83 protein-coding genes, 7 pseudogenes and 1 riboswitch (1 of these 91 running past the window's edge) are annotated in these 115343 nt (G+C 52.5%); of the genes and pseudogenes, 46 read left to right on the forward strand and 44 right to left on the reverse strand.

Going from position 1 to position 115343, the window contains the following annotated elements; all coding sequences use genetic code 11:
* Positions 1-1942 precede the first annotated feature (1942 nt).
* Positions 1943-2206 (reverse strand): hypothetical protein, encoded by a 264-nt coding sequence (locus M8T91_RS09210; RefSeq protein WP_301413746.1) that lies wholly within the window; start codon positions 2204-2206, stop codon positions 1943-1945.
* A complete protein-coding gene (locus M8T91_RS09215; RefSeq protein WP_301413747.1) occupies positions 2203-2331 on the reverse strand; it encodes a transposase domain-containing protein in 129 nt (42 codons plus the stop codon). The genes M8T91_RS09210 and M8T91_RS09215 overlap by 4 nt, the downstream gene beginning before the upstream one ends.
* A 343-nt stretch (positions 2332-2674) precedes the next feature.
* Here M8T91_RS09215 and M8T91_RS09220 point away from each other — a divergent pair, with 343 nt between their 5' ends.
* The 4 genes from M8T91_RS09220 (at position 2675) to ushA (ending at position 13093) form a co-directional block, all read left to right on the forward strand.
* On the forward strand, positions 2675-4462 hold the full coding sequence (locus M8T91_RS09220; protein WP_301413748.1) for a collagenase: 1788 nt from the start codon (positions 2675-2677) through the stop codon (positions 4460-4462).
* A 174-nt stretch (positions 4463-4636) separates the two neighbouring features.
* Positions 4637-7471 (forward strand): TonB-dependent receptor plug domain-containing protein, encoded by a 2835-nt coding sequence (locus M8T91_RS09225; RefSeq protein ID WP_301413749.1) that lies wholly within the window; start codon positions 4637-4639, stop codon positions 7469-7471.
* 763 nt (positions 7472-8234) lie between these two features.
* Positions 8235-11372 (forward strand): TonB-dependent receptor, encoded by a 3138-nt coding sequence (locus tag M8T91_RS09230; protein WP_301413751.1) that lies wholly within the window; start codon positions 8235-8237, stop codon positions 11370-11372.
* Between the two features lie 125 nt (positions 11373-11497).
* Positions 11498-13093: a bifunctional UDP-sugar hydrolase/5'-nucleotidase UshA gene (ushA, locus tag M8T91_RS09235; protein ID WP_301413752.1), complete on the forward strand. Its 1596-nt coding sequence runs from the start codon at positions 11498-11500 to the stop codon at positions 13091-13093.
* 29 nt (positions 13094-13122) lie between these two features.
* Here ushA and M8T91_RS09240 read toward each other — a convergent pair whose 3' ends face one another.
* Positions 13123-13296 carry a hypothetical protein gene (locus M8T91_RS09240; RefSeq protein ID WP_301413754.1) on the reverse strand — a complete coding sequence of 58 codons (174 nt, stop codon included), beginning with the start codon at positions 13294-13296 and terminating at the stop codon, positions 13123-13125.
* A gap of 301 nt (positions 13297-13597) precedes the next feature.
* Positions 13598-15790: an immunoglobulin-like domain-containing protein gene (locus tag M8T91_RS09245; protein WP_301413755.1), complete on the reverse strand. Its 2193-nt coding sequence runs from the start codon at positions 15788-15790 to the stop codon at positions 13598-13600.
* Between the two features lie 1506 nt (positions 15791-17296).
* Here M8T91_RS09245 and M8T91_RS09250 point away from each other — a divergent pair.
* On the forward strand, positions 17297-18613 hold the full coding sequence (locus M8T91_RS09250) for an MFS transporter (protein ID WP_301413756.1): 1317 nt from the start codon (positions 17297-17299) through the stop codon (positions 18611-18613).
* Positions 18614-18620: 7 nt separating this feature from the next.
* Positions 18621-19715, forward strand: a complete 1095-nt coding sequence (locus M8T91_RS09255; RefSeq protein WP_301413757.1) for a M24 family metallopeptidase — start codon at positions 18621-18623, stop codon at positions 19713-19715.
* Here the strand turns inward: M8T91_RS09255 and M8T91_RS09260 are convergent.
* Positions 19699-20964 carry an NAD(P)/FAD-dependent oxidoreductase gene (locus M8T91_RS09260; protein WP_301413759.1) on the reverse strand — a complete coding sequence of 422 codons (1266 nt, stop codon included), beginning with the start codon at positions 20962-20964 and terminating at the stop codon, positions 19699-19701. The two genes, M8T91_RS09255 and M8T91_RS09260, sit on opposite strands and share 17 nt — an antisense overlap.
* A 675-nt stretch (positions 20965-21639) precedes the next feature.
* Here M8T91_RS09260 and M8T91_RS09265 point away from each other — a divergent pair.
* The 3 genes from M8T91_RS09265 to M8T91_RS09275 all read left to right on the forward strand — a co-directional run bounded on the left by M8T91_RS09265 (position 21640) and on the right by M8T91_RS09275 (position 25192).
* Positions 21640-22539 (forward strand): dihydrodipicolinate synthase family protein, encoded by a 900-nt coding sequence (locus tag M8T91_RS09265; RefSeq protein ID WP_301413760.1) that lies wholly within the window; start codon positions 21640-21642, stop codon positions 22537-22539.
* Positions 22540-22561: 22 nt separating this feature from the next.
* Positions 22562-24154 (forward strand): aldehyde dehydrogenase (NADP(+)), encoded by a 1593-nt coding sequence (locus M8T91_RS09270; protein WP_301413761.1) that lies wholly within the window; start codon positions 22562-22564, stop codon positions 24152-24154.
* A gap of 69 nt (positions 24155-24223) precedes the next feature.
* The gene (locus M8T91_RS09275) at positions 24224-25192 is read left to right on the forward strand and encodes a proline racemase family protein (RefSeq protein WP_301413762.1); all 969 of its coding nucleotides are present in this window, start codon (positions 24224-24226) and stop codon (positions 25190-25192) included.
* 46 nt (positions 25193-25238) lie between these two features.
* On the opposite strand, the gene M8T91_RS09280 is transcribed toward M8T91_RS09275, so the two are convergent.
* Positions 25239-26111, reverse strand: a complete 873-nt coding sequence (locus M8T91_RS09280; RefSeq protein WP_301413763.1) for a GntR family transcriptional regulator — start codon at positions 26109-26111, stop codon at positions 25239-25241.
* A gap of 265 nt (positions 26112-26376) precedes the next feature.
* On the opposite strand from M8T91_RS09280, the gene M8T91_RS09285 reads away from it, so the two are divergent.
* From M8T91_RS09285 to M8T91_RS09295, 3 genes are all read left to right on the forward strand, one after another.
* Positions 26377-27492 (forward strand): proline racemase family protein, encoded by a 1116-nt coding sequence (locus tag M8T91_RS09285; protein WP_301413766.1) that lies wholly within the window; start codon positions 26377-26379, stop codon positions 27490-27492.
* A gap of 35 nt (positions 27493-27527) precedes the next feature.
* A complete protein-coding gene (gene lhpI, locus M8T91_RS09290; RefSeq protein WP_301413767.1) occupies positions 27528-28502 on the forward strand; it encodes a bifunctional Delta(1)-pyrroline-2-carboxylate/Delta(1)-piperideine-2-carboxylate reductase in 975 nt (324 codons plus the stop codon).
* Positions 28503-29340: 838 nt separating this feature from the next.
* A complete protein-coding gene (locus tag M8T91_RS09295; RefSeq protein ID WP_301413769.1) occupies positions 29341-30981 on the forward strand; it encodes an acetolactate synthase large subunit in 1641 nt (546 codons plus the stop codon).
* An 88-nt stretch (positions 30982-31069) separates the two neighbouring features.
* Here M8T91_RS09295 and M8T91_RS09300 read toward each other — a convergent pair whose 3' ends face one another.
* The 6 genes from M8T91_RS09300 to M8T91_RS09325 form a co-directional block, all read right to left on the reverse strand.
* A complete protein-coding gene (locus tag M8T91_RS09300) occupies positions 31070-31804 on the reverse strand; it encodes a 4'-phosphopantetheinyl transferase family protein (RefSeq protein WP_301413770.1) in 735 nt (244 codons plus the stop codon).
* A 121-nt stretch (positions 31805-31925) separates the two neighbouring features.
* Complete coding sequence (prpF, locus tag M8T91_RS09305; protein ID WP_301413771.1) at positions 31926-33104, reverse strand: 2-methylaconitate cis-trans isomerase PrpF; 1179 nt, start codon at positions 33102-33104, stop codon at positions 31926-31928.
* A gap of 3 nt (positions 33105-33107) precedes the next feature.
* Entirely contained in the window at positions 33108-35705 is a 2598-nt protein-coding gene (gene acnD / locus M8T91_RS09310; RefSeq protein ID WP_301413772.1) for a Fe/S-dependent 2-methylisocitrate dehydratase AcnD, read from the reverse strand.
* 122 nt (positions 35706-35827) lie between these two features.
* Positions 35828-36955: a bifunctional 2-methylcitrate synthase/citrate synthase gene (prpC, locus tag M8T91_RS09315; RefSeq protein WP_301413773.1), complete on the reverse strand. Its 1128-nt coding sequence runs from the start codon at positions 36953-36955 to the stop codon at positions 35828-35830.
* An 85-nt stretch (positions 36956-37040) separates the two neighbouring features.
* The gene (gene prpB / locus M8T91_RS09320; protein ID WP_301413774.1) at positions 37041-37919 is read right to left on the reverse strand and encodes a methylisocitrate lyase; all 879 of its coding nucleotides are present in this window, start codon (positions 37917-37919) and stop codon (positions 37041-37043) included.
* A 3-nt stretch (positions 37920-37922) separates the two neighbouring features.
* Entirely contained in the window at positions 37923-38576 is a 654-nt protein-coding gene (locus tag M8T91_RS09325; protein ID WP_301413775.1) for a GntR family transcriptional regulator, read from the reverse strand.
* 337 nt (positions 38577-38913) lie between these two features.
* Here M8T91_RS09325 and M8T91_RS09330 point away from each other — a divergent pair, with 337 nt between their 5' ends.
* Positions 38914-39438 carry a DUF2062 domain-containing protein gene (locus M8T91_RS09330; protein ID WP_301413776.1) on the forward strand — a complete coding sequence of 175 codons (525 nt, stop codon included), beginning with the start codon at positions 38914-38916 and terminating at the stop codon, positions 39436-39438.
* A 171-nt stretch (positions 39439-39609) separates the two neighbouring features.
* On the opposite strand, the gene M8T91_RS09335 is transcribed toward M8T91_RS09330, so the two are convergent.
* The 3 genes from M8T91_RS09335 to M8T91_RS09345 all read right to left on the reverse strand — a co-directional run bounded on the left by M8T91_RS09335 (position 39610) and on the right by M8T91_RS09345 (position 43080).
* Positions 39610-40869, reverse strand: a complete 1260-nt coding sequence (locus tag M8T91_RS09335) for a lipoprotein-releasing ABC transporter permease subunit (protein WP_301413778.1) — start codon at positions 40867-40869, stop codon at positions 39610-39612.
* Positions 40862-41614, reverse strand: coding sequence for a lipoprotein-releasing ABC transporter ATP-binding protein LolD (gene lolD, locus M8T91_RS09340; protein WP_301413780.1), 753 nt, complete (start codon positions 41612-41614; stop codon positions 40862-40864). Before lolD ends, M8T91_RS09335 begins: the two co-directional genes overlap by 8 nt.
* 224 nt (positions 41615-41838) lie before the next feature.
* Positions 41839-43080, reverse strand: coding sequence for a lipoprotein-releasing ABC transporter permease subunit (locus tag M8T91_RS09345; RefSeq protein WP_301413782.1), 1242 nt, complete (start codon positions 43078-43080; stop codon positions 41839-41841).
* Positions 43081-43463: 383 nt separating this feature from the next.
* On the opposite strand from M8T91_RS09345, the gene M8T91_RS09350 reads away from it, so the two are divergent.
* The 7 genes from M8T91_RS09350 to M8T91_RS09380 all read left to right on the forward strand — a co-directional run bounded on the left by M8T91_RS09350 (position 43464) and on the right by M8T91_RS09380 (position 49120).
* Positions 43464-43760: a hypothetical protein gene (locus M8T91_RS09350; protein ID WP_301413784.1), complete on the forward strand. Its 297-nt coding sequence runs from the start codon at positions 43464-43466 to the stop codon at positions 43758-43760.
* 212 nt (positions 43761-43972) lie between these two features.
* Positions 43973-44419, forward strand: coding sequence for a hypothetical protein (locus M8T91_RS09355; protein WP_301413785.1), 447 nt, complete (start codon positions 43973-43975; stop codon positions 44417-44419).
* Between the two features lie 33 nt (positions 44420-44452).
* Entirely contained in the window at positions 44453-45112 is a 660-nt protein-coding gene (locus tag M8T91_RS09360) for a sterol desaturase family protein (RefSeq protein ID WP_301413787.1), read from the forward strand.
* Positions 45113-45131: 19 nt separating this feature from the next.
* A complete protein-coding gene (locus tag M8T91_RS09365; RefSeq protein WP_301413789.1) occupies positions 45132-45611 on the forward strand; it encodes a L,D-transpeptidase family protein in 480 nt (159 codons plus the stop codon).
* 154 nt (positions 45612-45765) lie between these two features.
* Positions 45766-47172 carry an asparagine--tRNA ligase gene (asnS, locus tag M8T91_RS09370; RefSeq protein WP_301413791.1) on the forward strand — a complete coding sequence of 469 codons (1407 nt, stop codon included), beginning with the start codon at positions 45766-45768 and terminating at the stop codon, positions 47170-47172.
* Between the two features lie 594 nt (positions 47173-47766).
* Positions 47767-48687 carry a zinc metalloprotease gene (locus tag M8T91_RS09375; protein ID WP_301413793.1) on the forward strand — a complete coding sequence of 307 codons (921 nt, stop codon included), beginning with the start codon at positions 47767-47769 and terminating at the stop codon, positions 48685-48687.
* A 49-nt stretch (positions 48688-48736) separates the two neighbouring features.
* Positions 48737-49120: a hypothetical protein gene (locus M8T91_RS09380; RefSeq protein ID WP_301413795.1), complete on the forward strand. Its 384-nt coding sequence runs from the start codon at positions 48737-48739 to the stop codon at positions 49118-49120.
* Positions 49121-49236: 116 nt separating this feature from the next.
* Here M8T91_RS09380 and M8T91_RS09385 read toward each other — a convergent pair whose 3' ends face one another.
* Positions 49237-49812, reverse strand: a complete 576-nt coding sequence (locus M8T91_RS09385) for a hypothetical protein (RefSeq protein ID WP_301413796.1) — start codon at positions 49810-49812, stop codon at positions 49237-49239.
* Between the two features lie 203 nt (positions 49813-50015).
* On the opposite strand from M8T91_RS09385, the gene M8T91_RS09390 reads away from it, so the two are divergent.
* Together M8T91_RS09390 and xthA are read left to right on the forward strand one after the other, a co-directional pair.
* A complete protein-coding gene (locus M8T91_RS09390; RefSeq protein ID WP_301413797.1) occupies positions 50016-52115 on the forward strand; it encodes a carboxy terminal-processing peptidase in 2100 nt (699 codons plus the stop codon).
* A gap of 73 nt (positions 52116-52188) precedes the next feature.
* On the forward strand, positions 52189-53004 hold the full coding sequence (xthA, locus tag M8T91_RS09395; protein ID WP_301413799.1) for an exodeoxyribonuclease III: 816 nt from the start codon (positions 52189-52191) through the stop codon (positions 53002-53004).
* 250 nt (positions 53005-53254) lie between these two features.
* On the opposite strand, the gene M8T91_RS09400 is transcribed toward xthA, so the two are convergent.
* Positions 53255-54157, reverse strand: a complete 903-nt coding sequence (locus M8T91_RS09400) for a bile acid:sodium symporter family protein (RefSeq protein ID WP_301413801.1) — start codon at positions 54155-54157, stop codon at positions 53255-53257.
* Positions 54158-55856: 1699 nt separating this feature from the next.
* Here M8T91_RS09400 and csrA point away from each other — a divergent pair.
* Positions 55857-56081, forward strand: a complete 225-nt coding sequence (gene csrA / locus M8T91_RS09410) for a carbon storage regulator CsrA (protein WP_301413803.1) — start codon at positions 55857-55859, stop codon at positions 56079-56081.
* Positions 56082-56459: 378 nt separating this feature from the next.
* Here csrA and M8T91_RS09415 read toward each other — a convergent pair.
* Positions 56460-56627: pseudogene (locus M8T91_RS09415) on the reverse strand (transposase); the annotation flags it as partial.
* 909 nt (positions 56628-57536) lie between these two features.
* Here M8T91_RS09415 and M8T91_RS09420 point away from each other — a divergent pair.
* Positions 57537-57767, forward strand: a pseudogene (locus tag M8T91_RS09420) (transposase); the annotation flags it as partial.
* Positions 57768-58238: 471 nt separating this feature from the next.
* Here the strand turns inward: M8T91_RS09420 and M8T91_RS09425 are convergent.
* Positions 58239-59297 (reverse strand): DNA-binding protein, encoded by a 1059-nt coding sequence (locus tag M8T91_RS09425; RefSeq protein WP_301413804.1) that lies wholly within the window; start codon positions 59295-59297, stop codon positions 58239-58241.
* Positions 59298-59488: 191 nt separating this feature from the next.
* Between M8T91_RS09425 and M8T91_RS09430 the strand changes: the two genes are divergently transcribed.
* Together M8T91_RS09430 and M8T91_RS09435 are read left to right on the forward strand one after the other, a co-directional pair.
* Positions 59489-60496: a site-specific integrase gene (locus M8T91_RS09430; protein WP_301413806.1), complete on the forward strand. Its 1008-nt coding sequence runs from the start codon at positions 59489-59491 to the stop codon at positions 60494-60496.
* A 654-nt stretch (positions 60497-61150) separates the two neighbouring features.
* Positions 61151-61897 (forward strand): flavodoxin family protein, encoded by a 747-nt coding sequence (locus tag M8T91_RS09435; protein WP_299946862.1) that lies wholly within the window; start codon positions 61151-61153, stop codon positions 61895-61897.
* Positions 61898-62105: 208 nt separating this feature from the next.
* Here M8T91_RS09435 and M8T91_RS09440 read toward each other — a convergent pair.
* Positions 62106-62881 (reverse strand): IS5 family transposase gene (locus M8T91_RS09440; RefSeq protein ID WP_301413808.1). Its coding sequence is split into 2 segments (ribosomal slippage): positions 62106-62566 and positions 62566-62881, totalling 777 coding nucleotides; the frame shifts between segments, so codons are not numbered across the junction.
* Between the two features lie 314 nt (positions 62882-63195).
* On the opposite strand from M8T91_RS09440, the gene M8T91_RS09445 reads away from it, so the two are divergent.
* From M8T91_RS09445 to M8T91_RS09455, 3 genes are all read left to right on the forward strand, one after another.
* Positions 63196-63582, forward strand: a complete 387-nt coding sequence (locus tag M8T91_RS09445) for a hypothetical protein (RefSeq protein ID WP_301413810.1) — start codon at positions 63196-63198, stop codon at positions 63580-63582.
* Positions 63583-63914: 332 nt separating this feature from the next.
* Positions 63915-64457, forward strand: coding sequence for a hypothetical protein (locus M8T91_RS09450; RefSeq protein WP_301413812.1), 543 nt, complete (start codon positions 63915-63917; stop codon positions 64455-64457).
* An 86-nt stretch (positions 64458-64543) separates the two neighbouring features.
* Positions 64544-65458: a hypothetical protein gene (locus M8T91_RS09455; RefSeq protein WP_301413814.1), complete on the forward strand. Its 915-nt coding sequence runs from the start codon at positions 64544-64546 to the stop codon at positions 65456-65458.
* Between the two features lie 129 nt (positions 65459-65587).
* Here the strand turns inward: M8T91_RS09455 and M8T91_RS18905 are convergent, their stop codons facing one another.
* A complete protein-coding gene (locus M8T91_RS18905) occupies positions 65588-65935 on the reverse strand; it encodes a pilin (protein WP_367317713.1) in 348 nt (115 codons plus the stop codon).
* A 58-nt stretch (positions 65936-65993) separates the two neighbouring features.
* On the opposite strand from M8T91_RS18905, the gene M8T91_RS09460 reads away from it, so the two are divergent.
* Positions 65994-66590, forward strand: coding sequence for an FMN-dependent NADH-azoreductase (locus M8T91_RS09460; protein WP_301413816.1), 597 nt, complete (start codon positions 65994-65996; stop codon positions 66588-66590).
* Between the two features lie 99 nt (positions 66591-66689).
* Here the strand turns inward: M8T91_RS09460 and M8T91_RS09465 are convergent, their stop codons facing one another.
* Both M8T91_RS09465 and M8T91_RS09470 read right to left on the reverse strand, forming a co-directional pair.
* The gene (locus tag M8T91_RS09465; protein WP_301419056.1) at positions 66690-69869 is read right to left on the reverse strand and encodes an efflux RND transporter permease subunit; all 3180 of its coding nucleotides are present in this window, start codon (positions 69867-69869) and stop codon (positions 66690-66692) included.
* Positions 69870-69880: 11 nt separating this feature from the next.
* Complete coding sequence (locus M8T91_RS09470) at positions 69881-71065, reverse strand: efflux RND transporter periplasmic adaptor subunit (protein WP_301413818.1); 1185 nt, start codon at positions 71063-71065, stop codon at positions 69881-69883.
* Positions 71066-71339: 274 nt separating this feature from the next.
* Between M8T91_RS09470 and M8T91_RS09475 the strand changes: the two genes are divergently transcribed.
* The 5 genes from M8T91_RS09475 (at position 71340) to M8T91_RS09495 (ending at position 75824) form a co-directional block, all read left to right on the forward strand.
* Positions 71340-72002 (forward strand): TetR family transcriptional regulator, encoded by a 663-nt coding sequence (locus M8T91_RS09475; RefSeq protein WP_301413820.1) that lies wholly within the window; start codon positions 71340-71342, stop codon positions 72000-72002.
* A 249-nt stretch (positions 72003-72251) separates the two neighbouring features.
* Complete coding sequence (locus M8T91_RS09480) at positions 72252-73115, forward strand: ABC transporter ATP-binding protein (RefSeq protein ID WP_301413822.1); 864 nt, start codon at positions 72252-72254, stop codon at positions 73113-73115.
* Entirely contained in the window at positions 73112-73843 is a 732-nt protein-coding gene (locus M8T91_RS09485) for a fluoroquinolone export ABC transporter permease subunit (RefSeq protein ID WP_301413824.1), read from the forward strand. Before M8T91_RS09480 ends, M8T91_RS09485 begins: the two co-directional genes overlap by 4 nt.
* Entirely contained in the window at positions 73840-74595 is a 756-nt protein-coding gene (locus tag M8T91_RS09490; RefSeq protein WP_301413825.1) for an Rv2686c family ABC transporter permease subunit, read from the forward strand. The genes M8T91_RS09485 and M8T91_RS09490 overlap by 4 nt, the downstream gene beginning before the upstream one ends.
* A gap of 293 nt (positions 74596-74888) precedes the next feature.
* Positions 74889-75824: a hypothetical protein gene (locus M8T91_RS09495; RefSeq protein WP_301413827.1), complete on the forward strand. Its 936-nt coding sequence runs from the start codon at positions 74889-74891 to the stop codon at positions 75822-75824.
* Positions 75825-75912: 88 nt separating this feature from the next.
* On the opposite strand, the gene M8T91_RS09500 is transcribed toward M8T91_RS09495, so the two are convergent.
* Positions 75913-76368: a DUF1289 domain-containing protein gene (locus M8T91_RS09500; RefSeq protein WP_301413829.1), complete on the reverse strand. Its 456-nt coding sequence runs from the start codon at positions 76366-76368 to the stop codon at positions 75913-75915.
* Positions 76369-76672: 304 nt separating this feature from the next.
* Here M8T91_RS09500 and acnB point away from each other — a divergent pair, with 304 nt between their 5' ends.
* The gene (gene acnB / locus M8T91_RS09505; RefSeq protein WP_301419058.1) at positions 76673-79288 is read left to right on the forward strand and encodes a bifunctional aconitate hydratase 2/2-methylisocitrate dehydratase; all 2616 of its coding nucleotides are present in this window, start codon (positions 76673-76675) and stop codon (positions 79286-79288) included.
* A gap of 395 nt (positions 79289-79683) precedes the next feature.
* Here acnB and M8T91_RS09510 read toward each other — a convergent pair whose 3' ends face one another.
* The 15 genes and pseudogenes from M8T91_RS09510 to M8T91_RS09580 form a co-directional block, all read right to left on the reverse strand.
* Entirely contained in the window at positions 79684-80670 is a 987-nt protein-coding gene (locus M8T91_RS09510) for a HEAT repeat domain-containing protein (RefSeq protein WP_301413832.1), read from the reverse strand.
* Positions 80671-80853: 183 nt separating this feature from the next.
* Positions 80854-80970: pseudogene (locus tag M8T91_RS09515) on the reverse strand (IS3 family transposase); the annotation flags it as partial.
* Positions 80958-81288: pseudogene (gene tnpA / locus M8T91_RS09520) on the reverse strand (IS200/IS605 family transposase); the annotation flags it as partial. The pseudogenes M8T91_RS09515 and tnpA, both read right to left, overlap by 13 nt.
* A 379-nt stretch (positions 81289-81667) precedes the next feature.
* Positions 81668-82567 (reverse strand): zinc metalloprotease, encoded by a 900-nt coding sequence (locus tag M8T91_RS09525; RefSeq protein WP_301413834.1) that lies wholly within the window; start codon positions 82565-82567, stop codon positions 81668-81670.
* A gap of 443 nt (positions 82568-83010) precedes the next feature.
* The gene (locus M8T91_RS09530) at positions 83011-83475 is read right to left on the reverse strand and encodes a thioesterase family protein (protein ID WP_301413836.1); all 465 of its coding nucleotides are present in this window, start codon (positions 83473-83475) and stop codon (positions 83011-83013) included.
* Positions 83472-84869 carry a Si-specific NAD(P)(+) transhydrogenase gene (gene sthA, locus M8T91_RS09535; protein ID WP_301413837.1) on the reverse strand — a complete coding sequence of 466 codons (1398 nt, stop codon included), beginning with the start codon at positions 84867-84869 and terminating at the stop codon, positions 83472-83474. Before sthA ends, M8T91_RS09530 begins: the two co-directional genes overlap by 4 nt.
* 103 nt (positions 84870-84972) lie before the next feature.
* On the reverse strand, positions 84973-85212 hold the full coding sequence (nqrM, locus tag M8T91_RS09540) for a (Na+)-NQR maturation NqrM (protein ID WP_301413838.1): 240 nt from the start codon (positions 85210-85212) through the stop codon (positions 84973-84975).
* Entirely contained in the window at positions 85212-86135 is a 924-nt protein-coding gene (locus M8T91_RS09545; RefSeq protein ID WP_301413839.1) for an FAD:protein FMN transferase, read from the reverse strand. Before M8T91_RS09545 ends, nqrM begins: the two co-directional genes overlap by 1 nt.
* Before the next feature lie 149 nt (positions 86136-86284).
* The gene (nqrF, locus tag M8T91_RS09550) at positions 86285-87511 is read right to left on the reverse strand and encodes an NADH:ubiquinone reductase (Na(+)-transporting) subunit F (RefSeq protein ID WP_301413840.1); all 1227 of its coding nucleotides are present in this window, start codon (positions 87509-87511) and stop codon (positions 86285-86287) included.
* Between the two features lie 18 nt (positions 87512-87529).
* Complete coding sequence (gene nqrE / locus M8T91_RS09555) at positions 87530-88090, reverse strand: NADH:ubiquinone reductase (Na(+)-transporting) subunit E (RefSeq protein ID WP_436970333.1); 561 nt, start codon at positions 88088-88090, stop codon at positions 87530-87532.
* A gap of 51 nt (positions 88091-88141) precedes the next feature.
* The gene (locus M8T91_RS09560) at positions 88142-88798 is read right to left on the reverse strand and encodes an NADH:ubiquinone reductase (Na(+)-transporting) subunit D (RefSeq protein WP_301413842.1); all 657 of its coding nucleotides are present in this window, start codon (positions 88796-88798) and stop codon (positions 88142-88144) included.
* 2 nt (positions 88799-88800) lie between these two features.
* Entirely contained in the window at positions 88801-89583 is a 783-nt protein-coding gene (locus M8T91_RS09565; protein ID WP_301413843.1) for a Na(+)-translocating NADH-quinone reductase subunit C, read from the reverse strand.
* Entirely contained in the window at positions 89576-90787 is a 1212-nt protein-coding gene (locus M8T91_RS09570) for an NADH:ubiquinone reductase (Na(+)-transporting) subunit B (RefSeq protein ID WP_301413844.1), read from the reverse strand. The genes M8T91_RS09565 and M8T91_RS09570 overlap by 8 nt, the downstream gene beginning before the upstream one ends.
* A gap of 2 nt (positions 90788-90789) precedes the next feature.
* Positions 90790-92130, reverse strand: a complete 1341-nt coding sequence (locus tag M8T91_RS09575; RefSeq protein WP_301413845.1) for a Na(+)-translocating NADH-quinone reductase subunit A — start codon at positions 92128-92130, stop codon at positions 90790-90792.
* A 378-nt stretch (positions 92131-92508) separates the two neighbouring features.
* Entirely contained in the window at positions 92509-93984 is a 1476-nt protein-coding gene (locus M8T91_RS09580) for a glyceraldehyde-3-phosphate dehydrogenase (RefSeq protein ID WP_301419060.1), read from the reverse strand.
* A gap of 277 nt (positions 93985-94261) precedes the next feature.
* Here M8T91_RS09580 and mfd point away from each other — a divergent pair, with 277 nt between their 5' ends.
* Together mfd and M8T91_RS09590 are read left to right on the forward strand one after the other, a co-directional pair.
* On the forward strand, positions 94262-97741 hold the full coding sequence (gene mfd / locus M8T91_RS09585; RefSeq protein WP_301419063.1) for a transcription-repair coupling factor: 3480 nt from the start codon (positions 94262-94264) through the stop codon (positions 97739-97741).
* A gap of 105 nt (positions 97742-97846) precedes the next feature.
* Positions 97847-98842 (forward strand): CsiV family protein, encoded by a 996-nt coding sequence (locus tag M8T91_RS09590; protein ID WP_301413846.1) that lies wholly within the window; start codon positions 97847-97849, stop codon positions 98840-98842.
* A gap of 136 nt (positions 98843-98978) precedes the next feature.
* Here the strand turns inward: M8T91_RS09590 and pdxH are convergent.
* A pseudogene (gene pdxH, locus M8T91_RS09595) lies at positions 98979-99613 on the reverse strand (pyridoxamine 5'-phosphate oxidase).
* A 277-nt stretch (positions 99614-99890) separates the two neighbouring features.
* Here pdxH and M8T91_RS09600 point away from each other — a divergent pair.
* From M8T91_RS09600 to tdh, 5 genes are all read left to right on the forward strand, one after another.
* Entirely contained in the window at positions 99891-101519 is a 1629-nt protein-coding gene (locus M8T91_RS09600) for a 5-guanidino-2-oxopentanoate decarboxylase (protein ID WP_301413847.1), read from the forward strand.
* Between the two features lies 1 nt (position 101520).
* Positions 101521-102954 carry an aldehyde dehydrogenase family protein gene (locus M8T91_RS09605; RefSeq protein ID WP_301413848.1) on the forward strand — a complete coding sequence of 478 codons (1434 nt, stop codon included), beginning with the start codon at positions 101521-101523 and terminating at the stop codon, positions 102952-102954.
* 64 nt (positions 102955-103018) lie between these two features.
* Positions 103019-103147: riboswitch (SAM-I-IV-variant riboswitch) on the forward strand.
* A 59-nt stretch (positions 103148-103206) separates the two neighbouring features.
* Positions 103207-103422, forward strand: coding sequence for a hypothetical protein (locus tag M8T91_RS09610; protein ID WP_020411816.1), 216 nt, complete (start codon positions 103207-103209; stop codon positions 103420-103422).
* 80 nt (positions 103423-103502) lie between these two features.
* On the forward strand, positions 103503-104702 hold the full coding sequence (locus M8T91_RS09615) for a glycine C-acetyltransferase (RefSeq protein ID WP_301413850.1): 1200 nt from the start codon (positions 103503-103505) through the stop codon (positions 104700-104702).
* 86 nt (positions 104703-104788) lie between these two features.
* The gene (tdh, locus tag M8T91_RS09620; protein WP_301413851.1) at positions 104789-105814 is read left to right on the forward strand and encodes an L-threonine 3-dehydrogenase; all 1026 of its coding nucleotides are present in this window, start codon (positions 104789-104791) and stop codon (positions 105812-105814) included.
* Positions 105815-106092: 278 nt separating this feature from the next.
* Here tdh and M8T91_RS09625 read toward each other — a convergent pair.
* Positions 106093-106847 (reverse strand): annotated as a pseudogene (locus M8T91_RS09625) (IS3 family transposase); the annotation flags it as partial.
* A gap of 203 nt (positions 106848-107050) precedes the next feature.
* Positions 107051-107826, reverse strand: a protein-coding gene (locus M8T91_RS09630) for an IS5 family transposase (protein WP_301413852.1) whose coding sequence is annotated in 2 segments (ribosomal slippage) — positions 107051-107511 and positions 107511-107826 — 777 coding nt in all. Because the reading frame shifts where the segments join, the coding sequence is not laid out codon by codon here.
* Positions 107827-108469: 643 nt separating this feature from the next.
* Here M8T91_RS09630 and M8T91_RS09635 point away from each other — a divergent pair.
* The 3 genes and pseudogenes from M8T91_RS09635 to M8T91_RS09645 all read left to right on the forward strand — a co-directional run.
* Entirely contained in the window at positions 108470-109141 is a 672-nt protein-coding gene (locus tag M8T91_RS09635) for a CHRD domain-containing protein (protein WP_301413853.1), read from the forward strand.
* A gap of 280 nt (positions 109142-109421) precedes the next feature.
* Positions 109422-110197 (forward strand): IS5 family transposase gene (locus M8T91_RS09640; RefSeq protein WP_301413808.1). Its coding sequence is split into 2 segments (ribosomal slippage): positions 109422-109737 and positions 109737-110197, totalling 777 coding nucleotides; the frame shifts between segments, so codons are not numbered across the junction.
* Positions 110198-110489: 292 nt separating this feature from the next.
* Positions 110490-110997 (forward strand): annotated as a pseudogene (locus M8T91_RS09645) (IS30 family transposase); the annotation flags it as partial.
* 772 nt (positions 110998-111769) lie between these two features.
* Here the strand turns inward: M8T91_RS09645 and M8T91_RS09650 are convergent.
* On the reverse strand, positions 111770-112954 hold the full coding sequence (locus M8T91_RS09650) for a helix-turn-helix domain-containing protein (protein WP_301413856.1): 1185 nt from the start codon (positions 112952-112954) through the stop codon (positions 111770-111772).
* Between the two features lie 557 nt (positions 112955-113511).
* Positions 113512-115343 carry the 3' portion of a cellulase family glycosylhydrolase gene (locus tag M8T91_RS09655; RefSeq protein ID WP_301413857.1) on the reverse strand. It continues 322 nt past the right edge of the window, so the window shows 1832 of its 2154 coding nt (coding positions 323-2154); its start codon lies beyond the right edge, outside the window; it ends in the stop codon at positions 113512-113514.

Below are 115343 nucleotides of genomic sequence, written 5' to 3' on the forward strand. Positions count from 1 at the left end.
ACAGAACCTGGATAAAGCTGGTCATAGTAAACCTTAGCCAATCTCGTCGTTTTACTACTTTAGGGACGCACTCTGCTATCTGCCTGTATACTAACGGAACCTGTGGTGACCAAACTAAATGACACTCCGCTGGCTTCATACTAGATGAGCATGAGTCCATCCCGGATCCTATGATTATAGAACTTGCTGCCAATTTAACAGTGCTAGTCAGTAAATGACCTCCCCCTGGGCGAGTTTGTGTATCTGGGAACCGCCATGTTAAAGCACTCCAGTCTAGGATTGATCAATAATTCTAGGGTAAAGTTACTGCTTGGTAACGTTACCGTTGGGTCAAAAATTTTCCATATGCCACTTTTTATTATTATCTATTCATCTGGGGTCTGTCTACAAAAGTTTATTTAAAGTTTACATTTATAGAAATTATAAAGGAACAAGTTAAAATTATTGAACGCTCTCTGTCTGTGTAGCATGTTAACCTTGAAATGCCGAACGTATGGGTCATTAATGCCATTTTGGACATATTCACCCGTTGACTATATAGGCCTGTATAAGGGGATTCTTAGAATTTTTCTCTCGTGGATTGCTATTCCCTCTTCAAGTTTGGTCATTCGTGCCTGTAGAGACATATGAAGTTTACTGTGGTACAAAACTCGATATAATTCTTGCTTTTTACTTTTTAGATCAAAGAATAGACAAAAATAAGTGCTAGTAATACTCGCAAAATCTGAAATTTAAGAGCTTCATCTTCACCAGTGCTCTCTGAATCCCATTGACAATATGCTTCGCCATCAATGAGCGATAATGGCAGAAATCAATCACCGCAGAGATCGTAAACACCGGATAGTCACAATTGAATTGTGAAATTATTTCAAGTTTCAACTGTTTCCATTAAATCTCAGTTTCAAAATCTTGTAAACGAACCTGTCTTTCATATCAAGGTTTTATTTTAATGACCTGAAATACTATCGAGTTTGTTTCAAATTTAATCAGAAGTTATCAATATAGGAACGCATCCAATTGTTACTTCAGGTGGATACTTGAAATGATCTTAGGTAGCAGATAGCCTTCGCTAGGTATTTTCTGGAGAAAGTAAACAGCTGGGCAGCACCACGAACCCTCTTTGATCTGGCAATCGAATACCTGGTCCAGAATACAATTGTTATCCCTGTCTACAGTACTCTTCAGAAGAGCATAGACCAAGTACTGATTCTGTACCAGAAAGCATTGCATAAGCTGGTGGTACACGCTTGTACTCAGGGGTTGAGTAATGTACTCAGTGAACTGCTGTCTGGGAAACACTTATTTGCTCTACACACCTTCGTCAGAACGTTCGTAACTTCATTGGTACCGAACGGTATAAAAAAATGAAAGTGTATCGCACCTTCAGCCGTTGATGACTGACGTCATTCAGGTAAAGAAGCACCTTGGAATGTCACAGATGAATCATCAGAATCATACCGAGTGTGTAGATTACTACAGGGCCACGCTCGACTGATTTTCTTAAGGCTTTGACGAAGAATCTTGTCATATTTTCAGTCTCCCTAGACAGTCCACTGTGCCTGGGTGATGAGCAATGAATCTTCCTTTTCCATACGAACTATCTAATTATCTGGGGAATGCCGATCGACTCCACAGCAAGCATTGCGTCATCTTTCTTCCGACAAATTTGTGACAAAAATCACATCCCACGGCTCTACCTCATCACAGTACCCATCCAATTCTTTTTTATATTCCCTCCAGTTAATATAGTGTTCTCGACTATCACGATAATTTTCACTCAGCTCAAAGATATAAAAAGGTCAATTGTACCGGTTCTCTTGATAGTTCTTACAAAATTCAGAGTGGGAAATAATCTGTGTGGATTTTATCCCCTTGAACATTCTTTGAGGATTTGGTAGTAACGATTTCCTTTCAATGTTCACGTATCCAACGAATATTGAAACTATTTTTCTTTGAAGCCCAGAACAGATATCCACCCGCTGCGTTTGTTTTTTGCTTCGACAGTCTTCATGACTGGTTCAGTGACCCTGGATGTCACAGGCCCCATGAATGAATCTCCAAAGTTGTAGACTTTGGTGATCAAGCCATAATCCGCGCTCTCAAGAAATGCTGCCTCACAGTAACCGCGTATTCTACGGAATCGTAGCTCCAGCCATAGATGTCTGGTCACTTTGGCTTGCTGGCTAATTTTTCTTTCCATATTCATGGTGACAGATCCGCAACTGCTCTGGATGGATGCTGCTCAACGCGCAACAGTATATCCGTGAGATAAGTATACAAATCGATATCCTGCAGCTTGCAGGTAGTGATCAGGCTTTGGATGGTGCTCACAAGTACCGCCCCCAGTTCTGTCCAGACAACTTCCGGTTCTTGCTGCCCAGCAGGGAAATCGTTCAACTCAACGATTGCGCAAATACGTGCATTGCTGGGTGCGGCTAATAAGGCTGGCCACCCGCCTGTTCTTTCAGATTTTTCTTAATTCACCCACCTCGCCGACTGGTCTTATATTGGCCACTAAATGCTCGACCGGGCACGGCACACAGGCGACTGAATATCCCAGTTATCGATGGAGAAACCCGGGCGCTCTCACTCAGTGAAAAATAATCGGATTCTGGCTACAGCCTGTTGTTTAATTTTGTTATTGTATACATAATAAATATATGGAGAGGCGCTCATGCTGAAACACTACCTGTTTAACACACTGACAATCCCGATGGCCATTGCAATACTGAGCTGTACAGCCAGCTGTGGTAAAAAACCAGAGAGTGATTTGCTCATGCAATTGAAGAATCCCGATACAGAACTTTGGGAGACCGGTCTTCTTCACCAACCAAAGCAATTTGCAAAGGCACTAGACCAATTGGATCGCTTTACCGCGATCGCCGAGGCCAAATTTCAGGATCTCGATGCTCTGTTTTACTATCTGCGCGCCTACAGTTACTTTGGTCCGCTGGGAGCTATAGATGATCTGCACTGGTTTGCACTCGATAAGGTACTGACTCAACTGCGGCAGCACCCTCTATTCATTCAGCGAAATGACCAGGCGGCCCGGTTGCAGGAGCACTTTGTGGTTACCCTATACCGCTACTACAATCGAAGTCCTCTGTCTGTCCGGCTTACCCCGCACTTGGATTCTGTTTACGGCATCCTCAATCGGTATGCGCCAATTGCAAACGGCTTGAGTGAACAAGAGCGCTACAGTCTTTTGGAGGCCTACAGAGCGATTGGGTTCCTCGCCTATGAAGCGAGGAACACACCATTGATAAAGCTGGCATTACTCGCCAACATACCCTCCACGGATGTATTGCTCAATAACGCGCAGTCAACGCCCGAAGGCACCGGCGCGGGATTCTGGCGCCTGCAACATGCGCTATGGGCCCTTGGCAACCTGAGGGCACTTGGTGGTCACGACGATGATATCGTCAATCTCGACGAAACTGTCTGGCAACTCCTGTCAAAGGACCTTCCATTTCTCAAGCCAGAGGACCAGCGTAAACTCTATACGCGCCCCTATCTGGTCACTTCCTATCGCGGTAAAAGCGCCTGCGATAACGAATTTTCCGGAAGATGTCACTTCCCCGAAGTGCAAAGCGTGCTTCCAATTACTCACAGCTGTTCACCCACACTGCTTATTCGTGCAAACAGCATCAGTGAACCCGCCCTAGCAGCAGCCTGTGACACCCTGCTTACCCATGAAAGCGATTTCCACCACAAACTGCAAAGCCGACATAAGCCAGTTGACAAAGACCATAATGATCGCCTGGAGGTGGTCGTTTTTGACAATTACAGCCAATACAACGAATACGCGTCTCTACTGTTTGATATCAATACCAATAATGGTGGCATGTTCCTGGAGGGCGACCCGGGCAAAGCCGGAAACCAGGCGCGACTCTTCGCCTTTGAAGCCTTCTGGACAAATCCCGATTTCAGCATCTGGAACCTGGAGCATGAATATGTGCACTATCTCGATGGGCGATTCAATAAAAGGGGTGGCTTTGGACACTTTCCCAGCCATATGGTCTGGTGGTCCGAGGGGCTTGCCAATTACATCGCACATGGAGATCACTACGATAGTGCAGAACGCGACCTGAGGAGGACTCGCCCCTCTGAATACCCTACCCTAGAGCAGATCTTCTCTACGACCTATGCTGATGGGACAGCCCGGGTCTATTCCTGGAGTTATCTGGCAATCCGCTTCCTTTACCAAGAGAATCCCGATAATCTCGTCAAATTGGCGACACATTTGCGCGAGGATAATTTTGAGGATTACCGCAACCAGCTCGATCAGTTTTCACAGCGTTGGCAAAGCGATTTTTTTGACTGGCTAACAGCCACTGCGCCTACCGGCAGCAATGATTCCACGGAAGAGAAGCTTCCCCGCAAGCGGTACCGTTATCTGTATAGGAACTACCTCCAACCCGCGAATCTGCCCCAAACACCGCGGCATTACCACCATATCTGAGGCACTCACAGTGTCTACTTCGGAGGCTCCCGAGATAATTCTATCCCGAGGCCTCCATGCATCTCCCTATTGCAAAATGACTATTGCACACAAAGTAAATAAAGGTTAGTCTTATTTTACTCTGTGTACAATATAATAATATCTGAAAGCATAAGAACAAACGGGGAGACCACGATGCAAACACATAGGAAGTTTTTAGCCATCGCTATTGCCGCCGCTGCAGGTCACAGCGGGTTACTTCACGGCCAATCCCAGGACAACACCGGCGATACAAGCCTTGAGGAAGTGGTTGTGACCGGTTCGCGTATCCAGCGCAGTACCTTCGATACGCCCTCACCCACTACCGTGATCGACAAAGAGTCCATCAAAATGAGTGGGGAGCTGAACCTTAATGAAGTGCTGTCCACCATGCCCCAGTTCGGCGAGGGATTTGATGCAACCTCCGGTAGCTATTCTTTTGGTAATTCCGGGTTGAATGCCCTGGATATGCGCGATCTGGGCGTCATACGCACCCTGTCACTGGTCAATGGGCACCGCCCTGTACAAATCACCACCGATGGCAATACCATGGTGACAGAAATCGGTATGATCCCCAGCGAACTTGTGGAGCGTGTTGAAGTACTCACCGGCGGTGCCTCTGCGGTATATGGCGCAGATGCGGTGGCGGGTGTGGTCAATTTCATCCTGAAGGATAATTACCAGGGCAAGTCCCTTCGTACTCAACTGGGCGCCTCACAAGAGGGTGGCGGCGAAACCGGAGGGGTCACGTTTACGCTCGGTGAAAATTTTGCCAACAATCGGGGTAACCTGGCGTTCTCGCTGGATTACTTCGAGCAGAAACCGCTGCTTTTTCGCGAGCGTGATAGCGCAGCCGGTCGCACTCGCTATATTCCCAATCCAGACAATACCGGTCCTGAGGACGGCATTCCGGATTTTATTATCCATAACAACATCACCTACCCGGACTTTAATATTTCCGGCAATGTGTTCGGCATGTGGAATGAGGAATATCAGGGTATTGACTGGTATGAGATCGAAGACAGCACGGTTCGACTCAGAACACCGGCTTCGGCGATCTCCCAGGGTTGGATGGCAACCGATGGCAGCGGGTTTGATCCAAACGCCTATAACTTTGCCCGCAGTCCATTTGAGCGGCTGAACGGCTACAGCCGTGTTACCTTTGAAATTTCAGACCACACACAACTGTCTGCTGATCTGATGTATTCCAATACCAAGTCTTATGACGAAATTGACCCGGATTTTATTTGGGGTACCTGGGTTTCACTGGATGACCTTGACGTCAATGGAATAGTGGTTCCCGACGCCGTGCAACAGGTTCTTGCAGACTACGAAGACAGCTCGCTGCAGATACCCTATACCTTCACGAGTGCGGGCCCCCGCTGGCACAAGAATGAACGTGAATATCTCGCGGTCAGTGCAACCCTGGAAGGTGAATTTGACAACGGTTGGCGCTGGGATACCTATTTAAACAGTGGTTACACAGATGCAGTGCTCACTCGGGGCAATAACCTGCGCTATGACCGTATCGATACCGGTACGTTTACCCTGATTGGCCCCTGTGTTGAACAGGGTAACTGCCCGGATTTTTCTCCCTTTACCCAGGCGTCCGATGCGGTCAACGATTACGTGATGACCAGCCACGACACCACCACAAATGTTACTCAACATTCCTTTGCCGCTAATCTTACCGGTGATTTATTTGAGTTGCCCGGGGGGATAGTGAAGTTCGGTGCAGGTCTAGAATCCCGCTATGAAAGCCTCGACTACCAGCCCTCCGAACTCTGGCAATCCGGCCTGCTCAGTTCACAGCAAACATCCATTGATGATAAGAGTCGTTCTGTCCGCGAAGTGTATGCTGAGCTCCTGGTGCCATTATTCGCTGAGCTGCCCCTGATGGAATCATTGGAATTTGAAACTGCCGTGCGCGCTGCCGAATACTCTACAGAAGCGGCCAATTTCACCAGTTGGAAAACCGGCATGAACTGGGCATTGAATAGCAGTGTGCGGTTCAGAAGTGTCTACTCTCTCGCAGTACGAGCACCGCAGTTGGGTGAAATGTTCCTCGGTACGAGTATCGGTTATTCTGATCTGACAGACCCCTGTGATTCCGATGAAATCGATGGCGGACCCGCTGACGGTAGGCGTGCAGAAAACTGTGCTGCACTTGGTATCGCCGAAGGCTGGGACTCCAACCTGAAAGGTCAGCGCGGCCGGGTAGTCTCACAGGGCAATGAGACACTTCGTGAAGAAGAAGCCACCACGTTTACCGCAGGCTTTGTATTCACACCCACGTTCGCGGAGGGCTTGAATATTTCTGTGGACTATTACGATATCGATCTCACAGATATGATTGTGCGATTCGGAGCCAATAACACCCTGGCTTTATGTGTGGATTCGGAAAGTATTAATAACGACTTCTGCGACCAGGTGAGTCGGCTCGCCAATGGCGATGTGGAAGCTGTGCGAGATACGTTTATCAACGCAGACGGGTCCCGCCGCATCGGTATTGATATCGAAGTCGATTATCAGTTCAGCCTGTATGATATGATCGGTGTGCCCGGTGACCTGCGTTTTAACCTCGTGGCGAACCGACAGCTGGAGAGTTCTTATACCGCTACCAATAACCTCACCGGTGAAGCGGAAACCACCGACTACCTGGGAGAGTTCGGAGTCCCTGAGTGGAAGGCTGATTTCACCAGTACCTACTATCTCGATACGATCACTCTACGTGTGACAGCCAAATACACACAAGGTGGCCCCATTGATCTGGACGGACGGCACGAACGGTATGAGAACAGTGTTGTTGAGGACTCCCTGTACTTCAATTTTTGGTCTGGGTATCAGGCTAGCAATGCGGTCCAGCTTTATCTCGGGGTGAACAATCTCAGCAATGAAACCTGGACCGACCACCCCTATACCTCCTATGGATCAGCCAATTACTCATTGCTTGGCCGCTACCTTTACGCAGGAGCCAGTCTGACATTCTGATCGGGATAAGCCAATTGAGCTATTGAATCGTTTCGTGAACTGCAACCTGTCTTTACAGGGTTATGTCCCAAAGGCGGTTGTTGGAGCTATTGAAACCCTTTATTCACTGCGCTGCTTTGCGGCGCATTTTTTAACCGCCAGTCTTTTTTTGATTTTGTCGACCAATTAACGCTTTTCCCTGTGTTGCGTTACTAGTGAGTGCTCGACAACTTTGACCGAAAATCACATCAGATGAAACCCATTTATTAAACTGATGGGTTTTAACCTCTCACAGTTGATCTTCCTCATTCAATTGCAATGTGACCGTATTAAAAAATGCTGATAATCAAGAAATATTTTCTAGTAACCACTAACACAGGATTCGAAAACTCTTGTTGCCCTCGGGTGGATCTTTCCTTTTTCCTCGCAGCTGTATCTTCTGCAGACTCTCGATAGTATTTTTTAGCTTTTGATGGCGTTTCGCCAGGAAATCCTGTTTAGCCTGGGCTGGCAGGAGTATTTGAATCCAAACTTCAGTTCCCCAGGAGATCTATCTCAAAGTGTAAACCCCGGGTTTGATCAAAATAATACGGTTATTCTGCTCGCATCACATAGTACCCAAAATTTTTACACCGCAAGATTCATAAAATTTTAACTTCGATGTCATTTTTCTCCCAGAGAATAGCGCCGCATTCACTTTCACCACAAAACTCAGCAGAAAGCGATAGACCATAACCGCATCCATAGTCGTTTTCTCAGGCCGCTTCACAATGAGGAGAATTATATGAAATCGTGCTCTTTTCCTTGCAGGCTCTTATCTGCCGCAGTGATCTCGGTGATGGCTGTTGCACCTGTGACCTTTGCCCAGGAAACCAGCACGGCGATCCGCGGTAGCGTGACCGATGGCGATGGCCAACCTGTGGATAATGCCAGGATCACCGTTATCCATACCCCCTCCAACAGCCGCCGTGAAATCCTTTCCAGTGAATCCGGTCGCTTCAGCCTCAACGGCCTGCGTGTCGGTGGTCCCTACAGTATCCGTGTGGAATCCGATGAGGACGAACAGGTCCTGAATGACATCTACCTGACTTTGGGGGCCCCTCTCACTCTGCCTATCGATCTGGGCAATGCAGACCTTCAGCCGAACGACATTGAGGAGGTGGTCGTATTCGCCGATGCCGAGATCTACACCAACCGCGGTTCCAGCAGTGTATTCGGCGAAGACCAGATCGCCAATTCGGCCACGTTCAACCGTGACCTCAAGGATGTGATCCGTTCCAATCCACTGGCGGTTGTCAGCCCGGATGGGGTGGAACTGAGCATCGCCGGTACCAATCCCAAGTACAACTCATTCACCATCGACAGTGTGGGCATTAACGATACCTTCGGTCTTCAATCCAATGGCTACCCGACCAACCGCCCACCCATTTCCCTGGACGCGGTGGGGCAGATTTCCATTTCCTATACGCCCTTCGATGCCCGCAAAGGAAAATTCAGCGGTGGCAACATCAATGCCGTAACCAAATCCGGCACCAATGCGTTCATTGGCAGCGCCTTTTTCGAATCCGTCCCCTGGGCGGGAACCGCCCGAGACGACAGCTTGACTGATGACGGCTCAGTAACCGAGTACGATATCGATAGCGAGGAGGAAACCTATGGCGCTACTTTTAGTGGCGCATTGATTCAGGACAAGTTGTTCTTCTTCACTGCCTATGAAAAATGGGAAGAGGATGTCGTATTCAATTACAATCTGGACACATTGGAAGGCCACGATGTCGATCAGGATGAGTTGTCGCGTGTGCTGAGCATTATGCGGGATGTCTATGGTGTGAATGATTCAGCGGGCTCGGCGCCGAGCCCGGACAGCGATAAAAAGCTGCTGGTAAAACTGGACTGGAATATCAGTGACAATCACCGGGCTGACTTCACCTATAGCAGTCAGGAAAGTCGCGCTGCTCGCAATTATACCGACAGCGATGATACGCTTAACCTGTCGTCCAACCTTTGGAGCCAGGCCCAGGACAATACCTTCTACACTGCACACCTCTTCTCCGACTGGAGCGACGGCTTCAGCACAGAAGTCAACTTGTCCTATAAAGAGTTTGAACAGGCTTCCCTGACCAACTCCGTCTGGGGCGAAGTCAATATCAGAACTGCCAATGGCACCATCGTTGCCGGCCAGGATGAGAACCGTCATGCTAACGAACTGGCTAATGAAGTGTGGAATTTCGGTATGCACGGCATCTACATGGCCGGTGACATCCAGTATCGTTTTGGTGTGGAAATTGAAGATACCTGGAATTATAACCTTTACGGCCGCGACGCAGCCGGTACCTGGAGCTTCGATAGCATCGACGAATTCGAAAACCGTCAAGTGGCCAGTCTGGAGTACGGCAATGCCTATACCAACAATATCCAGGACATCGCCTACGACGTAAATGGCATCACTTACACCTTATACGGCGACGCTACTCTGGAGCCCTTTGCCGACTTTGAACTGGTTGCCGGTCTGCGTTACGAAACCCTCAGTATTGACAGTGCGCCCAATCGCAACAGAAATTTCGAAGAAACCTACGGCTACACCAATACGGAAAACCTGGATGGCCGTGATATCTGGTTGCCGCGCGTCGGCTTCACCTGGAGACTGCGTGACGAGCTGACCCTGCGTGGTGGCGTCGGCCGTTACAGTGGCGGCATACCGCTGGTGTGGGTCGCCAATGCCTATACCAACGACGGCACTACCAAGGACTCCGTCTACCTCACCAACCTGAACCCGAACGTCGTGGACTTTACCAGAGTACCACAAGTAGCCATGGACGCCTTGGCGCCAGGCGCCGGCAGTACCAACAGCATAGATCCGGATTTCGAGCTACCTTCGGACTGGCGCTACCAGCTGGCCGCCGACTACGCCTTTGATATTCCCGGCCTTGGCGAGAACTTTAACTGGACCAGCGAGTTGACCTATGTGGAGCGGGAAAATGCTGTTTACTGGCGCGACCTGTCACGGGTGGACAATGGCAAGCGCGTCGGAGATCGTATCATCTGGGACAATATTTACGCCGGTACCGAGTTCGAGGGCAATTACGACCTGGAGTTGACCAATGTGGACAGCGGGGGTCGCAGCATTACCTGGTCCACGGCCTTGAACAAGGTGTTTGATAACGGCCTCACTTTCAATTTGTCCTATACCCACCAGGACATTAGCGAGATTAATCCGGGCACCAGCTCTACTGCGGAGTCTAACTATCAATTTGAAGTGGTGGAAAGTCGCGGCCTGCCGCTGGAAGGTACCGCCTATTATGAGATTGAACACCGTTTTGTGCTGAACCTGGGTTATCGGCAGGAGTTTGTGCCAGGTTATGCCACTAACGTCAATCTTTTCCTGGAGCGCCGTTCCGGGCGTCCCTTCTCCTGGACACTGGGTGCCTTCAGGGACGATGATCTCGGTGACCAGCCGAGCTTTGATGATTCGGACATCTACCTCCCCTATATTCCCTCCGGTGCCGACGATGCCACAATGGACTTCGAAAGCGGCCTGGGTTATGCGGAAATTGTAGCGATTGCCCAGCAGGCGGGTGTGGCCGGCTCCGCCGGAGGCTTTGTTGACAAGTACTCCGACACCATGCCTTGGGTAACCACCATGGATCTGGCCATTACTCAGGAAATACCCGGCTTCCTACCGGGACATCGCGGTATGATTTACCTGACCATAGACAACTTCGCCAATCTGCTGAACGACGACTGGGGCAAGGTGTACGATCTGGAATTCCCGCAGCAGATCCTGTTTGACTACGACGTGAACGAAAACGGCCAGTACATCTACTATGAGCCCTTCGGTGGTCTGAATACCAACAATTTCGAACGCTTTCAGGTTGAGCAATCCACCTGGCGTGTGAAACTGGGGCTGAAATACACCTTCTGATTGCCGTATCGTATCGGAAGCCTTCAGAGCCGGTGCTCAACGCCGGCTTGTTATTTACTGACAGCCCGGACCGCGGGATAACCGCTTTGCAGAAGGCGCAATCATTGAAGTATACGGGAGCAGCTATGGCCACGCAGAAACAATATCGGCAGGGTATACGCTTTTGTACAACACTCTTGGCAACAATGTTGCTGTGGTTTGGTCTTGCGTACAAGGTACACTCAGCGCAAGACAATTCAACCATCTGCCTGACCCTGTTGCACACCAACGACAACCACGGCCGCTTCTGGCACAACCAGCACGGCGAGTATGGTATGGCCGCGCGCAAAACGCTGGTTGAACAAATCCGCGCGGAGGTCGCAGCCGAGGGCTGCTATACCTTACTGCTCTCGGGCGGCGATGTGAATACCGGCGTACCGGAATCCGATATGCAGGATGCCGAACCAGATTTTAAAGGCATGAGCAGTATGGGCTACGACGCCATGGCAGTCGGCAATCATGAGTTTGACAACCCGCTTGAGGTCATCAGGAAACAGCAGCGCTGGTCGAGCTTCGACTTCCTCTCGGCGAACATCTATGACAGCGCTGGTGAGCGGCTGTTCAAGCCCTACAAGATTTTCGACAAGGGGGGGATGCGTGTCGCCGTTGTTGGCCTGATCACCCAGTCCACCGATAAAATTGGCAACCCACAGTACGTGAAAGCGTTCAGTTTTGTCCTACCGGAAAAGGAGATGGGGCGGCTGATGCCAAAGCTGCAAGAAGAGGCCGACCTGGTCATTGCGCTGACCCATATGGGTCACGACATACATTCAGTTGGTACCGACGTCGCTCTCGCTAGGGCGGTGGATGGTATCGATATCATTGTGGGCGGCCATTCCCAGCAACCGGTGTGCACCGATAGCCGGGGCGAACTGGTTGCAAATTACCAGCCGGGCGCCCCCTGCAAGCCCGACTTTGAAAATAATACCTGGATAATGCAGGCGCATGAATGGGGCAAATACGTCGGCCGGGCGGACTTTATTGTCGGCAAGGACGCCGTTCAATTGGTTGACTACCGCCTGATACCGGTCAACCTGAAAACATCTCAAAGCAATAAACAGGCGTTCGTGCAATCCAGAATCAAGCCCGACGAGGATCTGCAGGCCTTTCTGCAGAAATTTCACAATAAAGGCGGTGCTGCCCTGCGCAAGGTCATTACTCGCGCCGAGCGGACCTTTGATCGCCGTGACAAACGCGCATTCCCCAACGTCAGCCCACTGGGCAGCCTGATTACCCGAGCATTCAGGGAGTTTACCCGTGCCGATATTGCCATCACCAACAGTGGCGGCATTCGCGATAACCTGTATAAAGGTGACGTCACCGTCAAATCGCTGATGCAGGTGATGCCCTTTGCCAATACCGTGGGCTATGTGGAACTCGATGGCAGGGAGCTGCGCCAGTACCTGGAGGCTATTGCGCTGTTGCCCCGCAATGAGCGAGGAATTCAGTTTAGCGGCATATCCTTGACCGGCGATGGTAATCTCTCTATCGGCGATGACCAGCGGCCCCTCGACCCCGACCGGGTCTACCGGCTGGCCACCAACAGTTTTCTGGCAGCGGGCGGTGACGGCTATCCGCCCCTGTTGGGCATGCCCACTTACGTAGATAGTGGCGTTGTGGATTTCACCACAGTGCGGCAACTGCTGGCAGGGCGCGAAAGCATATCCCCTGAGGAATTTTGACCGGTACAGCGCGCTTGCATATACCTTTTCTAGTCGGTGATTTTCATGCCACTTATAAAACTGATACCACCCTGGCCATGTGCACGGTAGAGCTGGAGAACCGAAGCGCCTACACCGGTTTGCCTGAGAATCGCCAGTATCTGGTTACCGGTATAACAGCTTTTTACTGCAGAATGTCCTGAGTCCAGAATACGAGACAACATACTTTCACTTTTGTTCGCTTCCGGAAAAATTACCAAGAAGCCCACATCCCAGATAGTGTCTCTATGGTGGGTATGGCAATATCGCCATTGATTCCCGATTAGCGTAAGTTTTATAAGCAGTGAGGGTGGGTGAATAACCCAGGTATTTAGAACAGTAGGACCCAGGATATGCGAATGAGTGGCGTTGATTCATCAGCGCTCGATTTGCGTTGGTACCACCGAAGCCGCCGTGAAGCGGTGGCTTCGGTGGTGGTGTCCCCTTTAGGGACTGCCGCCACAGTTTCACCTCTGGGTGCTTTTGTTAAAGCTTGGTCCAGGCATCTTGCCAGTGCATACTGCTGCCTGGTGCATACACGGCGTTTGAACACCAGCCAGAATAAGGCCATGGCTTGCACTGATACAAAGCACTGTCGCTTCCAGTCACGATTTCGCCCGCAGTGTAGCTGGCATTTCTATCGTACAGTGGATACTCACCCGGAGGACTGGTATCGCCGCCAGCTTTAACAACAAAGCTGGTATTATAGTTTATCGTTTTGCCAGTTGCAGTTGTACCTGTCACCTCCAGTGTATAGAGACCGGCCTCTGCGTTATTGATGATCAGTGGTAGGTGCGCGGTGCTGGCAACCGATAGGTTGTGATTGCTGACCGCAGTGCCACCCTGATCAGTAATTCTGACCTCCAGATCCATCGTTTGGTTGACAGCAACATGCACAGACAGGTTTACCCTGCCATTGTCCACAGTGTACTCAGCAGCAACAGCTGAAACGCTTATCTCTGCATCAGACGCTGGTTCATTACCGCTGCCGCAAGAGCTGTCGGTCACCTCACGCCACACCCCCCATTCTCCGGTGGTTCCAGGCTCCTCACCCCTGGTCCACCAGCCAGCCACCCACTGAATACCGCTGTGAGAGACGGCATCACCTTGTACATAAGTGACATTGGATTTCCAAGGGCTGGCACAGCTAGAGCCGTCGGACACAGTCACTTTCCGCTCAGCAGTTACGGTTTGGCCCGCACTGTCGGTAACAGAATAGGTGAGTGTGTATACACCAGCAATGGCTGTATTTACAAAACCAGACACCTGTACGGCAGCTGTCAAGTCACCGTCTTCAGCATCACTGGCAGTAATACCGCTCATTGCATCAAACGGAGTATTTAACAGGATAATCGTGCTGGCAACACCGAGAAGCTCCGGCTTTAGACTATACACTTCGACGGAGCGAACAACAGAAGTCGTATTATTGTCACTATCTGTTGCATGATATGTGAGTGCATAGGTACCGATGGTATGGGTATCTACATAGCCATCAACCCGAATAATACCAGTGAGATCACCATCTTCAAAATCCCTGACACTCACGCCCGCCAGGGCATCAAATAAACGCCCCTGCAGAGTACGGGCATTCTGAACCCCTTTAAAAACAGGCTTGCCTTCCACTGGTGGTGGCGGAGTCGGTGAGTGACTGTGGATAAAGGGGCCGTAGTCTTTGATAAACTGTTCATTATAGAGATTACCCGATGCATCGGTGCCCATATCCCAATTGATAGACCAGGTCATGACACCACGGAGGCCCTGACCCTGTGAATTAAGGCGCCCAAAAGCGTTGTACAGTTTTTGGGGATCTCGAACAAAACCAGTAGCTGCCGCATCATTATTGGAAGGAATACCGAACACCAGCTTGTCGTGTGGAATTTTGTGGAAGCCGCGAGTGCCGTTTACCAGAGCGTCTGAAATGTAATAAATGAATTCCTCTTTCAACGCATCGTTATTCTGGGCAATCCAGCCAACACCTTCAACCCAGATACCATCTCCACCCTGATTGTAAAACTGGGGGTTAATCCAGTCGTAGTAGCCTTCTAGGTGTTCAATATAGGGCACATACCTGCCACCGGTGGTCAAATAAGGAAATTCAGGTGCCATAGTGATCAGAAAGTTCTTACCCTGCGCCCTGTAGTGGTCTTTAACAATACGTAATGCGGCTGGAATCACGATCTGATTATCCGCAGCGGTGATGGCTGCTTGTTCCAGGTCGATATCCAGGCCATCAAAACCGTAGCGATCAGTCAGGCGGATGATTTCATCTGCGAAAGGCTGTTCGTCACCTGCCCTTAATTCAATATGAGCATCCGCTCCGCCCAGAGCGATCAGAACCGAACGCCCTTCGCCGTTAAGCTCACTAATCTGATCAATAAACTGCTGTTCTGAAAGGCCAATGCTCAGGTCCAGCTGAAAGGTGGGAATACGCCCGGCAGAGGTATTGAAAACTTTCATGAAAGCAACATTCACCACATTGTACATCGGATCAATTGCATCCAAGGTGACACAAGGTGCATTTCCTCCCTGGTATCCTCCACCATCACACCAGTTGTGCCAGTATCCGACCACAACACTGCCGGCTGGGTTGACCATGGCCGCACTGTTGGCCTGTGCCGTAGCGCCTATCGCAATAATTGCTGCAGAAAAAGCAATTTTTAAAAATTTTTGTTTGAACATAGGTTGGAACCCTGATGGTTAATAACGCCCAAAGGGAAAGATGACACCAGCAAGAATCTGATAGTATCTCACCCTCTGAGTATCGAGAATTGGTTATCTTTTTTTGTATCAATTTCGCCCAGAAATCTTCGGCTCATCCCGCTTTTTTCCACCGCTGATTGCGAAATTCATGTAAAAATAGCATTCGGCTGAAATTTCAGAAGTGAGCCAACCGCTGGCGTATTTCACAGCTTTCGCACATAAAAACAGCAGTCATGATTAAAGGCTAAATCCGACAATACAAGCATTTGACCCAAAGGGAAGATACCAGATCAAAGACGTTCCTGAAAATGATCCGCTTCACAAAGTGATCGCTGATTTTTTACAGGATACTAAGATCAGCGGACAGTGCTGATTGAAAAGACACGGAGTCCAATAGCTCTTTCTTTCAAACTCCAGTCGCCCAAAACGACTAATGCCGTGGGCGCACGGATTGGAAATAATCAATCAAATCTTTAAGGGTAACCCCAGGAATTTTGTCTGACAGCTGGTCAGACCGAGAGGCCTGACCATTGTCTCTTATGGCAGTTCGATCACCATTATCGTCATGAGGGTGCTCTTTCTACTGTTCAAGAAAAAAATATAGGACACTTTACCTCCCGCGCTCGCTTACACACGCCACACTCTAGCCAGATGATCTGTCCGATGGCAACCCCTGAAAACAGAAAAAGAAACTGGCTCAGTGCTCGTTGCTAGAGCGAAGATAATGGGACCATTGTACAGTGCTTTGGTTCCGGAAAAATCCAGAAGCAACTCCCGTCATCGTACGTGAAAAACCTGTGTAATTACCTGCTCCTCGATTGAGTGAATCAGATCAACAGCGAAAGAGCGGTTGTATTAGGTTTTTTATCAACTTTGCCGTGATTGCTGACAAATGAATGAATGTTATGGGTTCTGACAGGTATGAATGCTTTGAGTGGCCTTGTGCAGGTGATGTTGTGGATACTTTACGTACTAATTTCTCGTCAGTTTTGGTACTGGGCATGGCTTGTCCTGAACCCTTGCAAAAACGGTATGCCCACACCCTGCTTTCATAAAGCAGCATTCTCAAGGGAGGTTGGTAGGTTTTACACGCCTGTTTTTGTAATGGATACGAAAGAAGAGGGTTACTTGATGTACGTGAATACCCTGGTGAGCAGACACTCGATACTGGGAATGGAGATATCATGGCTTTTTATTGACCACCCACCTGATGGTGTTCGACGAATTTCGGTTGAGCCTCCATCAATGGTGAAAGATATTTTTTGCATGCAATATTAATTTAATATTATTATGTGTACAATAATAACAATAGTGAGGAAGATAAAAATAGGCTAAAAAAACAACAAGAGGCAGTAAATGGCAGATACTCCCGCAATAATGAACAGTCAAACTGAAGCTCCCCCGATCCAGAAACAATCGGGGTCAACGACAGTGGAACAGAGGAAATCGGGGTATTTTCCAGCCAGCTTTTACGTCGCAAATGTAATGGAAGTTTTTGAGCGGCTGGCGTGGTATGGATTCTTTACCCTCTCATCGCTCTATATGACCAACAGTGTGAGACAAGGTGGGCTGGGGCTCAGCGATGCACAGCGGGGCACGATTCAGGGCGTGATTCCATTCCTGTTGTACCTGCTCCCGGTATTCACCGGCGCGCTGGGTGATCGTTATGGTTACAAGCGCATGTTCCTCGTGGCCTTCGCCATCATGACACCAAGCTATTACCTGCTTGGCCAGGTATCGGGTTTCTGGCCATTCTTTGTCGTTTTGCTGTTAGTGGCCGTGGGTGCGGCCATTTTCAAACCACTGGTGGTTGCGACGGTAAGCCGGACCACGGATCACCACAACCGTGCACTGGGTTTTGGGATTTTTTACACCATGGTCAATGTAGGCGGTTTTGTAGGTCCGGTGGTGGCAGGTGTTGTGAAGGGCTTCAGCTGGGACTGGATATTCTCCGTTGCCGCCTGCTGGATCGCGGTCAATTTTCTCTTATTGCTGTTTTACCGTGAGCCCTGCCCCACCGCACCTGTACAGCAGCTGCGGCAAGGGAAATCTCAACCGGATTTACAACCCGAGCAGAATATCTTCAAAGAGATTGTGCAGGTTCTGAGAAACCGGCGATTTGTGCTCTATCTGCTTATCATGTCTGGATTCTGGACCTGCTATAACCAGCTTTTCCTGACCCTGCCTCTGTACATTCGCGACTACGTAGATACTGCACCGCTGCTGGCCAGGGTTGAGGCATTTAGCCCAACCATTGCCAAGAGTATCAGCGAGGGAACCCCTGGGAAAATCAGTCCGGAATTTATCATCGCTTTCAATTTCGCCAGCATTCTGAGTTTACAGATCGCAATCAGCCAACTGAGTAGAAGACTGGCCTCCCTCCACGTGCTGATCTCCGGAACCTGCGTAATAGCCGCCAGCTTTCTATGGATGGGCTTCGGTCCGGCATTTGGCGGCACTGGTATTGTACTGGCCGTTGTCGTGTTCTCTGTGGGGGAAATGCTGACCTCTCCAAAAAGCCAGGAATACGTCGCTGAGTGTATGCCTTCAACTCAGGCGGCGCTCTTTATGGGGTATTACTTTCTCTCCATGGCACTGGGCTTCCTTGTGGCAGGCCTGCTTTCCGGGTGGGGCTACGGGTATCTGGCCAAAGAACTGGGAAAACCTGAGTGGATGTGGGGCGGCTTCGCCGCCCTATCCGTCTGCTGTGCCGGAGCCCTGCTCTGGTACCGGGTACGTATTTTAAGTCAAACCCTGAAAGCCGCCGACAACCATCAATTCCGACAGGACCTGTGTAAATAGGTGCAAAATGACACGTTTACAGCGTCTCAAAAATTGTTTCTCCGGGCTCGGAATCGACGGTATGCTGATTACCGGCATGGCAAATATTCGCTATCTGTCCGGATTCGCCAGCGACGAACAGGGGGTTGCCAGCTTACTGGTTGCTGACAGGCCGTACCTTATCACCGACTACCGCTTTGACGAGCAGGCTCGGGAGCAGCGTACAGATGACGGGGTGGAAATTGTCGTGCGGGCCCGCGCTGAAGAGAGCCTCGGGCAGACGCTCCAGCGGCTCGCCAAGGGCGCTGCGATCAAAAGGCTCGGTTTTGAGCGGGAACACATCCGCTACAGTCATTGGCAGGCCCTGGCTGCAGATTTGGCCCTGGATACAGAGTGCTTCAAGCCACTAAGCGACGTGGTGGAAAAACTGCGCAGAAGAAAAGATGCGATGGAACTCCAGCATATACGCACTGCCGCGCAGGTGGCGGATGCCGCACTGGAACAGATAGCCAACAAACTGAGCCCGGGTGTTACCGAGCGCGGCGTTGCTGTGGAGCTCGAATACGCACTGATGCAACGGGGTTCGGAGGGGGTTGCTTTTCCTACGATCTTTGCCTCCGGCCCACGCAGCTCACACCCTCACGGTATGCCAACGGATCGGGTAATCGAGCGCGGCGATATGGTCACTATCGATTTCGGTGCGGTAATACAGGGATACCGCTCAGATATGACACGCACCTTCGTGCTGGGAAAAGCCAGTACCCAACAGCGGGAAGTCTATTCCCTGGTGCAGGAGGCGCAGCAGTTGGGAGTGGACCGCGTAACCGCCGGTGTGGCTTGCTCCGAGCCCGCAAAGTACGTGGCAGAATTTCTCAACAACAGCCCTTACGCGCGTTTTGCTGGAGACGGCCTTGGACATGCCATTGGTCTGGAGACACACGAAAAACCCTACTTTGCGAAGGAAGATGACACCGTTATCGAGCCAGGGTATGTAATGACCGTTGAACCCGGTATTTATATACCGGGCTGGGGTGGTGTGCGCATCGAAGACGATATTCTGGTCAAAGACGAAGGGATAGACTTGCTGACGAATTTCCCCCGCAAGCTTATTGAAATCGATTAATACTAAATGGGGACAGGTCGATTTCGGGGGCCTTACCCTCTATTTGGTCCGCGAGCAGCTCTGCGCTGATCGCCGCCTGTGTCAGCCCCAGATGCTGGTGTCCAAATGCGAAGGCCACCCGCGGATTATCCGGGGCGGTACCCAGTACTGGAAGTGAATCGGGCAGCGAGGGACGAAACCCCATCCAGCGGCAGGCACCCGTATGACGGATTCCCGGTAGCAGCGAACGGGCGTGTTCAAACAGAATATCTGCACGCGCGTAATTTGGCTCCGCTTGCAGCCCGCCAAGTTCCACTGTGCCCGCCAGGCGCAGACCTTTCTCCATCGGTGTTATCACGAACGAACGCTCAAAAGAAACCAGCGGTCGCGCCAGGTCACACCCGGCCTCTGGCAACATCAAATGGTAGCCCCGCTCGGTATCCAGTGGCACCCGATACCCCAACTGCCGGGCAAGCGGTTTTGACCAGGCGCCAGTGGCAATAATCAATCGCTGGGAGGAGATGATTCGGCCACTGGAAAAATGAATATGTATCGAGTCACTGCGGCTCTCGAGTCTGACGACCTCTTCGCGCAGGATAGCTCCCCCAGCCTGCAAAAAGTTTTCTGCAATGCCTGTGACCAGCCTATAGGGGTTGGCGGTGTGTGCCGTGCGCGGAAAATACAGGCCGCCGGCAACACCGGCGCTCAGCGCCGGTTCCAGCGCCCGTATGCCGGCAGCGGAAAGCGACTGGATTTCTACACCATGCTCCTTGAGTAGATCCACTGTTGTCTGATTTTTGCGTGCAGATTCTGGCCGCTCGTACACCGTTAGCGCACCCCGCTTGGTCATTAATTCCGTCAGACCAATACGGGCCAGCAGGCGGTCGTAACTTTCAATGGAACGACTATTGAGGGCGCGTAAATGCCGGCAGGATTTTTCCACATTGCCAGGCCAAGCCGCCATGGCGAAGCGCACTAACCAAGGCAGGAGCTTATATAGGTAACCCCAATGAATGGATAGTGGCCCGAGTGAATCCATCAGCAGCCTGGGTATTGACAATATTGTCTGTATATTCGCCAAAGGCAGTACGACGTCGGTGGCGAAGTGGCCTGCATTGCCATATGAACACCCCCGCCCCGGAGGGTCCCGATCAATCAGTGTGACTTTGTGTCCCCGGTACTGCAGCTGCTCCGCTACGGCAACGCCGACAATCCCCGCCCCAATGACAACCAGTTCACGGATTCCTTTTTGCCTATTTTCTACTGACACACTTTGTACCTGCGGCGATGGCACTGCCATGTCCCGATTACCGATGCTCAGTCGGTGTAAGACAGGAGACCCTCTCTCCAATCAATGCGCTACTGGTGGCATCCCCTCAAACGGCGCTGACTGCCCTCAAACGAGGTGGCGGGCAAATACCAAAGGGCCTGTCCACTGCCCTTTTGGGCCCGCGCTCGGCTTGTGCCAGCCTTCTTTCGATAGTAAAAAAGATCAGGCGGGCCTTTCCCCCAGCCGTAAGCCGTTAGTACACCGGGAATACTCTTGCAAAAATAGCCGGTGTTTGAAACGGGGGTTTACCTGGAAGGTGCTGTCATGATCTTCCAAAAGCGACAAGCGAAAGTTTAGAAGGGCCTGCAGAGGCGGCCCCCCGGTTACAGTCGGGAAACACCATCTCCTCTAGATGGTACCGAACCATGATATCAATAGGCAGTCGTGGCATTGGTCGTTCTCCCAAGCAGTGGTTGTTATAGGTTGACAGCCTATGGAAATGACACTGCCCTGTTCATACCCCGGCAACCCTCTGAGTTGGCCAAACAGCAAAATTGGGTTGACAGCTGCCAAAAACCTTTCTTATTGTACACAATAACATATACACAAAGTACTTTTTGCACAACAGTGCTTTGAGCTTTCCCTTGCATCCCAAGATCACGATGAGGAAGTCATATGCAAATCAACTGGCGCGGCGTTTTCCCCGCAGCAACCACGCAGTTCAACGCCGATGAAAGCCTGAACATACCCGCTACCCTCAGGCACCTCGACGCAATGCTCGATGCGGGAATCAATGGCCTTGTCATGCTTGGCACTGTGGGAGAGAACTGCTCACTCAGCCAGGCAGAGAAAATCGAGGTGCTCGCAACAACGGTCAAGCATATAAACGGCAGGGTGCCAGTGCTTACCGGTGTGTCTGAATACACCACCACCCAGGCCAGGGATTTTGCCCGCGCAGCCAGAGAGATTGGGGTAGATGGCCTGATGGTGCTCCCACCCATGTCCTACAAAGCCGATGCGGAGGAGATCATCGCCCATATTTGCGGTGTTGCCGCAGCAACCGACCTGCCGGTAATGGTGTACAACAATCCCGCCTGTTACGGTGTGGATGTGCCCGCAAAAGCGGTGGCTGAGCTCGCCCAGGTGAGCAATATCGTCGCTATCAAGGAGGCATCCGATGACCCCCGCCGCCTGACGGACATTGCCAATCTCACCGGTGACGATTTCGTACTCTTTTGCGGTGTAGACGACCTTGCGCTGGAAAGCATTGCCCTTGGCGCACACGGCTGGATTTCTGGCTTGGTGAACGCTTTTCCGCAGGAAAATCGCCTGATGTGGGATCTGGCCACCAGCGGCAATTTTGAACAAGCGCGCAAGGTATACCGCTGGTACACCCCTCTGCTCCACCTGGATACCAAACCCAAGCTGGTTCAGTACATCAAGCTTGCAGCACAGGAGTGCGGTTTGGGAAGCGAACAGTGCCGCAACCCGCGCCTGCCACTGACCGGCGCTGAACGCGAGTCTGTGCTGAACATTATCCAAACTGCAATTGCCACACGCCCGCTCATTGAGTAGCGTTTTGAATGGAGCATTCACCATGCACACAACCCCTGTACTGATCGCGGGTGCGTGGCGACAAGCGGCCGAATCCGGTCGCTTTCAGCCCACCAATCCGTCAACAGCAGCAGCCATAAGCCGAACTTACCCGGTTTCCGACTGGCGTGATTGCGAAGCGGTGCTGGAAGCATCCGCGCATGCGGCTGTAGCCTTGAGAAGTTACCCGGCCGAGTCTCGGGCACGCTTTCTGGAACTGTTTGCCGATGCCATCGAAGCTTCCACAGATGCCCTGTGTGCGCTGGCTCACGAGGAAACCGGCCTGCCCGTGCAGCCTAGATTGCGCAATGTGGAACTCCCCCGCACTACGGGCCAGCTGCGCACTGCCGCCAAGGCTGCCCGAGACAGCTCCTGGGCCCAGGCCATCATTGATACCGCGGCCAATATTCGCAGTATGCGGGGACCCATAGGTCCGGTGGCCATTTTTGGCCCGAACAACTTTCCCCTGGCTTTCAACGGCGTGGCGGGTGGCGATTTTGCTGCCGCCATCGCCGCCGGCAACCCTGTCATCGCCAAGGCGCACACCGCTCACCCGGGAACCTGCCACAAGCTGGCGAGCCTGGCATGCCAGGCACTGGATCGGGCGGGGCTTCCAGCAGCAATGGTACAGATGCTCTTTGCCATCAGTCGTGAAGATGGATACCGGATGGTAAGCGATCAGCGCCTGGGTGCTGTGGCCTTTACCGGTTCCCGACGAGCCGGGCTCGCACTCAAGCAGATCGCAGACAAGGTGGGCACCCCGTTTTACGCGGAGCTGTCCAGTATTAACCCGGTCGTGATACTGCCTGGTGCCCTGCGCGAGCGCGGCCCTGAACTCGCCGAAGAGTTTGCAGGCAGCTGTCTCATGGGCAGCGGTCAGTTCTGCACCAATCCGGGACTGATCATTGTGCCGGCCAGTGGGGATGGCGAGCGATTCATGGCGCACTGCGGTGAACTCTTTGACCATGCCAAACCCGGTACCTTATTGAGCCTGGGCACTGAACAGAGTCTGAAACAGGCAATTGCGCTGTTGCGGGAAGCCGGTGCAACGCTTGTTTCCAATGCGAGTGATACGATAGAACCCAAACCGGACAAATCTCGCTTCTGCCTCCCCAATACGCTCTTGTGTGTGTCGGGTCAGAGGTTCCTGCAGGACTCTGTCGTTTTCCAGACCGAAGTCTTTGGCAACGCAGCACTGATGGTGGTGAGTGAGAACCACGAGCAAACCGCTACTATCCTGCGAACACTCGAAGGCAATCTCACGGGGTCTATTTACTCTTCTACCACTGGTGTCGATGATGAAGCCTACGACGGGCTGGCACCCATTCTGCGTGAGAGGGTTGGACGGCTGTTGAATGACAAAATGCCAACCGGCGTTGCAGTATCTCCGGCCATGAACCACGGTGGCCCCTTCCCTGCCTCCGGTCACCCGGGGTTTACCGCGGTGGGTGTCCCCACGTCACTGATTCGTTTCAGCAAGCTCGATTGTTACGACAACGTACGCCATTACCGGCTGCCGCCACTTTTGCAGGACGAAAATCCCCTGAAGACCTGGCGTTCCGTGAATGGCAACTGGACCAGAGACCCGATCAACTGACCGGGCCCAGGCTACAGGTGCGCAGACAATTATTGCCCATAGACTAAAAGAATAATCTGGAGAATCATTGTGTACGGCAAACAGGATCACACAATAAAAGTAGTGGATTCCCATACCGGCGGCGAACCCACCCGGGTTATCGTCAGTGGTGGCCCCAATCTTGGTACTGGCAGCATAGCCGAGCGTCTTGCAGTGTTTCAGGAAAAATTTGACCATCTGCGCTCGGCATTGATCCGTGAACCCCGCGGGTCCGACGTTATGGTAGGCGCACTGCTCTGCCCCCCGCAAAACCCGGATAATGCGGCTGGAGTTATATTTTTTAATAATGTCGGCTACCTTGGTATGTGTGGTCACGGAACCATTGGTGTCGTTGCCACGCTGGCACGAAGCAGTGCGATTTCTCCCGGCACTCATCGGCTGGAAACACCGGTAGGAGAGATCACTTTCCTGCTGCACAATAATCATCGAGTGAGTGTGGAAAATGTGCCGAGTTACCGCTATCGCAAAGGGGTGCCGGTATATGTGGATGGCTTCGGCAGGTTTATTGGTGATATTGCCTGGGGAGGAAATTGGTTTTTCCTGATCTCCGAGCACGGGCAATTTATCAGTCAGGAAAACACCGACCACTTGACAGACTTTTGCTGGCGCGTGCGCCAAGCCCTTCGCGAACAGGGAATCTGCGCAGAAAACGGGGAAGAGATCGATCATATCGAACTGTTCGCCCCGCCCTCGGATCCGACCACCGCTGACAGCAGAAATTTTGTACTGTGCCCCGGCAAGGTATACGACCGCTCTCCCTGCGGTACCGGGACCAGCGCCAAATTGGCCTGCCTTTATGGCGACGGTATTATCAAGGCGGGCCAGGCCTGGCGACAGGAAAGTATCATTGGCAGTATTTTCGAGGGGAAGGCCCAACCAAGCCTCGATACAGAGGCTGAATCTACCAGAATCATTCCCACAATTACCGGAAATGCGTACATCAGCGCCGAAACCACGATTATTTTTGATCCCGAAGATCCATTTGCACATGGATTCTGAATGAAAGAAGGCTTTACTCCCTTAAAGCATTTTTGATCATGGACTGTTACGTGGTGGTTTTCGCGTTAAGATATTCTATCATCCGGGAAACGGCCTCGCGTTGATCCTGGATATGTTGACTCAACGCTTTGCGCGCACCCCTCCAGTTTTTATCCAACAGGCACTTGAGAATATCACAGTGTTCGCGCGCCATTTCACGTTTCACCGTTTCATCAATCACCGCGCAGTTGAACAGTGTGTTGTAAAAAGGGCTGTAGCGTTTGAAAAACTCGGAGATATACCGGTTTCCACAACGCTCGATCCAGTAATCATGCAAGTCAAAATCCAATTCTGACTTTGCCCTGCCCTTGCCGGGTTTATTCGCCTTGAGCAAATTTTGTAGTTCATTATCCTTAAAATGGCTACGGGCCAGATCCAGCGCTTTCAGTTCCAGCATTTCGCGAATATCCAGGTAGTCGTGCATATCCTGTTCACTGAACGGGTGTACCCGCCATCCACAGCGGGGCACATGTTCAATCAGCCCCGCACCTGCCAGGCGAGAAAAGATCTGCCGCACTACTGTGCGGCCAGCACCGTATTGCTCGGCAGTGGCCTGCTCGCGAAGATACTCGGTATTCTGCTTTAAGCTGCGTGAAATGACATCCTGGCGGATAATCTCATACAATTTTCGTTCGGTTGCACCTTCTTTCGGAGGGGCAAGCTTTACCCCCTTTAGTACTTCTGGCTGGGCTTCCAGGCGCCCGTTATCTTTCCGGCGGATCACCCCCTCATCCACCAATTCATCCACCGCGTGGCGAACCGGCGTCAAACTGACCTTGTAGTGCTCGGACATTGCCCCCAAAGTGAGTTTGTAAGGCAAGTGCCCCCTGGCCTGAAGAACGGCCTTTACATCGGACTTGATAAATTCAGTGATGGTCATTTGGTCAACGCTGGCTCTTGTTGTCGATCTGCCAGGGCGAAACAGGGCCGTGGCGTGGCAGTATTCAGGTAAAATTTTACACAAGACAGGCAGTATCGCCCATATTGGATATACCCGACAACTCATACCAATCTGCAATGGTACCTGGCCCACGCCTTAACCTCATACCCTCCTCGCGGTGATGCGGGCTTCAGTGCATTGCATTTCAAGATCGATATTGTTATTGTCGCCAAAAACAATATTGTGCAATTGTATGGGAAAAATAATGAAGCCAGAGTTCACTTCCCTCCACACACAGCGCCAGAGCTTACAGATCCCTGCAGATCTTACCGCACAATGGACTTGCATTGATGCAATTGACATGCACACAGGCGGCGAGCCCTTGCGCATTATTCTGGATGGATTCCCTCCACTCGAAGGGGGCAGTGTTCTGGCCAAAAGGCGCTTTGCCCTACACCATTACGATCACCTGCGACGGACATTGATGTGGGAGCCGCGAGGGCATAGGGATATGTACGGGGCCATTGTGGTTCCACCGAATGATGCTGGTGCCGATTTCGGGGCACTGTTTATTCACAATGAAGGCTTCAGCAGTATGTGCGGTCACGCGGTGATTGCTCTGGCAAAACTGGCTGTTGAACTGGGGTGGATTGAGCGGGGTCAACCCGGTACAGAGGTGCCAGTGAATATTGATGTTCCCTGTGGCCGGATTCATGCTTTTGCACAAACTGACCAGCACGGCCGCGTATGCTCAACCCGTTTTCACTGTGTCCCATCATTTGTTGTGGCTCAGGCGCAGACGGTTCAAGTTCCGGAATTGGGGGCCATTCAATACGATATTGCCTATGGTGGGGCTTTTTATGCCTATGTCGACGCTGCACAGCTGCCCTTTTCACTGGACGGTGTGAACGCAGGTCAATTGGTACGCGTGGGTCAAGCCATTAAACACGCCGTACAGGCAGATGGCCCGCTCATTCAACACCCCATTGAACCTGATTTGGGATTTCTATACGGTACCATATTGATGGATATGGAAGCATTTCAAGATCCGCATTCTTATGGCGACACAGTGAATCCATCCATATACAGCCGCAATGTTTGTATATTTGCGGATGCAGAGCTTGATCGTTCGCCAACAGGTTCAGGCGTTGCCGGCCGAATGGCACTGCACGTAAATCAGGGACTTATTTCTGAAAATCACACACTGGTTGCCGAAAGTATTACCGGCAGCTGTTTCAGCGGCAGGGTCGCCAGAAGACTGAAATATGCGGGTATTCCCGCAATAGTGCCCGAGATTACCGGGACCGCTCATATCACCGGACAACACCGCTTTTACATAGATCCAGCAGATCCACTCAAAAACGGCTTTCTGTTGGGCTAAAAAAGCACTCAGATTACTCTAACTGAAAAACTCCAATGCATTTCATTACCGCCGAAATCGTGCGCAAGAGCATTCAATATCCGCAGTTGATCAACGCATTGCGAGAAGCTTTCCGCAATCAGGATATTGAGACACCTCAACGGCACCACCACCATTTCCAATACTCCCGCGAACACCAGAATGAAAATACCCTGCTGCTTATGCCTGCATGGCAAACAGGCCGTTTCCTGGGTGTAAAGACTGTTGTGGTGGCACCAGACAACCGCGAGCAGCCCTCTATTCAAGGGCAGTATACCCTGTTCGACGCCAGCACGGGGACGCCACAGGCGATCATGGACGCGTCCAGTATCACCGCCATGCGCACCGCTGCGGCATCTGCATTGGCGGCGGACTACCTGGCGCCAATCGATGCCGGTGTACTGCTGATGGTAGGGACCGGAACCCTGGCCCCGGAACTGATTCGTGCACATGCGAGTGTGCGCCCCATAAAAGAGGTGCTGGTATGGGGTCGTTCACCAGAGAAGGCGCAGCAGGTTGTTGACGCCCTTGCGGATATGCCCTGCTCCGCTGTTGTGTGTAGCGAGATTCAGCAGGGAATGGCCAGGGCTGATATCGTGAGTTGCGCAACCCTGAGTAAAACGCCTTTGCTACTTGGAAAGTGGCTCAAATCCATTCAACACATTGACTTGGTGGGCGCCTACCGGCCGGACATGAGAGAAGCCGATGATTTGCTGATAAAGCGTGCCGCTTTGTATGTTGACGTGATGCCACACGCTCTGTCCGAAACTGGTGATCTTTGCCTGCCTATCAAGCGTGGCGTGATTAGTGAAGCTTCAATACGCGGGCACCTGCCTTCTCTGTGCCATTTATCAGCTCCCATTGCCCGCAGTGAAGTGACCTGTTTCAAATCTGTCGGCCATGCCCTCGAAGACCTCGTTACGGCAAGCCTTGTTCACACTGAACTCAAGCGGTTGTACAGTGCGGAACCCGCGCTGAGCGAAACGCGATAGGGAAGCTGGGCAAAACAGGTCATGGCCGCTTCCTGGCATCCTGGTTGGTTACTGATTTGTACACAAAAATTATCCCGTTTATTCCCCTGGATTTGCATCAAAACCACCAAATGTGTCCATCAATGACTGATTGATGCGACATTTTGCAATCAGGTGGTCCGAGCAAAGGGTAATATGGCAATAGAAGTACCGAGTGCTCTAATCAAAATTACAAGCGGGTTGGATTTCAATATTCGGCAGATCCGGTGAATCCGCTGATGAAGCCGGCCCCCGCACTTGCGGGGCTGTATTAACCCAATCAGCCAGTTGGCGATCTCTGTATTCGCATTACCCGCCTCGCGTGTACCGGTCTGGAACCACAGTTCCTGTAGAGATAAGAACAGAAAAGCCGGCTAAACTGGGCCGGCAAGGTGAAATAGATGTGTTTGGATATTGTGACCTCCTGTGGCCAGATCACAATACTGTCGGTGTATGACGAGCCGACTGATTGCGGTTCAGGCGTTAATAACCACCTGTTATGCAGGGCCTTGCCGGTACCCCGAATAACGATATCCATGGGTAGAACCCCTCAATGATGACCTTCAACTGAAATATCAACCGATGCCATGCAATACCAAAAAAGCCATGGAGCAAAGTGAGAAAAGCTTGACCATACTCTGGTGGAAACTCTATGCCACCTTAGGATATAACCAAATTTTTCCGTTTATTTTGGCAAGGGCAGAGATTTACACGACAGAAAATAGATTGTCTGGACGTTTCGGCGCCAGTAACCCCGCCGATCAATAAAAACCTCAAAAGGAACCAAGCTTGAGAGCTCACGATTACAGGAGTTTCCTTCATGAAAGCATCAGATCTCTTTGTTCACGCCCTGGAAGCAGAAAGGGTTGAATATATTTTTGGCATTCCCGGGGAAGAAAATCTGGACATACTGGAGTCTCTGCGCGGCTCAAAAATCCAGCTGATCCTGACCCGCCATGAACAGGCGGCCGGCTTTATGGCAGCCACCTATGGCCGTCTCACCGGGAAATCCGGTGTCTGTATTGCCACCCTTGGACCAGGTGCTACCAACCTGGTAACGGCCGCAGCTTATGCCCAGCTCGGTGGTATGCCTATGGTGATGATAACCGGACAAAAGCCCGTAAAGAGCTCCAAGCAAGGCCAGTTCCAGATCATCAATATTGTCGATATGATGCGTCCTCTCACCAAGTTCACCAAAACCATTGTCGGCGGTGACTATATCCCTTCCTACGTGCGTGAGGCCTTCCGTCGTTCCGAGGAAGAGCGCCCGGGGGCCACGCATCTCGAGTTCCCCGAGGATATTGCCCGCGAGCACTCCACCATGCCGGTATTGGAGACCAGCTACACCCGCAGGCCTATTGCTGAGGAGAAAGCAATTCACAAAGCTGCAGAAGCTATTACTGCATCGCGCAAGCCACTGTTGCTGGTCGGTGCCGGCGCCAACCGCAAACTCACTGCAAAGATGTTGCGAAAATTTGTTGACAAGCTTGGAATCCCCACAGTCACCACACAAATGGGAAAAGGCGTAATCGATGAATCGGGACCGCACTTTATCGGAAATACAGCCCTGTCAGATGGCGATTTTGTACATCGGGCCATTGAGCAGGCCGATCTTATTATCAATGTTGGGCACGATGTAGTGGAGAAGCCCCCATTTTTTATGCGCCCAGGCGGCCCCGAAGTGGTCCACATCAATTTTAGTTCCGCTCAGGTGGACCCTGTTTACTTCCCGCAAATAGAGGTAGTTGGAGATATTTCCAATAGTTTGTGGCAACTCAATGAGCATCTGGAGCCCCAGGAACACTGGAGTTTTACCGATGCCCACCGCATCCGCGCAGCTTTGCAAAAACATATTCAGGAGGGCTCCAGCAACGATACATTCCCAATTCGGCCCCAGCGCCTGGTAAAAGATGTACGGGAAGCCATGCCGGAGAAGGGCATCATTGCACTCGACAACGGCATGTTCAAAATATGGTTCGCTCGGAATTACCCCGCCCACGCCCCGAATACCGTACTGTTGGACAATGCCCTCGCCACAATGGGTGCCGGGTTACCATCCGCAATGGCCGCTAAATTGGTGTGCCCAGATCGCAGGGTGGTGGCGATTTGTGGCGATGGTGGCTTTATGATGAATTCTCAGGAAATCGAAACTGCTGTGCGTCTGGGTCTGGATCTAATTGTATTGATACTGCGCGATGACGCCTATGGTATGATTAAATGGAAGCAGGCCATGATGGAATTTCATGATTTCGGCCTGGATTTTGGTAACCCCGATTTTGTTGCCTATGCAAAATCTTACGGTGCTTACGGCCATCGGGTAGAAGCCACTGATGAACTGGTACCCCTAATCGAAAGCTGTTGTAAAGAGGGTGGAGTGCACTTGATTGATGTCCCTGTGGATTACAGTCACAATGATCGTATCCTGAATCATGAATTGCGGGAGCTTTCCAGTAAGTTATAGCCCAAAAAATCTCTCAAACGCCAGGGGAAATCACCTCTGGCTTTTGCAGGGTGTTCAAAGCCATCTGGAGCTTGGTGGAAACTGCAGCTTAACTTGAATCCTGCAAGCCGCAATAAGTAAAAATGGTATTCTCATCCAGCCAATTAAACTGTATGGGAATAACAGCACCTGGCCTCAGCGTTGGACAAAGATCCTGCTGTATCTCTAATAAAATAATCCTCCGATTGTTATCGAAATCGACCAAGGAGACCGCATCAAAATCGAAATACCGTTTTACAAGGGGAAACGCAGCTTTGAAGAAACTTTCTTTTGCTGAAAAAAGAATCGAAAGGACAGAGCCCGGAGCCGCCATAAGACCATGCGCTTTCAGGTAGCGAATTTCCGATTGAAAAATTGCGGTATCCTGTAGTGCAAGTTGCGATTTTTCAGAGAGTACACTCTCAATATCGATTCCAATACCTGCGAACTTTGTCGCTTCCAGAACAGTTGCGCCAGCGAATCTCCCATTATGGCTGATACTGCCGATTGTACCCTCTGGCCAGATTGGCTCCCGCCATTTTCCCGTTCCCACCTGGAAATGCTCTATGCCCAATGCAGACAATGCATATCGGGCAGCCATCCGCCCGAAAAAATACTCCATCTGACGTTTTGGAACACTCCTGGCAATTTGCACAGGCAGGTCTATATTGAATTTGTGGAAAAAATTTTCCGAAAAATTTTTTTTGGATATTTTGAGCAAATAAAGTTGAAAGCCTGCATTGTTTTGCCCTGCAAAACACAATTGCAATAAGCTTTTTTCAAAAATAATCTCCGATGATGTCAACAAGATATCTATATCTCTGGTTACATGTCGAAATACAATTTTAAGACACTGGAAACCGTATTGCTTACTGAAATTGCAAGGACCCGAAGCAAGCTCTCTGTATCAGAGATACCCAACGCACCTAGAAGCAAGCGCCGGGCACCCGTACCCAGCCTTCCATCAGGATTCTGGCACTGCGGCTCATAACGGCTTTGGTTGCGGTCCATTGGCCATTCACTGCTTGCGCTTCCGCTCCGACACGCAGAGTGCCGGAAGGATGGCCGAAGCAGACGGAATTGCGTTCTCCGCCTCCGGCAGCGAGATTCACCAGAGTGCCGGGTATGGCGGCGGCTGTACCGATAGCCACAGCCGCGGTCCCCATCATGGCATGGTGTAGCTTGCCCATCGACAAGGCGCGCACGAGCAGATCTATATCCGCCGCAGCCACTATTTTGCCGCTGGCAGCGGTATAATCCAGTGGCTTGGCTACAAAAGCGATTTTCGGGATGTGCTGGCGGGCTGCAGCTTCCCCGGCAGAGGCAATCAATCCCATTTTCACTGCACCGTGGGCACGGATTGTCTCGAATATGGCCAGCGCTTTGCTATCGCCATTAATCGCATCCTGCAGCTCGGTGCCGGTATAACCAAGTTCTTCAGCATTGACAAAGATCGTGGGGATACCGGCATTGATCATGGTGGCCTTAAGCACACCGATACCCGGCACGTCCAAATCATCAACCAGGTTACCAGTGGGAAACAGGCTGCCCTCACCGTCCGCGGGGTCCATAAACTCAATTTCCACTTCGGCCGCCGGAAAGGTGACTCCGTCCAGCGCAAACTCCCCGGTTTCCTGTACTTCGCCATTAGTGATCGGCACATGGGCAACAATTGTCTTGCCGATATTGGCCTGCCAGATTCGCACGGAGCAGATGCCACTTTCCGGAATCCGGGAGGGCTCAACAAAACCGCTATTGATAGCAAAGGCGCCCACTGCGGCAGTGAGATTGCCGCAGTTACCACTCCAGTCAACAACAGGCTTGTCGATGGAAACCTGGCCAAACAGATAGTGCACATCGTGATCGGGCTTATCGCTGGGAGACAGGATCACTACCTTGCTGGTGCTGGAGGTGGCCCCACCCATACCGTCAGTCTGTTTGCCGTAGGGATCCGGACTGCCAATCACGCGTTGCAATAATTTATCACGGGCTTCTCCTGGCGCTTGCGCAACTTCTGGCAGATCCTGCAGGCGAAAGAAAACACCTTTACTGGTTCCCCCGCGCATATAGGTCGCAGGGATTTTTACTTGGGGCGCACATTTCATACCTCAGGCCGTCGCCTCCGTTTCCAGGAAATCTTTGGCAAAGCGCTGCAGGACACCGCCCGCTGCATAAATGGAGACCTCTTCGGCAGTATCCAAACGGCAAGTGACCGGTGCCTTAATCGTCTCACCGCTGGTGCGGTGGATCAGCAGGGTCAGTGTCGCATAAGGCGTGCGCTCACCTATCACATCGAAGATTTCGGTGCCGTCAATGCCCAGGGATTCTCGGGTAGTGCCGGGTTTAAACTCCAGTGGCAGAACGCCCATACCAATCAGGTTGGTGCGGTGAATACGCTCAAATCCCTCGGCTACAATCGCTTCCACCCCAGCCAGGCGCACACCTTTTGCAGCCCAGTCGCGAGAGGAGCCCTGCCCGTAGTCTGCACCGGCTACAATAATCAGCGGCTGCTTGCGATCCATATAGGTTTCGATGGCCTCCCACATGCGGGTGACCTGCCCCTCCGGCTCGATACGGGCCAGAGAGCCCTGTCGAACCCCACCGCGGTCATCGCGCACCATTTCATTGAGCAATTTCGGATTGGCAAAAGTTGCACGCTGGGCGGTGAGATGGTCTCCACGGTGGGTGGCATAGGAGTTGAAATCCTCCTCCGGCAGGCCCATGTTCGCCAGGTATTCACCGGCAGCGCTGCCGGCCAGAATCGCATTGGAGGGCGATAGGTGGTCGGTGGTGATATTGTCGCCCAACACCGCCAGCGGGCGCATACCCTTCAGGGCGCGTTCACCAGCAAGCGCACCTTCCCAGTATGGCGGGCGGCGGATATAGGTGCTCATCGGGCGCCAATCGTAAAGCGCAAGGCCCTGTATTTTCGCTGTATCCCGATCTTCGAACATGGGAATGTATACATCGCGGAACTGCTGCGGCTTCACGCTCTGACGCACAACTGCATCGATCTCTTCGTCGCTTGGCCAGATATCTTTCAAGATGATCGGGTTGCCTTCGGCATCCTGTCCCAGCGTATCCTTTTCAATATCGAAACGGATAGTACCGGCAATGGCATAGGCCACGACCAATGGCGGTGAAGCCAGGAACGCCTGCTTGGCGTATGGGTGGATACGGCCATCGAAGTTGCGGTTGCCCGAGAGTACGGCAGTGGTGTACAGATCGCGGTCGATCACTTCCTGTTGGATTTTCGGGTCCAGCGCACCGCTCATACCGTTACAGGTGGTGCAGGCGAAGGCCACTACACCGAAGCCCATCTGCTCCAGGTCCGGCAAAAGATTGGCCTCTTCCAGGTACATTTTTACAGTTTTGGAACCGGGCGCCAGGGAAGATTTCACCCAGGGCTTGCGGGTCAGACCAAGTTTATTCGCATTGCGGGCGATCAGACCTGCGGCAATCATATTGCGCGGGTTACTGGTGTTGGTGCAGCTGGTAATAGCCGCGATAATCACAGCACCATCGGGCATCTGGCCAGCTTTCTTTTCCCACGCCTTGGCGATACCGCGATTGGCCAGTTCAGTGGCCGGCAACAGCGCGTGGGGGTTGGAGGGGCCAGCCAGGTTTCGGCCTACCGTGCTGAGGTCAAACTTCAGCACGCGCTCGTATTCGGCGTCCTCCAGGGCATCGGACCAGAGCCCGGTTGCCTTGGCAAACTGCTCCACCAGGGCCACTTGCTCGTCATCGCGGCCGGTGAGTTTGAGATAATCGATGGTCTGCGCATCGATAGAAAACATGGCCGCAGTAGCGCCGTATTCCGGTGTCATATTGGAAATAGTGGCGCGGTCCCCCAGGGTAAGATTGGAAGCCCCATCGCCATAAAATTCCAGGTAGGCACCCACCACGCGCTCGCGGCGCAAAAATCCAGTCAGGGCCAATACCAGGTCGGTACCGGTAATACCGGGCTGCAACTTTCCGGTCAGCTCTACGCCGACGATATGTGGCAGGCGCATATAGGAGGCGCGACCGAGCATCACACTCTCCGCTTCCAGGCCACCGACACCGACAGAAATTACACCCAGGGCATCTACCATGGGCGTGTGGCTATCGGTACCGACACAGGTATCCGGGAAGGCCACACCTTCACGCACCTGCACGACTGGAGACATTTTCTCCAGGTTGATCTGGTGCATGATGCCGTTACCCGGGGGAATCACATCCACGTTTTCAAACGCGGATTTGGTCCAGTTGATAAAGTGAAAACGGTCTTCGTTGCGGCGCTCCTCTATTGCGCGGTTTTTTTCAAAAGCATCCTTTTCAAAACCGGGGTGCTCCACCGCGAGGGAATGGTCCACGATCAACTGTGTGGGAACGACTGGGTTTACCTTGGCAGGGTCACCGCCCTTATCGGCAATGGCATCGCGCAGACCGGCCAGGTCCACCAGTGCGGTCTGACCGAGGATATCGTGACATACCACTCGGGCTGGAAACCACGGGAAATCCAGTTCGCGCTTGCGCTCGATAATCTGCTTGAGTGCATCGATGAGTCTTTCCGGCTCACAGCGGCGCACCAGGTTTTCCGCCAGAATACGTGAGGTATAGGGCAGTTTGGCGTAGGCACCGGGCTGGATCGCGTCCACAGCGGCGCGGGTATCGAAATAATCAAGGCCTGTACCGGGCAGTGATTTGCGGTAATCAGTATTCATAGCTAGGTAAATCAGTCGAATCGTTTTTCAATCTAGTCTCTTAAGAGCAAGCCCCCGGTTGCCGAATCCCGGCAACCGGGGGCCAGGGCGCCGGGTGTACCTCAGATCCATCTGGTATTGGACTAACTGCGCTCGGCAATAGGCGTTACCTGGCGCGGTTCAACACCCACATACTCTGCACTCGGGCGAATAATACGGTTGTCTGCGCGCTGTTCAAACACGTGGGCGGCCCAGCCAGTCACGCGGGACATGACAAAGATCGGCGTGAACAGCTTGGTGGGAATCCCCATAAAGTGATAGGCGGAGGCATGGAAGAAGTCTGCATTACAGAACAGTTTTTTCTCGCGCCACATCACTTCTTCACAGCGTACAGATACCGGGTACAGCACGGTATCGCCCACATCTTCAGCCAGCTTTTCAGACCAGGCCTTGATAATGGCGTTGCGCGGATCGGACTCGCGGTAAATCGCATGGCCAAAGCCCATGATTTTTTCTTTGCGCTCCAGCATGCCCATCAGCGCTCTCTCTGCTTCATCCGGGTTGGAGAAACGCTCGATCAGTTCCATTGCCGCTTCATTGGCGCCACCGTGCAAAGGGCCACGCAGGGTGCCGATAGCGCCAGTAATACAGCTGAACAGGTCCGACAGCGTGGAGGCACAAACACGTGCGGTAAAGGTGGAGGCGTTGAATTCATGTTCTGCGTATAGGATCAGGGAGACGTTCATGACCTGCTCGTGCAGGGCGTTGGGCTTCTCACCACGCAGCATATGCAGGAAATGACCGCCGATGCTGTCATCATCGGTTTCGGTTTCGATACGCACATCGTCGTGGGTGAAACGGTACCAGTAGCAGATAATGGACGGGAAAGCGGCCAGCAGGCGATTGGCCTTTTGCAGCTGCTGCGCGAAGGACTCCTCACCCACCAGATTGCCCAGCATGGAACAGCCGGTACGCATTACATCCATCGGGTGGGCGTCAGCGGGAATACGCTCCAACACTTCTCTCAAAGCCAGTGGCAGGCCGCGCATCGTTTTCAGTAAGGCCTTGTATTCCACAAGCTCTCCCTCGGTGGGCAGTTCCCCATAGAAAATCAGGTAGGCGACTTCTTCGAATTCACAGTGTTCTGCCAAGTCCTTGATATCGTAACCGCGGTAAGTCAGGCCGGAGCCGGATTTACCCACGGTAGACAGTGCAGTTTTCCCCGCCACCTGGCCGCGCAGGCCAGCTCCACTCAATGTTTTTTCTACCATGGTCTTTTCTCCCCTGTTTTTAACTACGCAGTTTCTGTATTTGTTGAGTGAATACCGGACGGCATTCAACTGATCCACTGGTCCGTTACTTGTTAAACAACGTGTCGAGTTTCTGCTCAAACATGTGATAGTCGAGGTAATCGTACAGCTCTTCACGGGTCTGCATGGTCTCCACCACCGCTTTCTGGTCGCCATCTTGCAAGATGCGGCTGTACACATTTTCCGCCGCACGGTTCATAGCCCGGAACGCTGACAACGGATACAGTACGATATCCGCACCGGCCTCGCCCAACTCTTTGGTGTTATACAACTCGGTCTTACCAAACTCGGTAATATTGGCCAATATCGGCACACTCAATGCGTCCTTAAAGGCGCGATAGTGCGCTAATTCCGTGACCGCTTCGGCAAAGATACCGTCGGCGCCCGCTTCAATACAGGCCTGGGCACGCTCGATAGCCGCATCCAGCCCTTCCTGGGCGAAAGCATCGGTACGGGCCATGATAAAGAAGTCGTCATCGGTACGGGCATCTACCGCCGCCTTGATGCGATCCACCATTTCCTGTTTGGAAACGATCTCTTTATTGGGGCGGTGGCCACAGCGCTTTTGCGCCACCTGGTCTTCGATGTGCACTGCAGCGGCGCCGGCACGGATCATTTCTGCAATGGTGCGCGCGATATTGAAAGCGCCACCCCAACCGGTATCGATGTCCACCAGCAGCGGCAGCGCGCTGGCAGCGGTGATGCGGCGCACATCCTCAAGTACATTGTCGAGACTGGTGATACCCAGATCCGGCAGGCCATAGGAGGCGTTGGCGACACCGGCACCGGAAAGGTAAATCGCCTTGTGGCCAATTCGCTCGGCCATGATCGCGGTATAGGCATTGATGGTGCCTACTGCCTGCAAGGGAGAATTTTCAGCGAGTGCGGTGCGAAAACGCGCACCAGCGGAAGGCTTTTGGTTCATGCTCTACCTCAGTTTCTTTTCAATATTCTGTCTGGAAGCACGGATATGCCGGCGCATTAACAACTCTGCCAGCTCCCCATCCCCTGCCTCTATGGCCTCGATAATATGGCTGTGCTCGCGAAACGCGCGCCGGGCCCTGGGACTGGCCATGCCCAACTGGTAACGATACATGCGAACCCGGTAATAAAGTCGATTGCACAGTGTGTCGATCAACAAGTCGTTTTTGGAGGCCTGCACTATGCGAAAATGGAAGTCAAAGTCCCCCTCTGGCTGGAAGTAGGCCTTGCCTGCCTGCAACTCCTCCTGCTGCTCGTGGCGGGACAACATCTGGCGCAGTTCCAGCAAATCTGCTTCCGTGCGCTGCTCGGCGGCAAGACGGCAGGCCATGCCCTCCAGAGCCTCGCGCACCTCATAGAGTTCCAGCAGGCCGCGTTCACTCAGCTCGACCACACGGGCCCCCACGTTCACCCGGCGCTGAAGTAAACCCAGGGATTCCAGATGCATCAGGGCTTCGCGCAGGCTGCCGCGACTGGCATTAAAACGGCGGGCCAGGCCGGGCTCGCTGATTTTACTGCCCGCAGCAATGCGCCCTTCCACGATTTCACCACGCAAAGTCAAAAAAAGACGCTCAGCCAGGCTCTGATGTGGTTCCTGCACTGGGCTGGGTTCTTCGATTGCCCCCATAAGGCACCAGGATTGTCGACAATTATTTACAAGTGTACCGCTTATGGTACTGAAAATACCAGATCAAAAAAAGACCATGCCAGGGATTGTTGACAACCCATGGTGTGTGATGACTTTTCAGGCAACAGTAGTTTTGCCTTCTTTAAGTGGGCATAATAGCGCCCGCGCCAAGTGCGGCTACAGTGCACCCCGCTACCGGGGGCCCCTCTATGCTAATTGGGGCCGGGGAGATAAACCCGGCTTGTGAATTTCCAGGCTCCGGTACAGAACCAGATGACATGGCTGCCGGCACCCAGGTTTCAACAGTGTTATGCCGAAGAGTATTATCAGGCGATGGTTGCCGAGCCCCGAAGAAATCCGAGCCAAGAACGGGCTCAAGTTTCTGGGGACCCTGCTACACGACCCCAACCTGTTTCACCTGAACCGGCACTCGGTTTCGGTCGCATTTGCCGTTGGTGTTTTTACCAGCTTTCTGCCCCTGCCCGGCCAGATGATCATTGCCACCCTGCTGGCCCTGTGGCTGCGCTGCAATCTTCCGCTATCGATTATTCTGGTCTGGATCAGTAATCCGATTACCATGCCGGCGATTTTTTACAGTACCTACAAGCTGGGCAGCTGGGCTCTGGGTACCCCGCCAGTGGATTTCAGTATTGAGCTTTCCTGGGAATGGTTGACCACTGAGGTGGAGAAAATCTGGATGCCACTGTTTGCCGGTTCTCTACTGGCGGGGGCATTCTTTGCGGCCCTGGCCTATTTTGCCATACGCGCGCTCTGGCGCTGGCATGTTGTCAAGCGGTGGAAGCTGCGACTGGAGCGCCGCTCGGCGATCGGTTGATCAGGAATGTTCACAACTCACCAAAATCTCACAATTGGCATGGGTAGAGCCGGCACAACAGGATCCCCCCTGCCTGGCATGGATCAACAATACCTATCAGCCCGTATTTACAACAGATCCTAGCCCTGGTTTGAGCCGGTGTGGTTAACCTGAAGATTCCCTGCGACAGGGCTACTCATTGCGCAGTGCAGCGGCAGGTTGAACCCGGCTGGCCTGCCATGCGGGGTATAAGGTTGCCAGCAGGCTGAGAAGTATTCCAGCACCTACTACCAGCGCCACATCGGACCAGGCCAGTTCGGATGGCAGGTAATCCACTGGGTAAACATCAGATTTCAGGAACTGCACCCCGAATGCGGATTCCAGACCGGCGACCAGATCCGTTACGGTCAGTGCCCCCAGCACACCGAGGGCGCCGCCGAACACCGCACCAACCAGCCCCACCAGCGCCCCCTGGCTGACAAAGGTCAGCAGTATTTGTTGAGTGCTGGCCCCCATTGTACGCAATATTGCAATATCCGTGTGTTTGTCAACCACAACCATCACCAGGGTGGACACCACATTGAAAGCGGCGATGGCAATGATCAGCAACACCAGCAACCCCACTAGATTGCGGGACATCTGTATCGCCTGGTAGAGGTTGCCGTGAGTGCGACTCCAGTCAGTACCGTAATAACCCGGCTGATCAAGCGCGCGCAGTAAGCGGCGCATGATCCAATTGGCCTCCAGCATATCCGCAACGCGCAGTTGCACACCTGCGCCACCGCCATTGCCCGCCAGGGCCTGGGCCTGTTCCCAAGATACCAGTGCCAGGGACTGATCCAGAACCGTGCCGGAATGGAAGATGTCAGCCACCCTGAAACCCGCCACACGGGCCGATCGGCGATCGCCACCGGCGCTATCATTGTCAGGTACAATCAGGGACAGGTACGCCCCCTGTGCCACGTCCAGTTTTTCTGCGATGCCGCGCCCGAGGATGATACCGGGCTCGACGGTGTCCATCAGCTTGGGGAAAGCCTCGGAACCGAGAAAATCCCGGATGCTGGATACTTCGACGATGGTACCCGGATTGATCCCTTGCACGAGTAAGGGTGTGACTTCCCCCCCGCGCCGGGCCAACGCATTGACCTGCCACACTTCCGCTGCCGACACTACTTCGGGATCGGCAGCCAGCTGGTGGCGCAGGGCGGACCAGTCGATAGCGGGGCTGGCATTATAGATGGTGGCGTGGGGCATAATGCCGAGGATGCGCTCACGCAGCTCACGATCGAAGCCGTTCATGATCGACATCACCACAATCATCAGGGCCACACCCAGAACCAGCCCCGTCATGGATAAACCGGAAATAAACGAAACCAGCCCCGCGGAGTCATCCCCGCGACGCCGGGCACCAGCGTAGCGCAGGCCAATAAATGTGGGTATCGGTTTAAACATGGTCACCCTGGTGCCAGTTACCGAGGAGCGCACCGTCGATCAGGTGCAGGCAGCGGTCCAGTGCTGCGGCGAGGTCCGGGTCATGGGTCACAATCACAAAACTGATCCCCATATCCCGGTTGAGCCGATCCATCAGCTTGTGGATCTCCCGGGCCGTTGCCCTGTCCAGATTGCCGGTGGGCTCGTCCATCAGTACGCAGGACGGCCGTGCCACCAGGGCTCGGGCGATGGCAACCCGCTGGCGTTCACCGCCGGATAGCTGTGACGGCTTATGCTCGAATCGCCTTCCAAGCCCCACCGCCTCCAGAGTGGATTTGGCCTCAGAGCGGGCTTTGGCCACACTGTGCCCGCCAATCAAAAGTGGCATAGCCACATTCTCCAGTGCGGTAAACTCGCTGAGGAGGTGGTGAAACTGGTAAACAAACCCGAGTTGCTTGTTGCGCAACCTGCCGCGCTCGTTGACGCTGAGACCGGCCAGATTATGTCCCGCCACCCAGACTTGACCCGCACTCGGAGTATCCAGGCCGCCCAACAGGTTGAGCAGGGTCGATTTCCCCGAGCCGGAGGCGCCGACAATCGCCAGCTTTTCTCCGTGCCTGACCTCCAGGTCAACACCCTGCAATACCGACAGTTCCCTGCCGCCCTGGTGATAGGATTTGTGCAGCTGCCGGCAAGCCAGTACGGCCTCATTGCCGGCCTGCACCGTCTGAGCCTGCTCAGTATCTATTTCCACTCGGCTGTTCATAAGGTTGTTGCGCTGCTCCCTAACTCTAATAGGTCACTTCTGAAATAATCTCTAACTCATTGATTTATCAATTCATTCGCAGAGAGGGTTCCCGACAGCTCTGTCCTGCACAGCAGGGACTGTTCAGCATCCGTTTCCCCGGTTGTGTTAGGGAACCTTTTGCCGCCACCAGAAACCTTCAATTTGCTTTATAAATATTGGTTAACTCTTTGATTTATATAAATTTATTCATACCTTAACGCTTCAGCAGGTTCAATCTGTGCCGCCCGCCAGGCAGGAAACACCGTTGCCAGCAGGCTCATGCACACCGCGGCCGAGAGCACCACCACAGCATCACCCACCCGGAACTCCGAGGGTAGATAGCTCACAAAAAATACACGGGGATCGAATATTTTGCCTCCCATGAGATTTTCCGCCCAAGACACTATGTCGGTGAGGTTGAGGGCAATCAGGAGACCCAATACCGCGCCGACGAAGGCACCGATAATGCCAATGGCACTGCCCTGCACCATAAACACTGCCATGATTTGACGGGAAGTCAGACCGAGGGTTCTCAACACGGCAATATCAGAGCGCTTGTCTGCCACCATCAGCACCAACGCGGAAACAATATTGAAGGCAGCCACAGCAACGATAATCAGCAGCATCAAAGTGACCACAGTCTTTTCCATTTTCACCGCCTGGAACAGACTGCCCTGGGAATGGCTCCAGTCCTCGCCACTAAACCCCTCACCGAGCGCCTGCGCGTAGAGAGAGACTCTGCCCAGGGCGTTATCCATATCGTCAAAGCGCAGTTGCAGGCCTTGAACCCTGCCGGTCAAGCGCATCAGCCGGGCCGCATCCTCGATATTGATTAAGGCCACATTCTGATCCACCTGCGCGCCCACCGAGAAAACCCCGGCTACCGTGAAGCGCTTTGTGCGGGGAAAAATACCCGCTGGTGTGACGGCCACCTCCGGCAGGGTCAAAATAACGGAATCACCGGGAACCACATTCAGCTGCTGTGCAAGAATGCGACCGAGAACGATCTGGTAGCTGCGCGGTTGCAGACTATCCAGGCTGCCCATGATGATATGCTCGCCCACCGCAGAGACACTGGGCAGCGCCGCTGGATCCACACCCTGAAACTGGGCGCCCTGGCTGTTGCCATTTGCACTCAACAGGGCAAAGCCCTGCACAAACGGGCTTGCCGCTTCCACATGGGGCTGTTGTTCCAGTTGCTGCGCCGTTTCGCGCCACTCCTGCAAGCCGCCATCGCGTTCGACAAAGCCGTGGGGAACAACGCTCAAAATGCGTGTTTTCAGCTCGCGATCAAAGCCGTTCATCACGGAGGTGACAACAATCAGGGCAAAGACACCCAGCGCCATGCCCAGCAGGGAGAAGCCGTTGATAAAGGAAATAAACTGCTGCCGGCGGCGAGCGGCAATATATCTCAGACCAATAAACAGGGGGACAGGTTTCAGCATAGGGTCGATTTAAACGGAAAAGAGGCAATAAATCCAAGTATTTAGACAATTTCAGCCCTCAGGGCAATATCTTACGCAGACCACCTGCTCCCGAAGACCGACCCTTTCATCCAATTGGCTCGTTTGCCCCTGTACTGGCGCTTTTACGCCCGAATGCCAAAGTGTCCACCACTGCTGGCCGCAAACACCAAGTACCCGGGCAGTCCCGGGCCGAGGATATCATCACAGGACACCAGTTGCTGGGAATCGGGCCGGTCCCTGCCCGCTATCCCGGCCAGTATGCCCCGGGATTTTTTGCTGGAAAACGTGAAGGCAGCCAGGTGTTCTGGCGGAATTTCTGTTTTAATGGGGGACGCACTGGAACACCGACTGGAGAACACTCTATGTTCAGCAGACATCGCAGTGGGGCCTCTATGATTGTGGGCACGCTGGCACTGCTCTTTGCCTTCAGCACCCAGGCAAAGCCTTTGGACATACCTCAAAATCTCGATAAGATTGACCTCTCCTTTGAGCAGGTCCGCGGGTTGAAGAAAGATGCCGTCACCACTCGCCTGGGCGACCCTTTGAGTATCGAAGGCCCCGTGGGTGAACCGGCAATCACCCGCTGGGAATATGCAGACTTCTATGTCTATTTTGAGTGGGATACTGTGCTACACACGGTGAAGAAACCCAGCGGCTGAGCTTTCACTTATTTCACCACACCGGACAAGGCGCCCTGCTCCACGCCAGGCACGTAAATGGCGATTCTTTCCCGCTGCTGGTACCCGCCAGCAGGGCGCTCCTGGTTACAACCCCTCATCCTGGCATACCTGCCGGATAAGATCCTATACCTCTGACATATATTTTACCGGGTGCCATATTCACCCAGATACGGAGAACAATGGAACCACAGATGGAAGGCTACGAATATCAAAAGAGACAGGTCGCTCTTGACAAAAACAGAGAATTCCGTATTGGCGAGGGCAAGATCAGCGGCTACGCCTCCATTTTCCTCGGGGCACTCAGCTTACTTGCGGTACTTGCCTATCTGTTCCCCTCTCACCTTACCACGACCGAGTTGCGCCAGGTTTACGATGCGGGGTCCCTGCAGAAAATACTGAAGTACGGCATGTACTTTTCCCTCTTCTTTGGCGCGCTCACCTTTTATTTGAGGAAATATCGGCGCATGGGGCTTGCCGGCATAGTCCTGACTGCAACCGCTTTCCTCTTAGGGGGCTACACGGTTCCTGTGGGTCCCGTTGAGGCTAAGCGGCTGTCACTGGGGGTTGACTGGCTGATTCTCGCTTTCCTCGGCTCGGTAATCGTTTTTGTTAGCCTCGAAAAGCTCTTCCCCAAATAGGAAAACCAGGTAATCCTGCGCAAGGAATGGGGGTTGGATCTTTTCTATTTCTGCTTCAACCACCTGGCAATCTCCGCCATCCTGATCTACGCCAACTACCATGTCACCCACTTCGATTGGGCGGTAAGTGCAGAGGTGCAGGCATTGATCGGTTCGGTCCCCATAGCATTGCAATTGGTCGTGGTAATTCTCTGTGCAGATTTTGTCCTCTACTGGGAACATAGAATCTTTCACGAAACTCAATACCTGTGGCCGGTCCATGCAGTACACCATTCTGTTCAGAATATGGATTGGTTGGCCGGCTCCCGCAGCCACTTTATCCAAACTTTTTCTGAAAGAGCCATGGTGATGGTGCCTTTGTACCTCTTGGGTGTGGGTGAGACTGTACTGAACCTGTACGTGGCTTTCGCCGCCCTTCAGGCTGTGCTGATTCACTGCAATGTCGGCCTGCCATTCGGCCCCCTCAAGTACATTTTCGTAACCCCCCAATTCCACCACTGGCACCACAGCTCCGAAAAACCTGCCATTGATACCAATTATTCGGCCCATACCATCCTGTTCGATTGGCTATTCAATACCATGCATTTTCCCAGGGAGCACTGGCCGGCCAAATATGGAACCACCGGGAAATTCCCGCAGAGCTACCTGGGCCAAACGCTTTATCCCATTACAGCCTTACTCAAGAAACTTTAAAAAATCGGAGGCCAGAAAGGTGAGATCTATCGCAACCTTTCTACTGCTACTTGTTGTTGCCTGCCCCGCCAGGACCGAGGTGACCCTGGTGCAGGTCATTAAATCGGAGAACAAGATGCTGTTGATGGATGGTCAGAAGGTGGTGAAAACCTACCATATCGCCCTTAGAGCATCCCCGAAAGGGCACAAGATGCAGGAAGGGGATCAGAAAACACCCGAAGGGCGCTACATCCTGGATTACAAAAAGGAAGATTCCGCTTATTACCGCGCCATGCATCTCTCTTACCCCAATAGCCGGGACAGGGCCCAGGCCGAAGTCCGGGGCGTATCCCCGGGCGGCTTTATTATGGTTCATGGGCAGCGCAACGGGCTGGGCTGGTTCGCGCCACTCACACAGCGCTTTAACTGGACCCAAGGCTGCATTGCCCTCAGCAACAGTGAAATGGATGACTTCATGGCCCTGGTGCAGACTGGAACCCCCATAGAGATTCGCTGGTAGGTGCCAGACTGCCTCGACCCGGTGCGCCCTGGGGCTGGATTTCCCCATGGCAACAGGTCAATATGCCCGCCGTAACCTTCCCGGGGTGGATTGCTTCATTTTTAGGCAACCTGGCAATGCCCCACCCATAGGACTAACGAGACACCGATTGAAAATGACAGTAAAAGTCGAACCCATAGATAACCTGTTGAAATCCAGCGGTCGCGAGGGCGAAGAAGTGCGCGTGCAGGGCTGGATCAGAACCCGCCGGGACTCAAAAGCCGGCCTTTCCTTCCTCGCTGTGCACGATGGCAGCTGCTTTGACCCGATCCAGGTGGTTGCCGAGAATCATCTGCACAACTACCAGTCGGAAGTACAGCGACTGACTACCGGTTGCGCGGTAGATATCCTTGGCACCATCAAGCCTTCTGAGGGCAAGGGGCAGTCTATTGAACTGCTCGCCGCAGAGGTGCAGGTGGTCGGCTGGGTGGAGGACCCGGATACCTACCCGATGTCCCCCAAGCGCCACACCATGGAGCACCTGCGTGAACACGCCCACCTGCGTCCACGCACCAATGTGAGTGGTGCCGTGGCCCGGGTGCGCCATTGTATTGCCCAGGCGATTCACCAGTTCTTTCACCAGAACGGTTTCAACTATGTACATACCCCGATCCTCACTGCCTCTGATTGCGAGGGCGCCGGTGAGTTGTTTCGGGTGAGCAGCCTGGATATGGAAAATCTGCCGCGAAACGAGCAAGGCGCGATTGATTTCAGCAAAGACTTCTTTGGCGAAGAGAGCTTCCTCACCGTATCCGGCCAGCTGAATGCGGAGGCCTACTGCCTGGCCCTATCCAAGGTGTACACTTTCGGCCCGACCTTTCGCGCAGAAAATTCCAACACCACCCGTCACCTTGCCGAGTTCTGGATGGTAGAACCGGAAGTGGCTTTTGCCGACCTGGCCGATATTGCCGACCTGGCTGAACAGGTACTGAAGCACGTCTGCAAGGCCGTTCTGAGCGAACGTGCAGACGATATGGCGTTCTTTACCCAGCGTATCGATAAAGAGGCCATCAGCCGTCTGGAAAATATCATTGAGAAGGCATTTGCCCGCATCAATTACTCTGATGCCATTGAAATTCTGGAAAACTGCAAAGAGAAATTCGAGTTCCCGATATCCTGGGGAGTCGACCTTGCCTCCGAGCACGAGCGTTATCTCGCCGAAGTGCACTTCAAAAAGCCTGTCATTGTGATGAACTATCCAAAAGACATCAAAGCTTTTTATATGCGCATGAATGATGATGGCAGGACAGTGGCCGCCATGGATGTACTGGCTCCTGGAATCGGTGAGATTATCGGCGGGGCACAGCGTGAGGAGCGCCTGGAAAAACTCGACGAACGCATGGATGAAATGAATATTCCCAGTGCACACCTGGACTGGTATCGCGATCTGCGCCGGTATGGCACAGTCCCCCATGCAGGTTTTGGCCTGGGCTTTGACCGCCTTGTATCCTACCTGACAGGCATGTCTAATATCCGGGACGTAATCCCTTTCCCACGCACACCAAAAAATATTTCTTTCTGAGAGAAAAGCCCCGTGTTGCGGGGCTTTCACTATATATCTGCGTTTCACTTTTCTGTCAGCAATTCCGCCATTTACTGACACAACAGTATTGACTGTTTTGTCAATGCGCAGGGTCTAGAGACATTTTTCGAGCAAGGCTTCTCTCTTATTAAAATGCTGCCACAAAAAATTTACTTTTTACAAGAATGCACCGTAAAGCGTGGTTGTCATTTTATTCCTGCTCATAAAGTGAATTTTCTGGGGCGCCTGACCAAGACTTAATTTTTAACCTGATGTGCGTATCTAGCTTCCAGGCACCAACAAAATCTACACACTTTATTCCTGCCGAATATCCTTTTTCCTTTTATAAAATAGTGAACATGCAGGGCGCAACAGAACAATGTTTTAAATGTGACCGTCTGCATAAGAACAGTCCTGCATGCAAGAAATAAAAAGGGCAGAGAAGAAAATTTGGCACGAGATAAAAAGATGAGATGCACGACATTATTTTTTTCCTGAAGAATAACCGTATTGACATCCGGGCCCTGAAAATTGATCTTACCCCGGCTTTCATCGAAGCAGAAAATAACCATAAATAAAAATAAGGATCATCCTATGCAATTCTCTTGTCGAACCCTTTTCTTCGGCAAAGCGCTGGCGTTTTGTGCACTCACTACACCTCTGGCTGTCGATGCACAAAGCAGCAAAGCCCTTGACAACGCAAATCACAATGCCAATTTTCTTCGCTGCGGCACCAAGCACCCGACTACGAAAGCAGCTGTGATGAAAGAACGTCACCTCAGCAACCTGCGAGGCAAGCCGGGTGGTGGTGATGGTGGCAGCGGCTATATACCCCGCCCTGCAGGCTCTGTTTCAGTCGATGTGCATTTTCATGTAATCACCGACAACAGCAATAACGGTGCAGTTTCAAGCGGTGATATCAACAACCAAATGAACATCCTGAATGCCGCTTTTGCAGAAACCCCATTCACATTCAATCTGGTTTCTACAACCACTACAGCAAATGACAGTTGGTTTAACCTGAATTCTGGTTCCACAGAGGAAACCGCCATGAAATCTGCTCTGCGTGTAGGCGGTGCAGGGGATCTCAACATTTATGCTGCAAACATCGGCGGAGGCCTGCTGGGCTGGGCAACCTTCCCCAGCAGCTATGCCTCCAGCCCCGTTCGCGATGGCGTGGTAGTATTGACCGGCTCATTACCCGGTGGCGATTCCGCACCATTTAACGAAGGGGATACACTGGTGCATGAGGTGGGCCATTGGCTCGGCCTGTATCATACATTCCAGGGGGGATGTAATGGCGATGGTGATTTCGTCGCCGATACACCGGCGGAAAGATCGCCGGCAAACGGTTGCCCTGCAGGTCGTGACTCCTGCACAAAGGGTAAAAATGCCGATGGCCTGGACCCCATCCACAATTTTATGGACTATACCTATGATGCCTGTATGTTTGAATTTACCAATGGGCAGTCCAATCGCGCTGACGAGTTAAGCAATATCTATCGCGGCCTTTAAATACAGTGGAGGGGGCTTCCCCCTCCCGATCAAAACTCTCTATTCTGCCATGAAGACTTTTTTTGCTTTTCTGGTGCTATTCGCTTTGCCTGTGACTGCACAGCAGCGCCTGGCCATCCCGGCTTACATCACCTGTGATCACAACCAACTCACAGCCTGGATGGGGGAAATCAAATACCTCAATCACCAAGCCGGCACACTCAATCTCGCTCTGACAACCGACTACCAGACAGAAGAATCCTTACAATTGCATTATCCCACTGATGCGGCTTTATTGGCACAGATGCGTCTACACGGTGTCCCATTCACCAAAAACGATTGGCACCAGTTGTATGAATCTGATGGAACCCTGCGCAATCAGCTGCGCGCAGTAATCTGGCTTTGTGAAGATTCCAGCACCGAGCCTGTCATCAACTGGCAGCCGCCCAAGTAATTCCGCTCTCCCATTGAAAAAAGCGCCAACGGATACTGGCGAGATTCCGGCTGGCAAAAGACTGTCCGGCACTGTGAACGGCAGTTGAAGTGGCACTCTCAATAAAATGCCTGTCTTCAATGCGCAATGCTTCGAAAGCAACAGCCGATGCCGCAATCAGAAAATCCGTGAAAAGAGTGCAAGTGCAGCACTGTTGGGAGCAAACCTGATTTTCTTCCGTTGTTCAGGGCAGTGGCTATTTCTGAGTCACACCTGATGCGTAATCGATCAAGCGGGCAGCTACAAAACCCAAGTTGCTTTTCTGCCGTTTCAACAACCATCGCAAAGTCGTTGGGAGCCACCACTGCCCTGTTGCTTTTAGCAGGATGCCAGGTATGTGCTCCAGGCACGCGATGTAGCATGATCAACAAAGCCCAGGGAGAATCAGCGCGGTGATACAACTCCCCTATACCGCTCAAGGGTTTCTGTTTGAATTCTGCCATTGCGTGGGGGGTAAAATCGGTACGCACTTCAACTGGAAAGCTCGCCTGCCGTGGACTGGCAGGCACCTGGGAAACCCCCAGGGGGTTTGGGCAGTATCTTCCCTTCTCAAGCCTGTATACTATTTCGACAGCAGTCATCAAGAAAAATGACCAACTGGTCAAAACTACTCTTTCCACTTTAAATTTACGGTGACTGATTATATCCACCATTCACCCTTTAGGAGAAAAAACCTAACTTTCCATTGAAATTAACTTTATTATGCCCAATATGTAAAAACAAAGAAATATTCATCTCTGATTAGAGGTGTTTCATGCCCCTAGGAGCTTTCAACCTTTATACTTGTCCTAAGCTATAGTTCGCCGGGCCATAAAGGCTGGCTGCTTATGAAGTAGGACGTATAAAGAGATTCTCTATGCTTACCAATCGGACCGCCGCACTCTTTTTCAGCTTCTTATTGATTGGCCCGCTTTCCACAACCGCTCAAGGGGATATTGAGCACCTTGCGCCAGAAAAGGGCCAGGGTGGTACAGCCAGGGAAATCGTCAGCAAATTGGAAATGCTGCACTACAACAAACTCAAGGTTGGCGACAAAATGTCAGAGAGCCTGTGGAACGAATACATCGACGCACTGGATCCTACCAAAAGCTACTTTTTGGCCTCTGATATCAATGAGTTTCGTGCATGGCAAAACAGGATGGATGACCAGCTGCGTGCCGGTGATGTAAAAGCGGGCTTTGAGATCTACAACCGTTTTCGTCTGCGTATGAGCACCCGCCTCGATAAAATCCTCTCACAACTGGATAAGAGCCTCCCTCCCTTTAACTTTGACCGCAATGAGTCTCTGGAGCTGGACCGCGAAGAAAGTAAATGGCCTGAATCCGCCAGTGTCGCCGATGACTTGTGGCGCAAACGGCTCAAGAGTAGTGTGCTGAGCCTGCGGCTCACGGGTAAAACCGACGAAGAAATTCGTGACCTGCTGGTACGCCGTTACAAAGGCCAGCAAAAACGTCTGCAACAGCAAAACAGCGATGACGTATTTGAACTCTACATGAATTCACTGACACGTCTCTACGACCCACACAGCAACTACCTTTCCCCGCGCTCCCTGGAAAACTTCAATATGAGCATGTCCCTCTCCCTGGAGGGAATCGGTGCGGTTTTGCAGGCAGACGAGGAGTACACCAAGGTAGCCCGACTGGTAGCCGGCGGGCCCGCTGATCGCACTGGCAAGATCAAACCCAACGACAAAATCGTGGGCGTCGGCCAGGACAAGGAGGGAGAGATGGTGGACGTGGTCGGTTGGCGTCTCGACGATGTGGTTGACCTCATCCGTGGCAAGGCCGGCACCTACGTGCGGCTTGAAACCATCCCCACCGGTGGTGATGGCACCCACAAGACCATCTTGATCAAGCGCAGTAAGGTAAAACTGGAGGATCAGGCAGCCAAGAAGGCGGTATTTGAATTCTCCGATGGCAAAAAGAATTACAAAGTCGGCGTGATTAACCTGCCCACTTTCTATATCGATTTCGACGCTTATCGCCGCCGCGATCCCAATTACAAAAGTACTACCCGCGATGTGGCCAAGTTACTGACAGAATTAAAAGAGGAAAATGTTGACGGCATTATTCTGGACCTGCGCAATAATGGTGGCGGTTCCCTGCAGGAGGCCACCATGCTCACCGATTTGTTTATCGATCAGGGCCCGGTGGTGCAGATCCGCCACGCCAATGAACAGATTTCACGGCACAACCGCTCCCGTTCGCGGGCCATGTATCGCGGACCGCTATTGGTACTGATCAACCGCCTCTCGGCCTCCGCATCGGAGATCTTTGCCGGTGCCATCCAGGACTATAACCGCGGATTGGTAGTGGGCAACCAGTCTTTCGGCAAGGGTACCGTGCAAACCATGGCTCCCCTCAAGGAAGGCCAGCTGAAAATCACCCAGTCCAAATTCTACCGTGTTTCCGGTGACAGCACCCAGCATGCCGGTGTAAAACCGGATATCCTCATGCCGCAAATGATTAATGCTGAAAGTGTGGGGGAAAGTGCCTATGATACCGCCCTGCCCTGGGATCGCATCCACGCCGTCCCCCATGCAAAATATTTGAACCTCAAAAGCCTGATTCCCAGCTTGATCAGCAAACACAATAAACGCACTGAGTCGGACCCGGACTTTATTTTTCTGCGCGACCAATTCAAGTTCGAAAGCGAACGCAGTGATAAAAAATACATCTCCCTCAACGAAGTCATGCGCGAGCATGAAAGAGAGGCGGTGAACCAGCGTCTGCTGTCTATGGAAAACCGTCGCCGCAGTGCCAAAGGCTTGGAGCCCTACAAGGATTTCGAAGCCTATGAAGAGAGTGAATCTGAGGAAGTGGCCGCTATTGGTGGTCCAGTTGAAATCAAGCTGGAAAAAGACCCCGTTTTGAACGAAGCCGGCTATATAATGGCGGACTTTATCGGACTGTCCGATAAAGCCAGCAAGGCCCCGCCTCAAGTCGCCAATTTCTAAAGTCTGACGGGTTCTGGGAGCACGAACCAACTCCAGGCCGGGCAAGCCCGGCCTTTTTATTGGGGGAAAAACAATGAAAGCCGTATCCTTTAACGTAAACAGTATTCGCACACGCCTGCACCAGATGCAGGCACTGGTAGACAGCCATCAGCCAGACATTATTGGCTTGCAGGAAACCAAGGTTACCGACGAGGAGTTTCCGGTGGACGCGATCCGGGATCTGGGTTATGAAGTGATCTACTATGGCCAAAAGACTCACTACGGCGTTGCCCTGCTCTCGCGCCTGCCGTTTATCGATCGGGACTATGGCTTTCCCAAAGATGCGCCCAATGCCCAACGCCGCCTGGTGATGGGTAAATTCGATATCGGTGGCCCGGAACCGCTCACTGTGATCAATGGCTATTTTCCTCAGGGAGAGAACCGTAACCACCCACTCAAGTTTCCGGCTAAACAGAAGTACTATGCAGATCTGCAAACGTACCTGCAGACCACCTGCAAACCGCAAGCGCCGGTATTGGTGATTGGTGATATGAATATTTCCCCCACAGATCTGGATATCGGTATTGGCGAATCCAACCGCAAACGCTGGCTGCGCGACGGTAAATGCAGCTTCCTGCCAGAGGAGCGCGAATGGTTGCAGAGAATCCAGAACTGGGGTCTGGTAGATACCTTCCGTGCAAAAAATCCACAAACCGATGATGTTTTCAGCTGGTTTGACTACCGCAGCCGCGGGTTCGACCGCGACCCCAAGCGGGGCCTGCGTATCGACTTGATTCTGGCTAGCAATTCCATGATGAAAAACTGTATTGGCACTGGCATTGACTATGATATTCGCGCAATGGAGAGACCCTCGGACCATGCCCCTGTATGGGCAGAGTTCAAGCTCTAAACACCAGCGTAATGCCGGAGTTTAGACCCTGGCTTTCTTCCGTTTTTTCATAGGAACATTCCCCGGAAACCAACCCGGAGGTGGACCGCAACATGCCCGTAATGCCTGGGCAATTGCGCTCCGTGCGCCTACTGACCGCCGCATTGAATCTGAGCCCGCTCAAGGCTTTAGGCCCTCAGCTCAAAAGCACAGTGCCAATATGTTATCGGAGAATCCTGTCCACCAGGATTCTCACAAAATATTCTAATCTTTACCCAGCTTCTCCGACTTCCTTAACCCCCACCTCTCTCACCTCGCGAGCCTTTTTGCGACCATATAGTACCAGCAGCATACCCACTGGAAACATCACCACACCATATACCGCAGAGGGTATCGACATTTCTCTGGAGTGCAGAAGCGTCAGGGTTACCATCAGGCCGATGGTACCATTTTTGATACCCAGTTCTGTCGCCACCGCCAGGCCATCGCGCAGGGGGAGGCCACCGATACGACTGAATACCAGCCCCAAAAATATCCCCGAAAGGTTCAGCAGGATAACCGAGGGCCCCGCCTGCGACATGAGTTCGCCAATGCGCTCACGCATTCCCCACACCAGCTGCACTACCAGAATCAACAATACCAGTGCACCAAAAATACTGACAATACTCTCGGCGCGACTGGCAAGAGACGGGTTCCAGGCCCGTACCAGCATGCCGAGTACCACAGGCAACAAAACAATAACCGATAGCATGGCCACTGTCCTGACAAAGGGCAGAACAATTTCCTGCTCAGCACCAAAATAGGTACGCAAAGCGTAATTGGTAAAAAAAGGCAGACTCAGGATGGTAATCAAACTCGCAGATACTGTCAGAACGATGGACAACGCAACATTGCCGCGTGCGAGCAGTGTAAACAGATTAGAGGTCGTCCCCCCAGGACATGCCGCTATAATCACCAGACCCACTGCGATCTCAGCAGGTAGACTGAGCGCCCAGCAAAGGGTAAAGGCCACAAATGGTAAAAATATAATCTGTATGATGGTACCAAGTAGTAAGCCCCTGGGCCTGACAGCGACATGGTGGAAATCCCTGACCGTCAGGGTCATCCCTATACCAACCATAATAATGAACAGTGCAATGGGTAAACCAATCGAGATCATGGGTCCTGATTCCACATTTATCTCCTGATACCGTAATGAGTGATGAAATAGGTTGGTTCCATGATGCGTCAATAAGCCCTTTAGACAGAGTCTGCAGGCACTGGCCTTACACCCATGGATACCTTCCTCCAAAATTAATAGCGCTAACTGCAGGCTGAGATCAGCAAGAAGGCGTGGCCGTAGTATACCCAGGTTTCATCAGGATACTGATTGGCAAGTTTCAATACAGAGACAGACCATAGTGGTGAGCACGCCTCCCATTTCCACCATAGTCAAAAGTAACAGCTAAGTGGATGATTAACTCGGCAGTCGCTGGAACAAACGTTCTATTGCATTCTGCTTTTTGTGCATCTCCTTATCATATTGCCACGGCGCCAATCGATGAATCTTTGGGGCACAACTGTCATCTTACTCAGATTAAGTGCCAGCTACCGTACATCATCTCCCCCATAGGTTTTCCCCAGCATAATGATAGTGGGTTGTTTAAAAAATACCGTAGCAGATGGAGTTCGTACTGAAATATGGCCCTAAGGGCTGTTCCTGTTTGGATGTGGCCTATGGATTGATAAGAATAAGCGCACCTCATTGAGGTTCCAGCATAACCATAAAGCAAGCTTGCAATGTCCGGATGAATATTCAGTGATCCATAGTCGTCAAAGTTGTGGAAGAATTTTTACGATATAACAACCTGGTTTCTGTATGACCGTTATGGACATGCCTTATCCAATGCATACCGATTTGCCCATAGGGAAGTCTGCCAAAGGGCTTTGGAGGTTCAGGTAAGCTGTACGGGTGCTGCAATGCCTGCTCCCCGCCAGGCAAGTGACAGACAATATTGTTTTATGCACTGGTTATAAGTCCGGATATGGAATGGGTTTTCGTGGATGGACGTTACCCTAAGCGCAACAGGGTACCAAGGCAGGGATTCCCGGAATGCGCAGTTTCGTGGAAGGCAACGTGGATTTGAACAGGAAACTCTACAAAATCGGCCTCTGGTTGAGAATGCGGATGCACGCTTGAAGCGCGAACGCACGAATGCCTCACGTTTCGACAAACTCAAGAAATACCACCAAACTCAGCGGCCCGCTTGTGCCTTCCTATGGCCGTCTATGTGTTGCGGAAACGCAGGGGTGGTATAACGGGCCAGTGTCACCGGCCCTTTTTAAAAGGGCATTGCGGTTTTTCCGGGCACTTGCGCTTAGAAATATAGGCATCAAAATGATCTTATTGAATTGCATTTCGTTTTCTTTCGTGTCAAAGCGGCGTAGAATCCAAAGGTTTCTGTCAGTATTTGGACCGGTTTTTGCGAACCAATAGCGCAAGCGGTCCAAACTGCCCGGGCTGTAAACAAACTGCCCGGGCATTTTCTAAAATCCCTTCCCTTCAACAGGAGAACGGTAACGTGGCCTAAGCGTAAGTAAAAGGCGCTGACCCAAGGTGTGCAACCACCAGAGGGCCAGCTAACCAAATTGATAACACGAGTATCAAAATGGCTGTATGGATAATACGCTAGAAACCCGCTCGTCTTCAATAAAGCGGAGCCCCTTCAGGCACTTGGCGCGGTTCCCCAGGCCCTGGGGGCGTTGCGTGCGGCAGTTCTGCTTTACCGCCTACCGTTCCCGCGCCCCGCCTTGTATTTCCTTCAACCATTACACCCCGGGTATTCCCATCACAAAAAGTCAGCCCGGAATTTGCAAACCGGAAGGAAAGGCTTATGTTGATTCTAAAACGCCGGCCAGGCGAGAATCTCAGAATTGGAAAAAATGTCTCCGTCATAGTATTGGAAATTACGGGTAATCAGGTCAGGGTGGGTATCAAGGCCCCAAAATCCCTGCCGGTACACCGGGAAGAGGTGTATCTGCGCATCCAAAAGGAGCGGGCGCGGGACAATGGAAAGCCTTTGCCAGTGGCTTCTCCCCGTGGGGAGGGTCTGCCATAGACCGGAATCTTCCCTGTGGGCCCGCAACCCCAGTCGCAGCAAAGGCCAGAAAGCTTCCACCGCGGGCATCCGGGTAGCCTATGTTTTCGGGGTGGGCGCATGGTCTTTTGCTCGACCTGCGTCAGCATATTAAGGCAGGCTGCGTACCCGGCTTAGTACCCTTGCCGACTTGCCTCTTGCTGACCCGCGATTGCAGTGTCTCAGGGGTACAGCCGATCCTGGAAGCAATAGCTGCGATCGCTGCCCAGCGAGACCGATGCTCGCTGGTCAACCTCATGCGAACTGCGTGTCCCCGTACTTACGAGGGAGTATCCAGGTCGTTTGTTCATTGGCTGGCTCTCCCATGAACGTTGGATTCCGGGAAACCCGGGGTGATTCAACGCTGTGCCAACGGCCGAATTTCTTCGGCAGGCCTCGCCATTTGCAACCATGCTCGGCTATGTAAAGAATGGCATTCAGCACTTGTAAGTTGGATATTTTCACGTTGCCGTGCTGGAGGGGCAGAAAATCTTCGATAATTTTGTATTGTTGCGCTGTAATTTCCATGAAGGGATTATACAGGATTTAGTATGAACAGGCCCTAATACATTTGAAGCCTACCACCGAGTCGGTCATCTTTCTTTAATTGTTTCAATAGCTTGCGCTTAAGCAGGCACCATTCTATTTCGACCCCATTATTTTACTTGCGCATCTTAGCGTAAGTTAGCCAAACTGCAATTTCCACAAAAATACTATTTATGAGCCAAATTTCCGCACTAATTAAAAGAGGCACAAGAATTTTTGAAGGTTCACATAAGGCCCTAAATTCTTTGGGGGTAACCAAATTGCAGTCAAATGTCAATTTAAGATAAATATATATAAAAAGAAGTGAAATTGCTATTCCATAAATACATAAAAAAAATACAGAAACTATTTTATATTTGTTCCAAAGCAGATTAAATGAAGCATTGCTGAATATGCAGGCTCTGATTGCAGAAGAAATTAAAACAATTAAAATAGCAAAAGAAAATGATAAGAACCAAGCTTCAGGTATAATAGAAGGATAGTAAAAAAGCAAAAAACAAGCTATTGAAATGCTGAAAAATAAGCAAATTCGAAAAATATAACTAATTTTTAATGTATACATATATGAACTTTTTTTCGAAAAATTGGATTGATTTTTATCAATACTACCTAAGCGGCAGCAAAAAATACAATCGCTTCTTGAAAAAATAATGTCACGAGTTTCTTGTTTTCTTTATTTCGTGTAAGTCTTTATTGGCACCGATCATCAATGATTCGCCTTGCTTTAACGGCCTCTTCGAGGCCCCTATATTCCTCAGGTGGTTCCATACCAACTCATGTGGATTCAAGTTCGGCTAAACACCATCTCAAGATTTACATTCTCTGTAGTGGTCTACTAATCCCGGACACCAATTTAGGTGGTAAAGTCGCCGCCAGAGGCAGAGGTGTTCAATGAACAAACAACGTAGATCCTTCTCTCCCGAGTTCAAATTAGATGCTGCCCGCCTGGTTGTCGATCAGGGCTATTCGATTTCAGAGGCGGCCCGGTCACTGGATGTCGGCACCACCGGCATCCGTCGCTGGGTAAAGCAGCTTGTGGCTGAACGTGGCGGTGAGACGCCTACCAGTAAGGCCCTTACCCCTGAGCAGCAAAGAATCCAGGAACTGAAGGCCCGGATTAATCTGCCGGCGGAACTTTTGAGTTTGTAAAACAATAGCGTTGCCACCAAGATCGTATCCATTCAATGCTGCTTTCGCCTAACTGGGAGCTAAGTTGTATTAGTTCAGAAAGCTTCCACCGCGGGCATCCGGGTAGCCCCGCCTTCTGGGAAGCCTATGCTTTCGGGGTGGGCGCATGGTCTTTTGCTCGACCTACGTCAGCATATTAAGGCAGGCTGCGTGCCCGGCTTAGTACCCTTGCCGACTTGCCACTTGCTGACCCGCGATTGCAGTGTCTCAGGGGTACAGCCGATCCTGGAAGCAATAGCTGCGATCGCTGCCCAGCGAGACCGATGCTCGCTGGTCAACCTCATGCGAACTGCGTGTCCCCGTACTTACGAGGAAGTATCCAGGTCGTTTGTTCATTGGCTGGTTCTCTCATGAGCGTTGGGCTCCGGGAAACCCGGGGTGATTCACCTGCAAGTTTTCAATGGATTAACGCGATTCCAGAGAGCTTTCCAACTGTTTAAACTGCCCTTGAATGATCGCTTTTTCTTGCAGGAGCATGCGATTTTCATCCAGTAATTGCTCCAGTCGATCCTGTGCTGCCGCCAATTCAGATTCCAATTTATCCAGTGACTGTCGCTGCAGCTGGGATTCTTTGCAAAAAGCCGAGTTGTTGCCTTGCAGGCGGACAATCTGGGCTTGTAAATTGGCAACTTCCGCCATTTTACTCTCCAACTGCCTGCCCTGCTCTGCATTTTGCTGCTGTAGGGCCTCCCTTTTTGCCTGGACTGCACCAATTTGCTCGTGCATCTCCTGTTTTTCGTGATTCAGCTCCGTGACAAGGACCTGCCCCTGGTTGTAGAGCAGGTTCAGCTCACTAAACTTATGCTCTGCCAGCGACAGTTGCTCGGTGAGTGCAGCTATCTGTTCTTTTAATTGCTCACTGGCTGTGTGGAACTGATCGCGCTCATACTGGCGATCATTGGCGATGTTTTCCTGAAAGTGCTCGAAATGTTCACGGATATCACGATTCTCAAGCTTCATTTCTTTGATGGTGTTCTTTTGTTCTTCAATGCGGGTGACAGCCTCTTGGCGCTGATACTCGCATTTCTCCAATGCCGCCTGCTTCTCTTCCACAGCCTGCCTGAGGCTGCGTCTATCTGCTTCAGCTAATGAGAGCTTCTGCTCCAGTTCGCGCACTCTGGCGGACTGTTTTGCCTCGGCCTCACGGGCCTGAGCCAGTTGAGATAACTGTGCATTCTGCTGTTTCTGGTGCTCCTGCTGGTTTTGCTCGATTCTCTGGTCGGCATCCCCCTGAATGTGCTGATGCAGCTTTTTCAACGCTTCTACCAGATCCCTGGGTAACCCGCTGACGTCTGTATTGCTGGCGGTTTCGCTGCGCCAACGCTTAAGGAGAGGCGCAATGGTACTTTTGCTGCCGGTGCCCAACTGGGTACGCACCCTGTCAACAGTGGGCTCCTCATCGCGGGCTTTTATGGCGTTGGCTGCCTGTGCGATATCCAGGTAGGTAACCCCTATTCGTGCCATAGTGCTCTCCTTTATTTTCATAACATATTACATAATACGTAATATTACATTATTATGTGATTAAATCTAACTCTTGAATATATTTAATTGACCTTCGATAAGGTTTATTATCGAAGACTAAGCTTCCGCAAAAACGCACAAGTGCTGTATCTTCGGTACAAAAGGACAGATTTCACGGGTATCAAGACTCCATGGACAAAGAACAATCCCCTGCCAGACTTCGAGACACGCTTGTCACCGGAAGCACCATTGGCGCACAAGAAAAGCTCCCTCGGGAGAAAAAAGTCCAGGATTACCTGCGCGCCTCCACCTCAGATAACACCCGAAAGGCCTATCGGTCCGCCATTCGCCAGTTTGAAAAGTGGGGAGGCAGGCTTCCTACCAACAACCAGGTACTGGTGCGCTATCTGCTTAGCCGCGCTGAGGTGTTAAATTCCCGCACCCTCGACCTGCATCTCACTGCCATTGGGCAATGGCACCAGTACCAGGGCATGTCCAATCCGGTGACCGACCCGCTGGTACAAAAAGCCATGCAGGGCATAAGGCGTACCCATGGTAAGCCCAAGCAAAAAGCCAAGGCACTCAGTATGCAGCATCTGGCCGCGATGGCCGGCCACCTGCGCAGTCAAGTGGCATCCAAGAAGAAAGCCCGGGACCTCGCTTTACTCCTGACCGGTTTCTTCGGTGCCTTTCGGCGCAGTGAACTGGTGGCAATACAGGTGTCCGACTTGATATGGGAAGAGGAAGGATTAATCATACGCCTGCCCAAATCCAAAACAGACCAGAGTGGTGAGGGGATTTTACGTGCCCTCCCCTATGGCGATGCACAGGTTTGCCCCGCCTCAGCACTTAAGCACTGGTTGAAAATTGCTGCCATCACAGAGGGGCCCGTATTCCGTGCGGTCAATCGCTGGGATACTGTTCAGCCGCAACAGCTAAACGCCACTGCCATTAATGACTTGCTGAAAAAGCTTGGCCTTGCCTGTGGCTTTGACTTTGTCGATCAGATCAGCAGCCACAGCTTTCGACGCGGCCTTTCGACCGCCGCGGCGCGCGAAAAAGTGAGTTTTGAATTGATCAAGAAGCAGGGTGGCTGGAAAAGCGACGCTGTTGTCTGGGGATATATTGAAGAAGGGCAACAGTTTTCCGACAATGCCTCCTCAATATTAATGAAAAAGATGGCAGAGCTTCTTCGATAGGCTGCTGCGAAAACACGTTCATAGCGTATTTCTCAATGTCGATGACGATAAGCTGTTATCGCTACTAGGTATTTACCAGACGGATCTGCGGCGCACTTCTTGAGTGTTTGAAGTATCGATAAGCTGAATATTGTTGATTACAAATCTGGCTGTAAAATCGACATTCTCGACTGTGCATTGACAGGTCAGCCGGACGTTACCAAAATGATTCAACCCTGTTACGGAAACACTGTAATCACGGCTGCAACCGCCTCTCTGCACAGGAACGCCTACTTGTGTCTTTTCCTCGGCAAAAGTAGTCCTGCGCAGTTTGAGTTGCTACTTGTGATCCAGCGGGTGCGTATAGCCAGCATCATCTTCGATGCCCCAGCGGACAAATAGATCCCGGAACGGTTCATTGAGCAAACCCGACACGACTTTCGTCAATACAACAAAAAGCACAGCTAGCATTTATTTTTGATAACCCTGGCTCGATCCGCATGGGCTTTTGGGCAGTATCAAACACCGAATAATGACAAATGGTCGTTTGCAGCCTGTGAAACTCAGTTGGAACAGGCAGGTCATCAGCGTTGGCAGAACAAACCTGTGACAGAAAGCAACGCCAATGCACCTCTTTCCCGAAACACAGCAGCACTAATAGTATGGAGGCTACATATGACACTCAACAAAAAACAGCTGGCCGAGTGCGAATCCAGCTCTTGGGATTTTTCCGATCTCAACGCTCTGTTCCTGAATTGTACATTAAAGCCAACTCCGGAACTTTCCCATACCGATGGCTTGATCAATATCTCCCGCGAGATCATGCAGAGAAATGGAGTTCATACACAGGTACTGCGACCGGTGGATCATGACATCGCTTCTGGAGTTTACCCCGATATGACCGAGCACGGCTGGAGAAATGACGAATGGCCGCAGATTTACCAGCAGGTAGAAAAAGCTGACATACTGGTCATCGGCTCGCCTATCTGGCTCGGTGAAAAATCATCCATCTGCACTCAAACCATCGAGCGACTCTATGCCAACTCTTCCGACCTGAACGATCAGGGCCAATATGCCTATTACGGTCGTGTTGGCGGCTGCCTGATTACTGGAAACGAAGATGGCGCCAAGCACTGCGCCATGAACATTCTCTATTCTCTGCAACATTTGGGCTATGTAATCCCACCACAAGCAGATGCCGCCTGGGTAGGAGAAGCAGGCCCTGGCCCCTCCTACCTGGACCCCGGTTCCGGAGGTCCGCAAAATGATTTCACCAACCGCAATACCACCTTTATGACCTGGAACCTGATGCATCTGGCCAGGATGATCAAAGATGCAGGCGGCATACCAGCCCATGGTAACCAGCGCTCCCGTTGGGATGCCGGTTGCAAGCCGGACTTCCCCAACCCCGATTACCGTTAGGGTTGTCTTTCAGCGATCTGCCAGTCCCCATGGCTAATAAAACTATTTGATACTGGGCACCTGAATAGCGCCGTGGGTTTTCCGCAAGATTGCAAGGCACTATTGCTGGTTAATAAAGGACCCTATTCTCAGCTTTCCCCCGACAAGTCCCGCAGGCGCTGGCGGATAATATCGGCCAGCCTTTGCGCCCCCGGACCAGTGTGGGGTACTAGGGCCTGTTCACACTAATTAAAGTATCGGCAATAAGCGCAAAGTGAATAAAAAATGTGAAAACGACATCCAGTTTGTCAAAACGAGAGAAAATTCTTCTGAAGCCCTTCAGGCGTCGAAACAGCCTCTCCACTTCATTTCGTTTTTTGTACGCCTCCACGTCGTATTTCCAGGTGCTCATTCGGTTACTCTTCGGTGGCACGACAGGTTCCATGCCCAGATCGAATACCAACTGCCGGGTTTCATTACCCTCGTAGGCCTTGTCCATGATCACTTTGGCACCATCCCAACCGCAGTTCTCAAGGCTTTTCAGCAGCTTTCGGCCCTCCGGAGCGTCTCCAGCCTGCCCCGGTGACAGAGAAAATACTACGGCGCGGTTGTGGTCGGCTGCAACCATATGAATCTTGGTGGTCCATCCTGCTCGTGATTTGCCGATAGATTGAGGACCATTTTTTTTAACGCGCCAGTACCATCTGGATGAACTTTAACAGCCGTAGAATCAAGAGAGATATGATCGACCTGGATATTGATCACATTATTTTCCTGGAGGGCCAGAAAGACCCTATCCAGTACACCTTGTTTGGCCCAACGATTCGCCCGCATGTAGACGCTGTGCCAACGGCCGAATTTCATCGGCAGACCTCGCCATTTACAACCATGCTCGGCTATGTAAAGAATGGCGTTCAGCACTTGTAAGTTGGATATTTTCACGTTGCCGCGCTGGAGGGGCAGAAAATCTTCGATAATTTTGTATTGTTGCGCTGTAATTTCCATGAAGGGATTATACAGGATTTAGTGTGAACAGGCCCTAGGGACATCCCCGCCGCAATTTTCACTTCGGCTTGAAACCCAGGCGCAGCAAGGCTTTCAGGGGTGCCTTACTTTCGACCAAAAATTAATGACTTACGTCAACCATGTGATTTCCGGCGGGGATGCCCCTAGTACTCCAAACTCTTGCTGAAAGTTACCAACTTTTTTATTTTGTCTGTATCAAAATAAACAGTGTGGCACCAACTTTAGGGTGATTTAGTTCCCATCTTTATTTGAGTTCCACACCCGATGGCGCCTGATTCACTATCAGGCGCCGGATGGTAGCTTTCAAGTTTCTCACCAACGAGATGGAACTGGAACCTGGCGTCGTCGCATTCCTGTATCTGCGCCGCTGGGACGAGGAAAAGTACTTCGATACCTGGAAGAACAGTTTTGCGAGCAAGAGGGCCTGGAGCAAGAGCGTAACCGGGATCAGCACACAGGCTTGGCTGACGATCATGACCTCGCTATTGCTGCTCATGTTTGCTCACCACCACCAGGACCGCTGGCAGGTAGGGGATGAAAATAGCTTGAAGAAGCAGTCGGATCGCATCGACCAGAAATACATCAAGGAGGGGCAGCGCATTCCTTGGCATACCTTCCTCTACCGCTCTGTATCCAAAATCAGCCAGCAAGTAATCCGATTCCTAAAATACTGTTTTTGAAAGAAAGCCTCCCGGAAGCTCTATGAGCGCCAGGTGATGCCAATGCTTCTGAGGTATACGTGATTTTTAAACCGGACACCGTTTTTTATAGTCATAGGTACTGGGATTCCCCGCATACGTGGGGCTAAACCGCAGTGGGGCATAACTTACAAATTTCAAGACCACCAACGCAAGGTTGTTTGCTGTGTCAATTTAAGCTATCTTTGCGCAGCCTTATGTTTCGCATTGTGAGAAAGGCAATAAACGTGCAGGATAACTAAAACTCAAAAGAGTGAGTAGAATGCACATAAATTTACTAGAAGATTAATTTCATGAGAAAAATGGAGTTTATTATGAGATTCATAAAACTATTTGGCATAACAACTACACTACTAATACTGTTCCCTTTCCAACAAGCGCTTTCTGCAGATGTTGGTTTAAAAAATAAAAAAGAAGCTTGGCGCATGAAAATAGAAATGGATTTTCAAGCGGCGCCAATAAAGACCAAAGCGCAGCTGGACAGCTATCTGGCAGTAACCCCGATAGAGAACACACCTTTTAAGGCCCTTGCCGAGACGGAACGGGAGATATTTATTGACACCTTGGTATTCACGGACAAAGGTCTTGCGTCTTTTCACGCTGATGTTCTTAGTTATGGGCCAACTGCCACAGAGGTTTACAATATCCTCGCGTTGTTTGGGTCGCAATCTGCCACACCCTCATTACATGCGCTAACAATTGAGTCCGAGGCCGACCGCTCGATAATGGCATCAGACCAGGCACTTCAGGATTGGATTTTGTATGAGCATCTTTGCACATACATAATACAAGGTTTCTGGGCCTGCGATAGGAACACACCATACAGATGTTTTGTAGAGCGGTGTTCAAGGATGTAAACAGTTAACAAAGGTTTGATGGGAGGGTGTACACTACGCTATAACCCTCCCATCAAAGTGATAAATTGCCAAATGCAGGTAAGGTGATGCTAAATAACCTCAAATTACTAATAATCTCATGGCTATTTCTTTTGATTGCACCAGGGACAGTGCAGTCCGATGCCGATAAAGGTCCATCGATGAAGGAAAACTATGCCAGCTTGCTTACTATATACAACGCCATAAGCGGGCAACCTGAAAGGGGAATCCAATCCAGAAAATTTTACCTACAAAATTTTAAGCCAGCAATAGCCCCAGCTGCCTTGCAAAAGCTCACTATATCAGATTTGGGGTATTTATTTGAAGCTAATGACACCGTCATTTTTCACAACCCAGATGCTGATTATATAGATGATATGCAAAAAATATTACATGAATTGGAGTCTCGGGAGGCAATAGAAAACCGACACTTAGCTGCCCTACAGGAAGCATACATCGCGTCTTGCCAATTTGAGAAAGCCAAAAGGATGGTTGATCAAAAAAATGTAGAGTATTTGCAAAGTGTGCCTGAGATACACAGGCTTAATGGTTTAGAGGAAGGGCAATCTACAATTTGGGTTTTTGAAGGCGGGACCCTTAAACAACGCAGTTTTAGTATCCCTAAAAAAGGGCCGTTCATTTTAGTTGCATCGAACCCCTTATGCGGTTTTTGTAGGGCAGCAGCAAAAGCAATAAGCAAAGATGTGCGTTGGAGCGAAATTTTCAAAAAACATTCTTACTGGATAACAAGCGGGTCAGGAAAATTGCACACTGAACATTTCGAGCGCTGGTCAAAAAGCTATCCACAACTACCAGTAGCGTTGGGAGGGGTTACGCCGCCATTTCCAGAGTTTGATTCATCGTTAGTACCAATGTTTTATTTTTTCCTTAACGGGGAACTTAAAAAAAGTGCACCGGGCTGGTCACCAAAGAAAAGGCACCCACACATGGACGAGTATCTGGCGGCTATTGGCTTTAAGTAGCGCTAAGAGAGGCCCCCAGATGAAAAAAAAACCTTGAGGTCGGAATTCCAAGGAGGGCTTTGCTCTAAAACGCTTTTCTTCACAGGATTCACATTTTAGAGACGGTGTAAAACTTACGTTAACGCGACGTTACTGCCAAGCGTTGGAACAGCTCTTTGGCAATACAGAATCCTCCAGATCCAAAGTGCACACCCAGTTACCATTTGACACTGTATAAGTCAGCGTAATGTGCTTTCCGGCTATCTTATCATTGACCCCCTCTGTGACAAAGGTTGCCCTTATCTCACAGCTGTCTGTACCTTGTGCTGTGGCCTGTGTGCACGATACATACTTTCCTGTCAGATTGTAGCCATACAAGCCACCAGCCGGCTTTGATGGCGTTGGAGGTGTGCCGGAAGAAGGGTCCCCTGGGTCCGCCGCTTCCTGGCTGCAGGCTCTGGCCAAGCCGGAAGCACTGGCTACATCAATGATCGGCACCTTCAAGCCGAAGTGAAAATTGCGGCGGGGATGTCCCTAGTACCCCTCTCAAGAGGCAATGATGGCAAAGCTACTCACTATCCAATCCAGTATCTTTCAGGTAGAGGGTCAATCCTCCCTGTTGGCCGCAAAATACGTGCAGAACTGGAAAACGGAGAATCCCCGTGGAGAAGTGATCAGCCGCGACTTGGTGGCAGAACCGATACCGCACCTGACCTTGGCGCACTATCAAGCATTCAATACACCACAGGAACAGCGCAGCCTAGAGCAGCAGGCAATGGTCCATTATTCGGATATTTTGATTAAAGAAATTTCTGCCGCTGAGACCGTGGTAATGGGAGTACCTATGTACAACTTCACTATTCCATCCACGTTGCACACCTATTTCGATCATATTGCCCGCGCCGGTGTTACCTTTCGCTATACCGATAATGGCCCCCAGGGGATGCTCGTGAACAAAAAAGTTATCGTCTTTGCGGCTCGCGGCGGCTTCTACGGTGATGATCATGCGCAAAGCGCATTTTTGCGTCAGTTTCTGGGGTTTGTGGGCATGACCGATGTGGAGTTTATTTACATTGAAGGGCTGGCTGTTGCCGGGGAGGCGAAAGAAAAGAACCTGGCAGCGGCAAACAGGCGTATTACCGAACTCTCCTGATCCCTCGGTGAAAAAAATTGCCTACGGCAGGTTGCGATTGAGGCCGACTGTGTCGGCCCATACCTTTTATTTCTATTCAAGACAATGCAAAAAGGGGTTTTATACGGCCTCTACAGTGTCCGCTTGTTTATCGGTAAGCTTTCCCTGATCAGCGGGAAGTTCCGCGCTGAACGAGGTCTTATTCCGACCAAATAAGCGCTGCACAACCACAAAAAAGAGCGGAATAAAGAAGATACCGAGCAGGGTTCCCACCACCATACCCCCCAACACGCCAGTGCCAATGGCGCGCTGGGCACCAGAACCGGCCCCGGTAGCAACAGCCAGTGGCAACACACCCAGACCGAAAGCTAGTGAAGTCATGAGGATTGGGCGCAACCGGTCGCGCACCGCACGCATGGTAGCTGCCACCAGTTCCATGCCGCTGTCCAGGTTGTGCTTGGCGAACTCCACGATCAAGATGGCATTTTTGCTGGTCAGGCCAACAGTTGTGAGCATGGCGACCTGGAAGTAGACATCCCGTTCCATCCCCCGCAGGCTGTTGGCAAGTACTGCACCGAGAATGCCCAGTGGCGCAATCAGCAGTACCGCAGTGGGCACGGTCCAGCTCTCATACAGTGCCGCCAGACACAAAAACACAATCAACAGTGACAAAATGTAAAGCAGCGGCGCCTGCGCACCGGCAGCGCGCTCCTGGTAGGAGAGCCCACTCCACTCCATCCCGATGCCCACCGGCAGTGTCGACACCAGCTTTTCCACTTCCGCCATGGCCTCACCAGAGCTGATGCCAGGCGCCGCCTGGCCATTGATCTCCATCGCGGGCAGGCCATTATAACGCTCAAGGCGCGGCGAACCGTATTCCCAGGAAAAACTGGCGAAAGAGGACAGTGGTACCATATCGCCCTCGGCATTGCGTACAGACCAGAGTTGGAAATCCTCCGGCACCATGCGGTAAGGGGCATCCGCCTGCATGTATACCCGTTTGACCCGGCCGCGATCAATGAAGTCATCGATATAGGAGCCGCCCCAGGCAGTACTGAGTGCACTGTTGATCTCTGCAATAGACAACCCCAATGCCGCAGCCTTGGCGTTATCAATTTGCACACGGAATTGTGGTGTGTCCTCCTGTCCGTTGGGCCTTACGTTGGAGAGCAGTGGGCTCTGTGCAGCCATACCCAGGAACTGATTTCGCGCTGCGGTCAGCGCCTGATGTCCCAGGTTGCCATTGTCCATCAGGTAAAAAGTAAAGCCCCCGGAAGAACCCAACTCAGGTATTGGTGGTGGCGAAAAGGCAAAGGCAAGCGCATCCTTTATTTGCATCAATGCACCCATGGCCCGCATCGCTACAGCACTGGAGCTTGCCTGTGCCTCCTCCCGCTCAGACCAGTCCTTGAGATTGACAAAAGCAATACCGGTATTCTGACCGCTGCCGGCAAAACTGAATCCCTGCACCGAAAATACGGACTCCACCGTATTCTGCTCGTTGTTGAGAAACTGGTCTTCCACCTTGCGGATAGATTCCATGGTACGCTCCTGGGTGGCGCCCACCGGCGCCTGCACCATGGAAAAGAGCACCCCCTGGTCTTCGTCCGGCAAAAAAGCGCTGGGCAGGCGCAAAAACTGGATCACCATCACTGCGGAGAGCGCGAAAAAGAGCAACATAAAGCGACCACTGCGGGCAAGAACCGCCCTCACCCCATTTTGATAGCGCCGGCTGTTGCGTTCAAAGTTGCGGTTGAACCAACCGAAAAACCCCCGTTGTCCGTGGTTTTCACCCTTGACCAATGGCTTTAACAGGGTCGCGCAAAGCGCCGGCGTCAGGATAATGGCCACCAGCACCGAGAGCGCCATGGCGGCAACAATGGTTGCAGAGAACTGCCGGTAAATGACCCCGGTTGCACCATTCATAAATGCCATGGGTACAAATACTGCCGAAAGCACCACACCGATACCTACCAGCGCCGGGGTTATCTGGCGCATGGATTTTTTCGTAGCTTCCCTGGGCGGCAGTCCTTCCTCGTGCATCACCCGCTCGACGTTCTCCACCACTACAATGGCATCATCCACCAATAGGCCAATGGCCAGTACCATGGCAAACATGGTCAGCATATTGATCGAGAAGCCCAGGGCTGCAAGCACAGCGAAAGTCCCCAGCAATACAACCGGCACCGCGATTGTGGGAATCAGGGTTGCGCGGAAGTTCTGCAGAAACAGGTACATCACCAGAAAGACCAGGATAATCGCCTCGACCAGGGTGGCAATAACCCCCTTGATGGAAACCTCGACAAATGGTGTGGTATCAAAAGGTATTACCGACTTCAAACCCCGCGGAAAGAAGGGCTCCAGTTCCTTGAGTTTCGCCTTGACGCCCTCAGCCGTCTCTAGCGCATTGGCACCGGTGGCCAGATTGATGGCGATACCGGTAGCAGGCTGCCGGTTGTAGCGAGAGATAAATTCGTAATTTTCCGCCCCCAGCTCCACCCGTGCTATATCACCCAGACGCAACAGAGAACCGTCCCCATTGGCCCGCACCACAATCGCACGAAACTGCTCCGGGGTTTGCAGGCGTCCCTGGGAGGTAATCGAAGCGTTCAATTGCTGCCCCGGGATTGCTGGTGCTGCACCGAGGCTGCCTACCGCAACCTGGGCATTCTGTGCCCGTATCGCAGCAGCAATCTCCGTTGAAGACAGGCCGTAAGTGGCCAGCTTGTTGGGATCCAGCCAAATGCGCATAGCGTATTTGGACCCGAAGACCTGTACATTACCAACACCAGGTACCCGGCTGACAGGATCTACAATGGCGGAATTGATATAATCGGCGATGTCATTGCGATTCATACTGCCGTCTTCAGAGACAAAACCCGCCACCATCAGGAAGCCGTTGCGGGATTTGCTGACGTTCACCCCCTGTAGCTGTACTTCTTGTGGCAGCAGCGGCATCGCCAGCTGCACCTTGTTTTGTACCTGCACCTGGGCGGTATCCGGATCTGTGCCATTCTGGAAGGTCAAAGAGAGGGCAGCGCTCCCATTCGACTGGCTGGTTGCAGACATATAGAGCAGGCCATCGAGACCTTTCATGTTCTGCTCCAAAATCTGGGTGACCGAGTCCTCAACCACCCGTGCGGAAGCTCCTGGGTAGTTCGCCTCAATATTGACTGCAGGGGGTGCAATATTCGGATAGCGCTCTACGGCCAGCTGGCTAATGGAAAGCGCGCCTGCCAGCATGGTAATAATAGCCAGCACCCAGGCAAAAACAGGCCGGTAGATAAAGAAATTTGCCATCATTCCTGCCCTCACAAACCCTGCCGATCAGATGCTTCTGGAGCCTGGGCATCTTCTGGCACTGCCGATGGCGGTATCTCTGAACGCTCGCTGGCCTGTACCGGTGCCCCCGGACGAATTTTCTGCAGGCCGGCAACAATCACGCGGTCCCCCGGAAACAGCCCCTCCTCTACCAGCCAGCGATTGCCGACAGTGCGGCTTACACTAACCGAGCGCTGGGCCACAATATTCTCCTCAGTAACCACCAATGCAGAAGTTTTCCCATCAGGGTCCCGCGCTATGCCCTCCTGGGGTACCAGAATGGCTTTTTCAAGCACCCCGCTACCCACAATCACACGCACATACATCCCGGGAAGCAACATGTTGTCAGGATTCGGCACTACCACGCGCAGGAGAACGCTGCCGGTGGATGGGTCGACGCTGGCCTCGGCAAACTCCAGCTTGCCTTTGAACGCAAACTCGCTGCCATCCTCCAGAAAAATTCTGACTGGCAGGTGAGTAGCATCCCCAAGGGTGCCCGCTTCGAAAGCCCGGCGCAGGTTCACAAGCTCGGCAGCAGACTGGGTGACATCCACATATATGGGGTCCAGTTGTTGAACCGTGGCCAGCGCAGCAGTTTGATTGGCCGTAACCAGCGCACCCTGGGTCACAGCGGACTTGCCTATGCGCCCGGTAATTGGCGAGGTGATTCGCGCATAGGCCAATTGAATCTCCGCCCTATGCAACCCCGCCTTGGCCGCAGCTACATCGGCACGGGCAGCCTGCAGGTCCGCCTCGGCAGAGTCGTTCTCCTGTTTGCTCACAGCGCCATCATTTACCAGCTCTTCACTGCGCTCGGCTTTTAAACGAGCGATGTTCATCACCGCATTATTACGCTGCAATATTGCCCTGGCATTGGCCACATCTGCCCGATAAACAGCATCGTCCAACTGGTAAAGGGGCTGATTGGCCTCTACCCGGCCGCCTTCTCGGAACAACTGCTGAGTTACGATGCCATTCACTTGCGGGCGTACTTCCGCCACCTTAAAAGGCGAAGTGCGCCCCGGCAGCTCCCTTGTCAGCGTGACTGGCTCAGACTTTAGTGTGACAATCGTTACCTGAGGTGTCATTCTTGATGGCACAGCGGCCTCTTCACCACAAGCCGTGAACAGAGAAGACACAGCCAAAAGACAGATGAGAGCTTTGTTGTTGAGCATGATTACCTCGGTGAGCGCTGACTGCCCGGACTGCACTGTCAGGAGCGGGAAGTGAAAGCGGCGGGAAAATCCGATTTCAGCAAACTGATATTTTATGTGCGCACACGAAATCCTATCAAGTATTCATCACTCTGCAAGCTCCCCCTAGCAGGCAATTTCACCCTGTGTTTTCAAGGGGTTATATAAAAACCGCACCCGGCACCCCTGCGATGAAATGTCGTAATTACGCGTCCAGGTGAGGTTAATATGATTACAAGAGAAGCAAGCTGTCCCAATGACCAAACAGAGCAACGAACTAGCCTTGAAGATCCGAGAGCGCATTCTGGACGCTGCACTCAGTGTCTTCCATGAATCAGGAATCTCCTCTGCCTCCCTTTCAGCAGTGGCTGAGTTAGCTGGCGTTACACCGAGTGCTCTGTGCAATCATTTCCGTGACAATGTCGAACTCCTCAATGCCCTGACCGAGCGAGTGCGTGTGCCCGGCGAACAATTGTGCGAAACCGCTGGAGATCAGGTCAAAGAAGATCCTCTCGGGGTGCTGCGAACCCGCTGGGTATGGCTATTCCACGAAATTGCCTGCAATGAGCAGTGGCAGTGGGTATTGGAGATTCTCTTTCAACGCGCTGAAGTGGCTGATGAGAGCAGTGAGTCCGTTCGACGTTTGAAGCAGGGCCGTACTGAGGCTTTTAAGAACATGGGGCAACTGGTGCATATGGCTGTCACCACTGGACAGTTACCCGTGGATCTGGATGTGAGTCTCGCAGCAGAGATGTTACATGGCGGTCTCTTTGGTGTACTAGAAGAATGGTTGTTGTCATCACGTGAGGAGGATCTTGGCGAGCTTGGCGAGCGCTATATCGATTCCCTGTTGGATATGATCCGCTTTTCCCCCGCCATGCGCCAAAACAGGCAACAGCATGTCTGCTCCCTACACTGATTAACCCCTCTGTCCGAACGGCAACAAGGCTGTGTAGTCGTGCCCTTCCCAGTATCGTTTTCAAACCGGACAGCATAAAATATCCCTCCGTTCCAAATGGCTTTCACATAATCATTATTCCAGGGAATGAATCACATGTTCCATCCGAAACCCGAGGTATAGAAAAACGAACCCCGGTCGCAACTATACTGCCCGTGGACATCAGTAAGTGTTGTATGGGGATCAGAAGTTTGCATTAGGGAAATACCTATGATTGCAGTACGCGATTTGACCTATCGTTACCCCCGCTCTACTGAAAATGCCGTACGTGGTATTAGCTTCAAGATAGCCCAGGGTGAGATAGTGGGCTTGCTTGGACCTTCGGGAGCGGGGAAATCGACCACGCAGAACATACTGACCGGCCTGTTGCGCGGATACGGCGGCCAAGTGAAAGTAATGAACCGGGAGTTAACCGACTGGGGGAAGGAGTATTATGAGCATGTTGGCGTTTCATTCGAATTCCCCAACCACTATCTCAAACTGACCGCACGGGAAAATCTCGAACACTTTCGCTCGTTTTATACCGGCCAGACGTATGATTCAACGGAAGTCTTGGGGTGGGTCGGATTAGCTGAGGTGATGAACCAAAAAGTTTCTGCATTCAGTAAGGGAATGAAGGTAAGGCTGAATATCGCTCGCAGCATTATCCACGCCCCGAAAATTCTGTTTTTGGATGAACCGACAAGTGGGTTGGATCCCACAAACGCACGAAAGATCCAAAATCTAGTGCTGGAACTCCGCTCACGGGGAGCAACCGTATTTATTACAACCCACGATATGCATCTTGCGGATGTCATATGTGACCGTGTCGCGTTTATTACTCAGGGGACTTTGCGATTGATCGACGCTCCGCTGGTACTGAAGCAGTGCTTTGGCAGACGCGAAATTACAGTAGGTTACATAAATGATTCATCAGAGACGGTACAAAAAAGGTTCGGGCTCGACGGAATCGGCAACAATGCCGCATTTATTGAGTTATTGAGGTCCGCGCAGCGGATTGAGACAGTACATTCACAGGAAACAACGTTGCACAACGTGTTTATCGAGGTGACTGGAGAGGCTTTGTCACCATGAACCGCCTGTTATCAATGATGGTAACTGACTTTCGAATACAATTGCGTATGCAATTGTATTTGATCGGAATCGGAGCCAGTGTGGTATTGGCCCTGGCACTCGGCATACTTTCTTCACTGACGTACTTGCCCGTCCTGTTACCGGTACTGTTACTGGCCACCATCGGCGGCTCCACCCTGCTGTACGCGGCGGTGCTGGTCGTTTTCGAAAAAGAGCAAGGTACTCTGATCGCGCAGCTCGCATCACCTCTGCACAGTCGTGAATACCTGTGGGCAAAAATCGTGTCACTATCAACCTTGGCAATAGTAGAATCCTTGGTCATGGTCGGTGGCACCCTGGTGCTGATTGGGCAAGGGTGGCCTTTTACAGCGGTTGAAGTTCTTTTCTTATTCCTCGGCATTGTGTCTCTGAGTATCGTCTATTCGTTGGTTGGATTGATCCTGGTGGTTCGATATCAAACATTGATGGAATTTCTCCTTCCGCTCGCGTTTATAACAAGCCTTTTACAACTGCCTGTTTTGAGATTCCTGGGTCTTAGCGAACACCCGATATTTTTGTTGATTCCTACCTGTGCGCCGACCCTACTGATACAGGGTGCATTCCACACTCTGAATCCTGCGGAATGGACATACGGACTTGGCTACACGGCGATAACGATAATAATCCTCACAGCATGGATGTATCGAGCTTACCGGGTCCACATCCTTGAGTTCTGGAGACAGAGTTGAAACAAGCACCACTGGCAATTCGATTGGGACGCAACGATTTGCGGCTTATCGGGCGGGATCAACTGTTAATCTCGATGTTTGTTTTTGCACTTCTACTGAGCCTGGCCTTGCGCTACGGTTTGCCTTGGTTGAACGAATATCTTAGCCAACACGGAGTCATGCCCGGAGAGCTCGTTGACCGCCCTCTGTATTCCTATTATCCACCCATCCTGGCACACATGATCCTCTACAATGGGGCGGCATTGGTGGGAACTGTGTTTGGGTTCCTATTGCTTGGCGAGAAGGATGACCGAACTTGGTGCGCAATGTTGGTCACACCAGTATCGTCTTTGAGTTACCTAGGTTACCGGGTAGCCGCAACCTCTGCATTTGGTTTCCTAATAGTGGCCGGTATGTTGGTAGTAACCCACCAAGGCCGGTTAGGGCTGTGGCAGCTGCCAGTATTGGCCGTTGGGGCAGCGTTGACCGCTCCGATCGTGGCATTATTTATTACAGTTACCGCAGAGAACAAAGTGCAAGGATTTGCTGTGGCTAAATTCGTCAGCCTCGCAGGTGGGATTATTGTATTGGGGTGGTTTGTTGCCGAACCCTGGCAATGGCTGTTTGGTTTATTCCCTCCTTTCTTGGTCAGCAAAGCGTATTGGATGGCCTGGAATGGCGCCACTGACTGGTGGGCTGCCGTATGCCTCGCAATTGTAATGCAAGGGATAATGACCATGTGGCTATCGCACCGTATTACACGCATCATTTAGCATTACCAAGAAATTGGGCAGGGTGATACCAATATGGTTATTTCCCAACTGAGGTTGCCGAAGTTATGCGATATTACTGGAAGTCTGCATATTCCACAGGAGCTTTAACTAATACTATTTGTTGTAACAGATCCGGCAACTATGCCCGGCCAATAATCAGGGGTAAAGATCAGGAATTGCTGTGAGCGCAGAGAGTTTCAATGGTTAAAATTTCGGTTAATTTTTATCATAAAACTGGTAACGATTTATTAAGTGTATTAATATAGAGCTTTACCACACCGGGAGCAGCAACAATGAAACACTATCGGGAATTGGCACAGGCAATCCCGCCACTGCTGGACAAATTGCACTCCAGCGCCACCAGGCTGCGCGAGTCCCTGGAACAGTTGCAAGCCGCAGGCAAACCCTGGCAGCACTACCTGCTGCAACCCGGGTTTGCCCAGGATGCCTCTCTGGCTCTCGGTAAAAGCTTTGAGCAGCCCTTTTCGTTGACAGGCGCCTTGTACGCGCAACTGGATTACTTAGAGCCCATGGGCTCTGGTAGTGACGCTCGTGTCACTTTGCAAATCCCAGGATTGCTTGCAGTACCGAGTAAAACCCTTTCCCTCGCACAGCAGTTCAATGCGCAAAAAAAAGAATTTTACAACGCTATTTCAAGCTTCAGAGCAGCCCTGGAACAACGCCCGGTGGCAGAGCGCGACCGCAGTGTACGGGAAGTGCTGACACAATCCGGCCACCCCCGCGCCCATCTGCGCCAATGCTATCGGCTGATACTCCTCTGCCCCAATCGCCCAGATGCCATCGCCCTATCCTGGATAAAGGCGCGTAAATCAATCCGAAAAGTGACCGTGGGCTGGTGCGAGAAAAAACTGGTGCAACTGGATCCAGCGGGCTCCGATCCGGGCATACAATACCAGCGGCAGCTGCTTGCTGGCTTGCATAAGAGCCAGCAAGAGGATCTTCGCCAGGTGCAGGTTCAGAGCCGCCCCAACCTGCAGGTGGCGGAAATTTTCTATGGACAAGAAAAAGAACAGGAAGATGCCTATCGGCAGGTCGGGTATTCATCCATGCCGGTTTTAATCCAGGCCAATAGTGCTGGACAACTACCCAACTTTACCCGTATTGATCATCAGCCCAGCCCGAGCCGCCGTCGCCAGCGACGGGATCTGGGGTTGGCCTCTGAAGCTTTCTTGCCTGCACTCAGGGTGTTCCTGAGAGAACAGAGATAAAAAAGCGCAATTCCTGTGCAAGTTTGTCACCGCTTTTCGGCAACACTGTCAAAAGAGACTTGGTGCTAAGAGAAATATCCGGACATAGTCAGCCCTCCACTATCCCCGGGGATACATAGCGCTGGTAGTAGGAAACCGACAAGGCATAAAAATCCTCATCAATACGCTGGCGAATTTCCTCAAGGGATAAGCCCCGGGCCTGGTTTGTAGGGCTTACCCCATACTCCCGTGGATTGGCAATCTGACTTGCTCCTGCACGCAATAGTTCAAACACCCAACAGTAAGGATTTTGGCGATCGTCAAAACGAATCTGCTGATGTTTCAACTGAGCCAGCAACAGCGGCTGATCTACAATTTCCAACAGGCTGCGTACCGCACTGGCCAAGTAGCCTTCGCGCCGCTGTGCAATGATACGGCGCTGCTCCTCGGTATAGGCGTTCCAATCGATGACTTCATGGGCAAAACGCTTGCACCCGCGGCATACCTCGTCACCAATACCAGTTGAACAGACCCCAATACAGGGGGTGCGAATTTTTCTGTACATCGAATACCCAGTTTGATCCACTCCAGCCACATCGGCCCGAGTGAAAGTTGCAGGTAGACTATTGCGTTTCGGTCATCAAGAAAAGGGGGGAAACTCCGGCCAGCGGACCACCAACATTCACCGTGCCTATAGCCAGAATTTGCCTAAATTATTGATTTTTCGATAAACTTAACAGTAGTAAGACTTTCCTGTAGTATTCGCCACCCCGCCTTCAGCGGCCTCGAAAAAATCCCGAGAACCCGTGCATAGACCGGGAATGCCACCCGCTGTTGGTGCCACTCCATATATGAAGAGGGACGTATCCGTGCTCGAAGCCTACCTCAAACACGTCGCAGAACGCGCCGAACAGGGTATCCCACCAAAGCCACTGGACGCCGAGCAGGTAGCCGGCCTGGTTGAGTTGCTCAAAGCCCCGCCTGAGGGCAAAGAACAGGAACTGGTTGAATTGCTCACCCACCGCGTACCGCCGGGTGTTGACGAGGCCGCTTATGTCAAGGCCGGTTTCCTCTCTGCCATTATCAAAGGCGAAGCAGACTCCCCTCTGATCGATCGCAAACAGGCGGTAGAGCTGCTTGGTCAAATGTTGGGTGGCTACAATATCGCCACCCTGGTTGAATTGCTGGACGACAAGGATTTGGGCGGGCTGGCTGCCGAGCAGTTGAAAGGTACGCTGCTGATGTTCGATGCTTTCCACGATGTGGAAGAAAAAGCCAAGGCCGGCAATGAAAATGCCAGGGCGGTCCTGCAATCCTGGGCCGACGCCGAGTGGTTTGCCAAGCGCAACAAGGTGCCGGAAAGCATCAAGGTGGCAGTATTCAAGGTAACCGGGGAGACCAACACCGATGATTTGTCCCCGGCGCCCGATGCTTGGTCGCGTCCGGATATCCCCCTGCATGCACTCGCCATGTACAAAATGCAGCGCGACGGCCTGAAGCCGCAAGAACCCGGAGCCGTAGGCCCTTTGCAACAAATCGAGGCGGTGAAAGCCAAAGGCCTTCCTGTTGCCTTTGTCGGCGATGTCGTCGGCACCGGCTCCTCGCGTAAATCTGCCACCAACTCCGTGTTATGGTACTTTGGCGAAGAGATACCCGGCGTGCCCAATAAAAAAGGGGGGGGGATCTGTATCGGCAGTAAAGTTGCCCCCATCTTCTACAACACCATGGAAGATGCCGGAGCGTTGGTATTCGAAGCACCGGTTGATGCCCTGGGCATGGGCGATGTAATTGAAATCCGTCCTTATGAGGGAAAAATTCTCTCCGAAGATGGCCAAGTACTGTCCGAATTCCAATTAAAATCCGAGGTTCTGCTCGACGAGGTTCAGGCCGGTGGCCGTATCAATCTGATTATCGGTCGCGGTCTCACCGGTAAAGCATGGGAATCTCTGGGCCTGCCCCCCTCTGACCTGTTCCGAAAGCCCAAACAGCCGGTCGATACAGGCAAGGGCTTCACACTGGCACAGAAGATGGTCGGCAAAGCCTGTGGTATGGCGGGGGTTCGCCCGGGTACCTACTGCGAACCCAAAATGACTACCGTGGGCTCTCAGGACACCACCGGCCCCATGACCCGGGATGAACTGAAAGACTTGGCCTGTCTCGGCTTTTCCGCCGATCTGGTCATGCAATCCTTTTGTCATACCGCAGCCTATCCCAAACCCGTTGACATCGACACCCAGCACACCCTGCCGGACTTTATTATGAACCGCGGCGGCGTTTCCCTGCGCCCGGCAGACGGCATTATCCACAGCTGGCTGAACCGGATGCTGTTGCCCGACACCGTGGGTACTGGTGGTGATTCCCACACCCGTTTTCCCATGGGGATCTCTTTCCCTGCCGGTTCCGGACTGGTGGCCTTCGCGGCGGCCACCGGTGTCATGCCCCTGGATATGCCCGAATCTGTACTGGTGCGTTTCAAGGGTGAAATGCAACCCGGCATCACCCTGCGCGACCTGGTGCATGCCATTCCCTACTATGCCATCAAGCAAGGCCTGTTGACTGTAGAGAAAAAAGGCAAGAAGAATATCTTCTCTGGCCGCATTCTTGAGATCGAAGGGCTGGAAAATCTGACTGTTGAGCAGGCCTTCGAGCTATCCGATGCCTCTGCCGAGCGCTCTGCAGCCGGGTGTACCATCAAGCTGTCTGAAGACACCATCGCCGAATATCTGCGTTCCAACATCACCCTGTTGCGCTGGATGATTGCCGAGGGTTATGGCTCCAAACGCACCCTGGAGCGCCGCGCTCGCGCTATGGAAGCGTGGCTAGCCGCCCCGAGCCTGATGCAAGCGGATGCCAATGCCGAATATCTTGAGGTGATCGAAATTGATCTGGCAGAAATCCATGAACCCATCGTCTGTGCGCCGAACGACCCGGATGACGCCCGATTGTTATCCGAGGTGGCTGGCGATAAGGTGGATGAGGTATTTATTGGCTCCTGTATGACCAATATCGGCCACTTCCGCGCTGCGGGTAAACTTCTGGAACAGCACAAGGGTGGCATTGCTACCCGCATGTGGATTGCACCGCCTACCAAAATGGATGAACACCAGCTGATGGAAGAAGGCTACTACAACATTTATGGCGCTTCCGGTGCCCGCACCGAAATGCCTGGATGCTCCCTGTGTATGGGTAACCAGGCCCGCGTAGCACCAAACAGCACGGTACTGTCCACTTCCACCCGCAATTTTCCCAACCGCCTGGGCGACGGTGCCAATGTCTACCTCACTTCTGCAGAACTTGCCTCAGTGGGTGCCATTCTCGGCAGACTGCCCACTCTGGAGGAGTATCAGGCGTATGCGAAAAACATCAACTCTATGGCAGGCGAGATCTATCGCTACATGAACTTTGACCAGATTGAGGAATTCCAGAAGTCTGCTGAGGAAGGCAAACGTATCGCCGCCATTGAAATCCAGGAGGTTGCCATTTAAGTAGTAGCATTGCCGGCCAGGAAGTATAATCAGCAACTAACCGCCGCGCAGATAGTTGCTGAAAGTCTTCTTTAGAGACTAGGGGCTATTAGTTAGAACTCTCCCGCATATATCTACTCCTGACGGCACATCTTTCTTCCCTGGCGCTTTATATATTCTCAAATCATCTCTTGTGATGGTCTAATTGAGGCTTTTTATTGCTCATAACAGTCAAACAATACATCCCAGCTTTAGATGAGTTCGATTTGGAAGTCGATAAATATGGGGATTATTGGTTTGTAGAGCACACAACGAACCAAGATAGTTGTCGCGGACCGGCCACCGTGATTATCGTCGGACAAGAGAGGCAAGCCACTGTGTTGAACTGATCAGACATTACACAGCGACTACCTGAATCAATTTCCGCTGTCATCCAAATAGAGACTCAGGATTCGAGAGTTCCAGATACCTTCATTACTCGTAACATTTTGCCAACGGTCACGTTGCTTCAATAGAAAGGCGTTGCTCTTTTCAGTTCCCAAATCTCCGATAGCTTTCAGTGCCATAGCTCGATCCTGCCAGATATCCGAGTTTTGGTAAAGATTGACAAGATGGTCAAACTGGTCTTCCGCTCGTAGGATACCGAGGCCTGAGATCGCTGCTAGCCTGATGTATTCAGCCGGATGACTGGTCATTTCTACCATGAAAGGCTTTGCTAGCTTATTGTTCGAGAACGCCAGTTCGTACATAGTGAGATAAATGGAGCCATCGCCTGAGTTGAACGCGCGGATTTTCTCGATCAGGTCTTCCACTTCAGCATCTGGTAGGCTGCGATTATGGTAATTCTGATTTACCTTCGCCGCTAATTCTTTGATGACCAGCTCAAGTGGTTCGTTATAAGCCGGTTCGTTGATTTCATCCATTGACCACACTGGTACTTTGGCGCGTTTGACGAAGGAAACCAGTCGCCGTGATTGGCCGGAGACTGTGAGATTCGCCTGGGCCATGCTCAAAGTGACCATGGGTGAAAAACTGGATACTCGGTGAGAAATTATTTCTAGATCGTGCAATATGAATTGATCTTTAGTATCTGATGTGAACGTGACCCCTGCTTTACGTGCTTGTAATTCTTTTGCCAGGTGCTGCTCGATAAACGCAGCAGCGTCAATGGGCTTTCCATCCAGATGGACAACCATCGGAAGCTTGCTGACCGATACTTCGTGAGAGTCAGCCAAGGCGTCTACGAAGTGTACCTTCGCCAATCCTGAATCATCCGTGGGACGATGGCTCCACGCCTGTTCCGATACTACGGGACGCTCTGTCGAGACAGTTAGCGTGCAGGCCTGCAATAGTGTGGCTGCAAGTACGCATGTTACTACAGTCTTGATCGAAAAATGCTCCACATGTCCTCCTAATAGGCTGGGTGGAATTTGCAGTTAGATATCGAACGGTGGATGGTAGAATGAGTGCGTGAGCCAAGCAAGTTCCGGTGGGGTCATACTGTAAATTGTATTAGTTGTATTAGTTCAGACAGGCCCTAGTCTCTCTTTCTCCCGCTCCAGGTAGTTGATCCGGGCCTCAAGCTATTGGATCTTTTGCTGCCAGGGGATAAGTGCTTTACTCGCGGGCGTCTCTCCGCCACGTTCAGCTTCAAGCTGCTTCACCCATGGGCGGATGGCGGTGGTACCTGTATCCAATAACCTCCCGTCCAGAAGTGTTGTCCTACATAATTTCTATGCAGGCCAGAGTAGATCCTTGCGATGTAAATAGCACTTTCCCCTTTGATATATCCAACCACCTGGGAGACAGCGTATTTGGGCGGAATCGATACCATCATATGGACATGATCCGGCACTACGTGCCTCTCCTCAATCAGGCTCTCCTTTTGCCGGGCCAACTGGTGAAATAACGTGGGCAACTCTCTACGCACTTGTCCAAACGGTAGCTTTCTACGATACTTTGGGATAAAAACTAGTATGGTACTTACACTTCCATCTCATGTGACTTAAACTGTCCACCATGTCTCAAGGTGACCCCTTTGCCTTTGTGTGTTACTTGGCAGCTCACACATTGTAGTTACTATGGAACTTACGGATCTGTCAAACTATGCGTGTCTCCCCGGCAAAGCTGTGGGGCTCCCTTTTGGACTAGACGGGCAGCACCCAATTTGAACTCCGGGGAGAAGGAACGACGTTGTCTACTCACTGAACACCTCTGTCTCAGGTGGCGATTTTACCACCTAAATTGGTGTCCGAGTTTAGTAGACCACTATCCTATGCTTAAGGGTAATTACAGCTAGGGCCGCATGTAGCTCTTTACGCGGCTCCCAGCTTCTATTGAAGCCGGGAACTTAGGACCTATCACTATATGGTAGAAACGGATTCCCTTTCGGATCAGGTTCTAAAGACCACGGTAAAAGCTACTCTGCTGGTCAGCACGGGTTGATTGGCCCGAGGTAAATTGGAACATACAGGCATTATCGGTGTAATTCATGTAGTTGTGGATCGGGTCCACGCCTGGAAATCCAGGTCCCTGGCAGGAGTCCCGTCCCACCGGACATCCGCGGGATGGAGAGCTTTCCGCCGGCGTATCTGCGACAAAGTCTCCCGGGCTGCTGCAGCCACCCTGAAAGGTATGGTACAACCCCACCCAATGTCCCACTTCATGAACCAGGATATCTCCCTCGTTGTAGGGTGAGGCACTGCCACCCGGCAGGGACTCCGTCAAAATAACCACGCCATCATTAATGGGATTTGAGGCATAACTGCTGGGAAAGGTTGCCCATCCCAACAAACCACCACCGATATTCGCCGTGTAAATATTTAAATCTGCGGCGCCTCCTACGCGTAGCGCCGACTTCATCTGGAATTCGGCACTGGTACTGGGTGCGACTTGGTACCAACTGTTATTTGCTGTGGTTGTCACCGATGCCAGGTTGAAACTGAAAGGTGTTGCAGAAAATGCGGCATTCAATACGCTCATTTGGTTGTTGATTTCAAGGAGAGACAGGGAACCATTTCCGAAGGTGTCTGTGATTACATGAAAATGCACGTTCACCCCTACCAGACCAGCCTGGCGATGAACATAATTGCGCAATGCACCGTTCATCATTCTAAAATAACTCTCCTGCAATACTGCCTCTTGTTCCGTTGGGTGCTCCGTACCACAGCGAAGCGCTTTTTGACTCCCTTCAATCTCTTCGAGGGCAAGCAGGTTATGGGAAAGCAGGACAGAAGGGAAAAATAACAGACTCAAAAACCAGGATTTTATTCGCAACCTATTATTCATTAAGGATTTCATTAGAAGTTTCCTCTATTATTATTGTTACGTCATATCATATTTATATACTTCCAAAAAGTTATTGCTCGATCCCTTTCTATTGAAATTTAGTTATAACAACACCAGTAGCAATACACCGCCAATAGAGTGCACCAGGGTGGTCACAAGATATCTTATTCAGGGGCAACTGCAACTGGAACTGTTTTGGAATCCCGTGACTTGGCCCACAAAAAATAACCCCTGAGTGATTTTAACGGCCAATAAATTAAGCTTATTGTTATTAGCCCTTCACGATTCGGATCAATAGCTATTGGCTGCCAGCTCAGTTTATTGGATGTCTTTTTCTCTTTTATCGCAACCAGTTATCTCTTCCGGGGAACCCTGAAGATAGCTGATAACCTGTTGTTGCCAGGCATCCCTGTATTTTATATGGGCGCCTGCCTGTACCTTTCCTCCCAGTTCCGCTAGTAGAGATAAGTGGCGGTCCCGGTGGCGATCAACATATCCATATCATTGCGCAGCTCCATACGGGTAACCACCAGTTTTTTACCTGTGCGAAGAATGGCGCCTTCACAGAGAAAATGCTGGCCCCTGCCCGGTTTCAGGTAATCCACCCGCATATCCACAGTGCCGAGTTTCGAAAGGCGATCCACCTTTTCCTCCCAGGACAAATCTCCCAAACGCTGATAGGCGGCCACCATGGCGGTGAGGCCGCCAACGGTATCCAGAGCCGTGGCGATAACACCGCCGTGTAAAATGTTTTTCCAGATATTACCGATGAGTTGTGGGCGCAATGCAAAACCTGCAGAAAGTGTTAGGGCTTCCAGGTCCAGGGACTGCATTTCAAGTCCAATTTGCTGGTTAAAAGGAATTTGCTCAAAAAACCCCTTGACCAGCTCCCGAAATTCACTCGGAGAGGGTTCTGTCATAATCGTGCAACCCGGTTAAGTCCATCCAGAGCGGCACTGCGGTATGCCTCCGCCATCGTGGGATAGTTGAATGTGGTATTGACGAAGTAATCGATCGTATTATTTTCTGCAGGCTGCTTCATAATCGCCTGGCCGATATGCACAATTTCTGCAGCTTCGGCACCGAAACAGTGAATCCCGAGGATTTCGCGGGTTTTGATGTGGAACAGGATCTTGAGCATACCCACACGCTCACCGGAAATCTGTGCGCGCGCAGTGTGCTTGAAAAGCGCACGGCCCACCTCGTAGGGCACCTTGGCGGCGGTCAACTCGGATTCGGTTTTACCCACGGAAGAGATTTCCGGTAGGGTATAGATACCGGTGGGTGCGTCTTCGACAACACGGTGGCCGCGCCCGGCAATGGCTGCCGCCACAGCACGGCCTTGATCATAGGAGGCACTGGCAAGACTGGGCCAGCCAATCACATCCCCTACCGCGTAAATATTTTCCACCTCAGTACAGTAATGATCATCTACCCTCAGCTGACCGCGGTGATTGGCTTCCAAACCAACATTATCCAGACCCAAACTGCTGGTATTACCGGTACGACCGTTACACCAGAGCAGTGCATCGGCGTGGATACGCTTGCCGGACTGCATCTCCATAATCACCCCCTGCGCATTGAGCAGTACTCGCGCATATTCTTCCCGGTGACGGACAGTCACTCCCATATCGCGCAGATGATAGCTCAGGGCATCAGAGATTTCGTCATCAAGGAATTCCAGCAGGCTGCTACGGGTATTGATCAAGTCAACCTTGACTCCCAGGCCGGCAAAAATAGAGGCATATTCGCAACCGATCACCCCTGCTCCATAGATCATAATGGAGTGTGGGGTGTGCTGCATATCCAAAATGGTATCACTGTCGTATACACGCTCGTGCCCGAAATCCACATCCGCCGGATGATACGGGCGCGAGCCAGTGGCGATGATGAATTTTTTTGCAGTGACACTTTCCGTAGCACCATCTGGCAACTGCACATCCAGGCTGTTAGCATTGTGGAAACTGGCCTCCCCCACAATCAGCTCAACCCGGTTGCGCGCATATAAAGAGGTATGCATTTCCACTTGATAGGAAATGACTTTGTTGACCGTTTGCATCACCTGGGGAAAAGTAAGCCGGCGCGGTTCACCCAGTGCGCGAAATACACTTTGTGTGTTGTAGCGCATGAGCTGTTTTACTGAGTGGCGCAGCGCCTTGGAAGGGATAGTACCCTTGTGGGTACAGTTGCCGCCAACCACCTGGCGTTTTTCGATCACCGCCACACGCATTCCTTGCTTGGCAGCGCTCATTGCAGCGGCTTCTCCAGCAGGGCCGGAACCAATAACAACCAGATCAAATTTTTGCTCTGCCATTTAACCCCTTAATTGTGCATTTCCAGCCTCTGGAGCAGGGATGCTTTCCATTCACTGAACGTTACTTTGGTAAAAACAAAAATTCGCAGATAGAATACAAAGCTTACCTGCGGTTGGTAGCATCGTAAGCAATATCCTCTACAGCGACTTTATTTCGTTGACGTTTTTGTTCTTTCTCACACGCTTCATCATCACCACCGCAGATAGCACAGTTCTGTTTCATACCGATAGTGTTGAGTCCACCGCAGGATCCTTTTAACGGTTTTTTCTGCACCATGGCGCCTACCGCCATCCCTGCGACAACCAGTAACATGACAACAAAGGCAAAGATAAACACCGTCATCACTCAGACTTCTCCAGATAAGGGGCAAAAGCGGCGCTGTACCGCTGTTCAAACCCCTTGTCAGTTTTTACCAACATAAAAACAGCCAGATTTTCGCGCTCAGCCAAAGCCATCCCCGCTTCAACACCCAGCACATTCAGAGCCGTTGCAAGGCCGTCGGCCTCGGCACAGCTATCGGCAACAACGGTCACAGATGCAAGCCTGTGCTGTAACGGGCGCCCGGTACGGGGATCTATGCTGTGTGCATAGCGCACACCCCCGCGTTCGTAGTAATTGCGGTAATCACCGCTGGTCGCTACCCCTTTGCCACTGACACCAATAGACTGCTGAACGATTTGACCTATGGAGTCAGGCGCCTCGATGCCGATTCGCCAGATTCTACCTTTTGGATTCTTACCCAGGGTACGCAGTTCACCGCCAATCTCGACCAGATAGTTGCGAATGCCCCGCTGTTCCAGAAGCAGCGCAATCCGATCGACCCCATACCCTTTGGCAATGGCCGATAGGTCTATTTCCACCGGGCGCTCTCGAGTGAGGGTATCCGGCTCACGAGTCATTTTTAGAGCATCGGAACCCACGATCTGCTGCAAGCGGGCAATGTCTGTCTCGGAGGGAATCTTCTCTGGTTCCGGCTGGGGGCCAAATCCCCATAAATTGACCAGGGGGCCAACCGTGACCTCAAAGGCGCCGTCACTGCGTCGGTAGATATCCAGAGACATCTCCACAACATCCGCAAGCGGCTTGCTCACTGGTATGGCCTGACCCACAGGGCTCCGATTGAAGCGCATCAACTCGGAATTATCGATGTAGGTGGACATAACCTGGTTGACCTGATGCAGCTCACTGTCGATCAGTGCCTGCAATTTGGCTCGATCTGCCCCTCTGGGAATATCCACCATGGTGATGTGATAACTGGTCCCCATTGTGGGGCCACTGAGCTGCCAGGTCTCTGATTTCCGGGTGCAGGCAGAAAGAAGAATAGCTACACAAAGTAAAAACAGGGCCGCAAGATCGGGCCCTGTTTTAATTTTTTTCGGGGTTTTGATTGCGTTTAGCAAACCACGCGATCCGATCAACCGCCAAAATCGTCGAGGAGAATATTTTCATCCTCAACGCCCAAGTCTTTGAGCATATTGATCACTGCCGCGTTCATCATAGGCGGTCCACACATATAGTACTCGCAGTCTTCCGGAGCCGGGTGGTCCTTCAGGTAATTTTCATAGACCACGTTGTGAATAAACCCTGTGTAACCGCTCCAGTTGTCTTCCGGCTGCGGGTCCGACAGCGCCACATGCCACTGGAAGTTATCGAATTCGGAGGCCAGGCCGTTGTAGTCTCCTTCGTAGAACATCTCCCGCAGGGAGCGGGCACCGTACCAGAAGCTGATCTTGCGCTTGGAGTTTAGGCGCTTGAGCTGGTCGAAAATGTGCGAGCGCATGGGTGCCATACCGGCACCACCACCAATAAAAACCATCTCGTTATCGGTGTCCCTGGCGAAGAACTCGCCGAAGGGTCCGTACACCTTGATCTTGTCACCAGGCTTCAGGCTGAACACATAGGAAGACATCTGACCCGGTGGTATGCCCTCGGTGCGCGGCGGCGGGGTGGCAATACGGATGTTGAACTTTACAACCCCCTTCTCCTCCGGATAGTTGGCCATGGAGTAGGCGCGTACAACAGGTTCTGTCACCTTGGATTCCAGTTTGAAAAAGCCGAAGTGCTCCCAGTCACCGCGGTACTGTTCTTCCACATCGAAATCGGCGAATTTCACATGGTGGGGCGGCGCCTCCAGCTGTACGTAACCACCTGCACGGAAGTCGACATTTTCACCTTCGGGCAGGCGCAGGGTGAGTTCCTTGATAAAAGTGGCCACATTCGGGTTAGATTCCACAGTACACTCCCACTGCTTCACACCAAACACCTCTTCGGGCACTTCGATTGTCATATCCTGTTTCACCGCCACCTGACAGGACAGGCGCTTGCCCTCTTTGGCATCGCGCGGGGTAAAGTGTGCTGCTTCAGTGGGCAGCATATCCCCCCCACCGGAGATGACTTTGCACACACACTGCGCACAGCTGCCGCCACCGCCACAGGCAGAGGCCAAAAACAGGTTGTTGGCCGCCAGGGTTTGCAGCAGTTTACCACCCGCAGGCACGGTCAGGTTCTTTTCGCCGTTGACCAGAATATTGACGTTGCCGGTGTTTACCAGGCGCGAGCGAGCTACAAGGATCACCGCTACCAGTACCAGAACGATAACGGTAAACATCGCCACGCCGAGGATAATTTCAATACTGTTCATATGATTGCTTCACCCCGCTCAGATGTCGATGCCGCCGAAGGACATAAAGCCCAGGGACATCAAACCAACCGTTACGAAGGTGATGCCCAGGCCCTTCAGGCCATCCGGTACGTCGCTATACTTCAACTTTTCGCGAATGCCCGCCAGCGCGGTAATCGCCAGGGCCCAGCCGAGGCCGGCGCCAAAGCCATAGGCAACACTCTCCCCAAACGCATACTCGCGCTCCACCATGAACAGGGAAGCCCCAAGGATGGCACAGTTCACGGTAATCAGCGGCAGAAAGACACCCAAGGCGTTGTACAGTGCCGGTACATACTTATCCAGAAACATTTCCAGAATCTGTACCAGCGCTGCGATCACACCGATATAAGACAACAAGCCAAGGAAGCTCAGATCCACATCCGGATAACCGGCCCAGGCCAGCGCACCGTCTTTCAACAGGTAGGTGTAGATCAGGTTATTCACAGGTACTGTCAGGGTCAGTACCACGATCACCGCCACCCCCAATCCAATCGCGGCTTCAATCTTCTTCGATACAGCCAGGAAGGTACACATGCCGAGAAAAAAAGCCAGCGCCATATTTTCAACAAAAACGGCGCGGATAATCAAAGAGATATAATGTTCCACGAATTAAACCTCCTGCGCCTGGGTATTGGGCGCAATCCTGAATTCGTCCTGCTCCACCTGAGCGGGCTTCCAGGCGCGAATCGCCCAGATAAACAGACCGATCAGGAAAAACGCACTAGGTGGCAACAGCAGCAGACCGTTGGGGACATACCAGCCACCGTTGCTGACGGTGTACAGGATATCCACACCAAACAGTTTGCCTGCACCAAAGAGTTCGCGAATAAAGGCCAGACCAATGAGAATCACGCTGTAGCCCAAGCCATTGCCAAGGCCGTCAAAGAAGCTGGGCAGTGGCGGGTTTTTCATAGCGAAGGCTTCTGCGCGCCCCATCACAATACAGTTGGTAATAATCAGGCCAACAAACACCGACAATTGTTTGGAGATGTCATACGCCAGCGCCTTGATCACCTGATCAACCAGAATGACCAGAGACGCGATCACTGTCATCTGCACGATAATGCGGATACTGTTGGGAATCTGGTTGCGGATCAGGGAGACCGCAACGTTGGAACAGGCCACAACCGAGGTAAGCGCGATACACATGACCAGGGTGACCTGCAGCGAACTGGTTACGGCCAGTGCAGAACAGATACCCAGGATCTGCAACGCGATCGGGTTGTTGTTAAAAATGGGCTCGAGCAGAGTGTCTTTGACTTTCATGCTTATGCCTCCCCTGCTTTCAGATTTTTCAGGAAGGGACCGAATCCCTGATTCCCCAGCCAGAAATTCACCAGGTTATCCACGCCCCTGCTGGTGAGCGTTGCACCGGACAAGCCGTCCACTTCGTGCACCGCATCAGGGCTATTGGGGTTCACCTGCCCTTTGATCACCTGGATGTCGACATTGCCCTGGCTATCGAAGACTTTCTTGCCAACCCACAGAGCCTTCCAGTTGGGATTATCCACTTCGCCACCGAGCCCGGGGGTCTCCTTATGCTCGTAGAAGCCCAGGCCCGCTACGGTATCCAGATCACTCTGCAAAGCGAGAAAGCCGTACAGAGTACCCCACAGGCCGTAACCGCGCACGGGCAGGATGACCTTATCGAGCCTGCCAGCTTTCTCTACCAGGTAAACCTCCTTGATATTTTCCCGGCGGATGATCTTAGCGGTATCCTCGTCTGCCGGCAGCCGCTCGCTCGCAGAGGCGACCTTGGCCGCAGCGCGACCACTGCCCCCAGCTGGCGCCTGGTCGGTAAACTTGCCGGTATCCAAGTCGACATACCTGACCTGCACATCGGCAAAAGCCTTCTCGACCTCTGCCCTGCTTGCGTGTGAATCCTTCAGCAGTCCTCCGGCAAGCAGGACGTTGCGCCTCATATCCAGTTCAGCATTGGCCTGCTGGGCGGGTTTGAGCAAAACAGCGGCGGTGGAAACCACCACGGAGCACACCAGGCACATTACCAGGGCGACAATCAGCGTCCCCTTTACGGAATCTTTATTAGCCACGCGCCAACCTCCGTTTGATATTGGACTGCACCACAAAGTGGTCAAACAGCGGAGCGAACAGGTTGGCGAACAGGATCGCCAGCATCATGCCTTCCGGAAAGGCAGGGTTTACAACCCGTATCAGCACCACCATCACCCCGATCAGGATGCCGTACCACCAGCGGCCAATATCGGTCATGGCAGCGGACACCGGGTCGGTAGTCATAAAGATCAGGCCGAAGGCAAAGCCGCCCACGACCAGGTGCCAGTACCAGGGCACCTGGAACATCGGGTTGGATTCTGAACCGACGAGGTTGAACAGAAAGGCGGTGGCCATCATGCCCAGTAGGGTACCGGCCACAATGCGCCAGCTGGCAATCTTCATGCCGATCAGGATCACACCGGCAACTAGTATGGCCAGGGTGGAAGTCTCACCGATGGAGCCGTGCATCTTGCCGAAGAAGGCATCGAACCAGGTCAGCTGGCCAGCGGCCGCATTGACCATATGGTTCTGGATGCCTTCACTGGCCATCACCGACAATGCGGTCGCACCGGTATAACCGTCTACGGCAGTCCAGACAGCATCACCAGACATGGCCGCGGGGTAGGCAAAAAACACAAATGCGCGGCCGGTTAGGGCCGGATTGAGGAAGTTCTTGCCAGTACCACCAAAGACTTCCTTGCCGATGACCACACCAAAACTGATACCCATAGCCACCATCCACAGGGGCAGATCCGGCGGGCAGGTGAGGGCGAACAGAATGGAAGTTACGAAAAAACCTTCGTTCACTTCATGGCCGCGCACTGCGGCAAACAGCACCTCCCAAATGCCGCCCACAACAAAAGTGACCGCATAGATAGGCAGGAAATACATGGCACCGTAGACAAAGTTGTCCCACAGGCTCGCCGGGTTATAAGCGGTCAGAGCACCAATAATCCCTTGGCGCCAACCAGACAGCTCTGGATTGGTCATGCCTGCGAGAATGGTATTGGCCTGGAAACCGATATTCCACATGCCGTAGAAGGCCGGGATCATGGCACAGGCCCACACGGTGATCATGATGCGTTTCAGGTCGATACCGTCGCGCACATGGGAAGTTGTATGGGTTGTTGAGGACGGCTGGAACAAGCCGGTATCAATCGCCTCATAGAGGACATAGAGCTTCTCGAACCGACCGCCTTTGTGGAACTGCGGCTCGATAGCGTCAAGGAATTTACGCAACATACTCAACCCTCCTTCTCAATACGAGTCAGGTTGTCCCGCAAAATGGGGCCGTATTCATACTTACCTGGACACACGAAGGTACACAGCGCCAGATCCTCTTCATCCAGCTCCAGCGCACCCAGCTTCTGGGCCATCGCCGTATCACCTACGATCAGTGTGCGCAGCAGTTGGGTCGGCAAAACATCCAGCGGCATGACTTTTTCATAGGTACCGATCGGAACCATAGCGCGCTCGGAGCCGTTGGTACTGGTAGTAAAATTGAACAGTTTGTGCCTGAACAGGCGTGACAGGTAGATTGGGAATACCGAAAAGCGCTTGTTGCCAGCACGCAGGTAGTGCAGGAACGGGCGCTCATGACCCTCCTCAAGAATCGAAACCTGGTTGTGATAACGGCCCAGGTAGGCCAAGGGCCCTGACGCAGTGCGGCCACCAAACACAGATCCGGAGATAACGCGGTCGTCAGTGCCTTTCAGTTCACCGGCAGTCAGCTCTGCCAGGCTGGCTCCGATACGGGTGCGCAGCAGGCGCGGTTGTCTGGCCTGGGGACCCGCCAGGGAAATCACACGGTCTGTGCACAGTTGACCAGTGGCAAAGAGTTTACCCACGGCGATCACATCCTGGTAATTGATGGTGAACACGCTGCGGTTGGCCGATACCGGACACAGGTAGTGGATATGGGTACCGGAAAGACCGGCCGGATGAGGGCCGGCAAACACTGCCCGGCGGATCGTCTGCGTATCCGCTACCGGGATATCCCCATCGGGGGCACTACAGACGTAGGTGATGTCCGCCAGCTTGGACAGCACCTCCACACCCTGGGAAAAAGCAGTGCGGTTCTCGGCAATCACCACTTGCGGATTAGCAGCCAGAGGATGGGTATCCATCGCATTGATAAATACTGCAACCGGCTCGGCATCCAGGGCGGGGACGCGGCTGAACGGGCGGGTGCGCAACGCGGTCCACAGGCCGGACGCAACCAGATTCTCCACGACCTGCGCACGCGCCAGGCCGGACAGCTTGTCTGCCCGGTAACTTTGGAACTGTTCCGCTGCATCGCCCTCTATCTCAATCACGACAGACTGCAGTACGCGGCGGGCACCGCGATTGATAGCAACAATACGACCCGCAGCAGGCGCTGTGTAACATACGCCCTCGGTTTTTTTGTCACTAAACAATAGCTGGCCAAGTTTGACGCGATCCCCTTCAGCCACTGCCATGGTCGGCTTCATCCCGTGGTAATCGGGGCCGAGCACAGCAACGGTCTTGAGCGCAGGTCCATCGTGGATGACCTGCTCGGGCGCGCCGGATATGGGTAAGTCCAATCCCCGACGGATCTTTCTCATACGCCTATGCCTAAGTTTCTAGTTTGAAAAAGTGCAATACAACTGCCAATCCAGATTCGTTCTGTGCTTCAGCCAAACTCGGACCGGTAAGTCATATTGTGGAATTCCGCGCTGCGGGGGCTTACACCGTTTCACCCGTAGACCGGGGGGAAGGAAGCTAACTCTGGTTTGCGCACGCTAACTTCGGCGCACAGTCGCCCCGCAAAATCGCGCGCATTATAAAGTTGGGACAGGGGCTTTACCAGTCTGGAAGTCCCCAAAGTGGCATCGGAATGGAAAATTTTTTACTGGAAAAACAGGGGTTTGTAGCGTTTTGCCAGAAGCCCTTGTGACCCGCCAGGCATTTCGCAGGCCCACAAGGGACAGGCGGGCAGTGGCTTAATCCCGCTTGGGAAACAACTTGTACCGAACACCCGCCATATCTTCCAGGCAGCGCACCACCTGACAACTGTAGCCAAACTCGTTGTCATACCAGCAGTAAAGCACTGCGTTCTTGCCGTCCACGATAGTCGCATTGGAGTCGAATACGCAGGCGCGGCGGGAGCCTACAAAGTCACTGGACACCACTTCCGGGGAGTTGGTGTAATCGATCTGCTGGCGCAGCGGCGAGTGCAGAGCCACTTCGCGCATATATTCATTGAGCTGTTCCTTGCTGGTCTCCTGGCCCAGGTTCAGGTTGAGAATCGCCATGGAAACATTCGGGGTTGGAACGCGAATCGCATTGCCGGTGAGCCTGCCCTTCAGCTCGGGTAACGCCTTGGCTACCGCTTTGGCCGCACCGGTCTCGGTCAGCACCATATTCAATGCTGCAGCGCGCCCGCGGCGCTCGCCCTTGTGGTAATTGTCGATCAGGTTCTGATCGTTGGTGTAGGCGTGAACGGTTTCCACATGGCCGTGCTCTACCCCGTATCCATCCATGATTGCTTTCAATACCGGCACTATGGCATTGGTGGTGCAGGAAGCTGCAGAGAGCACCTTGTCTTCCGGCTTGATATCAGTGTTATTGATGCCGTAAACGATATTCTTGATCTCACCTTTCCCCGGTGCAGTAAGGATAACCTTGGAAACACCGGGACACGCCAGATGCTGGCTCAGGCCCTCTTCATCGCGCCACGCGCCGGTACTGTCCACCACAATGGCGTCGTGGATACCGTAGTCGGTGTAATTCACCTCCTGCGGAGCGCTGGCATAGACAATTTTGATCTCATTGCCATTGCAGATCAGGGAACTGGTCTCCTCATCCACACGAATAGTGCCCTGGAAAGCGCCGTGCACCGAGTCGCGGCGCAGCAGAGAAGCGCGCTTGACCAGGTCGTTCGGAGCCTTGCCCTTGCGCAGCACAATAGCGCGCAGGCGCAGCACATCACCACTGCCGGCCTTGTCAATCAATAGGCGTGCCACCAAACGGCCAATACGGCCAAAACCGTAGATCACCACGTCCTTGGGCTCAGGCAGCGGTTTGCCGGCACCCGCCGCATCCGCCAGCTCTTCACGCACAAACTGATCCACAGGCAAACCGCGATCATCCCGCATAAACTTATTAGTCAGGGTACCCAGGTCGATATGCACGGGGCCCAGATCCAACTTGCCGATAGCCTCCAGCACCGGAAAGGTTTCAAATTCAGAGAGTTCATTCTCCTCTACCTGGCGTACGAACCGGTGTGCTTTCATAATACTCAGCACGGAGCGGTTGACCAGGTTGCGGCCGTACATATAAATACCGACATTGCGCTCGCGGTTGAGTTTTCCGATCATCGGGATCATGGATTCCGCCAGCGCTTCGCGCTGCTTCCAGTCCTTGAAAAAGTCCGCGGGCTTCGGTCGCTTCTGAATCACTGTCAGATACCTCTGCATTGTGTTGGGTAGGCAGGAAACCACGACCCGGAAACTGCCCCGGGCCGCATGGCTGCGCATTATCGATATTCACCTGTGAGAGCGCAACCGAGTGTAAAAAACCCCAAAAACTGTAGTAAAACTACCTTGCGGCTCCCCCCCTGCCGGTGTGCTGCACAGTCGCCCGATAGTGCGCTCATTGCACCGGCCCGATAAACCCTCTGCAGCACTGACCATTCGCAGCTACAATAGCCGCCCCCTGTACCACAGCAAACGAAAGCGCGGATATAAACGAAAGATGATCGATTCACAGCCCCTGACACCCCCCGGGTTTCGCAATGCCCACGACCGACAGTTTTGGGGGCAACTGCACGGCGCAGCGGCTGCACTCGCCCTGCTAAGCGCAGCCCGCAAAAGCAAAACCCCAACACTGCTGATCACCCGCGACAGTCTGGAGGCGCACCGTTTAGAGGGGCAACTGAAATTTTTTAACAAAGCCCGGAGAGATGGCAGCGCGAAAAATGTTGTTGAGATCTTCCATTTTCCAGACTGGGAAATCCTTCCCTACGACACTTTCTCGCCCCACCAGGACATTATCTCTGATCGCCTCGCCACCCTCTACCGGATGCCGCAGATGGGCAGTGGCATCGTAATCGTGCCGGTCAGTACCCTGTTGCACCGCCTGCCCCCGCGCGATTACGTGGCCGCCAATGTGCTGGTACTGCGCGAGGGGCAGCCGTTTGCTATCGATACCCAGCGGCGCCTGCTGGAGCAGGCCGGCTACCACCGTGTGGACACCGTCTACGAGCACGGCGAATTCGCCGTACGCGGCTCGCTGATGGATATATTTCCCATGGGCAGTGTCCTTCCCTATCGCATCGATCTGTTCGACGATGAAATTGAATCCCTGCGCACCTTCGACCCCGAAACCCAGCGCACCGTGGATCGTGTGAGCACCGTTCACCTGCTGCCGGCACGGGAATTCCCCATGCACAAAGCTGCCCTGTCCGGTTTCCTGCAGAACTGGCACACGCAGTTCCAAGTCGACCCAAGCCTGGTACCCATCTATCAGGATATCAGCGCCGGTATTGCCCCCGCCGGTGTCGAGTACTACCTGCCCCTGTTTTTTGATAACAACTGCGCAAGCCTGTTTGACTACCTGCCCGAAAACAGCCAGGCGTTTGTACAGGGAGATGTCCAAGCCCCGATGGAGAGTTTCTGGCACGAGGTCAGCAACCGCTATGAAAGCCGTCGCGGTGACCTGACCCGCCCAATACTACACCCCCGCCAAATCCTCCTCGATATCGACGAATTCAATGGCGCCCTCAAGTCCATGCCCAGAGTTATCTTTTCGACCGCAACACTGCCGGAAAATCAGGGCAACTACAATTTTGCCGCCCAGGTGCCGCCTACCCTGCCGGTGGACGGCAAAGCCGAGCAACCGATGGCAGCCCTGGAAAGCTACCTGATGACGTATTCCGGGCGGGTGCTCTTTTGTGCCGAAAGCGGTGGGCGTCGCGAGGCGTTATTGGAATTGCTTAACGGGATACGCCTGACCCCCCCCACTTTTACGAGTTGGGAGGAGTTTATTCACAGCGATACGCCCATTGGTATCACCGTAGCCCCTCTGGATCAGGGGCTGTTGCTTACCAAACCCGCCATCAACTTGATCGCGGAACCACAGCTGTTTGGCGCGCGGGTACTGCAGCAACGCCGCCGCAGTAAGGCCAAGGAGGATGCGGACAACGCGGTGAAGAATCTGGCGGAGCTGCGCATTGGTGCCCCGGTAGTGCATATCGACCACGGCGTGGGCCGCTACCGCGGCCTGCAACATCTGGACATTGGTGGCCAGCCGGCGGAGTTCCTGACTCTGGAATATGCCGACAAGGCCAAACTCTACGTCCCCGTGGCCAGCCTGCATCTGATCAGCCGCTACTCCGGTGCCGACGAGGCGCTGGCGCCCCTGCACAAAATGGGCAGCGAACAGTGGCAGAAGGCCAAGCGCAAAGCCGCCGAGAAAGTGCGCGATGCCGCCGCCGAGCTGCTGGACATCTATGCCCGCCGCGAGGCCCGTGTAGGCCATGCATTTGCCGACCCAAAGCTGGCCTACCGGGAGTTCGCCGCTGCCTTCCCATTTGAGGAGACTCCGGACCAGCAGCAGGCCATTGAAGCCGTGGTGGGCGATATGCTGTCGAAAAAGCCCATGGACCGCCTGGTGTGCGGTGATGTGGGCTTCGGCAAGACCGAGGTGGCCATGCGCGCGGCCTTTGTCGCCGCCCACGCTGGCAAACAGGTGGCCATGCTGGTGCCCACCACCCTGCTGGCCCAGCAACACTTTCAGTCTTTCCAGGACCGCTTTGCCGACTGGCCCATCACTATCGAGGTGATCTCACGCTTCCGTTCCGGCAAAGAGGTGGAGCGCGTGAAGGAAAAAGTGGCGGGCGGCAAGGTGGACATTCTGGTGGGCACCCACAAATTGCTGCAAAGCGGCCTGGATTTTCACAATCTGGGGCTGCTGATTATTGACGAGGAGCACCGCTTCGGGGTGCGCCAGAAGGAACGCCTCAAAAGCCTGCGCGCCGAGGTGGATATCCTCAACCTCACCGCCACCCCCATCCCGCGCAGCCTGAATATGGCCATGACCGGTATTCGCGACCTCTCCGTGATCGCTACACCTCCGGCCCGGCGCCTGTCTGTGAAAACCTTCGTGCGCGAGCGGGACAATGCCCTGATAAAAGAGGCCATACTGCGGGAAATCCTGCGCGGTGGACAGGTGTACTTCCTGCATAACGCAGTGAAGAGTATTGAGCGGATTGCACGGGAACTGCAGCAACTGGTGCCCGAGGCCCGTATCGGTATCGGCCACGGCCAGATGCGCGAGCGCGAACTGGAGCAGGTCATGAGTGACTTCTATCACAAGCGCTTCAATCTGCTGGTGTGCACCACCATTATCGAAACCGGCATTGATGTGCCCACAGCCAATACCATCCTGATCGAGCGCGCTGACAAGTTCGGTCTGGCCCAGCTGCACCAATTGCGCGGCCGCGTGGGGCGCTCCCACCACCAGGCCTATGCTTACCTCCTTACACCGAATAAACGCGCCATGACCGGTGATGCCGTCATGCGCCTAGAGGCCATCAGCGAGGCCCAGGACCTCGGGGCAGGTTTCACCCTGGCCACCCACGACCTGGAAATCCGTGGTGCCGGCGAGCTGCTGGGGGAAGAACAGAGCGGGCAGATCCAGAGCGTTGGCTTTAACCTGTATATGGAGATGCTCAATCGTGCGGTACAAGCCATTCGCGAGGGTCGCACGCCAAATATCGATGAACCCCTGGACTCTCCCGCGGTGGATGTGAACCTGCCGGTACCGGCACTGATCCCCGAAGACTATCTCTCGGATGTGCACACCCGCCTGATGATGTATAAACGCATCGCCAATGCCGCCGATGGCCAGCAATTGAGAGAGCTGCAGGTGGAGATGATCGACCGCTTTGGCCTTCTGCCCGCGCCCGTCAGGCACCTGTTCCGCACCACGGAAATCAAACTGAAAGCGGACAAGATGGGCATTCGCAAACTGGAAGCCGCCTCAACCCACGGCCGTATCGAATTTGCCGACACCACCCAAGTGGACCCCCTCACCCTGGTGAAGCTGGTGCAGACCCAGCCCGGCCGTTACCAGTTGTCAGGTGCCAACCATTTCAATTTTAACCTCGATGAGGAGGATCCGGAGCGCAAGCTGCAGGAGATCGACGCAGTGTTGGACCGACTGGCACAGTGATACTATTCGTCAACCCGTGAGGTGGTGGGTCGACGGGGGGAACTCCCGGCCAAAATCACCTCCATACACGACAATCTGCCGAGCAAGGCTTCAGGAAACAACAGAATGATGAACCGTGGTCACCTCGCGACAAGGATAACATGCCTCTTTCCCACTCTGGCCCTGGTCTTCTCCGCTGCAGCAGCCCAGGCGGCCAACTATGCCGGGAACACCTTCGAAGTCGAAATGATTGTTTTTGAGCGCCCCCAGGGAATGGCCCGCAGCGGTGAATCCTGGCCGGCCTCTCTACGGCTGCAATATCCTGCCCACTGGGTCGACTTTGACACCCGAACTGCAACCCCCGAGGTAGAGGAAACCCTCTCCCTGATAGCCTCTCCCAAGGCCGGCAACCTGTTCGGCAGCAACCTCTCCAATGGTGAAGCCCAGCAACCTGCCGCCACAGCCGCACAAACAGTTCAGACAGAAATTGAAGCCGCCCCCAGCCTGTTTTTATCTCCCGTGCCCACCCTGTTGAATAACAAGGTAGCAGCATTGATCAAAGGTGGTGAGCGGATTCTGTTCCATAAAGCCTGGCGCCAGGTACTGCAACAGAAGCACAATTCGCCGGCCGTCCTGATCCACGGCGGAGACCATTTTCGAGGCTACAGGCAGCTCGAAGGATCGGTGACTCTGAGTGTATCCCGTTACCTGCACCTCAGCACCGATCTGTGGTTGAGTGATTTTTCTCTTCTACCTGAGGCTGAGGGCATACTACTGCCCAAACGCCCCCGCGTGGATACAACGGAATTCACCGAAGCCACCATTCCAAACCATCAAGGAGACAACCAGCTCCCCCATACCGGCCCTGCACTGCGGAATAAGCAACTCGCCTTCGGGGAATACGAACCCGGCGCCCCTGAGCAAGAGCAACCCCTTTACGTTGCCCATGTGGCCCGCTTGCAGCATGAGCGCCGCATGCGCAGCGGCAAGCTGCATTATATAGACCACCCGGCCTTTGGCATCCTGATTGAAATTCGCACCGTGCCGGGACAACAGGATGAAGAATTGAGAGAAAAACTTCCCGTTGAAGCCGGCGCGGTCGCGGAAATCGAAGTGCCATAGCCACCCTATTGCCAAAGCCCAGATGACCTCTGCCAACAGCAAAAAATGCTTTGCGCCCTGCCCAAGCTCTGTCCAGCGCGCAGCACAACTCCCCACACGGTGCCAGTGTATTCGGCTTTGGGGATTGTTATAAAGGCTACGGTGACAGGCGCTCCACCGACCAATTGCCGCAGTCATCGGCTCGGTAAATGAAACGGTCGTGAAGGCGATTGCCCCCCCTGCCAAAACTCCACCTCAAGGGGCGCTACCCGGTACCCCCCAAAAGTCCGGCATCGGGATCCGGCTCTCAGCGTAACGGGCTTTGACTGCCTCAAACTGTGTTTGCAGTTCCTCCCGGGAGGACAGTGGCTGGCTTTGGCGAGACGCCCAGGCCGCTAATTGGCTGTCCAATGGGCGAGACTGGAAATATGCTTCTGCATCCTCCCTCGCAACCGGGGCCACTTCTCCGGTTACGACTATTTGGCGCTCGAGTGGGTGCCAGGGAAACAACAGAGAAACCCGGGGATTATGTGCCATCTCCCTGGCTTTTTTACTTTCCAGGTTGGTGTAGAACACAAAACCGCGCTCATCAAACCCCTTCAATAAAACAATTCGCTGGGAGGGCTGGCCCGCGGCATCTACCGTAGCGAGGCACATAGCGGTGGGGTCCTGCAGCCCGGCCTTTACAACCTCTTCTAGCCACTGACTGAATTGCGCTATCGGCGCCGGCTTCAGCTCAGCACGCCGCAAACCGCCTAGCAGGTACTCCCGGCGCCATTGATCGATTTCCATGGTGTGACTTCCTCATTTGTTCTAGTTCACAGTGTATCTGCCAAGCTGCCGCAAAGGTATTTTTCCGCGAACAGCTCGTCAAACCGCACCCCCACTCACTGGTCCAGGGGCGGTCAAAAACGCGACTGCCGTACAAAGTTTCCTGTCGCGATACGGGGGTAATCTCAATTTTCCTGCGATTTTTATCCTGCAAGTGCAGACTCTGCGGATGCTTGCGTGGCATTTGGTGTGCCGCTAGGCTCACTGCATTTTTACACAACTAAGGAAAACGGTGGTTATGTCCTCTGCGCCCACATGCGCCCAGGTGCTGATGCATCTGCTGCGCGAATACCAGGTGGAAAAAGTCTTCGGCATTCCCGGTGTACACACCATCGAACTCTACCGCGACCTGCCGGGCAGCGGCCTGACACACATCACTCCGCGCCACGAACAAGGTGCCGCTTTTATGGCGGACGGCTCTGCCCGTGCCAGCGGCAAGCCGGGCGTGTGTTTTTTAATCACCGGCCCCGGCCTCACCAATGCCGCCACCGCTATGGCGCAGGCCTACTCCGACTCTATCCCCATGTTGGTTATCTCCGCAGTGAATCGTCGCGAAGACCTGGGTATGAGTCGCGGACGCCTGCACGAGCTGCCCCGTCAGAGCGACGCCAGTCGTGGCTTTTGTGTCTGGCAACACACCCTGACCCAGGCCGAGCAGTTGCCGGAGGTGATGGCAAAGGCATTTCAGCTGCTGCGATCCAGCCGCCCGGGTCCTGTGCATATCGAGATTCCCATCGATCTGTTCCCGGCCCCCATGCCCGGACAACTAGAGGACTATCACGCTGCTCCGGCCACTAGAGCTCCAGGCGCCAATAGCACCGCTATCACTATTGCCGCCAACTGGCTGCAGGGTGCCCAGCGCCCGGTCATTCTTTTGGGTGGCGGCGCCCAGGCTGCAGGGGAAGCCGCCACCCAAATTGCCGAGAAAATTGCCGCTCCGGTTTTCCTGTCACTGGCCGCCAAAGGGGTAGTGGATGAACGCCACCCACTGTGCGGTGGCGCCAACCTGAGCTTTGACTGTGTACGCAACCGGGTGGAAAATGCGGATGTCGTATTGGCAGTGGGCACTGAACTTTCCGAGACGGACCGCAACTTGGTTCGAGAAGATTACGCCTTTTCCGGCCAAGTAATCCGAATCGATATAGATACTGCACAACTTGTATGCAACGCCAGCCCCGATCTCGCCATCTGTGCCGATGCCGCGGAGAGCTTGCAGCAATTAAATGCTGCTCTGGTCCAACGCAATGGAGAGGCGAAAGAGCAGTCGGAACAAGAGGTGGCCCAATTACTGCAGGACTGCCGCAAGGCCTGGTGGGATGGTTCCGAAGAGCGCTTCCCCTGGGTGGAAGCGCTGCGCGCGTCCCTGCCGGAAAACGGTATCCTGGTGACAGACTCCACCCAATTGGCCTATAACACCAACCACGCCCTGCCCCTCTACCATCCGCGCAGCCACGCTACCTGTACCACAGGCTACGGTACCCTTGGCTTTGCCCTGCCCGCAGCTATTGGTGCCAAACTATCCAGTGAGCGCGATGTGATCGCACTGATTGGTGACGGGGGTCTGATGTTTACTCTGGGTGAGTTGGCGGTGGCGGTGGAACAGCAACTGCCATTGCCGATACTGGTATGGAACAATGCCGGATACGGAGAAATTCGTGACTTTATGGATGCGGCCAAGGTCCCCCGGGAGGGTGTCAATCTGCATACCCCGGATTTTGTCGCCCTTGCCCGCGCCTTCGGTGCCGAAGCATGCCGAATCGATCAACCCGGCCAGTTGGCAGAAGCAGTAAATGCCGCCTTCAGCCGACAGACTCCAACCCTGATTGAAATTAGCGCGCCCTCAGGCGCAGAACAAAGGGAAGCGTGACATGACAGACCTCAACAAACTGCAAACCGGCAAGCTGTTTATTGATGGCCAATGGCGGGAACCCCTGGGCATGGGGTCACATCCAGTCATCAACCCGGCGACCGAGGAAATCATCTGCGAAGTCTCCGAGGGTTCTGCCGAGGATGTGGATCTGGCCGTAACCGCTGCAAGGGCTGCCTTTCACAGCTGGCGCAACAGCACCGCACAGAAACGCCGAGAACTGCTTAACGCCATCGCTGACGGCATGGAAAAACGTAAAGAAGACCTGACTTTTGCCATTTCCCAAACTTTGGGCTGCCCCGAACATATCACCCGCTGGCTGCACGTTGATGGCCCTATCTACGCCATGCGCTATTACGCTGAGCGCACTTTCGAGATGGAAAAAACGGAGAAAGCGGCCCATTCCTTATTGTTCCGCGAGCCAGTAGGTGTGTGTGGTTTCATTACCCCCTGGAATTATCCCCTGCACCAGTTCGTCGGCAAAGTAGCGCCGGCACTGGCCGCCGGTTGCACCATGATCTCCAAGCCCGCCGAAATCACTCCATTGCAGGACTTTATTATGGCGGAGATTATTGAAGAAACCGGGGTACCCGCCGGTGTCTTCAACCTGGTGCCCGGTGCCGGCTCGGTAGTGGGTGCAGCGCTGTCGGCCCATCCGGGTATCGATATGGTGTCTTTCACCGGCTCCACCCGTGCCGGCGTCGAAGTGGCTAAGGCCGCAGCGCCCACAGTAAAGCGCGTAACCCAGGAACTGGGTGGCAAATCTCCATTGATTATCACCCCCGACGCAGACCTAGAAGCTGCGGTGCGCTGGGGATGTGAAGATGTGTTTATCAACAGTGGCCAAACCTGTACCGCATTGACCCGTATGCTGGTACCCGCAGAGCGCTATGAGGAAGCAGTGGAAATTGCCCGGCAGGTAGCCGAGGGCATCGCCATGGGTACCGGAGATGACGCCTTTATGGGACCGCTCTCTTCTGCCCGTCAGCGGGAAATTGTGCGTGGCTATATCCAGCGGGGTATCGATGAGGGTGCGCGCATGGTCACCGGTGGTGCCGAAGCGCCGGAGGGCATGGAGAAAGGCTTCTACGTGAAACCCACTGTATTTGCCGATGTACACAACCATATGAGCATCGCCCGCGAGGAGATCTTCGGCCCGGTGACCTGCCTGATCCCCTACCGGGATATGGACGAGGCCATTTCCATTGCCAACGATACCGAATATGGCCTCTCCAGCGGCGTTTGGGCCAAGGATGCGGAGAGTGCCATGTCCCTGGCGCGTCGTATTGAGGCCGGCCTCTGTTTCGTCAACGGAGGCGAATTCAACTACGATGCTCCCTTTGGTGGCTATAAACGCTCCGGCAATGGACGTGAATTTGGCGAAGCCGGCCTAGGCGAGTTTATTGAGCTGAAATCTGTGCAATTGCCCGCATAAACCTCTGCGCCACCTCCAAACGAGGTGGCATAGTTGACTGTGAACCCCCTCCCCGCTATCTTTGCCCGCACATCACGAGAGTGGCTGACGCCAACGCCAACCTGCCGACCGGGGCAAGGTGGTTCTCTCTCTGCCAGCACACCAATGCCAGTGGGGAGGATGGGGCTCTACCAGAGCAATCCAACCGGATGCGCGCGAACACTCATTCGCCACTTCCACGTCAGCCCTCCAAATTTTATTGTTGGAGGGACCATGTCCGAAACACCGCTATCCAGTAAAGACGTTATAGAAATTCAGATCGCCAACCAGCGAAACCGCACGGCGGTAAGGGCAGTGAGACGGGCTGATCGGCAGTTGTTGTGGCAACTACTGTTCGACACCGCCGAAGAGGCATTAAAATTCGCTACCAGTTGCCGCGCCAGTGAACAGCCAATCACGGCCCACAAGGCCTGCGAACTGGCGGGATAAACCAGAGCCCACTGGCGTCACCTTGCCAAGGGCAAACCACCCCGTGCCACAAGCACCCGACAGGAGCTAAAAACACAACCATGCCAAAGCCAGAACACTTCTTTGAGTACCTGCGCGATGAACTGAAACAGATCAATGCCGACGGCCTCTACAAGCGCGAGCGGATTATTACCTCCCAACAGGCCGCCGAGATCCAGGTGAACAATGACACCCGGGTACTGAACTTCTGCGCCAATAACTATCTGGGCCTGGCCAACCACCCGGACCTGATCGCAGCCGCCAAAGAAGGCCTCGACCAGTACGGCTTCGGCATGGCTTCTGTACGCTTTATCTGTGGCACCCAGGATATTCACAAGGCTCTGGAATCCCGCCTGTCTGAATTTCTGCACACAGAGGACACCATCCTCTACACCTCTTGCTTTGATGCCAATGGCGGCCTGTTCGAAACTCTGCTGGGGCCGGAAGATGCCATTATTTCCGACGCCCTCAACCACGCTTCCATTATCGACGGCGTGCGCCTGTGTAAAGCCAGGCGTTACCGCTACGCCAACAACAATATGGCGGAGCTGGAGAAGCAGCTGCAGGCCGCCGACGCGGAGGGCGCCAAAACCAAACTGATTGCCACCGATGGGGTCTTTTCCATGGACGGTGTGATCACCGACCTGAAGGCCATCTGCGACCTGGCCGACCGCTACGACGCCCTGGTGATGGTGGACGACTCCCACGCGGTGGGCTTCCTCGGTGAGCACGGCCGCGGCACCCACGAATACTGTGGTGTTATTGACCGTATCGACATTATCACCGGCACTCTGGGCAAAGCCCTCGGTGGTGCCTCCGGCGGCTTCACCTCTGGCCGCAAGGAAATTATCGATATGCTGCGCCAACGCTCGCGCCCCTACCTGTTCTCCAACTCTGTGGCCCCGGCCATTGTCTCCGCCTCCCTGAAAGTGCTGGATATGCTGATGGAAGGTGGAGAACTGCGCGAGAAACTGCGCAATAACTCCGCCTATTTCCGCCAGCGCATGTCTGAAGCTGGCTTCACACTCGCCGGTGCCGACCACCCGATTATCCCGGTGATGATCGGCGATGCCGCCACAGCACAAAAAGTGGCCGACAAGATGCTGGAGCGCGGCGTTTACGTAGTGGGCTTCTTCTACCCGGTAGTGCCCAAAGGTCAGGCCCGTATCCGCACCCAGATGTCGGCGGCACACACTCGAAAACAGCTCGATCAATGCATTGATGCCTTTATTGAAGTGAGCCGCGAACTGAATATGATTTAATGCCCAAGTGATGGCAGCGGTCTGTTACGACAGGACCACCTTGTTTCAAGGGGCTGCCACGCCTCTCCATTTATAGTTTTATGACAATGAAAGCACTATCGAAACTGAAATCTGAAGTGGGAATCTGGCTCACCGACGTGGAAGTTCCCGAACCCGGCCACAACGACCTGTTAATCAAAATCCACAAAACCGCCATTTGTGGTACTGACATGCATATCTATCACTGGGATGAGTGGTCACAAAAAACCATCCCGGTTCCCATGGTGGTGGGACACGAATATGTGGGTGAAGTGGTTGGCATGGGTCAGGAAGTCGCTGGCTTCCAGGTGGGTGATCGCGTTTCCGGCGAGGGCCACATTACCTGTGGACACTGCCGCAACTGCCGCGCCGGTCGCCGCCATCTGTGTCGCAATACCTATGGGGTGGGCGTGGACCGCCAAGGCGCCTTTGCCGAGTATTTGGTTATTCCGGCCTTAAACGCTTTTAACATTCCAGACAATATCTCCGACGACCTGGCCTCCATCTTCGACCCTTTCGGTAATGCTGTGCATACCGCACTCTCATTCGACCTTGTGGGTGAAGATGTGTTGATCACCGGTGCCGGGCCTATTGGTATTATGGCAGCAGCGGTGGCTAGGCATGTGGGTGCACGCCATGTGGTGATCACCGATATCAACGAATACCGCCTGGACCTGGCACGCAAGATGGGCGCCACCCGCGCAGTCAACGTAAGCAGGGAAACGCTCAGCGATGTGATGGCAGAGCTGGGTATGGACGAAGGCTTCGATGTGGGCTTGGAAATGTCCGGCGTACCCGCCGCCTTCCGCGACATGCTCGCCGCCATGAACCACGGAGGCAAAATCGCCATGCTTGGGATTCCCGCCGGTGAAATGGCGATCGACTGGAGCCAGGTGATCTTTAAAGGCCTGATCCTTAAAGGGATCTACGGACGCGAGATGTTCGAGACCTGGTACAAAATGGCCAGCCTGATCCAATCCGGCCTGGATCTGACCCCGATTATCACGCACCAGTTCCCTATAGAGGACTTCCAGAAAGGCTTCGATACCATGGGCTCTGGCGCATCCGGCAAGGTGATTCTCAATTGGCAATAGCCTGTGCCGGAGTGGCGAATCACAAGGCGGCAAATGCTATTGCTATGTTTCTAGGTAACCAATGTCGTGAATTGGTCGGGGCGTAAAAAGATTTGAGTCAAACTTTTTTGCGCTGACTGTCAGTACCGGGTGGAAATGACAACGATCAGTGCCCCAAATTTGAGCGCAAGTTCAGTACCAGTGATTTGACCAAAATGATTGATGTCTACATGAAAAATAAAGTGGGATATAAGTTTTCACTGAGAATAGAAGCAATAATCGTGAGCGAGACTGATCATCAGCTTTCGTTTCACCCGGATTGCCAGGCATTCTCGAGAGTACTCGTCCAGGATGTTCAGCATTCGGAATGCTTTCCCATCGCTAGTCCGATGGTGAACAAAGTCATACGACCAGACATGGTTCGGATACTCCGGACGCAGTCGAACACACGACCCGTCATTTAGCCAGAGCCGTCCCTTCTTTGGTTGTTTCATTGGAACCTTCAGCCCCTCACGCCGCCACAGTCGTTCCACGCGCTTGTTGTTCACTTGCCAGCCCGCATCTCTCAGTAAAGCTGCAATCCGGCGATAGCCGTATCGACCACACTGTCGCGCAAGCTCAACCATGTCAGCAACCAGACGGTTTTCGTCGGAACGGCCAACAGGCAGGCGCCTTTGCGTGGATCGATGCTGGCCCAAAATACGGCACGCCCGACGCTCAGAAATGTGAAATCGACTTCGTAGGTGGTCAATACAAGCACGGCGACGTGAAGGGCTCAGAAGTTTCCCTTGGCAGCCTCTGACAGAACCAACTTGTCCAGCGTGAGATCCGATACTGCTCGGCGCAACCGCTCATTCTCCTTTTGTAGTCGCTTGAGTTCCTTCAGTTGGTCGGCTCCCATCCCGCCATACTGCTTACGCCAGCGATAGAACGTCTGCTCAGTTATTTGCATCTGGCGTATCGCATCCAAACGCGACATTCCCTGACCGCAGAGCACCTCAATCTGCCGCAGCTTCGTGACAATTTCTTCCGGCTTATGATGCTTGATTCCCATGTTTAGTCCTCCGCCTCCTAATTATACGGGTGGACCACTTCAAGGGGGGAGGACCAATGCCATAGCAACCTTTAGATCTGATTAAAGTCAGGCACCACAGAGGCTACTTACTTATTGAAATCAATCAAATAGAACCAAATCTAAATCCCAATGATTATTTTCCGAGATCGAGCTGGTTGTTTTTCTTTTCCTTGCACTTTGTCTTAGGGCCTGTTCACACTAATTAAAGTATCGACAATAAGCGCAAAGTGAATAAAAAATGTGAAAACGACATCCAGTTTGTCAAAACGAGAGAAAATTCTTCTGAAGCCCTTCAGGCGTCGAAACAGCCTCTCCACTTCATTTCGTTTTTTGTACGCCTCCACGTCGTATTTCCAGGTGCTCATTCGGTTACTCTTCGGTGGCACGACAGGTTCCATGCCCAGATCGAATACCAACTGCCGGGTTTCATTACCCTCGTAGGCCTTGTCCATGATCACTTTGGCACCATCCCAACCGCGGTTATCAAGGCTTTTCAGCAGCTTTCGGCCCTCCGGAGCGTCTCCAGCCTGCCCCGGTGACAGAGAAAATACTACGGCGCGGTTGTGGTCGGCTGCAACCATATGAATCTTGGTGATCCATCCTGCTCGTGATTTGCCGATAGATTGAGGACCGTTTTTTTTAACGCGCCAGTGCCATCTGGATGAACTTTAACAGCCGTAGAATCAAGAGAGATATGATCGACCTGGATATTGATCACATTATTTTCCTGGAGGGCCAGAAAGACCCTATCCAGTACACCTTGCTTGGCCCAACGATTCGCCCGCATGTAGACGCTGTGCCAACGGCCGAATTTCTTGGGCAGACCTCGCCATTTGCAACCATGCTCGGCTATGTAAAGAATGGCGTTCAGCACTTGTAAGTTGGATATTTTCACGTTACCGCGCTGAAGGGGCAGAAAATCTTCGATAATTTTGTATTGTTGCGCTGTAATTTCCATGAGGGGATTATACAGGATTTAGTGTGAACAGACCCTAGAGTAGTTTCCTCAAACTAAAAATGTTACAAGCACGTATGTTTTCTTATACAAATAAACATCAGTATTAATTTAGTGTTAATTACATAAGTTTTACAGTAAATGCACCATACTGACCAGTACAAAAATACTATCGGGATAAAGAAATCTATTCCAACGCTGTTCTCGATAGTAGCCATGATATATTTTATATGTCAAATAGCTTCAGTGGCGTATAAAGGATCCCAGCATTCAAAGAGCTACCTCTAACAATGAGTAGTACTATTGATCCCCTTAAACATTGAGAGGGAAACTACGACTATGGACTGCTGTGTAATCTTTTCTATTCTTTTTCATGTAAAATAAAAAACAGCTATTCAACAGCACTGCGGAGGTAATGGTAGACATGCCAGATAAGATAATTAAGCGTCATCTTGGGCATACCAAGAGTGCTTTTCTTGAATACCTCCACCTGGTATTTGTATTTATAGTCAGTTACTTTTTACTGTCGTATGATATATCTCTTGCTGAAAGAAAAGCAGAAATAATACGATGAACTGCCCGCTTTTTCTAGTTCTATTGAGATATGCACTTACAAGTTGAATCTAGATCATGAAAGGAGAGGTTTATGAAATCTAATTCATTACCTAAAGTCGCTTTTTATATGCTAACGTTGTCACTGCTCACCTATTCCCCTTTCAATCTCGCTGACAATCACAGCGAACAGGGAAAGATACCCGCTGAGTCCAAACAGGCCGTTGGCGGGAAAGCTTGGTCTGAAGCAAGTGATGATAATGTATTCACAATTTTCAAGGCCGACCTGACCATAGCGAATGAAGAAATACTTAGCAATAAAAAAGTGAATAAGGAAACACCTCAAGACGCTCACGGGTTTTTTATCGGGGCGTATAACAACCAAACACACATGTTAAATTTTATGATTGGATACAGTGGCCTTTCAGAGCCAGGACTACTTATGTCTCATTTTCATATGCGCTGTTTAGGTGATGGCAAAGAGCCTCCTATTTGCAAACCAGGCAACCCCAGTGGCCCAATAATCCAAACGATCTGTGGTATGCCTACACGCCCCGGTATGGTTCCTGACTGGCCCACCACGAAAACTGATAAGGATAAACACGGACTTGAAACAAGGTGTTCCAAAGGTAACAGTGGGTATATTGTGGGGAAATGGACAGTGGAGGAACCCTATCGGAAAAGTTTACTTGATAAAAAGGTTTTCGTTAATCTACACACCAAGTCGAACCCCAAAGGAGAAATTTCTGGAATCCTAGAAAAATAAAAATAGAGTGTAGCTTTAAATAAAAGCTACAAATGGATTAGATTAGAGGTTAATAAAATTAGTTCAGGCAGATTTTTTTAAAGCTCCATTTAATTGTTGGATGGAGCTTTGAAGCACTGCATAATACGCTTTCTTTATTTGAGGCCAATAACAATACAAGGGTGATCATACCCCCAACCAATAAGACAGTTCCAAGAAAAATATCAGAGTGGAATTAGAAGGTCGAAATCTTATATGGTAAACTAGGGCCTGTTCACACTAAATCCTGTATAATCCCTTCATGGAAATTACAGCGCAACAATACAAAATTATCGAAGATTTTCTGCCCCTCCAGCGCGGCAACGTGAAAATATCCAACTTACAAGTGCTGAACGCCATTCTTTACATAGCCGAGCATGGTTGTAAATGGCGAGGTCTGCCGATGAAATTCGGCCGTTGGCACAGCGTCTACATGCGGGCGAATCGTTGGGCCAAACAAGGTGTACTGGATAGGGTCTTTCTGGCCCTCCAGGAAAATAATGTGATCAATATCCAGGTCGATCATATCTCTCTTGATTCTACGGCTGTTAAAGTTCATCCAGATGGTACTGGCGCGTTAAAAAAAATGGTCCTCAATCTATCGGCAAATCACGAGCAGGATGGACCACCAAGATTCATATGGTTGCAGCCGACCACAACCGCGCCGTAGTATTTTCTCTGTCACCGGGGCAGGCTGGAGACGCTCCGGAGGGCCGAAAGCTGCTGAAAAGCCTTGAGAACTGCGGTTGGGATGGTGCCAAAGTGATCATGGACAAGGCCTACGAGGGTAATGAAACCCGGCAGTTGGTATTCGATCTGGGCATGGAACCTGTCGTGCCACCGAAGAGTAACCGAATGAGCACCTGGAAATACGACGTGGAGGCGTACAAAAAACGAAATGAAGTGGAGAGGCTGTTTCGACGCCTGAAGGGCTTCAGAAGAATTTTCTCTCGTTTTGACAAACTGGATGTCGTTTTCACATTTTTTATTCACTTTGCGCTTATTGCCGATACTTTAATTAGTGTGAACAGGCCCTAGGGAAAGCCTTTGCTTGCGATGTACCAAATACTGCAGATTATCTAAAATACAGATTGAGTTTTTGGCTGTTATGATCTAAACCTTCAAAGAGCATATAAGGTTTTATTCACAATATTTTAAAACCTCTATATCATTGGGTAAAAAGCCAGAGCTATGATCTGACACACGCAATGTATTATCAATGAGAGAAGTCAAATAGTTATACGTGGTTTCGGATAATAAGTGCAATTGGATAAGGAGAAGAGCCAGCTGGTAGACTCCACGCCTCTACCGACCAAGAGATGAAGTACTGATGAGTTACCACCAGCTGACCGAAGAAGAAAGATACCAGATTTACGTATTATTGAATGCAGAACATAACCAGAAGGAGATTGCGGCTTTGTTGGGGCGCTCACCTTCAACGATTAGCCGAGAATTGAATCGTAACCAGGGTTTGAGAGGTTACAGACCCGCCCAGGCGCAGCGCTTCAGTTACAATCGCAGAACTACGGCTCACAAAGCAATCAAAGTGACAGATGAGACGAGAATCTGGATAGAAAATCTGCTTCGCCAGGAACTGAGCCCTCAACAAGTAGCGAACTACCTGTTGAGGCACAAGCAGGTGTCGTTATACCATGAGACGATTTATCAGGTTGTTTACACCGATAAGGCAGAAGGCGGCGATCTTTACAAGCATTTGCGAGTGCTCTCCAAACCCTACCGCAAACGATATGGCCATTATGACCGACTTGGACAGATCAAAACCGGGTGGATATCATGATCGTCCAGAGGTGGTTGAGAGTCGTTGCCGAATCGGTGACAAAGTTATCGTTGTTGGCCCAGGTGAATACGTAGACTATCTCTCGTAGTAAGCGGTTATCCAGTTCACGCAGTTTTCAGCAGCCGTAAGTCCACCTGCCCAGGTTGGGAGATTTAAATTTGCACTGGAATATGCGGACACCTTCTAGAATAAAATTTGGCCGTGATCAGGAATTATATTCGTCATTAGGAGAAGGAAAATCGACCAGTAGAACAACTGAGCTCGGTATGAAGATATAGGCAGCCCCATTTGGGGGCTCAAGGTATGTTAGTTCCGTACAGACCACTTGGAGCGGTTCACGATTAAAGCCACCGGCTTTGCCAGTGGCTATTTACTTGAAACCAAGATTGGTTAAGACTTGTTCTGGAAGCTTTTAGCGTGATTACAACGGAATCCCTTTATCCATTGAATAGACACTTTGCTTCGCGCCGCTATAGTCGGTGGATGCCACCCTGACAAGCAGTTGGCGGAGAGACTATGATTAGTGCGTGCTGTCGACGGGATCGGGCAAGGTTCAATGGCTTTGCTGTCTTTGCCTTTTCTGCTGCCGTCTTCCAAATTTTTTGCATCTTAGTTTGATCAATGCAGTGTCTATGAAACCTCCAGTTTTTGTCAAATCACTACTTTACGATTACCTTGAAGAAGCTGATTAGGCCCGCGATACCCTTGGCTGACAATACTATTCACAATCAGGGTTCGCCGAAAGTCCTTTGAATCCCTTAAAAACCACGCTCGCAACGAACGGGGGTGCTGAACGACGTTGTGCGATACCATTAAATCGTGCTCTCCGGCAACGGCGCCAGCGCGCGACTGCGAAAGCGGAATTCTGTTGGTGTCATTCCCACGCGTTTTTTGAACAGGGTGTTGAATGTACCCTTGGTATTAAATCCCACGGCGAGCATTATTTCCAGAACCGTCTGACCTTCACAAGCGGGGTCTGCCAGGCGGGCTTTGGCCTCTTCTATACGATATTGATTGACGAATTCGAAAAAGTTGCAGCCAAAGTGGCGGTTGATGGTAGTGGATACTATGCGTTTGGCCGCACCCAGATGTTGGGCGAGGTCGGCCAGAGTCAGAGTGGGCGTCAGGAACAGATGCTCCCGTGTCATGCTCCGTTCAACTTTTTCCACCAGCTCCGGATCTATCTGGGGTTTACTCGTATCGGCACTTTTCTTTGCGCTACCGATGTTTTTTCCCAGTGGCTCTCCGGACGTTGCTTCCGATTCCAGTCCGTCAAATACCGACGTGCCACGCAGGCTCATAAAAATCAGTGCGCTAACCAGTATCAACACGGTGTAATTGCTGGCGAGTCCCATGGCTCGGTAATTGAGAAGCGTATCCAAATGGGCGGAAAAGATAATTGCGATATTGACCAGCACCGCCCAGCTGCGAATTATCAGGAAGCCTACCACCAGAATCCACAGCCAGCGGAGACCTATTTTCTCGATCGTCGAGTAGGAATCCCGGATTCTTGAATGATAGCGCCTAAGTTCCACCAGACAGGCGATACCAAACACCCAACGCAATATTTCCCGCAGGGTGCCGATGCCGTGAGTCAGTGCAGATTCGGCAAACAAGTCGTAGTCCTGCAACATTTCCACTTTTGTCAGGGAATCAAAGCGGAAGTAAACAAAGTATTCGTAAATAACGTAGCCAAGCAGTGGCAACAGGTACACCAGTTCACGGCGTTGCGGTTGGTAGCCTTTGTAGACCAGCGAGCGGGTATACCAGAGCAGCAGCGGCCCTTCCAACCAGTAGGCGAAGCCGAATATATAGAAGAGATTGGGTGAGACCTGAATGGCCCAGTCTCGAAAGCCCGCACCAAAACTGATAAGGATATCCAGGGGAATGGCGGCCTGGCTCAATAAAAACAGCGCGAGCAGCGCATTACTGACACGTCGTTCGCTCCTTACTACCAGCAAGAAGAACGCAAACAGTGTGCATTGAAAGGCTGTCATGATGAGAACGACATCATGCAAGTTAAATAGCAAAAGGTCCATCGCTCAGTCTCGCGGGTGTTATTTTTATTTTCTGTTGAGGTTAGATTGATCATCCCACTGAGACAGGATTTTATCCTACCAGACGAAAAAAAATCGAACAAAATAGTTGTGTGAAAAATGTGGCGTGCTCTTCAGCAGGCGATCCTAAGATGCGAAGTATTCGGGACATCCGGAGCAAGGTGCGTCATCGAAAAGTCGACAAATGCTTCGGTAAGCTGCTTTAAGCGGTGGATATATCTGTCCCGCGATCACACAGTCACTTGTAGCCAATTCAGTTAGTGCTGAATTGAAGTAGTGGTGAGGCAAGTATGGGCCGGTTCAGGCGCAGACATAGAAATACGGATGGGAGCACAAACTACGGCAATCCAGGACATAACCGGCAACACCGAAAGAAATATAGCAATATAAGGAATTATGAGACTGGGGGAATAAACGGCAGGGATAATCTACCGGAAAAGTGGGAAATAATTCAGAAAAACCAAGCGGGCCCAGTGGGCCCGCTGTTTCGTTCGGGATCAGTTAGCGGTACATTCAGGCGACACAAAGCTGCCATCGTGACCACCCTGGAAGCCAAAGCTGGCGCTTTGGCCGGTTTGCAGGTTGCCGTTCCACTCCAGGTTGGATACGGTCACCGACTGACCGTTGGCAGCTACGGAAAACTGTCCGTTCCAGCCGTTGGTAAAAGTCACCGGTTCACTGAACTGCAATGTTACCGTCCACCCGCTCACGGCGCTGCCCTGGTTGGTGACGTTGACATTGTTCAGTACAAAACCGTCATTCCACACATCTATCACATCGAGCGCACAGATAATGCCACCGGTCACGGGTGTCTCCACTATGATGGTGACGCTGTCGCGGGCGGCCAGTGGCTGACCGTTGCTGTCCTGAGCCTCTATATCCACGGAGTAGTTGCCGTCGATTACAGGTGCGGTGAGCGCCACGCTGTCGCCACCGGTGGCCGTTACCGAATTGCCATCCAGCGTTACCTCTACGCCGTGGGCATTTTCCAGGGTGTATTCGAGCGTGAAGCCGGCACCTGGCGTGAAAGTACTGCCCTCGGCGGGTGCGGTGATTGCCACACTCGGCGTTGCGACCGGCTCTTCCACCACCTCGATAGTGACACTGTCACTGGCGGGAAGCTCCTGGCCGGCATCGTCCCGCGCGATCAGGCTGATCTGGTGTGCACCCAACTGGTCCGGTGCGGTGACTGTCACTCTGCCATCGCTGTCGCCGAGCTGGAAGACACCATCCAGATAGGCGTTAACGCCGTTGGCATTCCGCACGGAATAACTCAAGGATATCGGATCACCGGCCACAAACTCGGCACCGTCAGCCGGGCTGCTGATCTGCACGGTGGGCTCAGTGGAACCATAGTATTCGCCCAGGTGTGTTCCCACACTGCTGTTACCCAGGTGTACCCGGTGGTCGAGCCCGACAAATTTGCCGCTGCCGTCGCTCCACAGCGCGGGCTTTAACAATGCGTACTTGGCGGCGTCCCAGGTGACCCAGTCGTTGAGCCAGAGTCCGCCGGTATCACCGGAGTTGGGGTTTAGGCACCAGAAGGTGTGATGCAACTGGTGCTCGACGATCAGGTCGCGGGCATAGCCCATCCACTTTTCGTTTTCCGCACCGTCGAGCAGGCCGCCCCACTCGCCCAGCAACAGCGGCGAAATACCCTGTTCGTGCAGGTAAAACCAGTTATCGCGCCAGGCGTCTTCCATCAGCGATTGATAGGTAAAGTCCGGCTCGAACCAGGGCTGACGAAAAACCGACGGGCCGTAGATATGCGGGGAGTACACCAGCTGGTCCTGGTTGGCTCCCAGGTCAATAGGGTGGTCGGCCACACCGCGCAGATTTCCTCCCCACCAGTAGTTATGATAATTGTTTCCGTCACCCCCACCCCAGCTGACACCGTCGATGGGGTAGGACTCGATGCCCTCACACAACACCAGCAAATTGGGGTTGATGGCCAGCACCCGTTTTGATGCGGTTTCGCAGGCGTGCTTCCAGTTGTTGACGTCGGTGGAACTGTCCCACTTGGCGTAGGGGTTGTCGGCCCAGGGCTTGCCGTGGGGCTCGTTCTCGATATCAAACGCAATCACAGTGTCGTCGTCCTTGTAACGCTCCGCCAGCCACTCCCAGGTGCGGTAAAAAATCTCGCTGTCGAGGCTGCCTTTGTACCACATGGGGTAAATATGGCCGGAGTTGTCCGCTTCGGCGCTGTGCGCGTCGATCATCAGCTTGACGCCGTACTGCTTCGCCAGGCGAATGGTCTCGTCGAAAATCTGCAGCCCGTTCATGCCTGCCAGTTCGGGGTTGGCGTGGGTATTGATCGGCGGTACTGCAG

The sequence above is a fragment of the Microbulbifer sp. MI-G genome (genome assembly GCF_030440425.1).
In the GTDB taxonomy this organism is placed as follows: Bacteria; Pseudomonadota; Gammaproteobacteria; order Pseudomonadales; family Cellvibrionaceae; genus Microbulbifer; species Microbulbifer spongiae.

What these genes read in the sequence shown, in the direction of transcription:
- M8T91_RS09210 (WP_301413746.1), bottom strand. Translation starts at nt 2,206, where the DNA reads ATGAATATGGAAAGAAAAATTAGCCAGCAAGCCAAAGTGACCAGACAT.
- M8T91_RS09220 (WP_301413748.1), top strand. Translation starts at nt 2,675, where the DNA reads ATGCTGAAACACTACCTGTTTAACACACTGACAATCCCGATGGCCATT.
- M8T91_RS09225 (WP_301413749.1), top strand. Translation starts at nt 4,637, where the DNA reads ATGCAAACACATAGGAAGTTTTTAGCCATCGCTATTGCCGCCGCTGCA.
- M8T91_RS09230 (WP_301413751.1), top strand. Translation starts at nt 8,235, where the DNA reads ATGAAATCGTGCTCTTTTCCTTGCAGGCTCTTATCTGCCGCAGTGATC.
- ushA (WP_301413752.1), top strand. Translation starts at nt 11,498, where the DNA reads ATGGCCACGCAGAAACAATATCGGCAGGGTATACGCTTTTGTACAACA.
- M8T91_RS09240 (WP_301413754.1), bottom strand. Translation starts at nt 13,296, where the DNA reads ATGTTGTCTCGTATTCTGGACTCAGGACATTCTGCAGTAAAAAGCTGT.
- M8T91_RS09245 (WP_301413755.1), bottom strand. Translation starts at nt 15,790, where the DNA reads ATGTTCAAACAAAAATTTTTAAAAATTGCTTTTTCTGCAGCAATTATT.
- M8T91_RS09250 (WP_301413756.1), top strand. Translation starts at nt 17,297, where the DNA reads ATGGAAGTTTTTGAGCGGCTGGCGTGGTATGGATTCTTTACCCTCTCA.
- M8T91_RS09255 (WP_301413757.1), top strand. Translation starts at nt 18,621, where the DNA reads ATGACACGTTTACAGCGTCTCAAAAATTGTTTCTCCGGGCTCGGAATC.
- M8T91_RS09265 (WP_301413760.1), top strand. Translation starts at nt 21,640, where the DNA reads ATGCAAATCAACTGGCGCGGCGTTTTCCCCGCAGCAACCACGCAGTTC.
- M8T91_RS09270 (WP_301413761.1), top strand. Translation starts at nt 22,562, where the DNA reads ATGCACACAACCCCTGTACTGATCGCGGGTGCGTGGCGACAAGCGGCC.
- M8T91_RS09280 (WP_301413763.1), bottom strand. Translation starts at nt 26,111, where the DNA reads ATGACCATCACTGAATTTATCAAGTCCGATGTAAAGGCCGTTCTTCAG.
- M8T91_RS09285 (WP_301413766.1), top strand. Translation starts at nt 26,377, where the DNA reads ATGAAGCCAGAGTTCACTTCCCTCCACACACAGCGCCAGAGCTTACAG.
- lhpI (WP_301413767.1), top strand. Translation starts at nt 27,528, where the DNA reads ATGCATTTCATTACCGCCGAAATCGTGCGCAAGAGCATTCAATATCCG.
- M8T91_RS09295 (WP_301413769.1), top strand. Translation starts at nt 29,341, where the DNA reads ATGAAAGCATCAGATCTCTTTGTTCACGCCCTGGAAGCAGAAAGGGTT.
- prpF (WP_301413771.1), bottom strand. Translation starts at nt 33,104, where the DNA reads ATGAAATGTGCGCCCCAAGTAAAAATCCCTGCGACCTATATGCGCGGG.
- acnD (WP_301413772.1), bottom strand. Translation starts at nt 35,705, where the DNA reads ATGAATACTGATTACCGCAAATCACTGCCCGGTACAGGCCTTGATTAT.
- prpC (WP_301413773.1), bottom strand. Translation starts at nt 36,955, where the DNA reads ATGGTAGAAAAAACATTGAGTGGAGCTGGCCTGCGCGGCCAGGTGGCG.
- prpB (WP_301413774.1), bottom strand. Translation starts at nt 37,919, where the DNA reads ATGAACCAAAAGCCTTCCGCTGGTGCGCGTTTTCGCACCGCACTCGCT.
- M8T91_RS09330 (WP_301413776.1), top strand. Translation starts at nt 38,914, where the DNA reads ATGCCGAAGAGTATTATCAGGCGATGGTTGCCGAGCCCCGAAGAAATC.
- M8T91_RS09335 (WP_301413778.1), bottom strand. Translation starts at nt 40,869, where the DNA reads ATGTTTAAACCGATACCCACATTTATTGGCCTGCGCTACGCTGGTGCC.
- lolD (WP_301413780.1), bottom strand. Translation starts at nt 41,614, where the DNA reads ATGAACAGCCGAGTGGAAATAGATACTGAGCAGGCTCAGACGGTGCAG.
- M8T91_RS09345 (WP_301413782.1), bottom strand. Translation starts at nt 43,080, where the DNA reads ATGCTGAAACCTGTCCCCCTGTTTATTGGTCTGAGATATATTGCCGCT.
- M8T91_RS09350 (WP_301413784.1), top strand. Translation starts at nt 43,464, where the DNA reads ATGTTCAGCAGACATCGCAGTGGGGCCTCTATGATTGTGGGCACGCTG.
- M8T91_RS09355 (WP_301413785.1), top strand. Translation starts at nt 43,973, where the DNA reads ATGGAAGGCTACGAATATCAAAAGAGACAGGTCGCTCTTGACAAAAAC.
- asnS (WP_301413791.1), top strand. Translation starts at nt 45,766, where the DNA reads ATGACAGTAAAAGTCGAACCCATAGATAACCTGTTGAAATCCAGCGGT.
- M8T91_RS09375 (WP_301413793.1), top strand. Translation starts at nt 47,767, where the DNA reads ATGCAATTCTCTTGTCGAACCCTTTTCTTCGGCAAAGCGCTGGCGTTT.
- M8T91_RS09380 (WP_301413795.1), top strand. Translation starts at nt 48,737, where the DNA reads ATGAAGACTTTTTTTGCTTTTCTGGTGCTATTCGCTTTGCCTGTGACT.
- M8T91_RS09385 (WP_301413796.1), bottom strand. Translation starts at nt 49,812, where the DNA reads ATGGTGGATATAATCAGTCACCGTAAATTTAAAGTGGAAAGAGTAGTT.
- M8T91_RS09390 (WP_301413797.1), top strand. Translation starts at nt 50,016, where the DNA reads ATGCTTACCAATCGGACCGCCGCACTCTTTTTCAGCTTCTTATTGATT.
- xthA (WP_301413799.1), top strand. Translation starts at nt 52,189, where the DNA reads ATGAAAGCCGTATCCTTTAACGTAAACAGTATTCGCACACGCCTGCAC.
- csrA (WP_301413803.1), top strand. Translation starts at nt 55,857, where the DNA reads ATGTTGATTCTAAAACGCCGGCCAGGCGAGAATCTCAGAATTGGAAAA.
- M8T91_RS09425 (WP_301413804.1), bottom strand. Translation starts at nt 59,297, where the DNA reads ATGGCACGAATAGGGGTTACCTACCTGGATATCGCACAGGCAGCCAAC.
- M8T91_RS09430 (WP_301413806.1), top strand. Translation starts at nt 59,489, where the DNA reads ATGGACAAAGAACAATCCCCTGCCAGACTTCGAGACACGCTTGTCACC.
- M8T91_RS09435 (WP_299946862.1), top strand. Translation starts at nt 61,151, where the DNA reads ATGACACTCAACAAAAAACAGCTGGCCGAGTGCGAATCCAGCTCTTGG.
- M8T91_RS09445 (WP_301413810.1), top strand. Translation starts at nt 63,196, where the DNA reads ATGGTAGCTTTCAAGTTTCTCACCAACGAGATGGAACTGGAACCTGGC.
- M8T91_RS09450 (WP_301413812.1), top strand. Translation starts at nt 63,915, where the DNA reads ATGAGATTCATAAAACTATTTGGCATAACAACTACACTACTAATACTG.
- M8T91_RS09455 (WP_301413814.1), top strand. Translation starts at nt 64,544, where the DNA reads ATGCTAAATAACCTCAAATTACTAATAATCTCATGGCTATTTCTTTTG.
- M8T91_RS09460 (WP_301413816.1), top strand. Translation starts at nt 65,994, where the DNA reads ATGATGGCAAAGCTACTCACTATCCAATCCAGTATCTTTCAGGTAGAG.
- M8T91_RS09465 (WP_301419056.1), bottom strand. Translation starts at nt 69,869, where the DNA reads ATGGCAAATTTCTTTATCTACCGGCCTGTTTTTGCCTGGGTGCTGGCT.
- M8T91_RS09470 (WP_301413818.1), bottom strand. Translation starts at nt 71,065, where the DNA reads ATGCTCAACAACAAAGCTCTCATCTGTCTTTTGGCTGTGTCTTCTCTG.
- M8T91_RS09475 (WP_301413820.1), top strand. Translation starts at nt 71,340, where the DNA reads ATGACCAAACAGAGCAACGAACTAGCCTTGAAGATCCGAGAGCGCATT.
- M8T91_RS09480 (WP_301413822.1), top strand. Translation starts at nt 72,252, where the DNA reads ATGATTGCAGTACGCGATTTGACCTATCGTTACCCCCGCTCTACTGAA.
- M8T91_RS09485 (WP_301413824.1), top strand. Translation starts at nt 73,112, where the DNA reads ATGAACCGCCTGTTATCAATGATGGTAACTGACTTTCGAATACAATTG.
- M8T91_RS09495 (WP_301413827.1), top strand. Translation starts at nt 74,889, where the DNA reads ATGAAACACTATCGGGAATTGGCACAGGCAATCCCGCCACTGCTGGAC.
- M8T91_RS09500 (WP_301413829.1), bottom strand. Translation starts at nt 76,368, where the DNA reads ATGTACAGAAAAATTCGCACCCCCTGTATTGGGGTCTGTTCAACTGGT.
- M8T91_RS09525 (WP_301413834.1), bottom strand. Translation starts at nt 82,567, where the DNA reads ATGAAATCCTTAATGAATAATAGGTTGCGAATAAAATCCTGGTTTTTG.
- M8T91_RS09530 (WP_301413836.1), bottom strand. Translation starts at nt 83,475, where the DNA reads ATGACAGAACCCTCTCCGAGTGAATTTCGGGAGCTGGTCAAGGGGTTT.
- sthA (WP_301413837.1), bottom strand. Translation starts at nt 84,869, where the DNA reads ATGGCAGAGCAAAAATTTGATCTGGTTGTTATTGGTTCCGGCCCTGCT.
- nqrM (WP_301413838.1), bottom strand. Translation starts at nt 85,212, where the DNA reads ATGACGGTGTTTATCTTTGCCTTTGTTGTCATGTTACTGGTTGTCGCA.
- M8T91_RS09545 (WP_301413839.1), bottom strand. Translation starts at nt 86,135, where the DNA reads ATGGGGACCAGTTATCACATCACCATGGTGGATATTCCCAGAGGGGCA.
- nqrF (WP_301413840.1), bottom strand. Translation starts at nt 87,511, where the DNA reads ATGAACAGTATTGAAATTATCCTCGGCGTGGCGATGTTTACCGTTATC.
- nqrE (WP_436970333.1), bottom strand. Translation starts at nt 88,090, where the DNA reads ATGGCGCTGGCTTTTTTTCTCGGCATGTGTACCTTCCTGGCTGTATCG.
- M8T91_RS09560 (WP_301413842.1), bottom strand. Translation starts at nt 88,798, where the DNA reads ATGAAAGTCAAAGACACTCTGCTCGAGCCCATTTTTAACAACAACCCG.
- M8T91_RS09570 (WP_301413844.1), bottom strand. Translation starts at nt 90,787, where the DNA reads ATGTTGCGTAAATTCCTTGACGCTATCGAGCCGCAGTTCCACAAAGGC.
- M8T91_RS09575 (WP_301413845.1), bottom strand. Translation starts at nt 92,130, where the DNA reads ATGAGAAAGATCCGTCGGGGATTGGACTTACCCATATCCGGCGCGCCC.
- M8T91_RS09580 (WP_301419060.1), bottom strand. Translation starts at nt 93,984, where the DNA reads ATGCAGAGGTATCTGACAGTGATTCAGAAGCGACCGAAGCCCGCGGAC.
- mfd (WP_301419063.1), top strand. Translation starts at nt 94,262, where the DNA reads ATGATCGATTCACAGCCCCTGACACCCCCCGGGTTTCGCAATGCCCAC.
- M8T91_RS09590 (WP_301413846.1), top strand. Translation starts at nt 97,847, where the DNA reads ATGATGAACCGTGGTCACCTCGCGACAAGGATAACATGCCTCTTTCCC.
- M8T91_RS09600 (WP_301413847.1), top strand. Translation starts at nt 99,891, where the DNA reads ATGTCCTCTGCGCCCACATGCGCCCAGGTGCTGATGCATCTGCTGCGC.
- M8T91_RS09605 (WP_301413848.1), top strand. Translation starts at nt 101,521, where the DNA reads ATGACAGACCTCAACAAACTGCAAACCGGCAAGCTGTTTATTGATGGC.
- M8T91_RS09610 (WP_020411816.1), top strand. Translation starts at nt 103,207, where the DNA reads ATGTCCGAAACACCGCTATCCAGTAAAGACGTTATAGAAATTCAGATC.
- M8T91_RS09615 (WP_301413850.1), top strand. Translation starts at nt 103,503, where the DNA reads ATGCCAAAGCCAGAACACTTCTTTGAGTACCTGCGCGATGAACTGAAA.
- tdh (WP_301413851.1), top strand. Translation starts at nt 104,789, where the DNA reads ATGAAAGCACTATCGAAACTGAAATCTGAAGTGGGAATCTGGCTCACC.
- M8T91_RS09635 (WP_301413853.1), top strand. Translation starts at nt 108,470, where the DNA reads ATGAAATCTAATTCATTACCTAAAGTCGCTTTTTATATGCTAACGTTG.
- M8T91_RS09650 (WP_301413856.1), bottom strand. Translation starts at nt 112,954, where the DNA reads ATGACAGCCTTTCAATGCACACTGTTTGCGTTCTTCTTGCTGGTAGTA.